General features: G+C 67.8%; 97 protein-coding genes and 1 pseudogene (2 of these 98 running past the window's edge). 56 read left to right on the top strand and 42 right to left on the bottom strand.

The window, feature by feature from the left end; genetic code table 11:
- Nucleotides 1–3304: the 5' portion of a M48 family metallopeptidase gene (locus GQ57_RS00710; protein WP_052000969.1), read on the bottom strand. The gene continues 509 nt to the left of window position 1, outside the view; 3304 of the gene's 3813 nt are visible here — the first part of the coding sequence; the start codon lies at nucleotides 3302–3304; its stop codon lies off the left edge, out of view.
- 938 nt (nucleotides 3305–4242) lie between these two features.
- Here GQ57_RS00710 and GQ57_RS00700 point away from each other — a divergent pair.
- The 7 genes from GQ57_RS00700 to GQ57_RS41235 all read left to right on the top strand — a co-directional run bounded on the left by GQ57_RS00700 (nucleotide 4243) and on the right by GQ57_RS41235 (nucleotide 14216).
- On the top strand, nucleotides 4243–6225 hold the full coding sequence (locus GQ57_RS00700) for an SPFH domain-containing protein (protein WP_034196769.1): 1983 nt from the start codon (nucleotides 4243–4245) through the stop codon (nucleotides 6223–6225).
- A 208-nt stretch (nucleotides 6226–6433) separates the two neighbouring features.
- Entirely contained in the window at nucleotides 6434–7762 is a 1329-nt protein-coding gene (locus GQ57_RS00695; RefSeq protein WP_031396790.1) for an SWIM zinc finger family protein, read from the top strand.
- A complete protein-coding gene (locus GQ57_RS00690; protein WP_034196768.1) occupies nucleotides 7759–9339 on the top strand; it encodes a DUF5691 domain-containing protein in 1581 nt (526 codons plus the stop codon). Before GQ57_RS00695 ends, GQ57_RS00690 begins: the two co-directional genes overlap by 4 nt.
- Nucleotides 9336–10427, top strand: coding sequence for an ATP-binding protein (locus tag GQ57_RS00685; RefSeq protein ID WP_034196767.1), 1092 nt, complete (start codon nucleotides 9336–9338; stop codon nucleotides 10425–10427). The genes GQ57_RS00690 and GQ57_RS00685 overlap by 4 nt, the downstream gene beginning before the upstream one ends.
- Nucleotides 10427–12700: a DUF5682 family protein gene (locus tag GQ57_RS00680; RefSeq protein WP_031396787.1), complete on the top strand. Its 2274-nt coding sequence runs from the start codon at nucleotides 10427–10429 to the stop codon at nucleotides 12698–12700. Before GQ57_RS00685 ends, GQ57_RS00680 begins: the two co-directional genes overlap by 1 nt.
- A gap of 1 nt (nucleotide 12701) precedes the next feature.
- Nucleotides 12702–13865 carry a vWA domain-containing protein gene (locus GQ57_RS00675; RefSeq protein ID WP_034196766.1) on the top strand — a complete coding sequence of 388 codons (1164 nt, stop codon included), beginning with the start codon at nucleotides 12702–12704 and terminating at the stop codon, nucleotides 13863–13865.
- Between the two features lie 156 nt (nucleotides 13866–14021).
- On the top strand, nucleotides 14022–14216 hold the full coding sequence (locus GQ57_RS41235; protein ID WP_152603155.1) for a hypothetical protein: 195 nt from the start codon (nucleotides 14022–14024) through the stop codon (nucleotides 14214–14216).
- 254 nt (nucleotides 14217–14470) lie between these two features.
- On the opposite strand, the gene GQ57_RS38660 is transcribed toward GQ57_RS41235, so the two are convergent.
- Entirely contained in the window at nucleotides 14471–15400 is a 930-nt protein-coding gene (locus GQ57_RS38660; RefSeq protein WP_081896547.1) for a LysR family transcriptional regulator, read from the bottom strand.
- Nucleotides 15401–15499: 99 nt separating this feature from the next.
- Between GQ57_RS38660 and GQ57_RS00670 the strand changes: the two genes are divergently transcribed.
- Nucleotides 15500–16489: a quinone oxidoreductase family protein gene (locus tag GQ57_RS00670; protein ID WP_034196765.1), complete on the top strand. Its 990-nt coding sequence runs from the start codon at nucleotides 15500–15502 to the stop codon at nucleotides 16487–16489.
- 56 nt (nucleotides 16490–16545) lie between these two features.
- On the opposite strand, the gene GQ57_RS00665 is transcribed toward GQ57_RS00670, so the two are convergent.
- The gene (locus GQ57_RS00665; RefSeq protein WP_034196764.1) at nucleotides 16546–16962 is read right to left on the bottom strand and encodes a gamma-glutamylcyclotransferase family protein; all 417 of its coding nucleotides are present in this window, start codon (nucleotides 16960–16962) and stop codon (nucleotides 16546–16548) included.
- Nucleotides 16963–16994: 32 nt separating this feature from the next.
- On the bottom strand, nucleotides 16995–17618 hold the full coding sequence (locus GQ57_RS00660) for a glutathione S-transferase family protein (RefSeq protein WP_034196763.1): 624 nt from the start codon (nucleotides 17616–17618) through the stop codon (nucleotides 16995–16997).
- 570 nt (nucleotides 17619–18188) lie between these two features.
- On the opposite strand from GQ57_RS00660, the gene GQ57_RS00655 reads away from it, so the two are divergent.
- Nucleotides 18189–19166, top strand: a complete 978-nt coding sequence (locus GQ57_RS00655; protein WP_031396782.1) for a hypothetical protein — start codon at nucleotides 18189–18191, stop codon at nucleotides 19164–19166.
- Nucleotides 19167–19857: 691 nt separating this feature from the next.
- Here the strand turns inward: GQ57_RS00655 and GQ57_RS00650 are convergent.
- Nucleotides 19858–20583: a DUF2625 domain-containing protein gene (locus tag GQ57_RS00650; protein WP_235214994.1), complete on the bottom strand. Its 726-nt coding sequence runs from the start codon at nucleotides 20581–20583 to the stop codon at nucleotides 19858–19860.
- A 25-nt stretch (nucleotides 20584–20608) separates the two neighbouring features.
- Nucleotides 20609–21466 (bottom strand): LysR family transcriptional regulator, encoded by an 858-nt coding sequence (locus GQ57_RS00645; protein WP_031396780.1) that lies wholly within the window; start codon nucleotides 21464–21466, stop codon nucleotides 20609–20611.
- Nucleotides 21467–21592: 126 nt separating this feature from the next.
- Between GQ57_RS00645 and GQ57_RS00640 the strand changes: the two genes are divergently transcribed.
- From GQ57_RS00640 to GQ57_RS00605, 9 genes are all read left to right on the top strand, one after another.
- Nucleotides 21593–22171 (top strand): DUF4865 family protein, encoded by a 579-nt coding sequence (locus GQ57_RS00640; protein ID WP_034196762.1) that lies wholly within the window; start codon nucleotides 21593–21595, stop codon nucleotides 22169–22171.
- Nucleotides 22172–22400: 229 nt separating this feature from the next.
- Nucleotides 22401–22649 (top strand): hypothetical protein, encoded by a 249-nt coding sequence (locus GQ57_RS41230; RefSeq protein WP_152601581.1) that lies wholly within the window; start codon nucleotides 22401–22403, stop codon nucleotides 22647–22649.
- A gap of 257 nt (nucleotides 22650–22906) precedes the next feature.
- Entirely contained in the window at nucleotides 22907–24088 is a 1182-nt protein-coding gene (locus GQ57_RS00635; RefSeq protein ID WP_034196761.1) for a polysaccharide biosynthesis/export family protein, read from the top strand.
- Between the two features lie 428 nt (nucleotides 24089–24516).
- Nucleotides 24517–26322, top strand: coding sequence for a serine aminopeptidase domain-containing protein (locus tag GQ57_RS00630; RefSeq protein WP_081896545.1), 1806 nt, complete (start codon nucleotides 24517–24519; stop codon nucleotides 26320–26322).
- A 437-nt stretch (nucleotides 26323–26759) separates the two neighbouring features.
- Nucleotides 26760–27950: a glycosyltransferase family 4 protein gene (locus tag GQ57_RS00625; protein ID WP_034196760.1), complete on the top strand. Its 1191-nt coding sequence runs from the start codon at nucleotides 26760–26762 to the stop codon at nucleotides 27948–27950.
- A gap of 38 nt (nucleotides 27951–27988) precedes the next feature.
- Nucleotides 27989–29242, top strand: coding sequence for an oligosaccharide flippase family protein (locus tag GQ57_RS00620; protein WP_031396775.1), 1254 nt, complete (start codon nucleotides 27989–27991; stop codon nucleotides 29240–29242).
- A 307-nt stretch (nucleotides 29243–29549) separates the two neighbouring features.
- Nucleotides 29550–30761, top strand: coding sequence for a hypothetical protein (locus tag GQ57_RS00615; RefSeq protein WP_235214993.1), 1212 nt, complete (start codon nucleotides 29550–29552; stop codon nucleotides 30759–30761).
- The gene (locus GQ57_RS00610) at nucleotides 30758–32110 is read left to right on the top strand and encodes a cellulase family glycosylhydrolase (protein ID WP_034196759.1); all 1353 of its coding nucleotides are present in this window, start codon (nucleotides 30758–30760) and stop codon (nucleotides 32108–32110) included. The genes GQ57_RS00615 and GQ57_RS00610 overlap by 4 nt, the downstream gene beginning before the upstream one ends.
- A 45-nt stretch (nucleotides 32111–32155) precedes the next feature.
- Entirely contained in the window at nucleotides 32156–34399 is a 2244-nt protein-coding gene (locus GQ57_RS00605) for a GNVR domain-containing protein (protein WP_034196758.1), read from the top strand.
- Between the two features lie 119 nt (nucleotides 34400–34518).
- Here GQ57_RS00605 and GQ57_RS00600 read toward each other — a convergent pair whose 3' ends face one another.
- From GQ57_RS00600 to GQ57_RS00585, 4 genes are all read right to left on the bottom strand, one after another.
- Nucleotides 34519–35598 carry a glycosyltransferase family 4 protein gene (locus GQ57_RS00600; RefSeq protein WP_034196848.1) on the bottom strand — a complete coding sequence of 360 codons (1080 nt, stop codon included), beginning with the start codon at nucleotides 35596–35598 and terminating at the stop codon, nucleotides 34519–34521.
- Between the two features lie 112 nt (nucleotides 35599–35710).
- Complete coding sequence (locus GQ57_RS00595; RefSeq protein WP_034196847.1) at nucleotides 35711–36859, bottom strand: glycosyltransferase; 1149 nt, start codon at nucleotides 36857–36859, stop codon at nucleotides 35711–35713.
- Nucleotides 36860–37285: 426 nt separating this feature from the next.
- Nucleotides 37286–38860, bottom strand: coding sequence for a mannose-1-phosphate guanylyltransferase/mannose-6-phosphate isomerase (locus tag GQ57_RS00590; protein ID WP_034196757.1), 1575 nt, complete (start codon nucleotides 38858–38860; stop codon nucleotides 37286–37288).
- A complete protein-coding gene (locus tag GQ57_RS00585) occupies nucleotides 38857–39441 on the bottom strand; it encodes a drug:proton antiporter (RefSeq protein WP_034196846.1) in 585 nt (194 codons plus the stop codon). Before GQ57_RS00585 ends, GQ57_RS00590 begins: the two co-directional genes overlap by 4 nt.
- A gap of 274 nt (nucleotides 39442–39715) precedes the next feature.
- Between GQ57_RS00585 and GQ57_RS38655 the strand changes: the two genes are divergently transcribed.
- Both GQ57_RS38655 and GQ57_RS00575 read left to right on the top strand, forming a co-directional pair.
- Nucleotides 39716–40285 (top strand): hypothetical protein, encoded by a 570-nt coding sequence (locus tag GQ57_RS38655; RefSeq protein WP_152603154.1) that lies wholly within the window; start codon nucleotides 39716–39718, stop codon nucleotides 40283–40285.
- Nucleotides 40286–40776: 491 nt separating this feature from the next.
- Nucleotides 40777–42168 (top strand): sigma-54 dependent transcriptional regulator, encoded by a 1392-nt coding sequence (locus tag GQ57_RS00575; protein ID WP_031396767.1) that lies wholly within the window; start codon nucleotides 40777–40779, stop codon nucleotides 42166–42168.
- Nucleotides 42169–42214: 46 nt separating this feature from the next.
- Here GQ57_RS00575 and GQ57_RS00570 read toward each other — a convergent pair whose 3' ends face one another.
- From GQ57_RS00570 to GQ57_RS00545, 6 genes are all read right to left on the bottom strand, one after another.
- On the bottom strand, nucleotides 42215–44665 hold the full coding sequence (locus tag GQ57_RS00570; protein WP_425321986.1) for a glycoside hydrolase family 2 protein: 2451 nt from the start codon (nucleotides 44663–44665) through the stop codon (nucleotides 42215–42217).
- A 29-nt stretch (nucleotides 44666–44694) separates the two neighbouring features.
- Nucleotides 44695–45750, bottom strand: coding sequence for a DUF1839 family protein (locus tag GQ57_RS00565; protein ID WP_034196754.1), 1056 nt, complete (start codon nucleotides 45748–45750; stop codon nucleotides 44695–44697).
- Entirely contained in the window at nucleotides 45747–46709 is a 963-nt protein-coding gene (locus GQ57_RS00560; protein WP_034196753.1) for an amino acid--[acyl-carrier-protein] ligase, read from the bottom strand. The genes GQ57_RS00565 and GQ57_RS00560 overlap by 4 nt, the downstream gene beginning before the upstream one ends.
- Nucleotides 46706–47902 carry an acyl-CoA dehydrogenase family protein gene (locus GQ57_RS00555; protein ID WP_031396763.1) on the bottom strand — a complete coding sequence of 399 codons (1197 nt, stop codon included), beginning with the start codon at nucleotides 47900–47902 and terminating at the stop codon, nucleotides 46706–46708. Before GQ57_RS00555 ends, GQ57_RS00560 begins: the two co-directional genes overlap by 4 nt.
- Complete coding sequence (locus GQ57_RS00550; protein WP_006490451.1) at nucleotides 47899–48150, bottom strand: acyl carrier protein; 252 nt, start codon at nucleotides 48148–48150, stop codon at nucleotides 47899–47901. The genes GQ57_RS00555 and GQ57_RS00550 overlap by 4 nt, the downstream gene beginning before the upstream one ends.
- 170 nt (nucleotides 48151–48320) lie before the next feature.
- Nucleotides 48321–49103 (bottom strand): Crp/Fnr family transcriptional regulator, encoded by a 783-nt coding sequence (locus tag GQ57_RS00545; protein WP_031396762.1) that lies wholly within the window; start codon nucleotides 49101–49103, stop codon nucleotides 48321–48323.
- A gap of 927 nt (nucleotides 49104–50030) precedes the next feature.
- Between GQ57_RS00545 and GQ57_RS00540 the strand changes: the two genes are divergently transcribed.
- On the top strand, nucleotides 50031–50813 hold the full coding sequence (locus tag GQ57_RS00540; RefSeq protein WP_031396761.1) for a Crp/Fnr family transcriptional regulator: 783 nt from the start codon (nucleotides 50031–50033) through the stop codon (nucleotides 50811–50813).
- Between the two features lie 2 nt (nucleotides 50814–50815).
- Nucleotides 50816–52231 (top strand): undecaprenyl-phosphate glucose phosphotransferase, encoded by a 1416-nt coding sequence (locus GQ57_RS00535; RefSeq protein ID WP_031396760.1) that lies wholly within the window; start codon nucleotides 50816–50818, stop codon nucleotides 52229–52231.
- Between the two features lie 47 nt (nucleotides 52232–52278).
- Here the strand turns inward: GQ57_RS00535 and GQ57_RS00530 are convergent, their stop codons facing one another.
- The gene (locus GQ57_RS00530; RefSeq protein WP_031396759.1) at nucleotides 52279–53202 is read right to left on the bottom strand and encodes a LysR family transcriptional regulator; all 924 of its coding nucleotides are present in this window, start codon (nucleotides 53200–53202) and stop codon (nucleotides 52279–52281) included.
- 212 nt (nucleotides 53203–53414) lie between these two features.
- On the opposite strand from GQ57_RS00530, the gene GQ57_RS00525 reads away from it, so the two are divergent.
- From GQ57_RS00525 to GQ57_RS00490, 8 genes are all read left to right on the top strand, one after another.
- Nucleotides 53415–54077: an amino acid ABC transporter permease gene (locus GQ57_RS00525; RefSeq protein ID WP_031396758.1), complete on the top strand. Its 663-nt coding sequence runs from the start codon at nucleotides 53415–53417 to the stop codon at nucleotides 54075–54077.
- On the top strand, nucleotides 54074–54835 hold the full coding sequence (locus GQ57_RS00520) for an amino acid ABC transporter ATP-binding protein (protein WP_031396757.1): 762 nt from the start codon (nucleotides 54074–54076) through the stop codon (nucleotides 54833–54835). Before GQ57_RS00525 ends, GQ57_RS00520 begins: the two co-directional genes overlap by 4 nt.
- A gap of 46 nt (nucleotides 54836–54881) precedes the next feature.
- A complete protein-coding gene (locus tag GQ57_RS00515) occupies nucleotides 54882–56195 on the top strand; it encodes an aminotransferase family protein (RefSeq protein ID WP_034196752.1) in 1314 nt (437 codons plus the stop codon).
- Nucleotides 56196–56206: 11 nt separating this feature from the next.
- The gene (locus GQ57_RS00510) at nucleotides 56207–56887 is read left to right on the top strand and encodes a CoA transferase subunit A (protein WP_034196845.1); all 681 of its coding nucleotides are present in this window, start codon (nucleotides 56207–56209) and stop codon (nucleotides 56885–56887) included.
- Complete coding sequence (locus GQ57_RS00505; RefSeq protein WP_034196751.1) at nucleotides 56862–57524, top strand: 3-oxoacid CoA-transferase subunit B; 663 nt, start codon at nucleotides 56862–56864, stop codon at nucleotides 57522–57524. Before GQ57_RS00510 ends, GQ57_RS00505 begins: the two co-directional genes overlap by 26 nt.
- Entirely contained in the window at nucleotides 57521–58720 is a 1200-nt protein-coding gene (locus GQ57_RS00500) for a thiolase family protein (RefSeq protein ID WP_031396753.1), read from the top strand. Before GQ57_RS00505 ends, GQ57_RS00500 begins: the two co-directional genes overlap by 4 nt.
- 73 nt (nucleotides 58721–58793) lie before the next feature.
- Nucleotides 58794–59567 (top strand): transporter substrate-binding domain-containing protein, encoded by a 774-nt coding sequence (locus tag GQ57_RS00495; protein WP_235214992.1) that lies wholly within the window; start codon nucleotides 58794–58796, stop codon nucleotides 59565–59567.
- A 292-nt stretch (nucleotides 59568–59859) separates the two neighbouring features.
- Nucleotides 59860–60252 (top strand): TraR/DksA family transcriptional regulator, encoded by a 393-nt coding sequence (locus GQ57_RS00490; RefSeq protein ID WP_031396751.1) that lies wholly within the window; start codon nucleotides 59860–59862, stop codon nucleotides 60250–60252.
- A gap of 75 nt (nucleotides 60253–60327) precedes the next feature.
- On the opposite strand, the gene ald is transcribed toward GQ57_RS00490, so the two are convergent.
- Entirely contained in the window at nucleotides 60328–61443 is a 1116-nt protein-coding gene (gene ald / locus GQ57_RS00485; protein ID WP_031396750.1) for an alanine dehydrogenase, read from the bottom strand.
- Between the two features lie 323 nt (nucleotides 61444–61766).
- Between ald and GQ57_RS00480 the strand changes: the two genes are divergently transcribed.
- Nucleotides 61767–62183, top strand: a complete 417-nt coding sequence (locus GQ57_RS00480; RefSeq protein WP_031396749.1) for a DUF3995 domain-containing protein — start codon at nucleotides 61767–61769, stop codon at nucleotides 62181–62183.
- Nucleotides 62184–62192: 9 nt separating this feature from the next.
- Here GQ57_RS00480 and GQ57_RS00475 read toward each other — a convergent pair whose 3' ends face one another.
- Complete coding sequence (locus GQ57_RS00475; RefSeq protein WP_052000967.1) at nucleotides 62193–62777, bottom strand: RNA 2'-phosphotransferase; 585 nt, start codon at nucleotides 62775–62777, stop codon at nucleotides 62193–62195.
- 12 nt (nucleotides 62778–62789) lie between these two features.
- Nucleotides 62790–62978, bottom strand: coding sequence for a hypothetical protein (locus GQ57_RS42950; protein ID WP_160257494.1), 189 nt, complete (start codon nucleotides 62976–62978; stop codon nucleotides 62790–62792).
- A 396-nt stretch (nucleotides 62979–63374) separates the two neighbouring features.
- On the opposite strand from GQ57_RS42950, the gene GQ57_RS00470 reads away from it, so the two are divergent.
- From GQ57_RS00470 to GQ57_RS00455, 4 genes are all read left to right on the top strand, one after another.
- Nucleotides 63375–64115: a gluconate 2-dehydrogenase subunit 3 family protein gene (locus GQ57_RS00470; RefSeq protein WP_031396747.1), complete on the top strand. Its 741-nt coding sequence runs from the start codon at nucleotides 63375–63377 to the stop codon at nucleotides 64113–64115.
- Nucleotides 64115–65893 (top strand): GMC family oxidoreductase, encoded by a 1779-nt coding sequence (locus GQ57_RS00465; protein WP_034196749.1) that lies wholly within the window; start codon nucleotides 64115–64117, stop codon nucleotides 65891–65893. Before GQ57_RS00470 ends, GQ57_RS00465 begins: the two co-directional genes overlap by 1 nt.
- Nucleotides 65890–67311, top strand: coding sequence for a cytochrome c (locus GQ57_RS00460; protein WP_034196748.1), 1422 nt, complete (start codon nucleotides 65890–65892; stop codon nucleotides 67309–67311). The genes GQ57_RS00465 and GQ57_RS00460 overlap by 4 nt, the downstream gene beginning before the upstream one ends.
- Nucleotides 67312–67518: 207 nt before the next feature.
- Nucleotides 67519–69234, top strand: coding sequence for a cation:proton antiporter domain-containing protein (locus GQ57_RS00455; RefSeq protein ID WP_031396744.1), 1716 nt, complete (start codon nucleotides 67519–67521; stop codon nucleotides 69232–69234).
- 61 nt (nucleotides 69235–69295) lie between these two features.
- On the opposite strand, the gene GQ57_RS00450 is transcribed toward GQ57_RS00455, so the two are convergent.
- The 4 genes from GQ57_RS00450 to GQ57_RS00435 form a co-directional block, all read right to left on the bottom strand.
- Entirely contained in the window at nucleotides 69296–70060 is a 765-nt protein-coding gene (locus GQ57_RS00450) for an SDR family oxidoreductase (protein WP_034196747.1), read from the bottom strand.
- A 19-nt stretch (nucleotides 70061–70079) separates the two neighbouring features.
- A complete protein-coding gene (locus GQ57_RS00445) occupies nucleotides 70080–71075 on the bottom strand; it encodes an arabinose ABC transporter substrate-binding protein (protein WP_031396742.1) in 996 nt (331 codons plus the stop codon).
- 206 nt (nucleotides 71076–71281) lie between these two features.
- On the bottom strand, nucleotides 71282–73177 hold the full coding sequence (locus tag GQ57_RS00440) for a peptidoglycan D,D-transpeptidase FtsI family protein (RefSeq protein WP_031396741.1): 1896 nt from the start codon (nucleotides 73175–73177) through the stop codon (nucleotides 71282–71284).
- A gap of 406 nt (nucleotides 73178–73583) precedes the next feature.
- Nucleotides 73584–73928, bottom strand: coding sequence for a DUF3564 family protein (locus tag GQ57_RS00435; protein ID WP_031396740.1), 345 nt, complete (start codon nucleotides 73926–73928; stop codon nucleotides 73584–73586).
- Between the two features lie 642 nt (nucleotides 73929–74570).
- Between GQ57_RS00435 and GQ57_RS00430 the strand changes: the two genes are divergently transcribed.
- Nucleotides 74571–75779 carry an SDR family oxidoreductase gene (locus GQ57_RS00430; RefSeq protein ID WP_031396739.1) on the top strand — a complete coding sequence of 403 codons (1209 nt, stop codon included), beginning with the start codon at nucleotides 74571–74573 and terminating at the stop codon, nucleotides 75777–75779.
- A 49-nt stretch (nucleotides 75780–75828) separates the two neighbouring features.
- Here GQ57_RS00430 and hpaR read toward each other — a convergent pair whose 3' ends face one another.
- Nucleotides 75829–76269 (bottom strand): homoprotocatechuate degradation operon regulator HpaR, encoded by a 441-nt coding sequence (gene hpaR, locus GQ57_RS00425; protein WP_031396738.1) that lies wholly within the window; start codon nucleotides 76267–76269, stop codon nucleotides 75829–75831.
- 152 nt (nucleotides 76270–76421) lie between these two features.
- Here hpaR and GQ57_RS00420 point away from each other — a divergent pair, with 152 nt between their 5' ends.
- The 9 genes and pseudogenes from GQ57_RS00420 to GQ57_RS43540 form a co-directional block, all read left to right on the top strand.
- Entirely contained in the window at nucleotides 76422–77111 is a 690-nt protein-coding gene (locus tag GQ57_RS00420; protein ID WP_034196746.1) for a fumarylacetoacetate hydrolase family protein, read from the top strand.
- Complete coding sequence (locus tag GQ57_RS00415) at nucleotides 77108–77872, top strand: fumarylacetoacetate hydrolase family protein (RefSeq protein WP_034196745.1); 765 nt, start codon at nucleotides 77108–77110, stop codon at nucleotides 77870–77872. The genes GQ57_RS00420 and GQ57_RS00415 overlap by 4 nt, the downstream gene beginning before the upstream one ends.
- Before the next feature lie 22 nt (nucleotides 77873–77894).
- Entirely contained in the window at nucleotides 77895–79358 is a 1464-nt protein-coding gene (gene hpaE, locus GQ57_RS00410) for a 5-carboxymethyl-2-hydroxymuconate semialdehyde dehydrogenase (RefSeq protein WP_031396735.1), read from the top strand.
- A 110-nt stretch (nucleotides 79359–79468) separates the two neighbouring features.
- Complete coding sequence (hpaD, locus tag GQ57_RS00405; RefSeq protein ID WP_031396734.1) at nucleotides 79469–80317, top strand: 3,4-dihydroxyphenylacetate 2,3-dioxygenase; 849 nt, start codon at nucleotides 79469–79471, stop codon at nucleotides 80315–80317.
- Between the two features lie 35 nt (nucleotides 80318–80352).
- A complete protein-coding gene (locus GQ57_RS00400; protein ID WP_031396733.1) occupies nucleotides 80353–80745 on the top strand; it encodes a 5-carboxymethyl-2-hydroxymuconate Delta-isomerase in 393 nt (130 codons plus the stop codon).
- A gap of 20 nt (nucleotides 80746–80765) precedes the next feature.
- Entirely contained in the window at nucleotides 80766–81569 is an 804-nt protein-coding gene (hpaH, locus tag GQ57_RS00395; RefSeq protein WP_031396732.1) for a 2-oxo-hept-4-ene-1,7-dioate hydratase, read from the top strand.
- Between the two features lie 12 nt (nucleotides 81570–81581).
- Nucleotides 81582–82388 (top strand): 4-hydroxy-2-oxoheptanedioate aldolase, encoded by an 807-nt coding sequence (hpaI, locus tag GQ57_RS00390; RefSeq protein WP_031396731.1) that lies wholly within the window; start codon nucleotides 81582–81584, stop codon nucleotides 82386–82388.
- Between the two features lie 90 nt (nucleotides 82389–82478).
- Nucleotides 82479–82946 (top strand): excisionase family DNA-binding protein, encoded by a 468-nt coding sequence (locus GQ57_RS00385; protein WP_034196744.1) that lies wholly within the window; start codon nucleotides 82479–82481, stop codon nucleotides 82944–82946.
- Nucleotides 82943–83050 (top strand): annotated as a pseudogene (locus tag GQ57_RS43540) (PIN domain-containing protein); the annotation flags it as partial. The gene GQ57_RS00385 and the pseudogene GQ57_RS43540, both read left to right, overlap by 4 nt.
- A 170-nt stretch (nucleotides 83051–83220) precedes the next feature.
- Here the strand turns inward: GQ57_RS43540 and GQ57_RS00380 are convergent.
- On the bottom strand, nucleotides 83221–84018 hold the full coding sequence (locus GQ57_RS00380; RefSeq protein WP_031396730.1) for an AraC family transcriptional regulator: 798 nt from the start codon (nucleotides 84016–84018) through the stop codon (nucleotides 83221–83223).
- A gap of 95 nt (nucleotides 84019–84113) precedes the next feature.
- Here GQ57_RS00380 and GQ57_RS00375 point away from each other — a divergent pair, with 95 nt between their 5' ends.
- Both GQ57_RS00375 and GQ57_RS00370 read left to right on the top strand, forming a co-directional pair.
- Nucleotides 84114–84365 carry a hypothetical protein gene (locus tag GQ57_RS00375; RefSeq protein ID WP_031396729.1) on the top strand — a complete coding sequence of 84 codons (252 nt, stop codon included), beginning with the start codon at nucleotides 84114–84116 and terminating at the stop codon, nucleotides 84363–84365.
- Nucleotides 84366–84411: 46 nt separating this feature from the next.
- Nucleotides 84412–85374 (top strand): quinone oxidoreductase family protein, encoded by a 963-nt coding sequence (locus tag GQ57_RS00370; RefSeq protein WP_034196743.1) that lies wholly within the window; start codon nucleotides 84412–84414, stop codon nucleotides 85372–85374.
- A gap of 213 nt (nucleotides 85375–85587) precedes the next feature.
- On the opposite strand, the gene GQ57_RS00365 is transcribed toward GQ57_RS00370, so the two are convergent.
- The 5 genes from GQ57_RS00365 to pdxR form a co-directional block, all read right to left on the bottom strand.
- Nucleotides 85588–86679 (bottom strand): porin, encoded by a 1092-nt coding sequence (locus tag GQ57_RS00365; RefSeq protein ID WP_034196742.1) that lies wholly within the window; start codon nucleotides 86677–86679, stop codon nucleotides 85588–85590.
- A 167-nt stretch (nucleotides 86680–86846) separates the two neighbouring features.
- The gene (locus GQ57_RS00360; RefSeq protein WP_034196741.1) at nucleotides 86847–87914 is read right to left on the bottom strand and encodes an ABC transporter ATP-binding protein; all 1068 of its coding nucleotides are present in this window, start codon (nucleotides 87912–87914) and stop codon (nucleotides 86847–86849) included.
- Entirely contained in the window at nucleotides 87907–89679 is a 1773-nt protein-coding gene (locus tag GQ57_RS00355) for an ABC transporter permease (RefSeq protein WP_034196740.1), read from the bottom strand. The genes GQ57_RS00360 and GQ57_RS00355 overlap by 8 nt, the downstream gene beginning before the upstream one ends.
- A 99-nt stretch (nucleotides 89680–89778) precedes the next feature.
- Entirely contained in the window at nucleotides 89779–90879 is a 1101-nt protein-coding gene (locus tag GQ57_RS00350; RefSeq protein WP_034196739.1) for an ABC transporter substrate-binding protein, read from the bottom strand.
- A 209-nt stretch (nucleotides 90880–91088) separates the two neighbouring features.
- Nucleotides 91089–92591, bottom strand: a complete 1503-nt coding sequence (pdxR, locus tag GQ57_RS00345) for a MocR-like pyridoxine biosynthesis transcription factor PdxR (protein ID WP_034196738.1) — start codon at nucleotides 92589–92591, stop codon at nucleotides 91089–91091.
- Nucleotides 92592–92704: 113 nt separating this feature from the next.
- Here pdxR and GQ57_RS00340 point away from each other — a divergent pair, with 113 nt between their 5' ends.
- The 4 genes from GQ57_RS00340 to GQ57_RS41225 all read left to right on the top strand — a co-directional run bounded on the left by GQ57_RS00340 (nucleotide 92705) and on the right by GQ57_RS41225 (nucleotide 96841).
- Entirely contained in the window at nucleotides 92705–93946 is a 1242-nt protein-coding gene (locus GQ57_RS00340) for a multidrug effflux MFS transporter (RefSeq protein WP_034196737.1), read from the top strand.
- A gap of 123 nt (nucleotides 93947–94069) precedes the next feature.
- Nucleotides 94070–94750 (top strand): response regulator, encoded by a 681-nt coding sequence (locus GQ57_RS00335; protein ID WP_031396721.1) that lies wholly within the window; start codon nucleotides 94070–94072, stop codon nucleotides 94748–94750.
- 250 nt (nucleotides 94751–95000) lie between these two features.
- On the top strand, nucleotides 95001–96398 hold the full coding sequence (locus GQ57_RS00330) for a sensor histidine kinase (protein WP_034196843.1): 1398 nt from the start codon (nucleotides 95001–95003) through the stop codon (nucleotides 96396–96398).
- 242 nt (nucleotides 96399–96640) lie between these two features.
- Nucleotides 96641–96841, top strand: coding sequence for a hypothetical protein (locus GQ57_RS41225; protein WP_152603153.1), 201 nt, complete (start codon nucleotides 96641–96643; stop codon nucleotides 96839–96841).
- Nucleotides 96842–96902: 61 nt separating this feature from the next.
- On the opposite strand, the gene GQ57_RS00325 is transcribed toward GQ57_RS41225, so the two are convergent.
- The 8 genes from GQ57_RS00325 to GQ57_RS00290 all read right to left on the bottom strand — a co-directional run bounded on the left by GQ57_RS00325 (nucleotide 96903) and on the right by GQ57_RS00290 (nucleotide 105002).
- The gene (locus tag GQ57_RS00325; RefSeq protein ID WP_034196736.1) at nucleotides 96903–97769 is read right to left on the bottom strand and encodes an MOSC domain-containing protein; all 867 of its coding nucleotides are present in this window, start codon (nucleotides 97767–97769) and stop codon (nucleotides 96903–96905) included.
- Nucleotides 97770–97859: 90 nt separating this feature from the next.
- Nucleotides 97860–98813 (bottom strand): ABC transporter substrate-binding protein, encoded by a 954-nt coding sequence (locus GQ57_RS00320; RefSeq protein ID WP_034196735.1) that lies wholly within the window; start codon nucleotides 98811–98813, stop codon nucleotides 97860–97862.
- A 37-nt stretch (nucleotides 98814–98850) separates the two neighbouring features.
- Nucleotides 98851–100041, bottom strand: coding sequence for a c-type cytochrome (locus GQ57_RS00315; RefSeq protein ID WP_034196734.1), 1191 nt, complete (start codon nucleotides 100039–100041; stop codon nucleotides 98851–98853).
- A gap of 50 nt (nucleotides 100042–100091) precedes the next feature.
- Nucleotides 100092–100907 (bottom strand): ABC transporter ATP-binding protein, encoded by an 816-nt coding sequence (locus GQ57_RS00310; RefSeq protein ID WP_034196733.1) that lies wholly within the window; start codon nucleotides 100905–100907, stop codon nucleotides 100092–100094.
- Nucleotides 100901–101998: an ABC transporter permease gene (locus GQ57_RS00305; protein WP_034196732.1), complete on the bottom strand. Its 1098-nt coding sequence runs from the start codon at nucleotides 101996–101998 to the stop codon at nucleotides 100901–100903. Before GQ57_RS00305 ends, GQ57_RS00310 begins: the two co-directional genes overlap by 7 nt.
- A 4-nt stretch (nucleotides 101999–102002) precedes the next feature.
- On the bottom strand, nucleotides 102003–103025 hold the full coding sequence (locus GQ57_RS00300) for an ABC transporter substrate-binding protein (protein ID WP_031396714.1): 1023 nt from the start codon (nucleotides 103023–103025) through the stop codon (nucleotides 102003–102005).
- 31 nt (nucleotides 103026–103056) lie between these two features.
- Nucleotides 103057–103896, bottom strand: coding sequence for a class II aldolase/adducin family protein (locus tag GQ57_RS00295; protein WP_034196731.1), 840 nt, complete (start codon nucleotides 103894–103896; stop codon nucleotides 103057–103059).
- A gap of 20 nt (nucleotides 103897–103916) precedes the next feature.
- Nucleotides 103917–105002, bottom strand: coding sequence for an LLM class flavin-dependent oxidoreductase (locus GQ57_RS00290; protein WP_031396712.1), 1086 nt, complete (start codon nucleotides 105000–105002; stop codon nucleotides 103917–103919).
- Nucleotides 105003–105313: 311 nt separating this feature from the next.
- Between GQ57_RS00290 and GQ57_RS00285 the strand changes: the two genes are divergently transcribed.
- Nucleotides 105314–106642: an acyl-CoA dehydrogenase family protein gene (locus GQ57_RS00285; protein WP_034196730.1), complete on the top strand. Its 1329-nt coding sequence runs from the start codon at nucleotides 105314–105316 to the stop codon at nucleotides 106640–106642.
- Between the two features lie 55 nt (nucleotides 106643–106697).
- Here GQ57_RS00285 and GQ57_RS00280 read toward each other — a convergent pair whose 3' ends face one another.
- Nucleotides 106698–107672 (bottom strand): LysR family transcriptional regulator, encoded by a 975-nt coding sequence (locus GQ57_RS00280; protein ID WP_174923047.1) that lies wholly within the window; start codon nucleotides 107670–107672, stop codon nucleotides 106698–106700.
- 17 nt (nucleotides 107673–107689) lie between these two features.
- Here GQ57_RS00280 and GQ57_RS00275 point away from each other — a divergent pair, with 17 nt between their 5' ends.
- Both GQ57_RS00275 and GQ57_RS00270 read left to right on the top strand, forming a co-directional pair.
- Complete coding sequence (locus GQ57_RS00275; protein WP_034196728.1) at nucleotides 107690–108256, top strand: cysteine dioxygenase; 567 nt, start codon at nucleotides 107690–107692, stop codon at nucleotides 108254–108256.
- An 82-nt stretch (nucleotides 108257–108338) separates the two neighbouring features.
- The gene (locus GQ57_RS00270) at nucleotides 108339–109964 is read left to right on the top strand and encodes a rhodanese-related sulfurtransferase (protein ID WP_034196727.1); all 1626 of its coding nucleotides are present in this window, start codon (nucleotides 108339–108341) and stop codon (nucleotides 109962–109964) included.
- 78 nt (nucleotides 109965–110042) lie between these two features.
- Here the strand turns inward: GQ57_RS00270 and GQ57_RS00265 are convergent, their stop codons facing one another.
- Entirely contained in the window at nucleotides 110043–111185 is a 1143-nt protein-coding gene (locus GQ57_RS00265) for a glycerophosphodiester phosphodiesterase (protein WP_031396707.1), read from the bottom strand.
- A 374-nt stretch (nucleotides 111186–111559) separates the two neighbouring features.
- Between GQ57_RS00265 and GQ57_RS00260 the strand changes: the two genes are divergently transcribed.
- A complete protein-coding gene (locus tag GQ57_RS00260; RefSeq protein WP_031396706.1) occupies nucleotides 111560–112624 on the top strand; it encodes a phytoene/squalene synthase family protein in 1065 nt (354 codons plus the stop codon).
- A 482-nt stretch (nucleotides 112625–113106) separates the two neighbouring features.
- A complete protein-coding gene (locus tag GQ57_RS00255; RefSeq protein ID WP_034196726.1) occupies nucleotides 113107–114327 on the top strand; it encodes a porin in 1221 nt (406 codons plus the stop codon).
- Nucleotides 114328–114547: 220 nt separating this feature from the next.
- On the opposite strand, the gene GQ57_RS00250 is transcribed toward GQ57_RS00255, so the two are convergent.
- Nucleotides 114548–115343, bottom strand: partial view of an efflux transporter outer membrane subunit gene (locus tag GQ57_RS00250; protein WP_034196725.1) — the 3' portion only. Its footprint extends 695 nt past the window's final position; only the last 796 of its 1491 coding nucleotides appear in the window; the start codon falls outside the window, past its right edge; the stop codon is at nucleotides 114548–114550.

The following is a 115343-nucleotide window of genomic DNA, read 5'->3' as shown; positions in this document are numbered from 1 at the left end:
ACATCATCAGTCCGCGTACCGTGGCGGATTGTGCGGCCACCGATGCGGCGCGGGATCGGGCGGCCTCCGGATCGACCAGGCGCGCCATGCGCAGCAATTCGACTGCCGCATACTCACGCAGCGTGGGGCTGCCTGCCAATGCCGTTTCGTAGTCGGTCACCGCGTCGCGGTAGCGTCCCTGGATGCCGGCATTCCAGCCGGCTGCATTGGCGAACCATGCGGAATCCGGCCAGCGCCGGTGTCCGGCATCGAACGCGGCATCCTGAGCGGGGCCGGTCGGCATGCACCGCGTGACGAGGTACGCGAGGTCGGGCTGATCCGGCGCGGCGTCGGCCTGCGCCCGCTGCCGCGCGCACACGGCAGCGCGTGCCGCGCTGTCCCTGGCCGCGACCTGCTCGAACCGCATGGTCACGACGTCGATCGGAAAGCGTGCTCGGCGGGCGGCGAGCGCGTCGTCGAAACCGGGAACGGTGCTGGCCAACTGCAGCCAGTCGCTCAGGCGGGCGCTATCGGGGGCGTCGAAACGGACATGGGACAGCAGCATCGGCGCAGCGGCGGTGTTGTCGTTGAACTGCTCGACGAGTTCGGCCGGCGCCATGTCGTCACCGCTGTCGAGGACGGTGCGGATACCGCCGCCGCCCTTCGTCTCGATGCTGGCGGGCGGCGCGGCAAACACCACGTCCGTGATGGCCGGCTGCCAACGCCGCGGCGGCAACCAGCGCGGCGGTTCCGCGCTGGCCGCGCCATAGACGGCCGACCACTGACGCAGCGGCGCGGCGCCCGCGACGGTATAGACGATGCGATTGTCGGCGCGATCGATCGAGGTCTGGAATGCGTCGATCGGATCGCCGTCCTGCGTGCGCGCCGTGACGGCGATTTCACGTCCGGCGTGAGCGTCGATGCTGGCATGGGCGCCGGGTGCGAGCGTGACCTTTTTGCCGTCGACGGAGACCACCACCGTTCGTGCCAGCGGGTTGTAGACCGTGACGGTCGATTCGTCGAGCGACCAGCCGAACACCAGCACCGCGCCAACGATGCCGACGGCCACGCCGGCGCGCGCCAACCCCGGCAGAAACCCGTTGGCCGAGCGGAAGCGCTCCCAGAAGTCGGGATTCTCGATCCGTTGGAACCGCTCGGTATCGACGACGAGCGTGGTGTACGCGGGGGGCGCGGCAGGGATGCCGGCCGGCGCATCGGGCAGCGGCTCGCCGCGCGTGGCTGCCGCGATGCTCGCCTCGGCCTGCAACAATTCGCCGAGGACGACGCGCCCGAGGCTCGACAGGCAACCGGCGGCATGATTGACCCAGCTGTCCGAGACGCGCAGCCAATCGCCGATGTTTTCCCGCACCGGATGGTGCAGGCCCAGCGTGCCCAGCATGGCCGACCAGCTCTCGCAGCCCAGTTCGGCCAGCACGCGCTCGCCAGGCTGGACGTCGTCTGTCGAGCCAAACACATCGACGAGCGCGTGCTGTACGGTTTCCGCGCTGGCCAGCACGACCTTGATTCCGCGCGCGTTGACCGATCCGCTCGCGCTCACGCGTTGCCAGCTGCGGGCGAGGGCGGATTGCGCATCGCGCAGCTCGGCCTCGGCGTGGTGTGCGTAATGAAGGACGTGCAGCAGCCCCTTCAGATAGGCTTGCCATTGTGTCGACAATTGGCCCGCGTGTGCCTGGTGCAGGCTTCGCACCTGCTTGAGCAGCGCGGCCAGGCGTGCGCGGATCTCGGTGCGCTCCGCTGCGACCGAATCGATCGCCGGCTGCAGTTCGCTGTGCTTGAGGATGCGCCCGCGGTGCCGGATCACGCCGTCGGCGGCGGTGTACACACCGTCTCGCAGCGAGCGCAGTAGTGCATGTTCGTGGTCCAGCGCGCGCAACGCCTCCAGATCCTGGCTGATCGACGCCGGATAGAGCGTGTCGGGATCGAGCGTGCCGCTGGCCGGCACCGTGGCGTACAACTCGTCGGCACGGGCGGCATGGCGCGTCGTCGGAAAACCCAGATAGATACCGCGATAGTGGGCCTTGAGTGGTTCGATCGCGAACTGGTCGTCAAGGCGCTGCAACGTGACGTCCGGTTCGACCGCGGCAAGTTCGGTGTCGCCGATCACCTCGCGGGTCATGCGTTCGCGCAAGGCTGGCGCGTCTTCGAAGAGCGTCCACGCGCTGCGCGTGTCTTCCGGCGATGCGAGGTAGGTCCGCTTCGCGTTCTCTTCGCGCTCGTGGTTCTGCGGATGGGTTGCCCACATGCGCGGCGGCTGGGCGAGTTCCGCCTTGAAGACGCGGAACGCCGCGGCATCGGTGACGGGCACCTGCGGCCGCTGCCCGTAAGCCGGATCGTTGTAGATCTGCCCGAGCCGGGTTGCGATGGCCTGCTGCACGACGAAGACGTCGCGCGGCGGGCGTTCGGCGGCGGCCTCGCTGCGCACGAAGCCCACGGCGCGCTCCCAGGCGTCGTCGGCTACCTGCAACCGGTGCAGCGCGTGGATCAGCGCATCGCTGCCGGTGAGCGACACGGCCACCAGGTCGGCCTGCATTTCCATTTCACGCGACAGGGCCCGCTGAACGATCATCACCAGCCGGAATCCGGTATCGACGATCGAACGCAGCGCCCACACGATGAGGCTCAAGCCCCAACCGATCCACGCGACGCGAATGTCGAAGTGCGACAGCTGTCGCAGGAAGCCGTCGAGCGCGTCGCGCTTGCCGACGATATGCGCGGCGATCTGCTGGGTGGTGTACACCCAGCGGCCGAGCGCCATCGAGCGTTGCGCAAAATGCCCGAACTCGTGTGCGCAGACCGCCTTGAATTCGCTCAGGTTGAGCATGTTGACCAGCCCCAGGCCGATCTCCAGATTTTTGCGCGAAGGAAAGACCAGGTTGACGAGCGACAGATCGTAGAACACCGCCGCATTGACGCGCCCGCTCACGAACACCTTGTGCGGGCGCGGCGCGCCGGCATCGTCCGCGACCTGGTCGAGGAACGCGAACAGGCCCGGCTGCTCCGCGCGCTCGAGTTCGATCGCGCCCGCATAGTCTCCCTTCTTGATGAAGAACAGCGCCTTGATGAGGAACACGGTCAGGAACAGGCTGCACGCGCAGACCAGGACGTCGAGCGGACTCCAATGCACACCGAGCGCCAGCAGCCGGCTGACGCCTGTCCAGGCGAACCAGACGGTCAGCGCGAGGTACAGCACGATGAACGTGATCAGTCCGGCCACCGCCAGCCAGGCCTTGCGTTTGTATGAAGGGCTGGGGCGCGTAAAACCGGCGGGTACGTCCGCCGGGCCGGCGGGATAGTGGTTTTCCATGGCGGATGGTGTCTCTGGCGGTGATTGAAGAGAGAGGCCGAAATGCGTGTTAGTGGAATTCACTCGCGAACGGGAATTACTGCACTCGCTTGTTTTTCGTGTCATTTTGGCGCTCGCGACATTCATCCGGAAATGACGGGCTGCAAATCTGTCGGATCGTCATATTGCCGATCGCCGGCCATATTCCCCATGAATCGGGTGCGGTAGCGCGGATCATGGGGTTCGTCAGTCTAGCCCACCAACTCCCTTGTTGTTGCGTTTATCTTCGATGGTCCCAGGGAAGGCGAAGCCGTGTACCTGGTTGAATCGCGCCTTGAACAGAATGTGTCCGGCGCCAGTGCCGCCAGTTGGGCCGATTCAGTTTCGTTCAAAATCGGATCGTCAGTCGTGACCTTGCGATGGTAAGCCGCGCGAAACGCGTCGATGTCGTCGATTGAGACCACTCTATCCGGTGTGAATGAAAGGGGATTTATCCTCAGTGCCACCGACCCAGGAAATAGTCCGGTTCAAAAGTTGAGAAATTTGCCATGATGTGTTCGACTGGATAGATACGAAGACCATGCCATGAAGACGAACCAGTTTGCGGAAGAGCGGATCGCATTTGCGCTGCAGCGAGCCGATTCGGGAGCGAAGGTCCCAGCGATTTGTCAAAAGCCCGGAATGATCGAGGCGACTGTCTACAACCGGAAGAATAGATTCGGGTGACCGGGGCCTTCTGATTTGCGTCGATTACGCCGGCTCGAAGCGGAGAACACGAAGCTGAAACGGCTCATGGCGCACCGGAGCCCGGCCCGACCGTGCGCGCGGGAGGTGACGGAGTTTCACAATGCCAGCTTGATCGGGTAAACAACACTTCTGTCGACGGGCCGGGGCTCGTGCCGTTCGATCAGAATGCGGATGGCAGCAGGTAAGGCCGGTGAAAACAAGGAACGAAGAATATGGATCATTTTCTGCAGGCGGGGGGATCGGCGGCGCTGGGCGTGGCGGTGCTGCTGGCGATTGCGGCGCTGTTGTGGGTGTCCGGGGTCATCCGCTACATCCCGAACGATCGCGTCGGCGTGGTGGAAAAGCTGTGGAGCCTGAGCGGTTCCGTCAAGACGGGATTGCTGGCGTTGCAGGGCGAGGCCGGTTTCCAGCCGGAACTGCTGCGAGGCGGTTTTCACTTCTTCACGCCGTTCCAGTACCGGGTTCATATCCATCCGATGGTCTCCGTGACACAGGGCAAGATCGGATACGTGTTCGCGCGTGACGGGCGCGATCTGCCTGCCGGGCAAACGCTTGCCGACAATTCGGAGGTGGACGACTTCCGGGACGTGCGCGCCTTTATCGAAAAGGAAGGCGAGAAGGGACCGCAACGCAAGGTATTGCGCGAAGGCACGCACATTGTCAATCCTGCGCTATTCGTCGTGATGACCGAGGAGGCGACATATTCGTTGTCGCTCAACTCCCAGGAGAAGGCCTATTACGAAAAGATGCGCGAGCTGCTCGACGAGCGCGGCGGTTTCTCGCCCGTAGTCATCAAGGGCGCCGAGGGTGAGCACGACTCCGATCTTCTGGCGATCGTGACCGTGCAGGATGGCCCGGCCCTGCCAAAGGACGAGTTGCTCGCCCCCGATGTCGGCGACGTCCACAATTCATATCAGGAGCCCGAGAAGTTCCTGGCGGCAGGCGGTCACCGCGGGCGGCAGGAGCGTGTTCTGGTTGAGGGCACCTGGTACATCAATCGCTTGTTCGCGACGGTCGAGTTCATTCGCAAGACGGTTATTCCGGTTGGCTTCGTGGGCGTGGTCGTTTCCTATACGGGCCGCCGCGGCAACGATCTTTCCGGCAGCGACTACAGTCATGGTGAACTGGTGGAGAACGGTTGCCGCGGCGTATGGCGCGCGCCGCTGATGCCGGGCAAGTACGCGTTCAACACCTATGCCGGCAAGATCGAGTTGGTGCCGACGACGAACTTCGTGCTGATGTGGAAATCCGGCGAAAGCGGGTCGAGCTTCGATTCGAACCTGCGAGAAATCACGTTGATCACGAAGGATGCGTTCGAGCCGCTGCTGCCGTTATCGGTCGTCGTGCATATCGACTATCGCAAGGCGCCGATGGTGGTGCAGCGGTTCGGCAATATCGAGCAACTGGTGGAGCAGACGCTCGATCCAATGGTGTCCTCGTACTTCAAGAACGTCTCGCAGACCAAGACGTTCATCGAACTGATCCAGTCACGCAGCGAATTGCAGTTCAATGCATCGAACGACATGCGCGTGCGTTTCCAGGCGTATTCGCTGGAATTTGAGGAAGTGTTGATCGGTACGCCAAAAGCCCAGGCAGGCGACGCGCAGATCGAGAGCATCATGGCCCAGCTGAGGGATCGGCAGATCGCACGCGAGCAAGTCGAGACGTTTGCGCAGAAGCAGATCGCTGCCGACAAGCAGCGCGAGTTGAACGAAGCGGAACAGCGCGCGGCGAAGCAAAAAGAGCTGACCGGGTCGCTCGTGGACATCAGCATCAAGGAAAACCAGGGGTCCGCCAGCGTGAAGGCCGCCGAGAAGCGCCGGCAGGAAATCGAGGCGCTGGCTCACGCCGAGAAGTTCAAGCAGGAAATGGAGGGGTCTGGCCGGGCGTCGGCCATTCGATCCGTGGGCGAGGCGGAAGCGGCTGCGATCAAGGCGAAGTCGGAAGCCTTGCAGGGCGAGGGGTCCGACAAGCAACTGATGCAAACGGTCATGCTGCGGCTGGCCGAGGCATTCGAAACCGCCAAAGTGCCGCTTGTCCCGCAGATCCAGCTCGGCGGCGGCGCCGACGGAAATGCATTCTCGACGTTGATGGCGCTGATGAGTTCGCTCAAGGCGATGGAGTTGTCGGAGTCACGCGCGAGAGGGGGCGTGCAGGGCGGCGGCGCGAGTAGTTCCGATGGGCGACAGGCGTGACGCGGCCGTTATCGGAAGCGTCCCGGCGGCTGCACGGACCTTCGATTCGAAGCGAAGCGCGACACGATCTTGAGGAGGCAAGGGTAGCGTGTGATGTTTGCTTGCCCGGTACGATTCCCCCGTCTCCATGCATTAAAGATGCTCTGCTGCAGGTAATTCAGCGCAGTGCCTTCGGTCATTTCCGTAGTGGGTAATCAAAGTCACGTATATGCAGCTTACCGAACAACAGGTGTTGGCGTTGGCGCCGGATAGCAGCTCGGCCGCGAATGGCAAGAAGCTGGCGCAGCCGAAGCAGTGGCCGATGCTTGGGCGCAATGCCCGCGTGGTATGGGGAGAGTGTCAAGGGAGCGGCAAGAATCCCTATCAGGTCCGTGTGGACCTTGCCGATTTCGCGAGCAAGTGCTCGTGCCCAAGCTTCAAATTCCCCTGTAAACACGCGCTGGGCTTGTTGATCCTGAGCGCCAACCAGCCCGATGCCGTCGCCATTGCCGACGAGCCCGAGTGGGTCGGCGAATGGCTGGAGAAGCGCGCGAACCATGCCGCCAGAAAGGAGGCGCGCGCGACCGTCAAGGCCGAAGCGCCAGTCGATGAGGCCGCGCAGCGAAAGAGAGCCGAGAAGCGCGAAAATCGCGTGCTCGACGGGATGGCTGGATTGCAAGTCTGGCTCGAGGACCTCGTACGCAACGGCCTGGCGCGACTGCCGGCGCAGGGCCCCGCATTTTGGGAACAGATGGCTGCACGGCTGGTCGATGCGCAGGCAACCGGCCTGGCTGCACGTGTACGTGCGTTGGCAGAGCTTCCAGGAAGCCGTGACGATTGGCCGGAACAATTGCTCGCCGAACTCGGTCGCCTTGCGTTGGCAGTGCGTGCCTACGAGCGAATCGATCATCTCACGGTCGATTTGCAGCAGCAGTTGCGGCAATTGATCGGCTTTAGCGTGCGCGAAGAAGACGTGCTGGCCGGCGGCGACGTGTTGCGCGATCGCTGGCATGTGATCGGACAGGTTGTCGACGCCGACGACCGTGTGCGGATACAGCGGACCTGGCTCTCCGGAGAGGCGAGCGGTCGATATGCGCTGTTCATGCAGTTTGCCGTCGGTAATCAGTCGTTTCCCGCGACGTGGCTGCCCGGCACGGCATTTGACGGTGAGCTGGCCTTCTGGCCCGGGAGCGGATCGCGGCGCGCGATCCTCAAAGGTACCGCGACGCCGTTGCCGTCGCCCCTTGCTTTCTCGCACGCTCAGGATCAGATGGGGCTGCTCGAGGCCGCCGCGAATGCGCTGATGGCGAACCCCTGGCGCGATCGCATTGCAACCGTACTCGACGCAGCCGTGCCGGTTTACGCCGACGGTGCGTGGCATGCCGTCGCCCCGAGCGGGCATGGGCTGCCTGTGCAGGGCGACAACCATTGGACCTGGCTGGCGATTGCCGGCGGCCGCCCTCGGCCGGTCGCCGTGGAGTGGGATGGTGACGCGATTCGCCCTCTGGGCATGTATGTCGATGGACGCTATCAAAGTCTGGCGGGAGGTGCGCGATGAAGGATCTCGTTCGTACCGCGCTCGTCGGAACGGCCAACGCGCCTCACGACGCGTCCACTCTGGCAGAGATCGATGCGTTGTTGCCGGAGGGGAGCCGGGAGCAGCGCCTGTTGTTGCAGGCCGGTAGCCTTGCTGTTTACAGCGGAGCCGGACGTCTGCCCCGTACGGCGAAATTGCCCGTCCCCGCGCCGGACGAGGTCGAACGGGAAACGCCTGCGGTGCTCACGCCGTTGATCGCGTCCGCCATCGCGGACGAGATACCCGGACTGAGCGAATGGCTGGCGCCGCGCGTCGCGCAGGCTGGCTATCGGCTGCCGCCGGCGCTATTGCCGGACGTGCTCGGCAAAACCACGGCGCTCCCATATTGGCATGGCGTCCTCGGCGGGCGTGGCCGATGGCTCGCGTCACAGAACCCGGGCTGGGATGAGCGGTTGAAGCAGCTTGCGCCTTCCAGTCGGGATGAAGCCGCGTTGCTGCGGATATGGGAAGAGGGTGGGATAGCTGCGCGCGTCGAAGCGCTACGCGGGCTGCGTAGCATCGACGCGGCCAGGGCGCGTGACATGCTGGCCGGTGTCTTGCCAAAGGAGAAGGCGGATCCGCGTCAACAACTCGTCAACGCGATGGCAGCCAATCTCGGCATCGACGATGAGCCATTTCTCGAAAGCCTGCTCGACGATCGTGCGCAAACGGTACGCATGACGGCGGCCGACCTGCTGGCGCGATTGCCGGGCTCTGCCTTCATGCGCCGCATGACGGCGCGGGCCGATGCCTGTGTGCGCTGGCAAGCGGCAACGCCTGCCAGCGGCGCCGTCGCCAGGTTCGCCTCCTTCCTGGGCAAGCACGGCGATCCGGTATTGACCGTCGAGATCCCGAGCGAACTACCGAAAGACTGGGCGCGCGATGGCATCGTCGATGGGGCGAATCACGGGGAGGGCAAGCGTGCGTCATGGTTGCGCCAGGTGCTGTCGCTCATTCCGCCCGCGCGCTGGAGCGAGGCGGCGAGCAGCGAAGCGGAAGTGCTGATTCCACTGATGGCGGGCAACGACTGGGCCGATTCGTTGCTGTCCGGGTGTGCGACCGCTGCGTGTCGTGCGGGCGATCCCGCTTGGGCGGCGGCGTTCCTGCGATTTGCACTGGGTAGCGACAAGCCATCGCCTCTTCTGGGCGGGCTGATCCCCGCCTTGTGGGATGCCTCGCTTCCCGTCGTTTGCGAAAGCGAACTGTGCCGCCAACTTGCGCTGGGCGAAGTCGAGCGGGCTAACGCATTCGCTCGCCGGCTGGATGCGCCATGGCCGACCGAGGTCGTCCGCACCTTCGCGCGCACTTTTTTCTCGGACGCCAAACAAAGCCGAAAACCGGCGGACTTGATGCTGCGTTATGACCTGGCAGGTCTGGCAAGGTTGGCCATATTGCGTGCGGCCGATGCCGACCTGGCCCTTCTGTCACCTGTCGTGGAACTGTATGCCGGCTGGCTTGGAAACGTCTTCGCCGGCCAACCTCGCATGCTGGAGCAGGCGCGTGAAATCGTCGCGCTCATGCAAGCCAAACAAACCGTGATCAAGGAGATGCCGCTGTGAGCGACAACCTCAGTACCGTGCTGCGCCAGCACGCCGAAACGCAGTATGCCGAAGAACTCGCGGAACTGGCACGCCATGACAAGCGTACTCGCCCGGCGAACTGGAAGCTGTCGCCGTGGGCGGTCAGGACTTACATGCTGGGCGGCAAGCTCGACAATGGCTTCGAGGTCACGCCGAAGTACATCGGCAGCGGCCGACTGATCGAGATTGCCGTCGCGACGCTTGCGACCGATCGTGCGCTGCTGCTCTACGGGGTGCCGGGTACGGCGAAGAGCTGGGTATCGGAACATCTCGCGGCAGCGATCAGTGGCGATTCCACGTTGCTGATTCAGGGGACGGCCGGAACCGACGAGACGGCGTTACGTTACGGTTGGAACTACGCACGCCTGTTGTCGGAGGGGCCGTCGGAGCAAGCCCTGGTTCCCAGTCCGATGCTCAACGCGATGCGAGGTGGCAAGCTGGCGCGGCTGGAAGAGATGACGCGTGTGCCGAGCGAGGTGCAGGACACGCTGATTACCCTCCTGTCGGAAAAGACTCTGCCGGTGCCGGAACTCGGCATCGAGGTGCAGGCACAGCGCGGTTTCAACGTGATAGCGACGGCGAACAATCGCGACCGTGGCGTCAACGAGATGTCGTCGGCCTTGATGCGCCGTTTCAACACGGTGATCTTGCCCACCCCGGAGACATTCGACGAGGAGGTCGCAATCGTCAGCCGCCGCGTCGCCGAACTGGGCCAGGCGCTGGCGTTGCCGGCCGAGAAGCCGGCGCTGGAGGAAGTTCGCCGTGTCGTTGCCGTGTTCCGCGAATTGCGTAACGGCTTGACCGAGGACGGCAAGACCAAACTCAAGACGCCCAGCGGCACGCTTTCGACGGCTGAAGCGATTTCGGTGCTGGGCCACGGTATGGCCGTGGCGGGCTACTACAGCGACGGCGTGTTGCGTGCCGCCGATCTGGCAGCGGGCCTGACGGGCGCGATTGTCAAGGACCCGGTGCAGGACAAGCTGGTCTGGATGGAATACCTCAAGACGGTTGTAAAGGAGCGCGACGACTGGAAGGATTTTTATCGCGCTTGCATGGAAGTGGTCTGATGGCGGTTCGATACTACGGTATCCGTCACCATGGCCCCGGTTGCGCGCGGGCGCTGAATGCCGCACTTGCGGCACAACAACCTGACGTCGTGTTGCTTGAAGGGCCGCCGGAAGCGGACGCCATTGTCGCGTTGGCGGGTGACGCCGCCATGCGGCCTCCCGTGGCATTGCTCGTCTACCCGAGCGAAGCGCCGCGGCTGGGCGCGTTTTACCCGTTTGCCGAGTTTTCTCCGGAGTGGCAGGCGATTCGTCATGCGACGACTCACAACGTGCCGCTGTGGTTCATGGATCTGCCCGCCACGCATGGTTTTGCCGAATCCCTTGCGCAAGAGGCGGCTGCCGAAGGGGCGTCGACGGCCGGTGATATCGCCATCGATGCCGATGCGGAAGAGGGGGCGTGTCCGTCACCGGAGAAGCCGGACGACGCATTGCCGCCGGCCTGGCGCATGGACCCGATCGGTGAACTGTCCCGAGCCGCGGGCTACGACGATCACGAATCGTGGTGGGAAGTCGAAGTCGAACAGCGTCGCGACGCCGGAGAGCTGTTTGCGGCCATTGAGGAGGCGATGGTCGCGCTGCGCGAGCACGCCCCGGCGCCCCCGCCGCGCGAAGCGCGACGTGAAGCTCACATGCGCATGCGGGTACGCGAGGCGCAAAAGGCCGGCTATCAGAGCATCGCGGTCGTATGCGGCGCCTGGCACATTCCGGCATTGACGCAGGCGGCCAGGATCAAGGACGACACGGCGCTTCTGAAGGGCTTGCCCAAGACCCGGACGGAAGCAACCTGGGTGCCGTGGAGCGACGACCGTCTGAGCTATGTCGGTGGATACGGTGCCGGTGTCGAATCACCGGGTTGGTATCGTCACCTGTGGCAAAACCCGGACTCAGCGGGCTTGCGTTGGGTCACCGAATGCGCACGCATGATGCGCGCGGAAGGGTTGGATGTGTCGTCCGCCAGCGTGATCGAAACCGTACGTCTGGCCGATGCGCTTGCCGCGATGCGAGATTTGCCGCTGCCCGGGCTTGCCGAGCAGCGCGAGGCGATGATGACCGTACTCTGTCACGGTCAGGCGGAGACGCTGTCCTTGATCCGTCGCAAGCTCGAAATCGGTGAACAACTGGGATCGGTGCCGGAATCCGTGCTGGCGGCACCGCTGCAGCGGGATCTCGACGCATGCCAAAAGCGCCTGCGCTTCAAGCCCACGACCGAGATCAGGCAGATCGATCTGGATCTACGTGAAGACGGCGGTCGACAGCGCAGCGTGCTGCTGCATCGCCTCAATCTGCTTGACGTTGCCTGGGGCAGCCTGCTGCGAGACAACAATCGTACCGGCACCTTCCGCGAGACGTGGGAATTGCGCTGGCAGCCTGACATGGTTGTCGCACTGATTGCGACCAGCCGCTACGGCAATACGATCGAGGATGCCGCAACGCACCGCCTGTGCGAACGCGCACGCGCGGGCGCGGAATTGCCGCAACTCACCGGAATGCTCGACCAGGCCGTGCTTGCGCGACTTCCTGTCGCTATCGACGTTCTGCTTGCCTGTGTACAGACGCAGGCGGCCGTCGCGGCCGACCTGGCGCATCTGATGACCGCGTTGCCGCCGCTGGCGCGCGTGGTCCGATATGGTGACGTGCGAGGAACCACCGGCACGGATCTGGAACCCATCGTCGAAGGGCTGGTTGAGCGTATCGTCGTCGGGCTTGCGGCAGCCGCAAGCTGTATCGACGAAGCTGCCGCCACCGGGATGCTGGCGCATCTCGACGGCGTGCAGGGCGCGCTCGATACGCTGGACATTGCGACATTGCGCGACGACTGGCTCGACTGCCTGGTCAATCTGACTGCGGACGACGCCGTCGCTCCCGTCGTGCGTGGCTTCGCACTGCGTCTGGCGTTCGACCGTCAACGCATCGATACCGAGGAACTCGCACGCCAGGCGGGCCTTGCACTTGCCGCCGCCGTTCCGCCGGCGGACTCTACCGGCTGGCTGACCGGACTCCTGCGCGGAAGCGGGCTTTTGCTGCTGCAGCAAGACGCACTCTGGCGCGTCATCGATACGTGGCTTGCCGGCCTTCCGCACGACGTCTTCCTTGACCGTCTGCCTTTGCTGCGCCGCGCGTTCGCTGATTTCCACGCTGCCGAGCGGCGTGAAATGGGCGGCAAGGTTCGGCGACTCGACACGCCCGCCATGGCGGCGGCCGCTGTCGTCGAACTCGACCATGCACGGGCGGCCCGCGTGCTGCCGGTGCTTGCCGCCATCCTGGGGAAATGACATGAGCGTCAACACGGATCTCGAAACCGACCGCATGCAGCGCTGGCGCCTGGTTCTGGGCAGCGATGCCCAGGAAAGCTGCGGTACGACGTTGCCCACGGAACTCATCCGTGCCGACAATGCCCTTGCAGCGCTGTATGACAGCGATCGCCAGGGCAATCTTGGCGCCAGCAGTCCGAATGTTGCGCGTTGGCTGGGCGATATTCGCGAATTTTTTCCAACGTCCGTCGTACAGGTCATGCAGCAGGACGCCCTGGAGCGTTTGAACCTGCGCAAGATGCTGCTGGAACCGGAACTGCTCGAGTCGGTGGAACCGGATGTTCATCTGGTTGCGAGCCTGATGTCGTTGTCACGTGTGATGCCGGCCAAGACGCGGGAGACCGCGCGAAGGGTCGTGCGGCGCGTGGTCGATGAACTGGAGCGCAGGCTGGCCGAGCCGATGCGCCAGGCGATACGCGGCAGCCTCAATCGTGCGGAACGCAATCACAGGCCGCGCCTGAATGAAATCGATTGGCATCGCACCATCCGCGCGAACCTGTCGCGCTACCTGCCCGAACAGCGGACGGTGATTGCGGAAAAGCTGGTGGGCTATGCACGAAAACGGTCGGCGCTGCGCGACGTGGTTCTCTGTGTGGATCAGAGCGGATCGATGGCTGCATCGGTGGTCTACGCCGGGGTGTTTGCCGCCGTCATGGCGTCACTGCGGGCGGTCCGTACCCGCATGGTCGTGTTCGATACCAATGTCGTCGATTTGACCGACGAAGCGGGCGACCCGGTCGATCTGCTGTTCGGCGTGCAACTGGGCGGCGGCACCGACATCAATCGCGCGTTAGGCTACTGTCAGCAGGTCATCAACCGTCCGGAGCAAACCATTCTCGTGTTGATCACCGATCTGTACGAAGGCGGCAATCAACAAGAGATGTTGCAACGCGCGGCAGCGCTCAAGGTGGCCGGCGTCAACGTCATCTGCCTGCTCGCACTGGCAGACAATGGCGCACCTGGCTACGATCACCACAATGCGGCCCGCTTCGCCGCGCTTGGCATTCCCGCCTTTGCCTGTACACCCGACAGGTTTCCGGAATTGATGGCGGCTGCAATCCAGAAGCAGGACATTGCGCTTTGGGCTGCTCAACAGGGTTTTGTGACGAATCGCACGGATGGCTAGGAAGGCGTCGAGGCAATCAGGGGCGCACGCGGGGACAGGATTTTCCCAGCGGGCGCCGGGTCTCGGTCGCAAGGTGGGGCGAACTGACGCGAGAAAGGAAACCGGACGAGACGAAGCGCGATGCGATGAGGTGGCCGGTCGGAGCTGATGAAAGGGATGTTGCTGCCGCTGTCAACGGAGACGGTGCGTTCGTCGTCGCTGGAGCATTACATGGCGCTTGCGCTGGCTCGTTACGGGAATGGCGATCGTGACGGGGGCGCCTGCCTGCCGGGCGTCGTCTACCACGCGTTTGTCATGCGAAGCGAGACGACTGTCTATCGTTTTAATGTAGGATGGCTAATGATTTGTTGAGCGTGTTCTTGTGGGTCTCGAATTCGCGGACGTCAGTAGTGGAGAGCGAGAAACTCATGAGTCGCGAGTGGAAGCGCGTAATGTGTATAAGGCTGGACTAGACCAGACAGGGAGCGTCAGATCGTCTGTCTCAGTTCGGCCGCCGCTCGCTTCCCGGCTTTCCCAACGACAGATACGTATGGCGAATTCCGCCGCCCGTCCCACCCCCGGCGAACATTGATGTACAGGCGCGCGCCGACGCGTACTACGGGCGGCTATTCTGTCACTGACGCCGAAATACCAGACGACAACCCTGATGTTTTGCCAATTACATCGGCAACCATCTCGGCAATCAACCGCACGCGGGGTGAGCGTCTTACGTCCGGATGCATCAATAGCCACAACGGTCGGGTGATCGGACAGGCGTGATTTGATATCCGTAGAAGCGCCGGATCCTGTTCGGCCAAAAAACACGGAAGCACCGCCACTCCTAACCCAGCTTTGGCTGCATGAAATAGGGCGGAGAGGTCGTTGCTTCGGAATACGAATCGTCTATCTCCGGCGAACTGTTTGAGCCAGCGTTGCTGCGGCACCTGACTGAGATGCTCGTCATAGCCCAGGAATTCCCATTCCGACTCCGACCGTTCTCGATACCCGGTCGCAGCGTAAAGGCCATAACCCATTTCGCCGACGCGTCGCGCGGCCAGGCCTGAAGTGGTAGGCCTGGACATGCGAATCGCCAGATCCGCCTCGCCGCGAGACAGACTCGCATCACGTGACTCCCCCATCACCTCGAGATCGATGTTCGGCCATTGGGCACGCATTTCGGACAGACGCGGCACCAGAAGATGGCTCGCCAGCACAGGCGGCTCAGACAGCCGCACCGTGCCGCTCAACGACGATATGCCAGCGGCCGCGCGGGAAAACGCGTGCGCTTCTTCGTCGAGGCATGTCGCATGCCGGGCGAGGGTTTCTCCCTCCAGGGTAAGCGTCCAGCCCTTCGGCAGACGATCAAACAGTCTAAGTCCCAGTGACTGCTCCAGCGCTCCGACCCTGCGGGCAACCGTTGAATGCTCGACGCAGAGCTTACGCGCCGCACCCGAGAGACTTCTGGTTCGCGTGAGTTCGAGGAAATACCGGATGTCGTCCCATTGCAGGCGAGAGCCTTCCAGCAGAGCGCTACCTGTGTTTTTTTGCACACTCATTGTCGATCTATGCGGAATTGAACCGGGCTTCCTCTCAGTGCACCATGAACTTGCCAGATAACACATCATGAGGAAAACATGCCTTCCATTGCCATACCGATGACGTCGCCGCTACCTGCTGTCGAACTCGCCATTGCACGGCACGGTGACGCTTCGACGCTAAAACTGCACGAGACCATGCTCCCAGCGCCCGCACCCGGCGACGTGCGCATCCGCCAGACAGCTATCGGCGTCAATTTTGTCGATATCTATCACCGCACGGGCCTCTACCCGCTGCCAGCACTTCCCGCCGTGCTGGGCGTCGAAGCCACAGGCATCATCGACGCCATCGGCGAAGGCGTCGAATCGCTGTACATTGGCCAGCGCGTCGCCTACGCCGGTCCGCCGGTCGGCAGCTATACCAGCGCGCGCAATATTGCTGCGGCTCGCGTTCTCCCCTTGCCAGATGACATCGACGATGACACGGCTGCCAGCCTGCTGCTGCGGGGCATCACCACACATATGCTGTCTTCCTGCGTCTACACCATCAAGCCCGGCGACACGGTGCTGATCCAGGCCGCTGCCGGCGGACTCGGACTCGTCGTGACACAATGGGCCAAAGCGCTAGGCGCGCGTGTCATCGGCACCGTTGGTTCGAAAGCAAAGGCGGAACTCGCGAAAGAGTTTGGTCTGGACGATGCGATTCTCTACCGCGAACAGAACCTCACCACTGCCGTCCACGCACTGACAGATGGTCGTGGCGTTGATTACGCCATCGACGGCATCGGGGGCAAGACGTTCATCGAGACGCTCGGCACCGTGCGCCCATTTGGAATGGTCGCCAGCGTCGGCCAGGTCGACGGTGATCCCGGGCCAATCGATCTGTCTCTGCTCGGTCCCGCACGTTCGATTGCACTTTCGCGTCCGAGCGTGTTCCGCTACATTGCCGATCCGTTGCGATACCGCGAAGCGGGGCTGGCTACATTCCAACGCGTGCGAAGCGGTCTGAGAGCGCAGATCGGAGCCGTGCTACCGCTGGCCGAAGCAGGCGAAGCGCAGCGTCGGCTGGAAACGGGCAAAGCAAACGGCTCGATCATATTGCGCCCCTGATGCTCTATGTGCAGACCGGCGACTTCATACGAGACCGGGTTCGTGGCAGCGCCGACTTATATCCGGGGTAAGTGAGAAGTTGATAGTCCCAACGACGTGAGTATGGTATGGAGTCGGGCTATGTAGTCCGGCTCGATGGCGCCATCGATGCGCGGAGCGACATGCACCATGGCCAAAGTCGGAACGAGCAGCGACACTTCGCCGTCCGGGTCATCGATGCGCGCGATGTACGCTTCGGCGCGGTAGTCGTCGAGCCCGTCATAGAGTCGATCGATCTCGCAGTGCGTGAGCGCGTAGATCATCCCTTCGGCCACCTCACCCGGAGCGCAAATCAGGATGGCCTTCGTCGCCACCACGACACGGTGATCGAGTATGCGCCCGATGCGAGGCTGCCGTGGATGTACCCCCTTTGCTGCGAGGTTGGCGCCATCCATGTGCAGGCCATAGAAAAATATGTCGACAAGTCGTTCCATCGTGGGCGCCACGTGAGAGAGGTTCGTGGTATTCACGGGGTTCCGTTGCGACAGTGCTCTGCGTAGCCTGAGCGCTCGCACATGCGTTCCATGTACGCCAGCGTGGCAGGGAAGCCTTCGTGCGCCACTGGCGTTTCGAGCCAGCGGTTAACGGAGAGTCCGATAGGGATGTCGGCCATCGTGAACGACGCTCCGGCGATGAAGCCCCCGGTCTTTTCCAGTTGTCGCTCGATGATTGTCATGTGTCTGCGCCAGGCGGTGCACGACTTCGCGATCTGTTCCGGATCCTGGTAATCCGGAAGACGCCGGATTAGCGCCAGGAACGCGTAACTCCACGACTTGTTCAAATCGGTCGCCTGCCAGTCCATCCATTGGTCTACGCGAGCGCGGGCCAGCGCTGACGTTGGGTAAAGGTGGGTAGCGTTTTCGCGGTTGGCGAGATAGCGAATGATCGTGTTGGACTCCCAGAGCACGAAATCTCCATCGCGAATCACAGGCACCATCGCGTTAGGGTTGAGCGCCAGAAACTCGGGCGTGTCGGTGGACTGGAAACCCACCCCCCAGTCTTCACGCGTGAACAAAAGATCCAGTTCGGCGCAGGTCCAGAGTACCTTGCGCACGTTGATGGAAGAGGCCTTCCCCAGTATCTGCAGCATGTTGATGACAGAATGTTCGTGGTTGATCAGAACGACGCAGCGAATCAGGCCACTCAGTTACGCTGTATAGATTGATCAATCCAGTGTATCTATCGGTCGTACTGCCCGACAGGTACAGTTCCGATGCCACTCACCGGGCCAGGCCAGCGCACCTGTGGCGGGACTATGTTGCTGTCGGGTTGCGAACCAGCTTCCACTGGCTTCGTGATCGCGGAGGTAGCATTTCGTCGGTCGACGCGCTGCGTTGACGCCTTAGGTTATGCGCGATGCATCCGGCTGTATTCGGCCATGCGGCGACGTTCGACGATCAAATTGACAGGGAGTTCGAGCGTCGCCGTCGGCTCCGACATCAGCCATTCGCATTGCAGTATCCCCGATGGATTGCAGGCACGCCCGTCCTTTGGGGCTATGCATGGGCTTCGCCGAACCAATCATCGGCCTTTTGCGCAGACAGTACGGCGCTAAAGTGCAATTGGCCGCCTGGCCGCTTCAGCAGGTTCAAGAAAATTGGTTTCCGTGCCGATAACATGAAACGCATTGGAATCACCCCTTTTCTATCGCAGATTGAGAATGAAGAAAAAATACCTCATTGGAACAGCTGGCGCTTTGACGGTTCTACTGCAAGCCTGCGCAAGCACTTCTGCAGTCAAGACGGAAGTGGGCAAGATGGATACCACTACCCTGAACGTCTATTCCGATAACACGGTGGCGTACACGACGTCCAAGAGCGACCTCTCCCCTAAGTATTGGGCGTGGACCCGCAGTGGCGACGAGATCCTCGCTCTTCAGATCGGTGAGCGCGTTTACAACACGAAGGACGTCTCCAGCGTCAATTTTTCGCGCAAGGTCGGTAGCAAGGTCGGCAACGTGAGCGTGCAAATGCGTTCCGGCGAGACCTTCAATGTGAGGCTGCGCGCGTATCCCAAGGCGTCGGAACTGGCATGGCTGCATTGCGATACTGACAAGACATGCACCAACCGAGTCCCGTTCAACATCCACAATTACAATGCGATGGGCAATCTGCTTTCCGGTATCACGGACGATGACCTTCAGGCGATCCTGCCTTGGAATTCCAACCCGCTACAGCCTTCGGCCTATCTGGTTCCGACAGACGAATTCTGGGATCCGGGTCGCGTAATTGGTGCACCGGTGACCAACACCGTCAAGTTTTTCGATGACGCACAACAAGAAAAAGTGTCTCTCCTGAAGAAGGTTGATAGTCAGATTCAAGAGGCGCAGCATCGCGGGGAAGTGCATAGACAAGATATGGTTGAGAGGCAGAAGGAAGCAGTGTCGGCTGCGCAAGCTGTGGTCGCGACTTGGGCGAAAGAACCCATTGGCGAAGAGGATTACTGCAGGACGGCGTTTTTCGATTCATCACCAAAACGCAGTGACGACGTGGTGTCCGACTGCCAGCGGCACGGAAGAACCAGCACCGGCGTTTTCCGGAAAGCAGGATGGGTGATCACGAGCGAAACCCCCCAAACGGTTAATCAGTTGGGTGTCTTGCACACAATGTTCGACTTCAGGATCAGGAAAGTGCAGTGACACCTTGAGGCTTGGGTTCAGGTAGTGAGCGACTGTTCACGGCGCCGAGTCGCCGCACTTCTCGCCGGTCAGCGGTCGTTCGTGGAAGCGTGCGGTCCCGAGCCGGCCCGAAGCAAGTCCCACTCGATGGGTAGACCTGTGTGCATCAATCACTGGCCGAGCCAAGCGGGGATCGTAGACCTGCCTGAATCCGCATATCCAACATATGGCGCATGAAAGGGAAGGTCGCTAATGCCTAGGTGTCGGTCGTGCTCGCCACTGAGGAGCCTGGCAGGCATCTGCAAACCGCACGGTCGCACGACCGACCGCAAGTTAACGCGGACTAGCAAGCGAGATGGCTCTATGGAGGGCTTTTCTCGAAAGAGGTGTTCCTGAATGGCCGTTGTGGTCCCAAGAAACGACGGATAGTCGGCGCGGCGACGAACGACTGAGATGGGTCGATCCGGGCCCTTGATGGAGTGATGCCGAAGCTATCTCAGACCTGATCTGACGCTGACTGAGAGATCAGGTCTTGACTTACGCACGTAATGACATCGAGGTGCCGTCTTTTCGTTCCCGCCCGCGCAGGTGAGAGCGGGAAGACGCGGGGAATCTCCCGTGGGGCGCATCGGTGCATGTTGTTGCCGCCGACACGATGGGAATGGATGGCCGCCGCCCCGGCCGCGTGCGTCGTTCGAGCACCGCGGCCCGGTCACGATTGCGGTGACGCTCCGGATCGAAGGGCAAGATGCAGTGCGTACAGTTCGGAAACGGCTATCGCCTTGCGGCTGCTGTGTTCGACCGATCCTTCCTTGGTCCACAGGAACGGATAGAAGCTGAAGCATTGATCCGTCGTCAGATGCTGGACATCGGCCTGCCAGCCGGGCCAGCGCATGCCCGCATAGAAGTCGTCCGGCTTTTCGCCGAGGGCCCAGCGCACGAAGTCGCTGTACCCGATCTCGAGGGGCTCCCACTGCAAGGTATCGGGGGCAAGGTAATACAGCGAGCCCGTGTCCTCCCCGAGTGCGCCGCCGTTCAATGCGAAGAATCCGCCGACGGTGTCGTCCGCGACCAGCAGAAAACCGGACGAGCGCCCGTCGTTCCAGCCGACGATGTCCCTGGGCAGCCTCGGATGGCCCGAGCCGAGCAGGCGAAGGAAGCCTCCCGCCGCCAGGATGCCGCCGGTCGAGTAGGCGACCGTTCCCAACGTCGATCGTGTGGAGACCTGAAGCGCCGCCAGCACGTCGCCGCACCGATCGGACGAGGGCAGTATTTCGCACGGGCCGCTGGCCGCCGCCGCCCACTCGGTCAAGGTCGGAAGAGCGGATTCGCGTTCGTTCACCAGTTCGTCCAGCGGGCGCATGTCGTTTTCTCCGTGTGTTTCGATCCAGCGTGGGCCGACCGGCACCGGCGCGACCGAGCGGTACTTCGCATGCATCGACCTACCCGTGCCGCACGCGACGTCACCGCACCCCGACCGACGACCGCAGCGCCGCGCCGAGCGTACGCAGCGCCTGCCGGGCCGGCGCATCGGTCTGGTTCGAGTAGAGCACGACATCGCGTGAAGGCAGCGGCGGCAATCCGTATTGCGCGCCCACGTCGATCGTCCCGGCGGGCGCCACGCGATGCCCGAGCGCGGCGACGGCCAGCCCCGCGGATACCGCCGCGCCGATCGTCGCCACGCCGCCGCCGACGAAGACTTCCGTCCAGGCGACGCCGGCTTCGTCCAGCGCGCCGATCGCCATGCGGCGCACGCTGCACGGCTCGGCCTGCGTGGCGAGCCGCAGCGGTTGCGGCGGATGGTACTCGAAATCGGTCGCGGCCATCCAGCCGAACGATTCCGACAGGATGGTCTCGCCGTCGAGCCGCCGGCTGTCGTGCCGCAACGCGACGGCCGCGTCGAGTTCGCCGCGGTCGAACGCATCGAGCACGTCGCGCGACGCGGCGACCCGGATCTCCAGCACGAGCCCCGGCTCCGCTTCGCTCATGCGCCGCAGCAGCATCGGAAGCTCGGCGCCGACGACATGATGGCTCACGCCGATCACCAGCCGCCGCTGCCCGATGCCGAACGCGCCGACCGCGCCCTGGTGAGCAGCCACCAGTTCGCGCGCCGGCACCAGGAACGCGGTGCCGTCGGCCGAAAGGCGAACCTGCCGCGGCGTGCGCTCCAGCAGGCGGCGGCCGAGCCCGTCCTCGAGCCGCTTGATCTTCAGGCTCACCGCCGACTGCGTCGTGTCCATCGCCTCGGCGGCCCGCGTAAAACTCTTGAGGTCGGCGGTCAGCACGAACGCCTGCACGGCTTCAATGTCGAGCGTTTTCATCGCGTACTCACTCATTTCAGAATTGAATCATTGAAATATTCTGCCATCGTATTTTCAAATGATTCAAGGTCTTCTACGCTGTCTTCGAGCCGTCCGGAATCTCCGTTTCCTTTCCAGGAGTCGATCATGCTGACCGCGTACTACGTGCACCGCCTGCCGGCGGACTACGACCTCGACCTTATCCGCGAGCGCGCCCGTGAGCGCGGCAGGCACTGGGACGACGCGCCGGACCTGCTGTTCAAGGGGTTCCTGCTGCGCGAGGCAGGCCGCCACGGCGCGACGGAAAACAGTTTTGCGTCGCTTTATCTGTGGCGCAACGAGCAGGCGTTTACGCGGTTCGTCGCGGAAGGCCGCTATCGGGTCGTCACTGCCAGCTTCGGACGCGCGCCGATCGACGTGCAGGTCGTGCTCGACGCCCGCAAGGGCAGCGCTTCGACGGCACGCTTCGCGCGGCTGGACGCCACCGATATTCCGGCCGATTCCGACCTCGATGCGACGCTTGCGCGAGAGATCGCGCGCAATCGCGAAGCGGCGGCGCAGGCCGGCGTTGTCGCCGCGGCAGTCAGCATCGATACCGCGCGCTGGAGACTGAGCCGCATCCTGCTGTCCGAACACGAACCGGAGGGCGGGGCGGCCGGCACGGTGCATCAGGTCCTGTATCTGGCCAGGCCGTTGCTCGATACGCTCGAAGCGGGCGGCGCGTGATGGCCGGCGTTGCATCGCGACCGCGGGCCGGGCCCGCGGGCGGGGCGAGTGGCGAGGCGTCGACATGCTTGCCGGCCGGCCTGGCGGTTGCCGCGCATCTGGCCGGCGTGGCGGCAGGGATGGCGGCGCTTGCCGCGCTTGCGACGTTGCTGGCGTTGTTGCTTCGATAAGCAGCGTCGACGGGAGGGCGAATGCGGGGGAGCCGGGCACGACGTGCGCGGCTCCCCCGTTGGTTTATGGCCGCAGGGTTCCCTGCAACCGGCCGGCCCGCGACGACCTCAACGACCTCGACAAACGTGAGCGGCTGTCCGCCACCCCGACAGGCAACGCGCCCGACACAGCGCATCCGGCGTTCGAACGGCCGGTCGTCTCGTTCCGGACCGACATCGCCGGCTTCCTCCAGCCCGGCAGCGGTTCCGGCACTGGCATCGGCCGCACGGGCCGGCGAAAGCCGGGGTGCGATCGCATTTTTGTATGAAGACAGGCTTTCGGTGGGGTCGCTCACATACATGTCGCGCCAGACGGTGTCCAATCGGGTATTACCGCGTGAGTAGCCCTGACGGAGCACGACCGGCAGGACGCGGGCATATGCGACATCGAGCCGTTCATCACGAAACGGGCGGAACGATGTGCGGCGACAAGGGAAGCGCGGCAATGCGGCGCGTGCCGTGCCGGCAAGCGCAATGCGCCAGTCCGTCATCCCGGACGGGTTCCTGCACAGTTTGGAAAGACGCGATGTCAACGACTACACAAAAGAGAACGAGGCTCGGTTCGCCGCGACTGCTCGCGGCGGCTGCGACCGTGTGCGCGCTGAGCGCATGTGCATTCGCCCCCGGCATGACGTACCGCGCGCCGGCCGGACGCGACGCGAATGCGAGCGTGAACGTCGCCGCATCGGGCGCGGGCGGCCTCGACGGGGTGCAGAACGTGTCGAGCGAGGACCTGATCGAGATCACGCCGGCGTTCGTCCAGCAGCAGGCTGCGCGACCCGCCAGCGTCGACGCCGAAGTCCGGCGCCTGTTCGGCACGCCGAAGCCGTACGTGATCGGCCCCGGCGACGTGCTGAACATCGTCGTATGGGATCACCCGGAACTGAACCTGCCCGCCGCCCAGACGACGAACGGCGACAACATCGGTACCAACTCGGTGGCGGCCGGCTACACGGTCGACCCCGGCGGCAACGTGCAGTTCGCCTACGCGGGCCTCGTTCACGTGGCGGGGTTGACCGAGGCGGAGGCGCGCACGGTGCTGACCCGGCGGCTGGGCGAAACCGTGCGCAAGCCGCAGATCGCGCTGCGCATCCAGGCGTATCGCAGCAAGCGCGTCTATCTGGATGGGGAGGTGCGCACGCCGGGGCTGCAGATCGTCAACGACATGCCGATGACGCTGCCCGAGGCGATCGATCGCGCGGGCGGCTTCACGACCACGGCGGACCGGTCGCAGGTGTCGGTGACGCGCGGCGGACAGACCGTGAACGTGAGCCTGCCGGCCCTGATCGCGGCCGGCGTGAATCCGTCGAACATCCTGCTGCGCGACGGCGATCTGGTGCGCGTGCGGGCGACGAGCGACGCGAAGGTGTTCGTGCTGGGCGAAGTGTCGCGCCCGGCGACGCTGACGTTGACCGACGGACGGATGAGCCTCGGCGAAGCGCTCGGCGATACGGGCGGTGTGAGCCAGTACACGTCGGACGCGCGGCAGATTTACGTGGTGCGCCGCGGGCCGGGCAACCGGCCGCAGGTCTATCACCTGGACGGAAGTGCGCCGGCGTCGTACGCGCTCGCCGACCAGTTCGCGCTCGAGCGGCGCGACGTCGTGTTCGTCGACGCATCGTCGCTGGTGCGCTGGAGCCGCGTCGTGAACCTGCTGATTCCGTCCGCGGCGCAGGGCGCATTGACCGCCCGGGCCGTGACGCCGTGATGCCCCGTTGTGCGCGCCGGGGAAGATTTTTCGCGCCGTCGGGCGCGTGGAAGGACGCAGTCATCGTTCCTGCCGGCTGCGGGGTGGTGATACTGCGGAAAGTATTGAAATTGTAATGTGGCGTACGAAATACGTCAGGCGTGAATGATCTACTGCGCGTAGACATTCGAGCGGGGCCGCCGGCCCGACGCATCGAGGTCGTCAGGCATGAAAGATGGCGATATGACGGAATGCGAATCAAGCACATTCCCGACACCAGTCTCAATCTCGAAGAGCCCGCGGATCGGGGTGGTCCACGGCAAGCGTTCGTGCTTCATGCGCGTGCCGCTCTTCGGTCTGGTGAGTAGCGCCCGACCACTTGCCGCATGGCCTGCGGCAGGCACGTATTGAAATCCGGCCCGTCAGACACCTAGAACAAGGACCAAACCATGACACCCATCCACTTCGATGGATGCGTTGGCTGGCTTCACGAGGGCAACCGATCCCACGGCATCGTCATTTGCGAGCCGCTGGGCCATGAGGCGCTCTGGCTTCACAAGCTCGTGCGCTCGCTCGCGGAGCATCTCGCCGATCGAGGCTTTCCGGTGCTGCGTTTTCAGTATCCGGCGAGCGGGGATTCGCTCGGCGACGAACAGGATGCCGAACGCTTCGAGCGCATGCTGGCGAGCATCCGGCAAGCCGCCCGGACGCTGCGTGAAAGCGCGACGCTGGACGGCCTGACGCTCGTCGGCGTGCGCGCGGGCGCGGCGTTGGCACTCCTTGCGGCCGACGGGATACCCGGCCTCACGCGTTTCGTCGCGCTGGCGCCCGTCGTGCGCGGCCGCAGCTACATGCGCGAGCTTTCGCTCGTCGCGCAACGCTGGCTCGACAACGTGTCGCCCGCCGTACGGGATGCGGTTCGCGACGAACGGCCGTTCACCGTGCTGGGCCATGCGTATCCCGACGATCTCGTCGACGCGCTCCGGCGCATCGATCTGTGCCGCACCGCCGCGAATCTGCAGAGCTGCCCGGCGCGCGCGTTGATCGTCGATGCGCCGTACGGCGACGGTGCCGCGTTGTCGTCCGCGCTGCAGGCGCGCGGTGTCGCGGTGAACCTACAAACCTGCTCGGACTGGGCGGTCGCGATGCGCGAACCGATCTGGTCGCGATGGCCCGATGCGCTGCCCGATACGATCGTGGACTGGATCGACGACGGTTCGACCGCGGCCGTCCGCACGCTCGCGCGACGTCCCGCGCCCCGGCCCACGCTGGCCGGCAACGGCTGCGTCGAACACCTGGTGCGCGTGGGGCCGCAGCAACTGGTCGGCGTGCTGTGCGAGCCGGCCGGCGACAGGGCGTGCGCCGCCGCGCCCACGTTGCTGATCGCCAATACGGCGGCCAACCCGCGTGTCGCGGACGGGCGGCTGGCGGTTCGGCTGGCCCGTTCGCTCGCGGCGCTCGGCATCCGCAGCCTGCGCGTCGATTCGAGCGGCATCGGCGACAGCGGCCGGCGTGCGCGCGACAACCAGACGGACATCCCGTACTCCGACCAGGCTGTTGCCGACATGGTCGCCGCCGCGCGCTGGTTGAAGGAAGCCGGCCACCACAGGGTCGTCACGTTCGGAATCTGCTCCGGCGCGTACGCTTCGCTTCATGCGGCCGCGCAAGGGACGCTGGCCGGCGTGATCGCGGTCAACCTCCCGGTGCTCATCTGGCCGCGCGGGCAGACGCTCGCGGATGCCGTCGACAACCAGACCAATTCGATGCGCGGCTATGTCGCGTCGTTGCGCAGCGTCGACAAGTGGCGCCGCCTGCTGAGCGAGGGCCGCGACCTGCGCCCGGTATTGCGTGCGCTCGCCCGCTTTGTCGTGGATAGTGCGACCGTGCCGGTGAGGAACCTGGCGGAGCGCATCGGCCGGGGGCCGGGCAAGGACACGCCTCGCGGCCTGCTGCGCGACATGTCGCTGCGCGGTATCCAGACGCACCTGATCTACGGGACGTTCGACGCGGGCGTCGACGTGATCGTCCGGAATTTCGGTCCCGTGTCCGGCGCGTTCGCGCACTTGCCGAATGTGTCGGTCGATACGCAGGACACGCTCGATCATTCGTTGCACGGCGCCGCCGCCGCGCAATACGTGATCGACCGGTGCGCCGCGCTGCTGGTCGGCTGGCATGCGCCGGCCGCCTCCGTCGTCGCGGTTGCCAGCGCTCCGGGAACGGAAGTGAAAACGAAGACGGAACGCGCGATTCCGTAACATCCGGGCGGGCCCCGCGTCGAGACGAACGCGGCGCGACCGGCGAGTCCCGGCCGCCTGAACGGCCGGCAGGTTGCCCGGTGCGCAACCGGGAGCGCTGCCCGGCGCGCCCGGCTGCCCGGCTGCCCGGCTGAAACCGCCCGTAAGTAACCGTGCGAACAGATCCGCGGTTTCCGACACATTATCGTGGCGGTGTCCCTTTCTCGTGTCGCCCCGTTTTCGACGGCATCGGCGTCACGAGGCCGTTCAGGAATGCCGATGCAACGAAATCGCCGTGAATGCCGAAAGATGAGCCCACACCCTGCGGCGCGCCGGTTCGCGCGGGCGTGCGTGCAGGGGGCCGGAACGTGGAGCGGGCGCATGGCGACGCTTGCGGCCTGCAAGGACGGTGACGGCGCGTCGCGCGCCCGGCCCAGCGTACATTGAGGGCCGTCGCGATGCGTGTGCTGGTGATCAACGACTTCGTCCGCAAGGGGGGGGCCGAGGAGGTGTACCGGGTATCCGTCGATGTGCTGCGCGCCCGCGACGACGTCGTGGTCGAAACCTTCGACGAGCATGCGCTGCCCGATGCCGGGAACAGCCGGCGCGCGCGTGCCTGGTCGCCAGCCGCCGCGCGCGCGCTCGTCGCGCTGCTCGAGCGGTTCCGTCCGCAGCGGATCCTCGTGCACAACTATCACAACCTGCTGTCGAGCGCGATCCTGCCCGTGCTCGCCCGCTACAAGCGGCGCTCGGGATGCGGGTTGTACCTGACCGCGCACGACTACCATCTGCTGTTCTACAACCCGAGCCTGATGGTCTACTCCGGCGGACGGGCGCGGCCGTTGTCGCTCGACACGCTGCGGCGGGCGCGGCGGGGCGTCTTCACCGCCAGCCCGCACGGCGTGCTGCACGACGTCGCGAAGAAGCTTCACTGGCATGCGGTGAACGCGCTGTTCGATCCGCTCGGCCTGTTCGACGAGATTCTCTGCCCGAGCCCGTTCATGCGCGACCTGATCGCAGGATCGAGCCGCACGCCCGCCACGCTGCTGCCGAACCCGGTCGATGCCACGCTCGTTCCGCGTGCGCCGAAGCGCGCGAGGGGCGATCGTCTCGATCTCGCGTTCGTCGGCCGCGTGGAAGCGGACAAGGGCCTCGCGCCGTTTCTCGCGCTGATGGCCCAGCCGGCCGGCGATGCGATCGCGTCGCTCACGGTCTACGGCGACGGATCGGAGCGGGGCGCCCTCGAGAGCGGTTACGCGGCGCTCGTCGATTCGGGCAGACTGCGATTCGCCGGACGCCTCGATCACGAAACGCTGTTCGCCGCGTTGCCGATGCACGACGCCCTCGTGATGCCGTCGATCTGGGTGGAGAACGCCCCCCTCGTGATCGTGGAAGCCGCGATGCTCGGGCTGCCGGCGCTCGTGCACGACATCGGCAGCCTGTCGACCTTCGGCGAGGAGATCGGCAACAAGATTCGCTACCGCAATACGCCCCAGGACTTCGCGCGAGCACTGGCCGGACTGCGCGCGCACCTCGATCGCGAGAATCGCCGCTACGACTGGTCGCGTTACTCGGTCGACCGTTATGCGTCGTCGCTGTGCGCCGTACTCGGCATCGGCACCGAGGGTCCGCGCACGTGGGCACACTGACAGTCGGCGCACTGTTCACATTCAGCCCGTAGAGCACGATGACCGCCGTTCGAAAAAATTTTGCGCTGCTGTTCGCGCTGCAGATCTCGACGTACGTCGTTCCGCTCGTCACGTTGCCGCTGCTGACGCGCGTGCTCGGCCCGCAGCAGTACGGCACGCTGTCGTTCGTGCTGGCGGTCGCGACATACTTCATCAACCTGGCGAACTACAGTTTCGACCTGACCGCGACGCCGCGTGTCGCCCTCGCGAAGGACAGGGCCGAACGGTCCCGCATTTTCTGGACGACGGTGTGCGCGCAGTGGATGATCACCGTCGCCGGCTTCGCCGTGCTCGTGGGGCTGACCGTGCTGATCCCGCATTTCGCGGCGGAGCGTACGGCGCTGCTGATCGGGTTCGGAATGGCGATCGGCGCCGCGCTGACGCCGGGCTGGTACTTCCAGGGAATCCAGCGGCTGAGCGTCTACAGCGTCACGGTGGTCGTGTACCGCGCACTCAGCGTGGCGGCCTTCTTCATGTGGGTTCGCTCGCCGGACGATCTCCTGCCGGCGGTCGCGATCAACGCGGCGGTGCCGTTGCTGTGCGGGGTCACGCTGCTTGCGTACCTGTTCCTGCATCGCGAGATCGAGGGCGTGCGCGTGCGGTTCGCCGACATCGTCGACGCGCTGAAGGGCGGTTTCCAGGTGTTCCTCGCGTCGACATCGATCTCGTTCTATGCGTCGACCAATACCGTGCTGCTGAGCATCGTCTCGGGGAACGTCGCCGCCGGCTATTTCGCCGCGGGCGACAAGCTGATCCGGGCCGCGGTCGGCCTGTTGCAGCCGCTGCGGGCGTCGACCTATCCGCACGTCACCTATCTGATGCATCACGCGCGCGACGAGGCCTTCGCGTTCCTGCGCAAGCTGATCGTCATGCAGGGCGCGCTGGTGCTCGCGATGTCGGCGGCGATCTACGCATGCGCGCCGCTCGCCGTCCGGATCCTGTACGGCAGCTCGTTCGCGCCGACGGTCGGCGTGCTGCATTGGCTGGCGCTGGTGCCGTTCATGGCCTGCATGACGGACCTGTTCGGCGTTCAGACGATGCTGCCGCTCGGCATGAAGCGCGCGTTCAGCCTCATCCTGATCTCGTCCGGCGTGCTGAACGTGACCCTGCTGCCGCCGCTGGCGATGCTGTTCGCCGAGCGCGGCGCGGCCATCGCGGTATTGATCGCGGAAACGGCCGTCGCGGCGGCGCTGGCGTACGTGCTGCGCCGCGAGCGGGTCGGCCTCGTCAACGTGCCGGCGCGCACGGGCTGACGCCCGGCGCGCCCGACGCGCCCGACGGCGGCGCGGCCGCGTGATCTTCCGGCCCCGCGAGCCTGCTTTGCCGCGGCACGGAAAGTGTGGGTTGTCGAACGTTTCTTCCGGGGGCCCCCACCTATACTGGCCTGACATCAGCGCGGGCGGGCGACGCCTCGCCGTGCCTGATCGGCGCATGTCGCACGGGGCGGTCTGCGCGAATCCGGTCGCGCGCCACGCGTTCGCGTCGCTCCGCTCGAAAACATGTGTCTCCAGCGTCATGAACGGAAACCGATCGATAAACCGGCTTTGGGCCGCCACATTCATGATCGCGATCGCGAGCGAGGTCTTTTCCGGCGCGATCCGCTATTACACGTCGATCGCGGGCGTGTCGATGCTCGGCTATCTGCCCAAGGCCCTGATGGTCGGCTGCATCGCGCTCGGCCTCGCGATCCGTCCGCGCGTCGATACGCTGCTGGTCGCCAGTTTCCTCGCCGTGCAACTGTGCGTGTCGCTCGCGAACGGCGTCAGTCTCGTGGCCGCATGCTTCTGGATATGGACGGTCGCGCCGTTGCTGTTCGTGCTGCTCATGCCGCGCGGCGCGCTCGACCTGCTCGAGTCGGACGCGATCCGGGGCGCGATCGTCCTGCTGGCGACGGCCTGCTGCGCGGGGGTCATGCTCAACGGGCTGGTCCACCTGCCGTGGGTCGGCGGCAGCATCGACGTCGACGGCGTCAACGTGCAGCTCGCGTCGTCCAATTACGTCGGCACGGTGCCGCGCCTGACCGGTTTCGGCCGCAGCAGCGCCACGACCGGCCTCGTGATCGGCCTGCTGACCACGTGGCTCGTCCCGCGCCTGCGCAACGCGCTGGCGATCGCGGCGCTGCTCGCGATGTCGGCGTACGCGATCTGGGCCACCACCAACAAGACGACGCTCATCGCGCTGTCGCTCGTGCTGTTCTGCTTCACGACGCTGAAGACGCCGGGCCTCCGGCGCGCGTGCATCGTCCTGACGGGATTGATGATCGTCCTGCCGATCGTGGGCTGGGTCGTCGCCACGACGACCAACGTAGGCGTCGCCGATACGGGTTCGCTGGCGTCGATGCAGGACCGGCTGTTCAACACCTGGCCGAAACTGCTCGAAGGCATGGCGAACGCGAACCTGCTCTGGTTCGGCGTCGGGCCCGGCGGCTTCGGTTCCGCGACGGCGTACTACACGGCCGACTTCGGCTTCAATACGGGCTACGCCGACAACGCGGCGCTCTATGTCGTCGCGAATATCGGCGTGGCGGGGGGGCTGCTCGTCATGCTCCTGTTTGCGCAGCGCGTGCTGGCCAGCCGCATCGACGATCCGCGAGCGTGGGCGATGCTGCTCTTCGTGCTGTTGAGCGGCGTGACCACGGACATTTTCGAGGCGCTCGGCTGCCTGCTGTTCACGGGCCTCGCGATCCGCACGCTGACCGTGCGTGCCGGCCGCGTGCACGAACCGCGTCGCGACAGCGCCGGGCGCACGGCGACCTGGGCGGGAAGCCGATGAGCACGGGCATCGAACCCGCCCGCGCGAAAGCGTGGGCGAAATGGTTCGCCGCCGCGCTGCTCGGCGCCGTCGTGATATCGGCGGCGTCGAATTCCGCCCGCTCGGACGAGCCGCCGGTCGTCCTGCCGAACCCGACGCAAGCGCCCGCACCGCCGTTCGTCGCGCTTCCGCGCTTTTTCGACACGCGGGTGAACACGGGTGTCGCGATCCACGAGATCGACGATCCGGTGCTGCTCGACGCGGTACGGGACGCCGGATTCTCGTTCGTTCGTACCGATCTCTTCTGGGATTCGGTGGAAACGCCGCACGGCTGGGATTTCTCGCGCTACGACGCGCTTGTCGCCAACCTGCGCGCACGCGGGCTCGGCGCGCTGTTCATTCTCGGCTACGGGCATCCGCGATACGCGCCCAAGCAGCCGCCGACGTCGCCCGCGCAGATCGCCGCATTTTCCGAGTATGCGACGCAGGCCGCGCGGCACTATCGCGGCGAGCCGGTGCGCTTCGAAGTGTGGAACGAGGAGGATCACAAGGATTACTGGCTCGCGCCGCCGTCGCCGGCCGCGTACCGGAACCTGCTGGTCGCGACCGTCCGGGCGGTCAAGGCCGCGAATCCGGACGCGGTCGTCGCGACGGGCGGCGTCCAGCAGGTCGACCGGGCGTTCATCCGGTCGGTGGGCGATATCGGCGGCGCGTCGCAGCCCGCACCCGACGCGGTCAGCGTGCACCCGTATCGGCAGACTGCGCCGGAGACCGCGCTGGGCGATTACGCCGTGCTCGCGCGGGATCTCGCCGCGTACCGCACGGCGCCGGCCATCTGGGCAACCGAATGGTCGTATCCGACCTATGGCTACAAGTACGTATCGCATACCCGCGACGGTCACGATCCGGTCGCGCGCGAGCGCCAGGCGCGCTACGCGGTGCGACGCCTGCTGGTCGACTGGATCGCCCAGATCGGGCTGAGCGCGTACTACGACATGCGCAACGACGGGCGCGACCCGACGAACATGGAGCACAACTTCGGGCTGCTGGACGCGGACAACACGCCGCTGCCGGCCTACGTCGCGGTTCGGCACCTGTTCGCGTTCACCGCGAACGCACACGCCGCGCGCGTGTTTCTCGATCCCGTCCGGCGCGTCGCCGTCCTGCAGTTGCATGCCGACAAGGTCGTGAAATACGTCGTCTGGTGCTACGAAAGCGGCAACGCGGTCGATATCGACCTGTCCCGGTTGCCTGCCGCGGGTACGTCCGCAACCGATCTCTACGGCGCGTCGCTCGACATCGCGCGCCGTCGATTGACGCTCCGCGAGGAGCAGGGCCCGGTGTTCATCGTGTCTGCGACTGACCGATAGCCGGCGAGCAGGATCGGAAACGATCGCCTCATACAGAAAACAAACATGAAATTCAACGCACGAAACCTCGAATATCCGCAACGGGTACCGGACGAATCCGGGCTGATGCAGCTTTGGCAATCGGTCGCACGGCATCGCCGCCTGTTCTTCGGGACGATCGCGGCGACGTTCGCCGCGGGCGTGCTGTATGCGCTGCTGGCCACGCCGCAGTACCGGGCCGAGGCGCTGCTGCGCGTCCAGACCAAGCCGGGCTCGTCGATCAGTTCGCTGTCGGACGTCTCCGGCACGATCGCGGCGTCGCCGTCCGCGTCCGACGAAAGCGAGATGCTGATTTCGCGCGCGGTCGTCGACAGCGCGATCGACGCGACCGGCGCCGATCTCGACATCCGCAACGCCAGCCGGTTTCCGCTGATCGGCGCGTTCCTCGCGTCGCGCGTCGACGGCGACGACGCACTCGCGCCTGCGCCGCTCGGACTGACGGGTTACGCGTGGGGCGGCGAGCGGCTCGACATCGGCGAATTCTCGATTCCGTCGGGTGCGCTGGGCGACCGGTTCAGGATCGTCGCGGACGAGGCGAACGACTGGACGCTCTACGACGACGACAATCACGCGCTCGCGCATGGCAAGGTCGGCGAAACCGTGCCGTTCCAGTTGCCCGGCGAGGCGACGGCCGGCCGCTTGCGCGTCGACACGTTGCGCGCGCGTCCGGGCATTGCGTTCACGGTTCGCAAGCAGCCCGAACCGCTGGTGTACGACAACGTCTCGAAGCACCTGAAGACGGTCGTGCCGAACCGCGATTCGACGCTGGAATCGCCTTCGATGATCCGTCTCAGCTACCAGGCCGACAGTGCGCGTGACGCGAAAAAGATGGTCAACGCGATCGTGCAGGCGTACTTGCAGCGCGACCTCGCGTTCCGGACGGATCGCGCCCGGCGCAATCTGGACGCATTGCACCAGCGCTTGCCGGCGCTGAAGCACGACTTGCAGAAAGCCGAGGACGATCTGAACCGGTACCGGACGCAGAACGGCGCGATCGACGTCGATCAGCAAGGCGCCGCGCTGATCGGTCGGCTCAATACGCTCGCGGAGCACCAGACCGAGCTGCAGATCTCGCTCGACGACGTCAGGCAGCGCTTCTTGCCGAAGAGCTTCCAGTACCAGACGGTGCAGTCGCAGCTCGACCAGGTGAAGCGCGAGATCCGCGACACGAGCGCCGAGGCGGCGAAGCTGCCCACGACGCAGCGCGAATTCGTGCGGCTGTCGCGCCAGGTGACGATCGCCACGCAGCTTTATACGGGCGTGGTGACCAATGCGCAGCAGCTCGAGATCGCGATTTCCAGCGCGGCGCCGGGCGTGACGGCGGTGGACTGGGCGGTCGCGCCGTTCCGGCCGGTGTGGCCCAAGCGCGGCATCATCGTGCTCGGCGCGCTGTTCGCCGGGGTGTTCCTGGCGCTGACGGGCGTGCATCTGCTGTCGCTGTATCGCCGCGAACTGCATTCGGCCGGCGCGCTGGCCAGGTTGACCGACCGCCCGTGTCTCGCGAGCGTGGCGTCGTCGCCGGCGCTGGCGGCGTTGCCCGGCGGACCGCGCGTGGCCGCGCTGCCGCTCGCGGCGACCCATCCGGACGACGCGGGTGTCGATTCGGTACGTGCATTGCGGGCGAGCCTGAAGGTCGCGCTGGCCCAAACCGGGCGCGGCGGCGGCAAGGTCCTGCTGTTCACCGGGGTGACGGCGGGCGTCGGTTGCAGCTTCGTGGCGTCGAACCTTGCGTATCTGCTGGCGGGGACGAATGCCATTGTGCTGCTGATCAACGCAGACCTGCGCGCGTCGTCGACGGCCGGCGGCCCGGGGCTCGCACAGGTGCTCGACGGCACGGTGTCGCCCGAGGTCGTGACGCTGCGCGTCGCGGGCAGCCAGCTGTCGATCATGCCGGCGGGCTCGCCGGGCACGGCGTCACCGGGCGAACTGCTGGAATCCGCGGCTTTCGCGAAGCTCGTCGCGTCGGTGCGCGAGCATTACGACTTCGTCGTGATCGACGGGCCGCCGCTGCTGACGAACAACGATGCGCTCGGCATCGTCGGCGTGAAGTGCGACGCGCACGTGCTGGTGTCGCGCAGCGGACTGACACGCGCCGCCGACGTCGAGACGGCGTTGTCGCGCCTGCAGAGCATCGGGGCCGATATCACGGGGCACGTTTTCAATACGTACGCGGGATCGATCCGGCCGGTCGTCGAGCGCGTGCGCACGCGTCGCTTTCCGGTTCGGGCGACCGAGCGTCAGCGGGTGTAGCAGGGGGGGCCTGATGTCGCGGGTTCGCGACGGGCGTGGCCCCGGCATCGAGCCGGGCCCGCCCGATCCGCGGCGGCGACGGTTTGCGGGCATGCGTCCGGCGACGCATGCCGCGCGCGTCAGAGCGTATTGAAGATCCGCGCCATCGTTTCCGCGCTCTTGCTCCAGCTGTATTGCTCGGCGTGAAAGGCGCCGCGGCGCTTCAGGTCCGCGCGGAGTTCGGCGGAATCGAGCAGGCTGCGCAGTTTTTCCGCGATGTCGTTCGACGAGTACGGGTCGCAGTAGAGCGCCGCGTCGGCGCAGACTTCGGGCAGCGCCGCCGTTCGTCCCACGAGAGTCGGGCAGCCGTACCGCATGGCTTCGAGCGGCGGAATGCCGAAGCCCTCGTAGATGGACGGGTAGAGGAAGCAGGCCGCGTGTTGATACAGCGCCTTCAGCTTCTCGTCGCTGATGTACCCGGCGAACTTGATGTTCGGCTCGGTCGCGGCGATGTCGTCCTGCGCGCCGAACACGGCGGTATTGCGCATGCCGACGATGACAAGATCCACCGACGGATCGCCGAGCTGCCGAAACGCCGCGATCATGCGCGCGAAGTTCTTGGTGGGATTCATGCTGCTCACCGCCAGCACGAACCGGCCGGGCGTGAGCGCGTGTTCGTTCAGCACGCTCGCGTCCGGTTCCAGCGAATCGAGATGGTCGGCCCCCAGCGGCACGACGCTGATCTTGTCCGCCGACACGCCGCAATGATGCGCGAGGCGATCGCGCGAGAAGCGGGAGTTGGTCAGTACGCAGACGGAGGTGCGCGCCAGTATCCAGAACATGACGCGGTACCAGGCCCGGAACAGCCGGGAGAAGTGCGCGGGCGTGTCGAACACCGCCGCGTCGTGCATGTAGATGATCTGGTTGCCGAGGAAGATGGACGCGGAATTGCTCAGGTTGACGATGCGGTCGCGGCGCGCAAACAGCGGGAGGACCAGTTGCTCCCAGATCACGCCCTTGGAGAAACCGATCCTGACCGTCCGGGTGCCGCTCACCACGGCGTCGGTATGCGGGGGAACCAGCACCGTGACGGAATCCTGGGGCTGCAGCCTGACCAGCGCGGCGATCAGTTCGCGTGCGACGCGCTGGACGCCGGTCGTTTTCTGCGTGGCGAAACGGCCGTTATAAACGAGTTTCCTGGGTTCTTTAGTGTTGCTCATGTGAAATCCGGTGAAATCGCTGCGCGGCCGGGACCCGTGCGGATCGTGCCGGGCCGCGCCGCTCGCGTGGCCGCCGGGGCCGGTTCGGCCCGTTCCCGGCGTCGGCGAGCCCTCACGCCTCGACCCGGTCGGGCGCGGCATGCTCGAAATACGATGCGTCGGCGCGACGCGGGATCGCGTCCAGTCCGTAAAGGGAACGCCACTGTCGGAAGATGGAAGTCATCGAAAACCGATGGAGTGCAAACTTTCTGGCCGATTCCCCCATTTGTTCGCGAAGCTGCCGGTCGTCGCGGAGCAGGGCCACGTACCGCGCCATCTCGTCGGCGTTCGACGCGACGTAGCCGGTCACGCCGTGAATCACCACGTCGCGGTTGCCGACGACGTCGGTCACGACGGCGGGCAAGCCCGCCACCTGCGCTTCGATCAGCGCCACCGGCATGCCTTCCCAGCGCGACGTCTGGACGTAGATATCCAGCCCGGCGGTCAGCTCGAGCGCTTGTGCGCGCGTGACCCAGCCGCTGCAGGCGACCGCGCGGCTTTCGCGGGGATCGGGGATCTCGGCGGCGTCGCCGCCGATCCAGAGGAACTCGACGTCGGACGCGCGGAGTTCGGACGCCAGTTGCACGAACGCCTGGTGATTTTTCTGGAACGACGCGCGACCGCTCATGCCGATGGCGATCCTGCGATCGTCGCGTGTCCGGCGCGCCGGGATTTCGGCAACGTCGACGCCGTTTTCCACCAGTACCGCCGATTTCGCGCGAATCCTTCCGTTGATCTCCCTCAGTTCGCTGTCGGAGCAGGCGACGATGGTTCCGCCCAGGCAGGCGGCGATGCGCTCGAAGCTCAGGTACGCGAACTGCTTGAGCCCGGAAACGTCGCAACGCAGGAACGAGAGCCCGTGCGGGGAATAGAACACCTTCGCGCGCGGCGCGGCGATCCGGGCCGCTACCCGCCCCAGCACGCCCGCCTTCGACGAATGGAGATGGATCACCGTCGGCCGGTACTCGCGCAGGCGCCGGGCCAGCGCGCGCGCGCCGCGCAGGTCTTTCGAGATGCTGACTTCGCGATCCATCTCGACGTGGACGAGCCTGATGTCGGGATGGAACAGCGACGGAAAATCGTCCGGCGTTTCCGGCCGGATGGCGTGCAGGACGGTCACGTCGGCGCCCGTTGCCGCGGCGTGATTGGCGAGATGGACGAGCATCGAGAGCACGCCGCCGCCAAACGCTTCGACGATATGAACGATCCGTTGTGTGGTCATCTTCGGGGCAGCCTGTTCGACCGGACGCGGCACGGTCGCCTGTAAAAACGCATGTCGGGCGGGGCGCGATGTCGCTGGCGTTCGTCCCGCTCTCCGGAATGGATCAAAAGATATGTATGACTAAATAAATGGATGGGTTCGAGCGTTGTCATTCATGCCGGTGCCGCCAAGGTCATCCGTGCGGCATGGCGTCGTGCGGGAAGAGGGCGCGCGGTGCGGGGCCGATATCGCGGAAGGACGGAACGCTTCGCCACGCACGAAGTGGGCGGGAATCGCGTCGCCCGACCGGGAGGGCGTGCACGAAGACGCGTGATGCCCGGTGCCGAACGCATTGTGCTACGCATGCTCGGCGGGCTGGGTGCGATGGCTTACACTGCGCCGCGCGCGTCGAAACCTGACGCGCGCGGCGGCCTGCCCCCGGCACGCCTAGCCGGCGACGTCCGGCGCCGTGACGGGCGCGGGCGCCTGTTGCGATGCGAGCGCGACCGGTTGCGCCGCGCGTGACTCGACGGCACGCCCGTACTGGTCGTCGAAGCGGACGATATCGTCCTCGCCGAGATAATTGCCCGACTGCACCTCGATGATTTCGAGCGGGATGCGGCCGGGGTTCTCGAGGCGATGCACCTGGCCGACGGCGATGTAGGTCGACTCGTTCTCGCAGAGCAGGAAGGTTTCGCTGCCGCGCGTGACCTTCGCGGTGCCGCGCACGACGATCCAGTGCTCGGCGCGGTGATAGTGCATCTGCAGCGACAGCCGCTTGCCGGGCTCGACGACGATCCGCTTCACCTGGAAGCGCTCGCCGAGATCGATCGAATCGTAATGGCCCCACGGCCGCTGCACCTTGCGGTGCTCGCTCGCCTGCGGGCGCCGGTCGATCTTCAGGCGCTCGACGATGTTCTTCACGCGCTGCACGTCGTGCTTGTTCGCGACCAGCACCGCATCGGGCGTCTCGATCACGACGACGTCCTTCATGCCGACGCACGCGATCAGGCGGCCTTCCGAGCGCACGAGGCTGTCCTGCGTATCCTCGAACACGATCGGGCCGCGCGCGACGTTGCCCTGGTCGTCCTTCGGCATGATTTCCCAGATCGCATCCCAGGTGCCGACGTCCGACCAGCCGGCCGCGAGCGGGATGACGATGCCTTCGATGCCGAGGTCGCCGCGGTTCGCGAGGTGTTCCATTACCGCATAGTCGATCGAATCCGACGGGCACGCGTCGAAAGCAGCCGAGTCGATCCGGAAGAACGGATCCTCGGCGACGCCCGCGCGCCAGGCGGTTTCGCATGCCGCGTGGATGTCCGGCGCGAGCGCGGCGATCGCCTTCAGCCAGACCGACGCGCGCGTGACGTAGATCCCGCTGTTCCACCAGTAGTCGCCCGATTGCAGGTAACGCTCGGCGAGCGTCGCGTCGGGCTTTTCGACGAAGCGGCCGATCGCGTAGCCGCCCTGGCCGCCGAGGCGGCCCGCACGCGGCGAGCCGACCTGGATGTAGCCGTATCCCGTTTCGGCGCGGCGCGGCAGCACGCCGAGCGTGACGATCGCGCCTTCCTGCGCGTAGCGCGCGGCGCGCGCGACCGCGTCCTGGAACGCGCCGACGTCGGCGATCACGTGATCGGCCGGCATCACCGCGAGCACCGGATCGTCGGCGAGCGCGCTTGCGTCGAGCGCGGCAAGCGTCAGGGCGGGCGCGGTATTGCGCGCGGCCGGTTCGATCAGGATGCGGGGCGACGCCCCACGGCCGAGCACCTGCGCGGCGCTCATGATGCGATGCTGCTCGCCGCAGACCAGCAGCAGCGTATCGTCGAGCGACGCGTTCGCGATGCCGTTCAGGCGCCGCGCGGTCGCCGACAGCGGCGACTCGTTCGAGGTCAGCTCGATCAGCTGCTTCGGATACTGCTCGCGCGACAGCGGCCACAGCCGCGTGCCGGAACCGCCGGCAAGGATGACCGGAAGAATGCGCGGCATGTCGGGCTCGCGAACCGGGCGAAGGGTGCGGGTCATCGGTTGGCTCCGGTGTCGGCGGGCTGCCGGTGGTAGGTGCGGCCTTCGGCGCGCGTGTCGTCGTTGCGTGACCGGTGCGCCGAAACGGCCCGGGACAGCAGGGTGCGCAATGCGCCGGCGGCGCGATCGGCCGACCGGATCAGGCCGACGAACGGCGCGCCCTGTTCGAGATACGGGCCGTAGGCCTTGCGGAATCCGAAGCGCTTGTAGAACGCCTGGCGCGGCGCGGGGACGTGCGTGCGCACGGCGGCGTCGGGCCACGCCGCCTGCGCGGCGGTGAGTGCGCGCCCGATCAGCCGCTCGAGCGTATCGTCGTCGCGGCAGCGTTCGCTCGTCAGTACCTTGTCGATCACGACGTCCTGATCGATGTCATCGCCGGGCAGGATGCGCGCGTAGGCCGCGACTTCGGTCGCGTCGCCGTCGCGCACGGTCGCGTAGACGTGCAGCGCGCCCGCGTCCTTGCCGTCGATGTCGAGATGCGTGTGCGCGTCCTCGACCACCAGCACGGCGTTGCGCGCGCGCAGGATTGCATAGAGATCGACGGCGCTCAGATGTTCGAATTCACAACAATGCCATTCCATGATGCGGTCCTCGCGTGATGCCTTCGGCATGCCGTGCCGCGCGGACGCAATCGTTCCGTACGGTGTGGCGATCCTCATCATCCGGATGCATGGCGCGCCGGTCTGTTCGAAAGCGTACTCATGCCCGGGATTCATGCGGCGGCGCGGAATGGATTGCCTCGCATGCCCCGCGAATGCCGGACTGTGCGGTAGCACACATCGCCGCGACCGGTGCTTTTTCATAATGACTCCATCCTGGCGGCCCGCCACGACACGCGGCCGGTCGACATCGAATGTGAAAAACGAACCGGGGCAGGATTTGAGCATCGCGATCGTTCACGACGGGCGGGTCGCGCGGGGCCGCGCAGGGGACACGCTCGCGCGCGCGGCCCGCCGTATCGGGCAGGCCGGCGGCTTCGTCGCATGCCTTCAGGACGTGCGTGCCCGCGCGGCGCGCACGTCGTTCATCCAGTACGTCGGCGTTTGCCTGCGTGCGCACCCGCTGCACCCCGCCGTCGTTTCCGCTGCCGATCGGGTCCCGAGCCCCGAGCCCGGGAGACCGCCCGTCGCCTCATGCGTGCCGGCGGCGAGCCGGGCCCGGCGCGCGGCCGGCACGCACGCGTCGCGGCGGCCCGCCATGCTGCGCCGCGGGACGCGCGGATCGGTGCCTTTGATTACCGCATGTAACGGATGCGAGCGAGATGCACGGGCCGTGCGTCGTCGCGGCCCGGTGCTGCCGGCCGGCCGCGCGCGCGATTATGCGTCGATCGAAATACGGTGCCGACTATTTCCGGTGATTCGGGCGGGAATCGCGGGCAATCGATGGCTGCCATCCAGGGGGAAAGTAGGATTTGCCACTGATTGACTGGAATGTTTATAGATAATCAAATCTCAGTGATCAAACGTGCATGGCGCGGGGGCGAAGGGTCGCGTAACCGGCTGATTCAGGTTTATCTTTTGGTAACAAGACCATCTCGAAACGGGGTGTAAATTCAGGAGCGGATGAAGTGCGGCGGTCATTCCGGGAGCGGGTTGGCAGCCGTCCGGTTCGGCATCGGGCGCAACGGTCGTGCAAGACGCGACGCCCGGGCGGACGGAATTCCTGTTTGCAGACGTGCCTTGCCTCGCGGCGGGGCGCATCAAAGCCGGAACGTCGCGGCTCCCGCAGCCGCGCGTTTCCTTCGAGTTGGATGACAACGAGGCCGGATGACATCCGGCTCGACCTCCGGGGGCTCTTGCCGTGTGCAGTCTCGATCTTCGCCAAAGCTGCGGAAGCGCAGCGCGGACAGTCGGTCATGTACCGGCGGCCGCAGCGCACGCGAACGGTTCGCGGAGTGTGGAAAGTGATGGTTCGCTATGAATATGCCAATAACGCGCGATAAGAGCGCCGGCGCGGGGAGTGGTAACGGGCAGCGTCCGCTGATTTACTGGACGCAGTCGCCGTCCGTCATGCTGCGAAAGGAGCTGGCGCGACGCGACTGGAAAGTGTCGATCGTCGCCCAGGCGAGCGAGCTGCGCGACACGTCCGGCGAAATCACCTGCGGCATCCTCGACCTGAGCGGCGGCCATGCCGATGCGATCGGCAGCATTGCGTCGACCTGCGCGTCGATGCGCGACGTCGTCTGGGTCGCGCTCATCGACGTCGGCCAGACCGCGTCGCCGAACGTGCGCGCGCTGTTGCGCGACTACTGCTTCGACTACGTCACGCTGCCTGCGTCGCATCAGCGGATCGCCGATACGGTCGGCCATGCGTACGGCATGGAATGCCTGTTCGCGCGCGACCGAGAACAGCTCGAATCGGAAGAGAAGGGCATCGTCGGCACCTGCAGCGCGATGCTGCGGCTGTTCGATACGGTACGGCGTTTCGCGCGCACCGACGCACCGGTGTTCGTGTTCGGCGAAACGGGAACCGGCAAGGAATTGACGGCCGTCGCGATCCATCGCCATTCGGAGCGGCGCAGCGGCCCGTTCGTCGCGGTCAACTGCGGGGCGATTCCGCCGCACCTGCTGCAATCGGAACTGTTCGGCTACGAGCGCGGCGCGTTTACCGGCGCGAACACGCGCAAGATCGGCTATGTCGAGGCGGCGAACGGCGGCACGCTGCTGCTCGACGAGATCGGCGACCTGCCGCACGAGAGCCAGGCGAGCCTGCTGCGCTTTCTGCAGGAGCGCGCGATCCATCGTCTCGGCGGCAGCGATCCGGTGCCGGTCGATGTCCGGATCGTATCGGCGACCCACGTCGACCTGCGCGACGCGATGGAGGAGGGGCGCTTTCGCGCCGACCTGTTCCACCGCCTGTGCGTGATGCGCATCGACCAGCCGCCGCTGCGCGCGCGCGGCAAGGACATCGAGCTGCTCGCGCACCACATGCTCGAACGCTTTCGCGGCGACGCGCGCCACCGTGTGCGCGGCTTCTCGACGGATGCGATCACGGCGCTCTACAAGCACGACTGGCCGGGCAACGTCCGGGAGCTGATCAACCGCGTGCGGCGTGCGGTCGTGATGACGGAAGGCCGCCTGATCACCGCGCAGGATCTCGAACTCGAATACTGCCTCGACGCGGCGTCGCCGTCGGTGGCCGATATCCGCAAGTCGATCGAGCGCGAGGCGATCGAAACCGCGTTGCTGCGCACGCGCGGACGCGTCGCGGCGTCGGCGCGCGAGCTTGGCGTATCGCGCGCCACGCTGTATCGCTGGATGGAGGCTTACGGGATCGAGCGGCCGCGCGGCACGGGCTCGTCCGACTGACGCGTGGCGGGCAACGCTCGCGGCTTCGCCGGCCGCGAGCGCGGCGTCAGGCGGCCTGCGTGGCCCGTACCGTGCGCACGGCGTTCACCGCGCGGATTTCCACGGTCGGCGGTGCGGCGGCGGCGGCCGGATCGCCTCCGGCCGCGTCGCACGGAACCAGCGCGACGCGCGCGGGCGAGCCGGGCGCGAGATGGAACCAGTCGTCGCGCGGCACGAAGCCCGGGGCGTCGATCTGCACATGGCGCGCGACGTGCCGCGTGTCGATGTCGACGTGCCACGTGTCGCCGGTGCGCGACACGCACGCCTCGATCCCGAGTTCGCGGCGCGCCAGTACGGCCGGATGCGTGCGGGACGGGAAATGGAACGCCTGCGACAGCAGCGTGCCGTCGTCGGCGCGCAGCGTCGCGACGACGGTGTCGTGTTCGCAGGGCCCGAAACGGTACGCGTACGTCCAGTCGAAGAACCGGCCGAGCAGCTCGGCCGAGCCGATCCGCACCGTGTCGTGGGCCGCCATCCGCACCGGGCAGCTGGCCCGCGCGACCGGCGTGCGGCCGTCGCGCAGCGCGACCAGTTCGATCGCCGCCGACAGCGGCGCGGGATGCTCGTTGACCACGTGGACGTCGAGCCCGTTCAAGCCCTCGTCGACGAGCAGCACCTGCACGGGCTGCAGGACCTGGCGCAGTGCGTACCACGCCGACTTCGGCCGGTGCGCGGCGTCGATCACGCCCCATCCGGCGCCCGGCATCACGTCCTGGAACTGCCACACGAGCGCGCCGGCGCAGCGGGAGCCCGTGCGCCGCCACTCGGAATAGGTCTCGCGCATCACGTCCGCGATCGTCGCGCGCGACAGCTCGAAGTAGCGCGCCGGATCCTCGCGACGCAGCCGGTCGGGCGCGACGTCGTACAGCGTCTGCAGATAGTGGTCGCGAATGTCCTCGAAATCCCACGACGTGCCGGGGTCGCGCGGCACGGCCGCCTTCCAGCGCGGTTCGTGCACGCCGGGCCAGCCCAGTTCGGCGAGCGTGGCATCGCACGGCACGTTGGCGAACGCGAGGCATTCGCTCGCGAAGCGCACGTCCGCGCGGCGCGCGTCGTCGAGCGGGCGCAGGTACGCGCCGACGCCGTAGTAGTGCGACACGCGCTCGCGCGGCACGAACGGCAGCACGCCGCCGTCGGGCGAATCGGCGACGTACGGGACGTCGGGGCGGCCGGCGGCCGCCAGGCCGGCCAGCCGCTCGGCCGTCAGTTCGAGGAAACGCTGCTTCGGCCCGAGCCCCGACATCGCGGCCTGCTGCGCGATCTCGCTGCCGCCGCACAGTACCGCGAGCGACGGCGATGCGCCGTGGCGCGCGAGGAACTGCGCGGCTTCGCGCCCGACGTTGTCCGCGAATGCGGGATCGTCGAGCGCGTAGTCGAAGTTCGCGAACATGAAATCCTGCCAGACCAGCAGCCCGAGCCGGTCGCACCACGCGTGGAACGCGTCGGCCTCGTAGGTCATCGTGCCGCCGACGCGGATCATGTTGAAGCCGGCGTCGCGCGCAAGCCCGAGCAGGCGGCGGTAGGTTGCGTCGTCCGCGTGCAGCGCGAGCGGCGCGGCGCTGCTCCAGCACGCGCCGCGCGCGAATACCGGCACGCCGTTGATGCGCAGCCCGAAACCCTTGCCGTCGGCGCCGGCGTCGATCTCGATCGTGCGGAAGCCCGTCGCGCCGAGCGGCCGCCGCACCTCGCCGAGATGCAGCACGACGTCGTAGAGCGCCGGCTCGCCATGCGTATGCGGCCACCAGCGGCGCACGTTGGGCACCGCGACGCTGGCGCGCAGGCGGTCGGCGCTGGCGCGTTCGAGCGTGGCCTGGTGCTCGCCGCACGACAGCCGTGCGGCGAGCGTGTCGGGCAGCGGCGCGGCGAACGTCAGCTCCGCATCGAGCCAGCCGGTGTCGCCCTCGATGCGCGCGCGCAGGTCGCACGCGACCGGAACGGGGCCGCCGGCGGGATCGAGCACCTCGACGGGCCGCCATGGGCCGGTCGGTACGTACGGCGGAAACCAGCCGGGCATGTGGCCGAACAGCGAGGTGCGGATCGTGCGCAGCGCCGCCGGCTCGGCGAGCCGGGTGCGCCATCGCGCACGGCGCGGCGCGCGCGCGTCGTGCAGGTACGGCGCGAGCGCGCGGAAGCAGAGGGTCAGCCGGTGGGTGCCGTCAAGCGTCACGGGCACGTCGTGCGCGACGAACATGCTGTCGGAGCCGAGAATCGGCGTGTCGTCGAGCCACGCTTGCGCGAGCGTCGCGAGGCCGTGAAAGCGCAGCACGCGCGGCCCGTGTCCGCGCAGCTCGAGCCGGTACCAGTGGTCGCGTGCGTCGAGCGATTCCGCTTCGTCGAGCCGGCCGGCAAGCGCGAGCGCCTGCGCGACCGTGCCCGGCACGGGCGCCGCGATCCAGCCGGCACTGGCGCCCGGGAGGTCGCGCGGCTCCCGCGCGGCGCCCGCGGCCGTCGCCAGCATCGACCACGCGGGCGGCGTGCGCGCGCGCGTCACCGCATGGCCGGCACGGGGGCCGCGTCGCTGCGCGCCGGCGTGGCGTGCCGCAGCGGCGCGCAGATCTGCCGTGCGCAGGCGACCACATCCGCGTAGGCGGTCTCGATCGCCTCGAGCGTCGAATCGCCGCGTTCTTCCTTGCCGCGCGCGCATGCGCGCGCGAGCCGGAATTCCAGCACCATCGCTTCCGACGCGATGCGATCGCACGCGGCGCGGATCTCGGCGAACGGCCCGACGCAACCGCTGGCCTGCAGCCAGCGCGCGTAATGACCGAACAGTTCGAAGTTCGCGCCGAGTTGCCGCACCGAATTGAACGAGTAAGCGTGAAAGTGTTCGAGCGGCGCGTCGGCCAGCGTGCGTGCGTCGGTCTGCAACTGCCGCCGGAACGCGGCGATCGGATCGACGACGGGCAGGCGCCGCAGGTGGCGCTGCAGCGCGGCGAGCGACGCCTCGCAGAGCGCACGCTCGTCGAGCGGCGCAAACCGCCGCTTCGCGCATTCGACGTACGGCGGCAGCGTCATCGGCGAACTGTCGCCGACGAGCCCGTCGTAGTCGGCCTCCTCGGCCACGTAATAGCCGCTGTTGTGGAAGTAGCCGATCTGGCGCTTCGCGCGATCGATCGCATCGATGCCGATCGTCGTCTTCGTGTGCTGCGTGCGGTAGCTGCTGCCGCGCGTGTCGGGCAGGAACCACGCGTCGACCTCGACGATCATCAGGTGGCCGCGCGCGACCTGCGTCTCGATGTGCCGGTCGAGCGGCTCGTAGATCGAGTGCTCCTGCACGACGATGCCGTAGAGACGCTCCAGTTCGTCGTGCGGAAACTTGAAGAACGTGAACTGGTCGCCCTCGAAATCGAGCGCGATCGTGAAGGGCAGGGCCGCGTACGGATTGAAGCCCCACCACCGGAGCACCTCGAGCCACATGTCGACGTAGCAGTTGGTCTGCTTCCAGACCATCTCCTGGCTGTGCAACGGGTGCGGCCGGTAGTGGCGTGCGCGGTGGCGCACGTCTTCGAACGTCGCATCCTCGCCGTCGCGGGACACGAATCTCATGGCGTGCCCCACAGCACGTCGCGGACCTCGCGCGGCCACGCGTCGAGGTCGAAGCCGTGGTGGCGGAACAGTGCGAGCGTGAGCCGCTCGAGGCCGAAGCCCACGCAGCCCGTGTGCGCGACGTCGCCCGTCGCGGTGCGGATGTCCCACAGCAGCCCGAAGTGGTCCATGTGGTAGTTGAAGCTCAGGCACGCGGTCTGGCGGTTGTCGTGTTCGATCGGGATCAGCAGCTCGAACTTGAGGTTCTGCTCGCGCTGGCTGTTCGCGACGATCTTGCCGCCGCGGCCGAAGAACGGGTCGTTCGCGAGATCGATCGCGTTCGGCAGGCGCAGCGCCTCGATCATCCGGGTGCCGCGCTCGATCCAGGTTTCCCGGAACGAGACGATCTGTTCGGGCGTGCCGATCCGCACGTATTCGCGCATCCGGAACAGCTGCATGCGGGTCGGGTCGAGCGACGGCTCGTGACGGAAGCAGTACGAGAAGACGTCGACGATGCGGCCGTCGGCGGGCAGCGCGCCCGCGCGCGCGACGACCGGATAGACGGGGTAGCAGGCGGCCGGCGTCATCACGACGTAGGTCGGCTTCTGGCTCTCCGTCCAGTCGTCGCCGCGATCGAGGCACTGCAGCACGCGCTGGTGCTGATGCTCGTCGCCGCAGAACGCATGCACGCTGCCCGCGAGCTGCGGGAAGCTCTTCATGTATTCGCTGCGCTCGAACTCGGTGCGGCTCATCGCGGGCGGGAAGCGCAGCACTTCGGCCTGCTGGTCGGCGCCGATGCGCGTGACGAACGCGTCGAGCGCCTCGACGACGCGTTCGAATCGCTCGCTGCGGCCGAACAGGCCCTGGATGCCGGTCGAAACCAGCAGGCCCGCGTCGATCAGCGCGTCACGCAGCGGGTTGACGCCCGCGCGGTCGAGCGGGGCGTCGGCGGCGGTGGGCACGGCAAGGCGGTCGTTCACGAGTGTTTCTCCAGCGTCGCAGGACGCAGCGCGAGCAGCAGGTTCGAGGTGTTGACGGCGATGCGGTCGTTGCTGATCATCAGCGGCGCCGCATGCAGGTCGCGAATGTGGCGGCCGATGCTGAACGGCGTGCCTTGCTTGTAGCCGGCCATCCCGCAGATCATCATGGCCTGGTGCGCGACTTCCAGCGCGGTCGTCGACACGTAGGTCTTCAGCGTGTTGATCTCGGCGGCCCACGCCATGCCGGCCGACCACGAGCGGGACGTCGCGTTCGAGTGGAGGCGCAGCACGTTGTCGACCCGGGCCTGCATCGCCTGCATCAGCGCGAGCGATTCGGCGATGCGCCGCGACGCGGGCGACGGCGCGCCGTCGGTCTGGCGCGCCTGTGCGCGGAAGAACTGGTGCGCGCGATGGAAGGCGTCGCCGGCCACCCCGATCCATACCGCGGCCCACAGGATGTGCGACACCGGCACCATGGTTTCCTCGGCGATCTTCGCGAACGGCACGGGCAGGCACTGGACGGCCGCGCCTTGCGCGTCGAGCGTGAAGCCGTTGCTGCAGGTGCCGCGCATCCCGAGCGTGTCCCATTCGCCGCGGCGCGTGAGCGTGTAGCCGTCGCGCAGCAGCGTGACGAGCACCTGCTCGGAAGCCGGCGCGTCCGCGTCACGTCGCGCGGTGGCGAGGATGCCGTCGGCATAGTCGCCGTACGAGATCGTCGGCGCGGACTTGCGCAGCCGGAACTCGCCGCCGTTGGTTTCGAGCGCGCACTGGCTCGCACGCAGGTTGCCGCCGACACCGTCTTCCGACGTGGCCGACGCGAGCAGCCACTGGTGGCGGACGAGCTGCTGCAGGAACAGCTTGTGCCAGCCCTGGTCGACCGCGTGATCGACGACGCAGGCGACCTGGATCTGGTGCATCGCGAACACCATCGCCGACGATGCGCAGGCCTGGCCGAGAATCGAGCAGGCCGATGCGACATCCTCCAGCGACGCGCCGGCGCCGCCGAGGTGGGTCGGCACCATCGCGCCGAGCAGGCGGCGCGCGCGCATCGCCTCGATCGCCTCGACGGGGCAGCGCGCGTCGCGGTCTACCGCGTCCGCATGCTGCGCGGCGATCTGGGCGACGGCATGAGCGGCCTCGTCGAGCCGACGCGAATCGCTGTCGGCCGCGAGTTCGGGGAGCGGCGCGCTCATGCGGAATGCTCGGTGCGTTGTAGTGTGGCGATCGTGTCCGCGAGTGCGTCGATGCTGCGGAACAGGTTGCGGTTCAGCATCTCGTCGGGAATCTCGATGTTGAACTGCTTCTCGATCGCAAGCATCAGCTGGATCGTGTCGAGCGAGGAGAGGCCCGCTTCGTAGAGGTCGTCCCCGTCGCCGATCGAGTCGATCGCGGCTTCGAGGTGGGCGACGTGCTTCAGGATGGTTCTGATTTCGTTTTTCACGTGCTGCTCCGTCGTGCGTGGTGTCGTCCGCCCGGGGCAGACGCGCGACACGCGCTGACGTCCCCCCGGCAGTCCGGCATCAGTAGACCATTGGCACGCACGGCGGTCTGTTCGCCACCCTACAAACCACTAACCCAACCTGACGGCGCGGCCCGGGCCGCGTCGGACGGTCAGGCGCGCGACGCGGCCGGCACGCCCGAGTCGGCCGACAGGATGCGTTTCATCTCGTCGCGCACGATCGCGCGGCAGCCGCACGACATTTTCTCGAGGCCGCCGAGGTCGGCGAGTTCGATCGAACTCCGGTATTGCCGGATCAGGCCGAGCTTCTGGATTTCGCCGGCGGCGTCGGTGACCGTTTCGCGCCGTACGCCGAGCATCTGCGCCAGCATGCTGTGCGTCACCTGGATCTCGATGCTGCGCGTACGGTCGTACGCCAGCAGGAACCATCTGCATAACTGATGTTTGAGCACGTGATGACGGCTGCAGAACGTGATCTGCGAGACCTGCGCCATCAGCAGCCGCACGCAGACGAACACGAGGTGGCGGATCACCGGCGACGCGTCGAACGCGTCGGCGAATACGCGCCGGTCGAGACGGTAGACGAAGCCGTCGCGGCAGGCGACCGCCCGGCAGGGCATCCGGCCGCTGCCCCCGATCACGTCCTCGCACACCACGCTCTCGCTGCCGATCTCCGCGACCTCCAGCGTCATGCCGCCGGACGACACGTATTGCAGCGAAATCGCCGTCGTGACGGGCAGGTAGACCGCGGCAAGCATCTCGCCCGGCTCGCACAGTACTTGCCCCGATTTCAGGTGGACGAGTTGCAGGTGAGGCGCGAGCGCCACGAGCTCGTCGCGATCGATCGCCGCGAGGAACCGGTTCGCGTCGAAGCTGTGGGAAAGCTCGATCGTGCCGTTCGTACAGGCGACGGCGTCAGGGGCCAGGTCAGTCACGGCACATCCTCGCAGGGTGGCGGTCGCGCGTCGTCGCGTCGGTACCCCGGAGCCCCGGGGGAGTGGCGCGCTCGTGCGGACTTGTGTTCGTCAGGAAACGGAAATGACGATGCTGGCGAAAAGGCTAGCATGCAATTGAATCCAATCAATTGCACATCGCGTCATCTCACAAAGTTTGACGATTTGAATTGGGCGCAAACGTTATATGGATTTAAAGATTGATTTCAGTGGAATTAATCATTCCGGAATGGATTGGCGTATCGGTCGTCCATTCAATGTCGGTCCGGAAGCAATTGTCCGCCCGGGGATATCGTGTGGAGAATGCATTCGTGGCGGATTAAACATTGTTTAACAAAGGCCTGGATGAGGAAAGATTATCCATGTAAATCAATGGCTTATTTGAGATATGTGCGGTGGCTTACAGAGCTGTAGATTAGTGTGCCGATTCAAATTTGAGACAGTTTCCAACGGGTTGGCGCGGGGTGGCGGCGCTGTGAAATGCTGTCCTGAACATCACGGAAACAATTGAAAAACGGCTGTAAGTATATGAGCGGCAAGCCTCGTGGCACCGGTGCCAGTGTCTCGCTTCGATGCATATGGATTGATCAGTCGAATAGCGTACGGTGTCCGCGCGGCGGGAGAGTGTCCGGAAATGAGACATTTTTTTTGTTTTTGAAACGCTAATTCGGGCGATCCAAATCAATCGTGATTCACATATTAAGGACGGGCCTGTATTGGCACGTAAATCGCTTATTCGGGCGGGCGTGTCGAAACGGGACGGTCGATTCGATCCGGTATAGACAAGCCGATGGTCGATCGGAATCAGGGTTGTGGGCCGCAACCTCCATCAGCGTCCGGGCACGCATCGCGATAACGAGTTCCATGCACGCGGCTGCACGCGGCACGGACGATAAAAGGGATACAGACATGCTTCATCTTCACTCGAGCTACTCGGCGAATGCCATCCTCGATGCCCTCCCGGAGGACAGCATCCGCGCCCTCGCGCCGCATCTCGAACTGGTCAGGATCAAGGCCGGGATGCTCGACAGGGTCGGCGAGCCGATGCGCCATCTGCATTTTCCGACGACGGCGATGATGTCGGTGCAGCACTTGATGGAAGACGGCGCGATGGTCGAGGTGGCGCTGGTCGGCCGCGAGGGCGCGGTCGGGCTGGCGTCGCTGGTCGGCGGCGCGGCGTTGTCGTATCGGGTCGAAGTCCGTATCGGCGGCATGGCCTACCGCGTGCCGAGCTGCGTGATGCGCGCGGAATTCGAGCGGTCGCCGCAGACCTACCGGCTGCTGCTCAACTATTGCCAGGCGACGATGGCGCAGATCTCGCGCAGCGCGCTGTGCAACCGCCATCATTCGGTCAGCGAGCAGCTCAGCCGCTGGCTGCTGCTCGCGCACGACCGCATCGACGGCGACGAGCTGGCCGTCACGCAGCAGACGATCGCGAACATGCTCGGCGTGCGGCGCGAAGGCGTGACGGAAGCGGCGGGCAACCTGCAGGAAGCCGGGCTGATCCGGCAGCGCCGCGGCCGCATCACGGTGCTCGACCGCGACGGCCTCGAACATCATGCGTGCGAGTGCTACGACCTGATCCGCGCGGACTATCGCAGGCTGCTCGGCACGCGCGACGATGCGCGGCCGGCGCCGGTTCGCCCGCGCATGCCGGAGGGGCGTTGCGGATTCCCGGCCCATGGTGCGTGACGATGCAGTCGAGGTCCGGTGGGACAAGTGCGACGCGGCGTGCCGCGATCGCAGTGGCGGACGTCGTGCTGGTGCTGGCGGGGGCGCTCGCGGCGCAGGCGGCGTCGGGTCTTGCGTGGCGCACGCTGTCCGACGCGCAGCGCGGCGCGATCGCGCTGCTGTGCGTGCTGGCCGTGGCGCTGCTGCCGCGCGACCTGCACGCCGTGCGCGGCGGCACGGCGCCGCAGGGCGGCGCCCATGGGCTGACGCAGACAGTGGCGGCGGTCGTCTGCATGAGCGTGCTGACGGTGGTCGTCACGATGTGGATCATGGATCGCGGCGGCACCGTCACGGCGCGCTGGATCGTGTGCACGGTGCTGGCCGGCGACGTGGCGCTGCTGCTCGGCCGCGCCGCGCTGATGGCGCTCGCGCTGACGCGTGACGACCCGTCCGCACGGCAGCGCCGCGTCGCCGTGATCGGCGCGACCGCATACGGGCGTGTGGCGATCGAACGGATGCAGCTCGCGTCGAACGGCCCGTTCGCGGCCGCGTGCGTCTTCGACGACGACGCGCCGGCCTCGGCCGACGCCATCGGCGGCGTACCGGTGATCGACGACTGGAACGCGTTGCGCGACATGATTCGCGGCGGCGGGATCGACGAGGTCTGGCTCACGCTGCCGATGTCGCACGAATGGCGGATTCAGCGCATCGTCCGCGAGTTGCGCGACGAATTCGTCGAATTGCGGCTATTGCCCGACGTGCGGCAGATGGCCGCCGTCGAGCGCTCGGCGACCGACGTGCTTGGCATGCCGGCGATCAATCTCGCGACCACGCCGCGCTCCGCGCCGGAACTGTGGGCGAAGTTCGCGTTCGACCGGCTGTTCGCGGTCGGGGTGCTGATTCCGTTGCTGCCGCTGCTGTCGATGCTGGCGATCGCGGTCAAGCTGTCGTCGCCGGGGCCCGTGCTGTTCCGGCAGCGCCGCAAGGGCGTGGACGGCCGCGAGTTCGACATCCTGAAGTTCCGCACGATGCGCGTGCACCGCGCACAGCCGGGCGTCGTGCGGCAGGCGTCGCGCAACGATACGCGCATCACGCGGGTCGGCGCGTTCCTGCGGCGCACGTCGCTCGACGAGCTGCCGCAGTTCTTCAACGTGCTGTTCGGGCAGATGTCGGTCGTCGGCCCGCGCCCGCATGCGATCGAGCACGACGACCTCTACCGGCAACTGGTCGACTGCTACATGTATCGCTACCGCGTGCGGCCCGGCATCACCGGGTGGGCGCAGGTGAACGGGTATCGCGGCGAGACGCGCAAGGTCGAGGCGATGGAGGCGCGCGTGAAGTTCGATCTCTTCTACATGCAGAACTGGAGTTTCTGGTTCGACATGAAGATCATCCTGCTGACGGTCGTGCGCGGCTTCGTCGGGCGCAATGCGTTCTGACGAGGCCCGGTGCGCGCACGCCGGGCCCGGCGTCGCGGCGGCGGGCGTCAGCGCACCACGAACGCTTCGGGATACGCGGTGCCCGCGGCGGTATCCGTGACGCACGCCTGCGCGATGTCGAGCACGTCGCGCACGGCCGGATTGTTCTTCAGCGCATGCTGGTGAACGAGATAGAAATTGAACCACTGGGTCGAATCGAACGGGCGCGCCACCAGGTCGCGGTTCGCACAGAGATCGGCGGCGGTCAGTGCGTTGAGCAGGCTGACGCCGTCGGTCAGCCGGATCACTTCGCCGAGCGAGCTCATGCTGACGCGCAATTCGTAGCCGAGCCGCCGCCGGTCGCTTGAATCGTCGTAGATCAGATGATCGGACTGGATCGGCTTGATGTACTGCTGGTCGGCGAGATCGTCGTACGTCAGCAGCTTGCGCGCGGCGAGCCGGTTTTTGCGCGTCAGCAGCGCGACCATCTTCGCGCCGAAGACGGGCACGAAGATCAGGCCCGGCTCGTGGATCTCGTAGGACACGATCGCGAGATCGAGGCGGCCGCCTTCCACATCCGATATCAGCCTTCCGCTCGCGGCGACGTCGAGCGCGACACCCGTGCCGTCGTGCGCTTGCGCATACTGCTGCGCGAGCCGCGGCCCGAAGCGGTGGCACAGCCCCGGCGCGCAACCGATGCGCAGCGACGCGACGCCGTTGTCCTGCAGCAGCGAAATCTCCTCTTCGATGCGATTCAGCCGGTCGAGCAGCTGCACGGCCTCGTCGAGCATGTAGCGGCCGGCCGGCGAGATCTGCAGGCGCTGGTTCTCGCGCGCGAACAGCCGGATGCGCAGGCTGTCCTCCAGCCGCGCGAGGGCATGGCTGACCGCCGATTGCGTGATGCCGAGCTGAACGGCCGCCTGCCGCGTGGAGCCGGCCGTGGCGATCGCATGGAAGATCTCGATGTCGCGCAGGCTGAAGTCGCTCCGCATGTTCGCTCCGGTCAATCAATTGATTAAAAAAGATCATATATTGACCGAAAAATAATTCAAAGCGAGACTTCGGGCCAGTCAAACAACAGGCCGGTTCCTTGTTCTGTCGCGGCTCTCGAGCTGTTTTCAGATGATGAATCAAATCGGTCACTCATCCTACGGAGACACCTCCGCGCTGTTGCGCCGCCGCGCAGCGCGCGGGCCGCCACGCCATGTTCGATTTCCATCTCGTGCTCAAGTATTTGCCGATGCTGTTCGAAGCGGCCGCCGTGACGGTGGAGCTGACGCTGCTTGCCACCGTGTTCGGCCTCGCCATCGGTCTCGGCGCCGCGCTCGGCAGGCTGTCGCGGCATCGCGTGCTGCGCGACGCCACGAGCGCCTATATCTGGCTGATCCGCTCGACGCCGCTGCTCGTGCAACTGTTCATCATCTATTTCGGGTTGCCGCAATTCGGCATCGAGCTGTCGCCGTTCACGTCCGGCGTGATCGGCCTGGCGCTCAACGTCGGCGCCTACAACGCGGAGACGATCCGCGCGGGCATCCTCGCGATCCCGCACGGGCAGATCGAGGCGTCGCGGTCGCTGGGCTTCGGCGCCGCGCGCACGATGCGGCTCGTCGTGCTGCCCCAGGCGCTCAAGCTGATCGTGCCGCCGCTCGGCAACAACCTGATCATCCTCACCAAGGACACGTCGCTCGTGTCGACGATCACGCTCGCGGAGCTGTTCATGCGCACGCAGCAGCTGGTCGGCGCGACCTTCAAGCCATTCGAACTCTATTTCGCCTGCGCGATGATCTATGCATTGCTCACCACCGGAACGAGCATGGCGCTGCGCCAGCTCGAACAGCGTCTGATCCTGAAGGGAGGCCGCGCATGAACGCCACGCAGCCGCAGATCGTCCTGCGCGACATCCACAAGACGTATGGCACGCTCGACGTGTTGAAGGGCATTTCACTCGAGGTCCGCAAGGGCGAGGTGGTCGTGCTGATCGGCCCGAGCGGGTCGGGAAAGAGCACGCTGCTGCGTTGCGTGAACCATCTCGAGACGCCGACGCGCGGCGAGGTCACGGTGCTCGGCAGCCGTGTCAACGACCCCGCCCGCGGGCACGGCGCGCAGGAGCGCTACCTGAACGCGATGCGCATGAAGGTCGGCATGGTGTTTCAGCATTTCAACCTGTTTCCGCACCTGACCGTGCTCGAGAACCTGACGCTCGCGCCGATGCGGCTGCTCGGCGTGGCGGCGGCGCAGGCGCGCGACGAGGCGAGGGCGCTGCTCGACAAGGTCGGCGTGCTCGACAAGCAGGATGTCTATCCCGGCCACCTGTCCGGCGGCCAGAAGCAGCGCGTCGCGATCGCACGGGCGCTGGCCCTCAAACCCGACGCGATGCTGTTCGACGAGCCGACCTCGGCGCTCGACCCGGAGATGGTCGGCGGCGTGCTGGCGGTCATGGAGCGGCTGGCGCAGGCCGGCATGACGATGATGATCGTCACGCACGAGATGCGTTTCGCGGAGCGCGTGGCGGATCGCGTCGTGTTCATGGCCGACGGCCGGGTGATCGAGGACGGCCCTCCTTCCGAGATCTTTCATCGGCCGTCGCACGAACGGACCCAGGCGTTTCTCGCCGACATCCGGTGACGGCGCGCCGCACCGAATCACCCTACGCAACCCGAAAAGGACGTCAATGAGCGACCATCTTTTTTACCAGTCCGCCGTGCAGTTGCCGACCATCGCGCGCGCCGAAGGCATCTACGCATGGGATACGGACGGCAACCGTCATATCGACGCGTGTTCCGGCGCGATCGTGGCCCAGCTCGGCCACGGCCACCCGGCGATCCGCGACGCGATGCTCGCGCAGCTCGACAAGGTCGCGTTCTCGTACCGGACCCAGTTCGAGAACCAGCCCGCGGTGGATCTCGCGGAGAAGCTCGTCGGCCTCGCGGGCGGGCGCTTCGACCGTGTGTTCTTTTCCAGCGGCGGCTCGGAGTCCGTCGAATCGGCATTGAAGCTCGCGCGCCAGTACTGGGTGTGCCGCGGCGAGCCGGCGCGCAGCGTGTTCATCGCGCGTCGGCCGTCCTATCACGGCTCGACGATGGGCGCGCTCGCGATGACGAGCTACACGCCGCTGACGCAACCGTTCGGGCCGATGATCCAGCTCTATCCGAAGATTGCCTCGCCGACGCAGTATCGTGTGCCGCCCGGCAAGGGGGCGGAGCAGCACGCGCTCGATTGCGCGGACGAGCTCGACGCGGCGATCCGCGAAGTCGGCGCCGAGCGGGTGGCCGCGTTCGTCGCCGAGCCGATCGGCGGCGCGAGCACGGGCGCGGAGGTGCCGCACGATGCGTATTTCGCGCGCATCCGCGACATTTGCTCGCGGCACGGGATCCTGCTGATCCTCGACGAAGTGATGACGGGCATCGGCCGCACGGGGCGCTGGTTCGGCTTTCAGCACTGGAATGTCGACGCGGACATCCTGTGCGTCGCGAAGGGGCTGGGCGCCGGTTACTACCCGACGTCGGCGATCGTGACACGGGCCGCGCTGACCGACCCGATCCTGGCGTCGGGCGGGTTTCAGCACGGCTATACGTACGCGGGCAATCCGCTCGCGAGCGCGACGGCGCTGGCGGTGATCGACGTGATCGAACGCGAGGGGCTGGTGGAGCACGCGGCGGTGACGGGCGACTACCTGCGCGGCCTGCTCGACGATCTCGCGAGCCGGCACGATTTCATCGGCGACGTGCGCGGGCGCGGCTTTCTGCTGGCGATCGAGTACGTGGCGGATCGCGCCGCGAAGACCCCGTTCGACCCGGCGCTGCGGTTCGGCGAGCAGGTGACGCGTGCCGCGCGCGAGCAGGGGGTGATCGTCTATCCGCGCAAATCCCTGATGGGAGAAACCGGCGACCACACGCTGATTGCGCCGCCGTTGATCACGACGCGAGCACAGTGCGACGAGATCGTCGAACGGCTCGATCTCGCGTTCCGGACGCTCGGGCGATGAGCGGCCGGCCGATGGACAAATGCATGCAGCTCGCGGACGCGGTCGCGCCGATCCCGGACGGCGCATCGATCATGGTCGGCGGGTTCGGATCGCCGGGCACGCCGTTCTCGCTGCTTGCCGAATTGCAGCGGCAGGGCAAGCGCGATCTGACGATCATCAAGAACGATGCGAATCAGGACAACTACGGCGTGTCGCGACTGATCGAGGCCGGCGTCGTGAGCCGGCTGCTGACGACGCATCTCGGCCTGAGCGGCGCGGCCCGGCGCGCGTATCTGTCCGGTGCGCTGCGGGTCGAGTTCTTTTCGCAGGGCTTGTTCGCCGAACGCATCCGCTGCGCGGGTGTCGGGCTGCCGGGCGTCGTGACCGACATCGAGCTGCCGGCGGAACTCGGGGTGGCGCGCGAGGCGATTTCGGTCGCGGGCAGGACGCTGTTCTTCGAGCCCGCGTTGCATGCCGATTTCGCGCTGCTGCGCGCGGATCGCGCCGATGCCTGCGGCAATCTCCGCTATCGCGGCGCGGCGCGCAACTTCTCGCCGCTGATGGCGATGGCGGCGGACCGGGTGCTGGCCGAGGCGCGCGTCGTCGACGCGACGCCGCTGGCGCCCGACGACATCCATACGCCGGGCATTCACGTGCACGGCCTCATCCAGATCGACGGAGACGGCGATGAATACCAGCCGATCGAGCGCTGACCCGCGCCACGTGATCGCGCGCCGGGCCGCACGCGAAGTGGCGCGCGGGCAACTGATCAACCTGGGCATCGGCCTGCCGACGCTGATCCCGTCGTATCTCGGCGATCCGCCCGCCGCGTGGATTCACTCGGAGAACGGCATCGTCGGCGTCGGGGCGCTCGCGCGCGCGGCCGAACCCGACAGTCAGCTGATCGACGCCGGCGGCGGCTACGTATCGGTCGTGCCGGGCGGCGCGATCGTGGACAGCGCCGAGTCGTTCGGCATGATCCGGCGCGGGCTGGTCGACATCACGTTTCTGGGGGCCCTGCAGGTGTCGGCGTACGGCGATCTCGCGAACTGGCTCGTGCCCGGCGGCCTCGTGGCCGGTATCGGCGGCGGCGCGGAACTCGCGCAGAAGGCGCGCCGCGTGATCGTGACGATGCCGCACACCGACAAGAACGGCCGGCCGAAGATCGTCGAGCGATGTACGTTGCCGCTCACGGCGAGACGCCGTGTCACGACGATCGTCACCGAACACGCGGTGTTCCGGTGCGACGCGCAGGGGTTGACGCTGGTCGAGCGGCTGGGCTCGATGAGCGTCGCGGAGATCCGGAACATGACCGATGCCGACTTCGCGGTCGACGGGGAGGCGGCATGAGCGGGACCGATCGCGACGCCTGGATCGTCGGATATGCGCGTACGCCGATCGGGCGTGCGTTTCGCGGCGCGTTCAACGATACGACGTCGCCGACGCTCGCCGCGCTGTCGTTGCGCGCCGCGCTTGCCCGCAGCGGCCTCGACCCGGAACGGATCGACGACGTGATGCTCGGCTGCGCGTTGCCGGAAGGCACGCAGTATTACAACGTCGGCCGGCTAGCGGCGCTGGCCGCGGGCCTGCCCGTGAGCGTGCCGGGCATGACCGTCGACCGGCAATGCGCATCGGGCCTGATGTCGGTCGTCATGGCGTCGGCGAGCATCGCCGGCGGCCACGCCGACGCGATCCTGGCGGGGGGCGTCGAATCGATCAGCCTCGTCCAGAATGCCCACATGAATCGCCATCGTCAGCAGGACGAACGGTTGCTGGCGCGACACGGCGACGCCTACATGCCGATGGTCGAGACGGCGGAGGTGGTCGCGAGCCGGTATCGCGTGTCGCGGCGCGCGCAGGACGACTACGCGGTGCTCAGCCAGCGCCGGGCGGAGGATGCGGCGCAAGCGGGTCGGCTGCGCGACGAGATCGTCGCGGTCGACGTGCGCAAGCTCGAGCGCGACAAGTCCAGCGGCGACAGTGTGCCGCGCATGCTGCGCGCGAGCGAGGACGAGTGCCGGCGCCCCGGCACGTCCGTCGATGCGCTGGCGGCGCTCGACGCGGTGCGCGACGGGGGCACCGTGACGGCCGGCAATGCCTGCGCGCTGGCGGACGGTTCGGCCGCCTGCGCGATCGTATCGGGCGCGATGTTGAGGACGCTCGACGCGCCGCCGCTCGGGCGCATGGTCGCGTACGCGGTGGCCGGCTGCCGGCCCGACGAGATGGGCGTCGGCCCCGTGCCGGCCGTGCGCGGGCTGCTCGCCCGCACGGGCCTGTCGGCCGCCGACATCGACCTGTGGGAACTCAACGAAGCCTTCGCGTCGCAGGTCGTGCATTGCGTCGAGGCGCTCGGGCTGTCGTACGAAACCGTCAACGTCAACGGCGGCAGTATCGCGCTCGGCCATCCATACGGCATGACCGGCGTGCGCATGGTCGGCCACGCGTTGCTCGAGGGGGCGCGACGCGGTGTGCGACGTGTCGTCGTCACGATGTGCATCGGCGGCGGGCAGGGCGCGGCCGCGCTGTTCGAGGTCGCGCGCCGCTAGCAATCGCGCGATGTCACGTCGAACGCGTCGCCGCGTTCGGTACACGATCAAATCGATCTTCTGGAGACTGGAAATGAATGTGATGCAACGATTGACGATGGTGGCGTGCGCGGCGCTCATCGGAGCCGCGAGCGTCGCGGCGCACGCCGAGGATCTCGACCGGGTCAGGCAGACCGGCAACCTGACGTTCGCGCTGACCGGCAAGTATCCGCCGTTCAGCTTCATCGACGAGTCGGGCCGGCTGAACGGCTTCGACGTCGATATCGGCAATCGCATCGCGAGCCGGCTCGGCGCGAAGCCCGTCCCGGTCATGACCGCGTGGGACGGCATCGTCGGCGGGTTGCTGGCCGGCAAGTACGACGCCGTCATCGGCAGCCTGGCCATCACCGACGAACGGCTGAAGGCCGTGGATTTCACGCGGTCGTACTATCGCTCGGGCGCGCAGCTTTTCGTGCCGAAGGGCAGCGCCGTGCAGGACATCGGCCAGCTGAAGGGCAAGGTGGTCGGCGTCACGCTCGGCGAGACGTACGAGGCGTGGCTGCGCAAGAATCGGCCCGACGTGCAGGTGAAGACCTACAAGGGCCTGCCGGACATCCTGATCGACATGCAGAACCGCCGCATCGAAGGATTCGTGACCGACCGCATCGCGGGACTCCTGACGATACGCGACAAGCACATCGACGCGAAGCCGGCCGGGGCGCTGCTTTATCCGGAGAAGATGGGGATCGCGGTGCGCAAGGACAGCCCGAAGCTGCTGGGGGCGATCAACGCCGCGCTCGATACGCTGTTCAATGACGGCGAATACGGGGCGATCAGCAAGCAGTGGCTTGGCGAGGACGTGCGCTGATTCCGTCGTCGGCCTGGCGTCCTGCATCGCGGAGGTCGCCGGACCGGCGCGTGGCATCGCGATTTCGCGTCCGTCCCCAGTTCGGCGCCACATGGCAGGCGTCAGCCGGCAGGCTGATTCCGGTCAACACATGCGTGTTCAATGGGTTTATCCTGCGTCGAATGCGTCCGGTGCTTCGTGCGTCCGGGCGTGCATCCGGGCGCGGCGGCGCCGGTCGTGCCTGCCCGCCGCGCACCGGCGCGACACCGCGCGCCGTACTTTCCGCGCGGAACCCGGAACAGGAGAGACGGCCATGGCGCTCGATCCACAGCAACGACAGACGCTGCGACGGCGGCTGAGCGAGAACGAGCAGGCGTTGCGTGCGGATATCCGCACGAGCGAAGACCATCGCGCGTCGGAGTCCTATGCCGATCTTGCCGGCGCGGCGCCGGACGAGGGCGACGAGGCGAATGCGGATCTGTTCGTCGACGTCGATCATGCGTTGATCGGCATGAAGCTGGCCGAACTGCGCGCGATCGGCCGCGCCCAGCAGCGGATGCGCGACGGCAGTTACGGCGAATGCATCGACTGCGATGCGGCGGTCGGCTACGAGCGCCTGATGGCGCGCCCGACCGCGGAGCGCTGCACGCATTGCCAGTCGATCTACGAACGACGCTACGCAACGACGCCGCGCGCAACCCTCTGACCTGACGACCCCGGCGGCCCGGCACGCGATGCGCGGCATGCGGTACGCGCCGACGGCCGTGCGCCGGCGTGCGCGTCACGCCAGCACGCCGGCCGCCGGCACATAGGGCAGGCCGAGCGCCTGCGCGACCGCTTCGTACGTGATGTGCCCGTCGCACACGTTCAGGCCGGCGCGCAGATGCGGATCGTCGGCCAGCGCCTTCTTCCAGCCGTGGTCGGCGAGCGCGAGCGCATGCCCGAGCGTCGCGTTGTTCAGCGCGAAGGTCGACGTGCGCGCAACCGCGCCGGGCATGTTCGCGACGCAGTAGTGCACCACGCCGTCGACGACGAAGGTCGGGTCCGCATGCGTCGTCGCATGCGACGTCTCGAAGCATCCGCCCTGGTCGATCGCGACGTCGACGACGACCGCGCCCGTGCGCATCGTCGCGATCATGTCGCGCGTGACGAGCCGCGGCGCCGATGCGCCCGGCACGAGCACGGCGCCGATCACGACGTCGGCATCGCGCACGGCTTCGTCGATCGTCTGTGCATTCGAGCACACGGTCGCGATCCGGTTGGCGAAGACGAGGTCGAGCTGACGCAGCCGGTTCACGTTGGTGTCGAGCACGGTGACGCGCGCGCCGAGCCCTACCGCCATCTGCAGCGCGCCGGTGCCCACCACGCCCGCGCCGAGCACGACCACGTGCGCGGCCGCCACGCCGGGCACGCCGGCCATCAGCAGGCCGCGGCCGCCGCGCGGGCTTTCGAGGTGGGTGGCCGCGACCTGGATCGACATGCGCCCGGCCACCTCGCTCATCGGCGCGAGCAGCGGCAGGCCGCCGCCCGGGCCCGTCACGGTTTCGTACGCGATGCAGACGGCGCCGGACTTCACGAGCGCGGCCGCCTGTTCGGGATCGGGCGCGAGATGCAGGTACGTGTAGAGGATCTGGCCGCGCCGCAGCATCGCGCATTCGGCCGGTTGCGGCTCCTTGACCTTGACGATCATGTCGGCGCGCGCGAAGACTTCGTCGGCGCCGTCGCAGAGCGATGCACCGGCGGCCGTGTAGTCGGGGTCGAGCAGGCCGATCGCCGTGCCCGCGCCGCGCTGCACGAGCACGCGATGGCCATGCCGCGTCAGTTCGCGCGCACCGGCCGGCGTAAGGCCCACGCGGTATTCATGGTTCTTGATCTCTTTCGGCACACCGATCAGCATGACTCGTCTCCTTGGCCTTCGTTATCGTTGTCTTGCCGGCGCGCACTGCGGCGAACGATGCGCGTGCGGCCGGTCGCGCGGGGGCGTGGCGGCCGCGGCACTGGAATAACAGCGTAGTGGCGCGCGGAGGGAAGTCAAGCGGCGCGCCGGTGCGGCGGCGCATGCGCACCGCATCGCAACATGCGCGGGCGCGGGTTGCGACCGGGCGTCGCAATGCGTGGTTTGCCGGGTTTCGGTATCGTCATGCGTGTCGCGGGCGAGGGCCGCGTGCCGGCATCTTGCCGGCAGCACGACAACACAACGGGACAAGGACACTGACCGACATGACCGGAGCGTATTTCAGTGTGCCGACGCTGTGCGCAATCGCGCTCGTTCACGTCTACTGGGCGTTGGGCGGGCGGCTGGGCAAGCGGGCGGCCATTCCGGAGCAGGACGGCGAGCCGCTGCTGCGGCCGAGCGCGATCGGTACGCTGGCCGTCGCGGCGGCGCTGCTGGGCGGCGCGTGCGGGGTCGCCGCGCGCGCCGGCTGGCTGGGGCGCAACGCATATCACGGCGCGATCTCGTTCGCGGTCGTTGCGCTCGCATTGATCTTCGCGGTGCGGGCCGTCGGCGATTTCCGCTACGTCGGCTTCTTCAAGCGCATACGCGGGTCGCGTTTCGCGCGGATGGACACGCTGTGCTATTCGCCGCTTTGCGCGGCGCTGGCGCTGTCCATCGCGTCGACGTTCTGGCCGTGGTGAGCGCGCGGGTCAGCGCGCCGGCGGCTCCCGTTCCGTGAGGTATTCGGCCGGCACCGCGTCGGTCAGCCATACGCCGTTTTCGGCGATGAAGAACGTGTGGCCTTGCCTATGCATGCGCTGCGCGTCGACCTCGAGAATCACCGGCACGCCGTAGCGCGAGCCGACGGCCAGCGCGGTCTGGCGGTCGGCCGACAGGTGCACGTGATGACGCGCGCCGGGCTTCAGCCCCTGCGCCCGGATCGACGCCAGGAAGCGCGTCGCCGTGCCGTGGTAGAGGCGCTCGGGAGGCTGCGCGGCCGGATAGCGCCGCTGCACGGCGGCGGTCGAGTGACCTTGTACCGCGCGGATGCGCCGGCCGTCTTCCGACAGCGCGAAACGCTGCTTGTCGTTGGTCGCGCAGACGGCTTCGATCGTCGCCCGATCGAGCGGGTGGCCGTGGCGGGCGGCGCCGGCGATCAGTTCGTCGAGGTCGGCCCAGCCTTCCGGGTCGAGTTGCAGGCCAATGGCCTGCGGCGCGTGGCGCAGCAGGTAGCTGAGATATTTGCTGATGCGGGTCGCGTCGGACGCCGGCAATTCGTTCTGTCGTGGTCTCATGAGACGCGGAGGCTACCAGACCGCCACGCGAACCGGCACCCTCGGCCACCCGGCGTCGCTGGAAAGAGACAGCCGCCAGCCGCAATCTGACCGCGACAATCGTCTTGCCTGCGCGTTCGCGGGCGGGCGGATCACACCATCCTTGCGCACGCCGGTTTCCGGCTTTTCAATTGTTGCATTTTTCGATGCATTGAATTGCATTGAACCATCTCGATATGGAACCGGTTCCATATATAATTCGCCGCACGCGTCGCCAGACCCGAGAGAGGGGCGTGCACGCCGCGCTTGCTGTCCGCAAATGCGGCGTCTAAGTTGAAAAGGGTCATGGGCGATAAAGGGCAGATGCCGGTAGATGTCGGCATTTGTCAGACGATAAGACCCGCAAAGAGGTCGATTCGTGCAGCGCCACCGGAGCCGCGCGCTGCGTGCCCGCATGAAGGCGTTGCCGCGCGAGGCACCGACGGCGCCCGCATCGAGCTGGTTCGCAACAGATGAAAGAACAGGAGGCCGGCCGCGTGCGGCGCGGCTGCCAATGCCGGGCGCGCCGCTTGCGGAATGCGCGCGCCCGGGCCCCGATCCCCAACGATCAACACGACCATGTCCACGCCACCTGACAAACCCAACTCGCGCCGTCGTTTCCTGCGCACGTCGGTCGCACTCGTGCCGATCGCGTCGGTCGCCGGCTGCGACCTGCGCTCGTCGTCGCCGTCCGCGACGACGGCCGGCAATGCGCCCGCCGCGTCGGCCGGCGCCGACCGCGCCCCGTACAAGCCGACCTTCTTCGATGCGAAGGAATGGGCGTTCGTCCAGGCCGCCGTCGACCGGCTGATTCCGGCCGACGCCGAAGGCCCCGGCGCACTCGATGCGGGCGTGCCCGAATTCATCGACCGCCAGATGGAGACGCCGTACGCGCACGGCGCGACGTGGTACATGCAGGGGCCGTTCCAGCAGGGCGTCCCCGAGCTCGGTTACCAGCTGAAGCTGGTGCCGCGCGACATCTACCGGCTCGGCATCGCGGCGGTCAACCGCTATTGCGAGAAGACCCACGGCAACGCGTTCGCGGCGCTCGACGCGCCGACGCGCGACGCCGTGCTCGGCGCGCTGGAGAAGGGCGGCGCGCAGATCGACGACGTGCCGCCGGGCGTGTTCTTCGGTCAGTTGCTGCAGAACACGCGCGAAGGCTATTTCTGCGATCCGGTGCACGGCGGCAATCGCGGCATGGCCGCGTGGCAGATGATCGGCTTTCCGGGCGCGCGCGCGGATTTCATGGATTTCGTCAACCAGAACGGCAAGCCGTATCCGTACGGCCCCGTCTCGATCAACGGGGAGCGGAGCTGATGGCCGCAGAAAAAAAGCCGCACGTCGATGCGGTGATCGTCGGCTTCGGCTGGACCGGTGCGATTCTCGCCAAGGAACTGACCGAAGCGGGCCTGAAGGTCGTCGCGCTGGAGCGCGGCGAGTATCGCGACACCTATCCGGACGGCGCGTATCCGAACACGATCGACGAACTGACGTACAACGTCCGCAAGAAACTGTTCCTCGACCTGTCGAAGACGACCGTGTCGATCCGTCACGGCCTGCAGGACACCGCGCTGCCGTACCGGCAGCTCGCCGCGTTCCTGCCGGGCGAGGGCGTCGGCGGGGCGGGGCTGCACTGGTCGGGCGTGCACTTCCGGATCACGCCGGAAGAGCTGCGCCTGCGCAGCCACTATGAAGAGCGCTACGGCAGGAAGTTCATCCCGGAAGGGATGACGATCCAGGACACGGGCGTCACGTACGACGAGCTCGAGCCGCATTTCGACTTCGCCGAGAAGGTGTTCGGCACGTCGGGGCAGGCGTACAAGGTCGGCGGCAAGGTGGTCGGCGACGGCAACGTGTTCGAGGCGAACCGCAGCGACAACTTCCCGCTGTCCGCGCAGCTCAACACCTATTCGGCGCAGCGGTTCTTCGACGCGGCGAAATCGCTCGGCCTGCATCCGTACCGGCTGCCGTCGGCGAACACGTCGGGCCCGTACACGAACCCCTACGGCGTGCAGATGGGCCCGTGCAACTTCTGCGGCTACTGCAGCGGCTACGCGTGCTACATGTACTCGAAGGCGTCGCCGAACCTGAACATCCTGCCCGCATTGAAGCAGGCGCCGAACTTCGAGCTGCGCTCGAAGTGCCACGTGCTGCGCGTCGATCTCGACGACACGAAGAAGCGCGCGACGGGCGTGACCTACGTCGATCCGGCCGGGCGCGAGATACACCAGCCGGCCGATCTCGTGATCGTGGCCGCATTCCAGTACCACAACGTGCACCTGCTGCTGCTGTCGGGCATCGGCAAGCCGTACGACCCGGTCTCGGGCGAAGGCGTCGTGGGGCGCAATTTCGCGTACCAGAACCTGTCGACGATCAAGGCGTTCTTCGACAAGGACACCTATACGAACCCGTTCATCGGCGCGGGCGGCAACGGCGTCGGGGTGGACGACTTCAACGCGGACAACTTCGACCACGGCCCGCTCGGCTTCGTCGGCGGCTCGCCGCTGTGGGTGAACCAGGCCGGCGTGAAGCCGATCAGCGGCATCGCGACGCCGCCCGGCACGCCGCAGTGGGGCTCGGCGTGGAAGAAGGCCGTCAAGGACAACTACGCGCACACGATCTCGATGGATGCGCACGGCACCAACATGTCGTACCGCGACGTGTATCTCGACCTCGATCCGACCTATCGCGATTCGTACGGCCAGCCGCTCTTGCGGATGACCTTCGACTGGAAGGACAACGACATCAAGATGGCGCAGTACGTGACCGGGCAGATGAAGAAGATCGCGGAGGCGATGGGACCGAAGGCGATCGGCGTGTCGACGCGCGAGTTCGGCAAGCACTTCGATTCGCGCGCCTACCAGACCACCCACCTGGTCGGCGGCGCGATCATGGGCACCGACCCGAAGACGAGCGTGCTGAACCGGTACCTGCAGTGCTGGGACGTGCACAACGTGTTCGTGATGGGTGCGTCGGCGCTGCCGCAGGGCATCGGCTACAACCCGACCGGCATCATCGCGGCGCTGGCCTACTGGTCGGCCCGCGCGATCCGCGAGCAATACCTGAAGAATCCCGCCCCGCTGGTGACCGTATGAAGAGGACGATGAACTTCCGCGCCACGCGCCGTATTTCCCCGTTGCGGCGCGCACTGGCGGCCGGCGCAACCTGGGCCGCCTTCGGCGTCACGGGCACGATGGCCTTTGCGCAACCGGCGGCGCCCGCGGTGGCGTCCGGCCCGGCGGCCGCCACCGTCGCGCAATCCGCCGACGCGAATCTCGTCAGGCGCGGCGAATACCTGGCACGGGCCGGCGACTGCATCGCGTGCCACACCGCGAGCGGCGGCAAGCCGTTCGCGGGCGGGCTGAAATTCGATACGCCGATCGGCGGGATCTATTCGACGAACATCACGCCGGACCCGAAAACGGGCCTCGGCGGCTGGACCTACGAGGACTTCACGCGCGCGGTGCGCGAAGGCGTGCGCAAGAACGGCGACACGATGTATCCGGCGATGCCGTTCCCGTCGTATTCGCGCCTCACCGACGACGACATGAAGGCGCTGTACGCGTACTTCATGCACGGCGTCGCGCCCGTCGAACACGAGAACCGCGCGGTCGACATCGTGTGGCCGCTGTCGATGCGCTGGCCGCTCGGGATCTGGCGCAAGCTGTTCGCGCCGGCGTCGAAGCCGTTCGAGGCGGCGCCGTACAGCGATCCGGCGGTCGCGCGCGGCGCGTATCTCGTGCAGGGTCTCGGCCACTGCGGCGCATGCCACACGCCGCGCGCGCCGACGATGCAGGAGCGCGGGCTGACCGACGCGGACGGCCTGGACTTCCTGGCCGGCGGCGCGGCCATCGACGGCTGGGTGCCGACGAGCCTGCGCGGCGAGCCGCGCACGGGTCTCGGCACGTGGACGGAGGCGGAGATCGTGCAGTTCCTGAAGACGGGCCGCACGCTGCGCACGGCCGCGTTCGGCGGGATGACGGACGTGGTCGGCCACAGCATGCAGTACATGACCGACGACGACCTGAACGCGGTCGCGCGCTACCTGAAGACGCTGCCGCCGCGCGTGCAGGGCGAACAGCCGCACGTGTACGACGCGGCCGTTGCGAAGGCGCTGCAGGCGGGCGACGCGAGCAAGCCGGGCGCGGCCGTCTATCGGGACAACTGCGCGGCCTGCCATCGAAGCGACGGCCACGGCTATACGCGCGTGTTTCCGGCGCTCGCGGGCAACCCGGTCGTGCAGGGCGGCGATCCGACCTCGCTGATCCACGTCGTGCTGGAAGGCAGCGCGCTGCAAGGCACGCACACCGCGCCGTCGACCTTCACGATGCCGCCGTTCGGCTGGCGCCTGTCGGACCAGGAAGTCGCGGACGTGTCGAACTTCGTTCGCACGAGCTGGGGCAACACGGGCGCGCCGGTGACGGCCGCGCAGGTCGCGAAGGTGCGCAAGAGCGTGCCGTCGACCCGGCCCGATGCGCCGCCGGGCGCGCGGTTTCCGCAAGCGTCGCGCTGACGCGGGGCGGGGCGCCGGCCCCGCCTGTCGCGCGGTGGCGCGCGGCGCCCGCGAGCCCGTGCGTCGCCTGTCGTTTCGCCGGGGTTGCACCCCGCAAAGGCGCGCCGCCGCGTGAAATTTTCGCGGTGGCGCGCCATTCTTCCGCCTCATCCCTTATCCTCTCAGTCTTGAACCTTACTAAATAGTTACAAGACCTTGGGAGGGGGGATGCCTCATGACGTCAGCCTGATTGCGTTGCTCGCGGCCGGTTTCGGGCTCGCGATGATCTTCGGTTACCTCGCATCGCTGCTGAAAATGCCGCCGCTCGTCGGCTATCTGCTCGCCGGGATCGTGATCGGCCCCGGCACGCCCGGTTTCGTCGGCGACCTGTCGCTCGCCCAGCAGCTCGCCGAAGTCGGCGTGATGCTGCTGATGTTCGGCGTCGGCCTGCATTTTTCCTTGGGCGATCTCCTCGCGGTGCGCAAGATCGCGCTGCCGGGGGCCATCGTGCAGATTACCGTCGCAACGCTGCTCGGCGGCGCGCTCGCGCTCACCTGGGGCTGGAGCGTCGGCGCGGCGCTCGTGTTCGGGCTCGCGCTGTCGGTCGCGAGCACCGTCGTGCTGCTGCGCGCGCTCGAAGGGCGCGGGCTCGTCGAGACGGTCAACGGGCGCATCGCGGTCGGCTGGCTCGTCGTCGAGGATCTCGTGATGGTGCTCGTGCTGGTGCTGCTGCCGCCCGTCGCGGGGCTGCTCGGCGGCACGCCGCCCGGCGACGCGCATGCGGCCGGCGGCAGCGTGTGGGGTACGCTCGGCGTCACGATGCTGAAGGTCGCGGCGTTCATCGCGCTGATGCTGGTGGTCGGCAAGCGCGTGTTCCCGCGCATCCTGTGGCTCGTTGCGCGCACCGGCTCGCGCGAGCTGTTCACGCTGTGCATGATCGCGGCCGCGGTCGGCATCGCGTTCGGCGCGGCGAAGCTGTTCGACGTGTCGTTCGCGCTCGGCGCGTTCTTCGCCGGGATGATGATGCGCGAGTCGGAGTTCAGCCGGCGCGCGGCGGACGAGACGCTGCCGTTGCGCGACGCCTTCTCGGTGCTGTTCTTCATCTCGGTCGGGATGCTGTTCGATCCGAAGGTGCTGCTCGACGAACCGCTGCACGTGATCGAGGTCGCGGCGATCGTGCTGATCGGCAAGACGCTCGCGGCCGTGGCCCTCGTGATCGCGTTCCGCTATCCGCTGAACACAGCGCTGACGGTTGGCGCGGGCCTCGCGCAGATCGGCGAATTCTCGTTCATCCTCGCGGGGCTCGGCCGGGCGCTCGGGCTGCTGTCCGCCGAGGGGCAGAGCCTGATTCTGGCGGTCGCGCTGATCTCGATCGCGATGAACACGCTGCTGTTCGCGATGATCGATCCGGCGCTGGCGTGGATCCGCAAGCATTCGGCGTTCGCCCGCAAGCTCGAGGCGCGCGACGATCCGCTCGCCGCGCTGCCGATGTCGACGCCGCAGACGCACCTGACCGGGCAGGTCGTGATCGTCGGCTACGGCAAGGTCGGCACGCGCATCGCGCACGCGCTGGACGAGCGCGGGATCGCGTATGTCGTCGTCGAACAGAATCGCGAGCTCGTCGAGAAGCTGCGCGAGGAAGGCGTCGCCGCCGTCTCGGGCGACGCGATCGAGCCGATCGTGCTCGTGCAGGCGCATATCGCGCGAGCCGGGATGCTGCTCGTCACGCTGCCCGACGTGTTCGACGTGCGGCAGATCGTCGAGATCTCGCGCACGCTCAATCCGGCACTGGAGGTCGTGCTGTGCACGAACAGCGGCGACGAGGCCGCGTTGCTGGCAAACGAGGGCATCGGCACCGTGTTCATGGGCGAGACCGAACTCGCGCGCGGGATGACCGAGCACGTGCTCGGCAGGATGGCGAAGCCGGCCGTGGCCGCGCATTGAGCGCGCGGCGTCCCGCCGCGCACGGGCCGGCAGCCAGGGGCGGGCGCCGGCCCCGCGTGCTTCAGTAGAACGTTTCCAGCGTCAGCTCCTGCGCCATCACGCGATTGCCGGCCAGCAGCCCGCCGTCCACGGGCAGCGCGACGCCGGTGACGATCCGCGCGGCCGGCGAGCACAGGAACAGCGCGGCCTGCGCGACGTCGTCGGGCGTCGCGAAATCGTCGAGCGGATACCACTTCCGCAATTGCTCGAACACCTGCGGGTTGCGCTGCACGCGCGCTTCCCACGCGGGCGTCTTCACCGTGCCCGGCAGGACGATGTTCGCGCGCACGCCGTCGCGGCCGTATTCGATCGCCAGCGATTTCGTGTAGCTGACCAGGCCGGCCTTCGCCGCGCTGTACGCCGGATGCCCGAGCGCTTGCATGCCGTTCACCGAGCCGATGATCGCGATCGCGCCGCGACGGCTCGCGCGCATGCCGGGCAGCACGGCTTCGACGCTCACGTAGGTGGCGGTCAGGTTCGCCTCGAGGTCGGTGCGCCAGGTGGCCGGCGTCGTGTTGCGCAGCGTGGTCGACGCGGCCGTGCCCGCATTCGCGACGAGCACGTCGACCGGTGGATGCGATTCGAGCATCGAGCGCAGCCGCTGCGCGTCGCCCAGATCGTCGACGACCGGCGTCGCGCGCCCGTCGCCGAGCGTGTCGAGGAAGCGGCCGAGCGCCGCGCGGTCGCGATCGAGCGCGAGCACGTGATCGCCGGCCGCGAGGAAGGTGCGGCACAGCGCCTGGCCGATGCCGCCGGCGGCGCCCGTCACGAGGGTGGTTCGTGTCATGTCGGCTCCTTGTGGCGGCTCACAGGCCGAGCGCGGCGCGCGCCTGTTTTTCGTTGTCCCGCGTGATCAGCGTGCCGGACGTCAGCACGAGCGGCGGCGGCGCCTGGTTCTTCGTGATCCAGTCGTACATGCTGATGCTCGTCTGGTAGCCATGCTGGCGCGGATTCAGCAGGATCGAGCCGTAAAAGCCGGTCGGCTTCGGCTTGGCAAATTCGTTGAGCGCGACCTGGCTGCCGTTGATGCCGACCGCGACCATCGCGTCCGCGCCGATGCCGCGGCCCTCGGCGGCGCGCACCGCACCGACCGTCGTGTCGTCGTTCGAGCCGAACGCGACCCAGCGCTTGAAATTCGCATGCTTGGTGAGCGCGATGTTCGCCGCGTTGAACGCGCCTTCGGTGTCGGCCGTCATCTCGGGGGCGTCGATCACGTTCGCGGCGGGGAAGCCGGCGGCCTTGAGCGCATCGACCGCGCCGGTCGTGCGTTCGCGCGCGGTCGGCAACTGGTCGTACGCGAGCCGGATGATCCCGACTTCAGCCGGATTCCAGCCGCGCCGCTTCGTTTCGTCCGCGATCGCCTGGCCGACCTGCCCGCCGATCCGGTACGCGGAGATGCCCATGTGGGGCACGCCCGGCAGCGGCGCGCCATGACCGTCGACGAGCTGGTCGTCGACCGACATCAGCCTGATCCCCGCGCGCTTCGCTTTTGCCGCGATGCCGGGGCCGAGCTTCACGTCGGGCGCACACACGATCACGCCTTGCGCCTTCTGAGCAGCCAGGCTGTCGAGCGCGGTCGACACCTTTTCGCCGCTCGGCGTCGCGATCTTGATCAGCGTGAAGTGCTTTTCCTTCGCCGCCTGGTCGGCGAAGCGCCATTCGTCCTGGAACCACGGATCGTCCGGCTGCTTGACGAGGAAGCCGATTTTCACGTCGGCCGGATCGGCGGCACGGGCGGGCGTGCCGCCGACCAGCGCCGCGCTCGCCATGGCCAGCGCGAGCGTTTTCCAGTGGAATCGCATGCGTCTCTCTCCTGTGTTGTCGTCCCGCACGCGGGCAGGGCTGCCCGGCGCGCGAAAAAATTGTAGGAGGAGGCGAGGCGAACGCTCAAATGATGCGAGGCGTTCCTAGAAAGTGGGACGATGACGGATGGCGGGGCGGGCGCGGAGAACAAGGGCCGCCCGGCGTCATGCACGCGCCGGAGGCGGCGTGTGGCGGGCCGCGCCGGTCATCCCGCCGCCGTGTGCGCCTGCGCCGGCGCTTTCGACGGCGCGGCCGTCTTCAGCGTCGCGGCGGCCTTCGGCGCGGCGGCCGTCCTGGCCGGCGTCGCGGCTTTCGGCGCCGCCACCGTCCTTTGCGGTGCGGCGGCCTTTGCCGGCGCGGCTTTCTCGGGCTCGACCGGCGCGTCGGGCGGCACGCCGAGCAACTGCAGCGAGCCGCTGGTGACCGACGCGAACACCGGGCCGGCCACCGTGCCGCCGTAGTAGCCCTTGCCGCGTGGCTCGTCGATCATCACCGCCACGATCAGGCGCGGGTTGCTCATCGGCGCCATCCCCGCGAACAGCGCGCGGTACTTGCCCTTCGCGTAGCTCGCGCCGACCTGCTTGCGCGCGGTGCCCGTCTTGCCGCCGATCCGGTAGCCGTCGACGCGCGCGCGGCGCCCCGTGCCGCCTTCGCCGACCGCCATCTCGAGCATCGAGCGGATCGACGCGGCCGTCTGCGGCGACGTCACGCGGTGGCCGCGATGCGCGTCGATCGTCTGCTGGTCGGTGCCGTTCTTCAGCAGCGACACGGGGTGCAGCGTACCGTCGCCCGCGTAGGCCGTGTAGGTCTGCGCGATCTGCAGCAGCGACATCGACAGCCCGTAGCCGTACGCCATCGTCGCCTGCTCGATCGGCCGCCAGCGCTTGTAGCCGCGCAGCCGGCCCGATGCGACGCCCGGGAACGTCAGTTCCGGCGCGCGGCCGATCCCGTATTCCTGGTATTTGTTCCAGATCGTTTCGGCGGGCAGGTTCAGCGCGAGCTTCGCGAGCGCGACGTTGCTCGATTTCTGCAGCGCCTGCGAGACGGTCAGCGAACCGTGGTTCGACGTGTCGTGGATCACGGCCGGGCCGATCTTGTAGGTGCCCGGCGACGTGTTGATGATCGTGTTCGGCGTGACCTTGCGCTCGTCGATCGACAGCGCGACCACGAGCGGCTTGATCGTCGAGCCCGGTTCGAACGTGTCGATCACAGCGCGGTTGCGCAACTGCTGGCCGGTGAGGCGCGCGCGGTCGTTCGGGTCGAAGGTCGGGTAGTTCGCGAGCGCGAGGATCTCGCCGTTCTGCGCGTCGAGCACGACGACACTGCCGGCCATCGCGTTGTTCTCGATCACGGCGGCCTTGAGCTGGCTGAACGCGAGCTGCTGGATGCGGCGGTCGATCGTCAGCTCGATCGTCGCGCCGTGCTGCGCGGGGACGAGCGGGCGCGTGTCCGACACGATGCGGCCGAGCCGGTCGCGAATCACCTCGCGCTGCCCCGACGTGCCCGACAGGCGCGTATTCGCAGCGAGTTCGACGCCTTCCTGGCCCTTGTCCTCGACGTTCGTGAAACCGACCACGTGCGCGGCCGATTCGCCTTCCGGGTAGAAGCGCTTCGAATCGGCGATCTGCGTGATGCCGTCGATCGCGAGCTTGTCGAGCTTGCCCGCGGTGTCCGCGTCGACCTGCCGCTTGAGCAGCACGAACGTCTTGTCGTTGCCGAGACGCCGCTTCACTTCGACGAGCGGCATGTCGAGCAGCTTCGCGATCTGCGGGTAGTCGGTATCGGCGACCTGTTTCGGGTTCGCCCAGATTTCATAGGTCGACAGGCTGACCGCGAGCATCGCGCCGTTGCGGTCGACGATGCGCCCGCGCATCGCGTCGAGCTCGATCGTGCGCTGGTAGCGCTTCTGGCCCTGGCCGACGTAGAAATCCTGGTTCGCGACCTGCACCCAGAAGGCGCGCGCGATCAGCGCGGCGAAGGCGAGGAACATGATGATCACGATGAACTTCGAGCGCCACATCGGCAGGCGCGACGCGAGCATCGGGTTCTTGGTCGCGGCCGCGTACGGGTCGGCGGGATGGGTCTTCTTTTTCACGCTCATGCAATGGCCGGGTCGGGCCGCCGGAGGGCGGCGAGTCAGTCTGGATAATGCGATTGTAATAAATGAGTAAACACCGTGTGGGGAAAGTGTGTTCCGGCCCTCGCGAAAAAGCGGGCGGCGGCGTGCGGCACGGTGCGGAAGAGAGGCGGGCAGGCGCGGCGCCTCGTCGAGACTGATGCGGGGGCAGGGGGAGCGATCCGCCGCGGAGCGGGCCGCCTGCGCGACATCGGGCGAGGCCGATGCCGATCGTCGCGGTGGTGCGACCGATTGCGCGGCGCCCGGTTATTTTCAGGCGCCGGAAAATGAAAAGCGCCTCAAAGGAGGCGCCGTTAATACTGAATATCGAAATGAATATCTCGGAACCCGGAATAAACCCGAAAACCGCAGACGATTTAGATCGATATTTCTATCGCGCGACGGAAATGAATTCCCGGTATTCCGGCTGGCTCGTGCACCGGTCGACGGCCTGCAGCCGCCACGCGCCGGGATGATCGCCGGCGAGCACCGCGGGGCCCTGTTCGCGCTGCATCGCGCCGAACGACAACCCCTTCAACTGGCATACCGCATTCCCGCCATCGGCGGCGCAGAGCGCCATCGCACCCTCGACATCGCGGACCTTGCCCCAGGTCGGAAGATCGATGCCCTGATGTGCCTCGCGCGACCACAGCCCCTCGTCGGTATCCACCCACAGTACCGCGAAGGAATGCCGGGTTGCCGATTCGCTGCCATTAATCCGAATGGTGAGGCGCATTGTGATCGTCTCCTAAAAAAGAATGACACATTCGACCGTTTTGACCTGACCAGTCTAGATAGACTGGTGTGAAACGCAAGTGTTAAACAGCAATAATTCCGTATTGAGTTCATTGCGGTTTCTGATGAAACGACGTCAGACGATTCAAGGCCGTTCGGGCAGAGGCGCGCCAGTGCGCGCGGCCCGGCGATCGCGGCATCGGGACGTACGGATCCGATGTTCCAGACATGGGATGACATGGCCATGGGGCGCGTCGATCTGTCGCGTGCGGGCGGTGGTCGAAACCGCGCCGGCTGCCACGCCGGAATGCGGCCCGACCGGATGTTTCGGCGTTTTGACGGCAAGCGCGAAACGACACAGTCAGACAATCTCGTACAAATTGGCACACTTTCACGAAACTTTCGGGACAGACTTGCATGCGGTCGGGCCCCACACTGGGATCTTCCCGATCCCGTGCCGCGGACGCCCGTCCTCGGCGGCTGCCGCCGCCTCGTGCCAGAGACGCGATCGACGCGATCGCAGGCCGCACGCCCGATCGGGATTCGCCGGAGCGCGCGTCACGCCCCGGCCCGGCCGGGAGTCGTGCGCCGTCCGCAACCGCGGACGCCGCGCCGCCCGGCCGATTCTTCGAAGGAGACTATCGTGCTGATCTGGAAAACCGCGTTGTCGCTCAACTGGCGCACGAGCCTCGTGTCGCCGGCCAGCGCACCGGTCGCGGCGGCGAACGTCGGGCGGCTGGTGCTGACCGGCGCAACCGGCTTCATCGGCAGTACCGTGCTGACGGCGCTCGTCAATGCCGGGCTGCTCGAGCGCATCGTCTGCGTCGTGCGCGCGCAGGACCGCGGCCACGCCGTCGCGCGGCTGCGCGAAGCGGCGTTGCGTGCGGGGCTTGCGCCGTACTGGGCGTCGCGCCTGACCGAGGCGAACGTGATCGTCGGCGCGCTCGGCGACGTGTGGCAGGGCGCCGACGCCCCGCGTCTTGCCGGCGCGACCCACGTGATCCACTGCGCGGGCCATGCGTCGCCGGCCGACGGCGTGCACCTGCGGGCCGACATCGCCGATTCGGTGCGCTTCGCCGAACGCTTCGCCCGGGCGCCGCGCCTGCAGCGCTTCGTGTATGTCGGGACGGCCTATGCCCATGCGGGCCGCGGCGGGATCGTGCACGAAGAGGCGGGCGACGCCGCGAACGACGCCGCCTGCGACGACGAGGGCCTGCCGGGCGCGGTGCTCGCGGCGCGCTACCTGCGCGCGAAGGCGGAGACCGAACAGCGCCTGCGCGCACTGGGGCTGCCGCTCGTCGTGGTGCGGCCGTCGCACGTGGTCGGCCATACGCTGCTCGGCACCCGGCCCGCGCCGAATTCGTTCTGGATGTTCCGGCTGGCCCATGCCGCGCGCCGCTTCACCGCGCGGCCGATGACGCGCATCGACATCGTGTCGGTGGACGACGTGGCACGCGCGACGATGCTGCTGGCCGTCAAGCCGACGCTCGCGCACGATCTCTATCACGTGTCGGCGGGCGAGGAGGCGCCGCAGGTCGCGCAGATCGTGCGGGCGATGGACGAGGCGGCGGGCATGACGGGCGCGCCGCGCTATGCGGCGTGCGCGCCGGCCGAATTGCCGCTCGTGGTGCGCGATGTGCTCGGGCGGCCCGATCCGGCGCTCGAACGCGTGATCGGCCGCGCGTTGCAGCGCTGCGGGGAATTCGCGACGGTCGATCGCGTGTTCGACAACAGCCGCGTGCGCGACGAAATCGATTTCGAACCGCTGCCGTTCATCGACTACGTCGAGGAGTGCATGCGCACGTCGCGCGGCGTGGCCGTGACCGAGCTGATGCGCGGCGCGGTGGACTGACCGCCCGCGTGGCGCCCGTTCCCGCGCCCGGCGGGCGCGGGCGCCGCCATCACGGGGTGCCGCCGAGTTCGATGAGCCGGTCGAGCGCGCGATAGATATCCTCGAGGCCGTCCTGGCCGAACCGCGATTCGAGCTGCCGGTACTGCTCGTCGATGCGCGGGCCGATTTCCGTCACCAGTTTCCTGCTTTGCGGCGTCAGGCTGACCAGCAGCCGGCGCTGATCTTCCTGCGCGCGCGTGCGCGTGATCAGGCCGTCGCGCTCCATGCGTTCCAGCACGCCCGTGAGGCTCGGGCTCAGGATGCAGCAGCGCCGCGCGATCTGTCCCGCTTCGAGCGCCTGCGCCGGTTCGCCGTCGAGCACGCGGATGATCCGCCATTGCTGTTCGGTCAGCGCGAATTCCTTGAGAATGGGGCGAAACAAACCCATCAGCGTTTCACGGGCCTCAAGCAGCAGCATGGCCAGGTTGCGATGGTCGAGCGTACGGTTCATCGGGGTGGGTCGTGGACGGGGACGCATCAATCTTAACAGCCGGCGTCGATGAATTTCACCTATCAGGGTAATCGAGGTTGCCAGCGTCCGATTGTTTACTTAAGATGTTAACTATTGACGATGCGCCGCGACGCGCGGCAGGGGAATGACGCATGGAGCTGTCTTGCATGACCGCCGCGGCGCCGCCGTTGCCGGTCGCCATCGGCACCGTCTACGGTGCGCTGCTCAACGAGCGCGCGGCGCTCGACGCACTCGGCGATGCCGTGAATGCGCCGCCTTACGGCCGTCCGCCGCAGGCGCCGATCCTTTACATCAAGCCCGCCAACACGCATGCGGCCGACGGTGCGGCCGTGGTCGTGCCGGCCGGCGTCGACGCGCTCGAGATCGGTGCGTCCGTGGCCGTCGTGTTCGCCCGGCGCGCCACGCGCGTGCCGGCCGCGCAGGCGCTCGACTACGTGCACGGCTTCACGCTCGCGAGCGACGTGTCGGTGCCGCATCCCGATTACTACCGTCCGGCGGTGCGCTTCAAGTGCCGCGACGGCTTTTGTCCGCTCGGCCCGGCGATCGTGCCGGCTGCCGCGCTCGCCGATGTCGACGCGATCGGCCTGACCGTGCGGATCGACGGGGACACGGCGGTATCGGCATCGACCGCCGCGCTGGTCCGGCCCGTACGCGAGCTGATCGCCGACGTGACGGCCTTCATGTCGTTCGACGCCGGCGACGTGCTGCTGCTCGGCGTGGCGGGCGGCGCACCGCGCGCCCGCGCGGGCAGCACGATCGAGATCGCCGCCGCCGGGATCGGCACGTTGCGGCATACGCTGATTGCGGAGGAAGCACGATGAAGACGGCGCGCGTGATCTACAACGGCGCACTGCATGCGGCCGAACCGGCCGGCGACGGCGCGATCCGGCTCGATACGGGGCGCGTCGTCGCCGAGGATGCCGTTGTGTGGCTGCCGCCCGTCGCGCCGCGCACGACGTTCGCGCTCGGCCTCAACTATGCGGACCATGCGAAGGAGCTGGCGTTCAAGGCGCCGAGCGAGCCGCTGATCTTCCTGAAGGGGCCCAACACGTTCGTTGGCCACCGCTCGCGCACCGTGCGTCCGGCGGACGCGACGCACATGCACTACGAGTGCGAACTGGCCGTGGTGATCGGCCGGCCCGCGCGCAACGTGAGCCGCGCGCAGGCGCTCGACTACGTGGCCGGGTATACGGTCGCGAACGACTATGCGATCCGCGACTATCTCGAGAACTACTACCGCCCGAACCTGCGCGTGAAGAACCGCGACACGTGCACGCCGCTCGGGCCGTGGTTCGTCAGCCGCGACGAGATCGGCGACGCCGGCGACCTGATGCTGCGCACGACCGTGAACGGCCGGGAGACGCAGCGCGGCAGCACGCGCGACATGATCTTCGACGTGCCGGCGCTGATCGAGCACATCAGCGGCTTCATGACGCTCGCGCCGGGCGACCTGATCCTGACCGGCACGCCCGAGGGGCTGGCGGACACGCAGCCGGGCGACGAAGTCGTGACCGAAATCGAAGGGATCGGCCGGCTCGTCAACACGATCGTCGGCGAAGCAGACTACTATCGCGCCGGCTGAGCCCGTCGCCCAAGGAGAGCACATGACCATCAAGCACTGGATCGACGGCCGCGAAGTCGAGAGCCGCGAGACCTTCACGACGCTGAACCCCGCGACGGGCGACGTCATCACCGACGTCGCGTCGGGCGGCGAGGCCGAAGTCGACGCGGCCGTGCGCGCGGCGAAGGAAGCCTTCCCGAAATGGGCGAACACGCCCGCGAAGGAGCGCGCGAAGCTGATGCGCAAGCTCGGCGAGCTGATCGAGAAGAACGTGCCGATGCTCGCCGCGCTGGAGACGCAGGATACCGGCCTGCCGATCGCGCAGACCAGCAAGCAGCTGATCCCGCGCGCGTCCGAGAATTTCAATTTCTTCGCGGAAGTGTGCGTGCAGATGAACGGCCGCACGTATCCGGTCGACGACCAGATGCTGAACTACACGCTGTATCAGCCGGTCGGCGTGTGCGCGCTGGTGTCGCCGTGGAACGTGCCGTTCATGACCGCGACGTGGAAGACGGCGCCGTGCCTCGCGCTCGGCAACACGGCCGTGCTGAAGATGTCGGAGCTGTCGCCGCTGACGGCCGACCAGCTCGGCCGGCTTGCGCTCGAAGCCGGCATTCCGCCCGGCGTGCTGAACGTCGTGCAGGGCTACGGCGCGACGGCCGGCGACGCGCTCGTGCGCCATCCGGACGTGCGCGCGGTGTCGTTTACCGGCGGCACGGTCACGGGCAAGCGGATCATGGAGCGCGCGGGCCTGAAGAAGTATTCGATGGAACTCGGCGGCAAGTCGCCGGTGCTGATCTTCGACGACGCCGATTTCGACCGCGCGCTCGATGCGTCGCTGTTCACGATCTTCTCGATCAACGGCGAGCGCTGCACCGCGGGCTCGCGGATCTTCGTGCAGCGCACGATCTACGACCGCTTCGTGCAGGAATTCGCGCGCCGCGCGAACAACCTGGTGGTGGGCGATCCGTCCGATCCTGGCACGAATCTCGGCGCGATGATCACGCGCCAGCACTGGGAGAAGGTGACCGGCTACATCCGCATCGGCGAGCAGGAAGGCGCGCGCGTGGTGGCGGGCGGTGCGGACAAGCCGGCGGGCCTGCCCGACCATCTGCGCAACGGCAACTTCGTGCGGCCGACCGTGTTCGCCGACGTCGACAACCGGATGCGCATCGCGCAGGAAGAGATCTTCGGCCCGGTCGCATGCCTGATTCCGTTCGAGGACGAGGAAGAAGGGCTGCGGCTCGCGAACGATACGTCGTACGGCCTCGCGTCGTACATCTGGACGCAGGACGTCGGCAAGGTGCATCGCCTCGCGCGCGGCATCGAGGCCGGGATGGTGTTCGTGAACAGCCAGAACGTGCGCGACCTGCGCCAGCCGTTCGGCGGCGTGAAGGAGTCGGGCACCGGGCGCGAGGGCGGCGAATACAGTTTCGAGGTGTTCGCGGAGATCAAGAACGTGTGCATCTCGATGGGTTCGCATCACATTCCGCGCTGGGGCGTGTGACGGGCGCGGGGCGTTTTGCTGCAAGCACGATTCCACAGCCGGCACGCCGGCCAAGCATGGAGCCCGGGCCGGCGCCAACGCGCCCGCCCGGGCCGACAGGAGACTTAACGATGGGCAAACTGTCCCTCGCCGCGAAGATCACGCACGTGCCGTCGATGTACCTGTCGGAATTGCCCGGCAGGCATCACGGCTGCCGTGAAGCGGCGATCCGCGGCCACCAGCTGATCGGCGAGCGCTGCCGCGCGCTCGGCGTCGACACGATCGTCGTGTCGGACGTGCACTGGCTTGTCAACGCGGGCTATCACGTGAACTGCAACGCGCGCTTCTCGGGCACGTACACGAGCAACGAGCTGCCGCATTTCATCCGCGACATGCAGTACGCGTACCCGGGCAACCCGGCGCTCGGCCGCCTGATCGCCGAGACGGCCAGCGCGCGAGGCGTCGCGACGCGCGCGCACGAGATCGACAGCCTCGAACTCGAATACGGCACGCTCGTGCCGATGCGCTACATGAACGGCGACCAGCACTTCAAGGTCGTGTCGATCGCGGGCTGGTGCATGTGGCACCAGCTGGACGAAAGCCGGCGCTTCGGCGAGGCATTGCTCGAAGCGATCGAAAAAAGCGATTCGAACGTCGCGTTTCTCGCGAGCGGTTCGCTGTCGCATCGCTTCAACGACAACGGCAGCCCCGAGGAATCGATACACGAGATCAGCCGCGAATTCTTCCGGCAGGTCGACCTGCGCGTGGTCGAGCTGTGGAAGCAGGGCGATTTCCGGACCTTCTGCGCGATGCTGCCCGAGTACAACCTGCATTGCCATGGCGAAGGCGGCATGCACGACACGGCGATGCTGCTCGGCCTGCTCGGCTGGGATCGCTACGACAAGCCCGTCGAGATCGTCACCGACTATTTCGCGAGCTCGGGCACCGGGCAGATCAACGCGATCTTCCCGCTCGCCTGAGCGCCGCGCCCCCGACATCCGACCGGAGACTTGCCATGCCCCACATCGTCGTCGAATACACCGCGAACCTTCGCGACGACGCGCGCATTCCCGTGCTGCTGCGCACGCTCAATACCACGCTGATCGCGCAGGGCGGCGTGTTTCCGACGGGCGGCATCCGCTCGCGCGCGATCGAGCTGCAGGACTACTGCGTGGCCGACGGCACCGGGGACGACGCGTTCGTCCACGTGACGCTGAAGATCGGCTCGGGCCGCACCGAAGCCCAGAAGAAAGCCGCGTGCGACGCGCTGTTCGACGCGATCAAGGCGCATTTCGCCGACCTGTACGCGACCCGCTACCTCGCGCTGTCGATGGAGCTGAACGAGTTCAGCGAAAGCGGCTCGTACAAGCACAACAACATTCACGCCCGCTACAAGCGGGCCGGCTGAACCTTACTCCCGACACGACCATGCTCGAACCCGCCCTCATCGACCAGCTCGCGCAGCGTCTGCACGACGCCGAGCGCGCACGCACGCAGATCCGCCAGATCTCGCTCGACCATCCCGACATCACGATCGACGACGCGTATGCGATCCAGCGCGCGTGGGTGGCCCTCAAGCTCGCGGAAGGCCGCACGCTGAAGGGGCACAAGATCGGCCTGACGTCGAAGGCGATGCAGAACACGTCGCAGATCGACGAGCCCGACTACGGCGCGTTGCTCGACGACATGTTCTTCGCGGACGGCGGCACGATCCCGACCGGCCGCTTCATCGTGCCGCGCGTCGAGGTCGAGCTTGCATTCGTGCTCGGCAAGCGGCTCTCGGGCCCCGACTGCACGATCTTCGACGTGTACGACGCGGTCGACTACGTGGTGCCCGCGCTCGAGATCATCGACGCGCGCAGCCAGTCGATCGATCCCGATACGAAGCGGCCGCGCAAGGTGTTCGACACGATCGCCGACAACGCGGCGAACGCGGGCGTCGTGATCGGCGGCCGGCCCGTGAAGCCGCACGACGTCGATCTGCGCTGGGTCGCGGCGATCATGTCGCGCAACGGCGTGGTCGAGGAAACCGGAGTCGCGGCCGGCGTGCTGAACCATCCGGCGAACGGCGTCGTCTGGCTCGCGAACCGGCTGGCGCGCTTCGACGTGGCGCTGGAGCCGGGGCAGATCGTGCTCGGCGGCTCGTTCACGCGGCCGTGCGCGGCGCGGCCGGGCGACACGTTCAGCGTCGACTACGGCCCGCTCGGGACGATCCAGTGCTACTTCGAGTGAGGTGAGCGAACCATGCAGATTCCTTCGAACGTCTTCAAGGCCGCGCTCGCACGCGGCGACGCGCAGGTCGGGCTGTGGCTCGGGCTCGCGAATCCGTACAGCGCCGAAGTGGTCGCGGGCGCCGGTTTCGACTGGCTGCTGATCGACGGCGAGCATGCGCCGAACACGGTGCCGACGATCCTCGCGCAATTGCAGGCGATTGCGCCGTATCCGTCGCATCCGGTCGTGCGCGTGCCGTGGAACGATCCGGTGATCGTCAAGCAGGTGCTCGATCTCGGCGCGCAGACGCTGCTCGTGCCGATGGTGCAGAGCGCCGACGAGGCGCGTGCGGCGGTGGCCGCGACGCGCTATCCGCCGCACGGGGTGCGCGGCGTGGGCAGCGCGCTGGCGCGTGCGTCGCGCTGGAATCGCATCGGCGACTACCTGCATCGCGCGAATGACGAGATGGCGGTGCTCGTGCAGGTCGAGACGCGCGCGGGGCTGGATGCGATCGACGCGATCGCGCGGGTCGACGGGGTCGACGGCGTGTTCATCGGGCCGGCGGATCTGGCGGCCGATCTCGGGCATCTCGGCAACCCGGGGCATCCGGACGTGCAGGCCGCGATAGACGGCGCGATTCGCGCGATCAAGGCGGCCGGCAAGGCGCCCGGCATTCTGAGCGCGGACGAGGCCGCCGCGCGCCGCTACCTGGCCGCGGGCGCGTTGTTCGTCGCGGTCGGGGTCGACACGACGCTGCTGGCGAGAAGCGCGGAGCGGCTGGCCGCGCAGTTCAAGGAGGCGGGCGGCGGGGCGGCGACGAAGGGGGACGGGACGTATTGACGGAAGCGTGCCCTTTCATAAAGGGCCGTATGGCGTTTCGTTCGTTTCGAAGAAGATCGCTCCATTCAGAACGCCTGTCCGGAGCGCACGATGCCTCACACCACGATGTCCGATCCGGTCTCGCCCGTCGAGCGCGAGATGCGGGCGGCCGTCGAAGGACAGCGTGCGCTTGCTGCGTCCCTGGCCACGCGAACGGAAATACCGCGCATCCAGATCTTCGACGACGAAAATCGCGCGCATCAGATCGAGCTTCCCACCTCCGCGCTCCGTCTGCTGGTCGACATCCTTGCCGAGCTGGCCGACGGCAATGCGGTCAAGGTCGTGCCGGTCCATGCGGAGCTGACGACGCAGGAAGCGGCCGACTTGCTCAACGTTTCCCGTCCGCACCTGATCAAGCTGCTGGAAGCGGACGCGTTGTCGCACCACAAGACTGGCAAGCATCGCGGCGTTCGATTTAGCGATCTGATGCGTTACAAGGCGGAACGCGATCGGGCGAGCGCGGACGCGATGGAAGAATTGAGCTGGCAGGCGCAGCAGTTCGGGATGGGCTACGAATGACGAGTTCGCCGTTCACGGCGGTCTACGATGCATGCGTGCTGTATCCCGCTCCGTTACGCGATTTCCTGATGTGGCTTGCGCCGAGCGGCCGCGGCCGCCGCCGTCGCCGCCGCACGCCGGCCGCGCGAGACGCTCAAGCATCCGCCCATGGCGGCGGAGCGCTATCTCGAGGTTCTCCGGCGTCTGGGCACGGTTCAGACCTGCAAGGCCCTGGAAGCCTATTGCGCGATTCCTTGAACGCGCGGGTTCGTGTTCCTTGATTCGATGCGCGTTGTCACGGCCCATCGCCGGTTGCTTGCTTCCCGTCCAGATACTTCCCCGGCGTCGTCCCCAATGCCCGCCGGAACATGTCGATGAACGCGCTGACGTTGTCGTAGCCGAGATCGAGCGCGATCGTCGTCACCGGCACGCCGTCGGCGATTTTCTCCAGCGCCCGCAGCAGTCTCGCCTGCTGGCGCCACTGCGCGAACGTCAGCCCCGTCTCCGCGACGAAACGGCGGCTCAGCGTCCGCGCGCCGATCCCGGCCCATTCGGCCCATTCCTCCAGCCGCCGGTTGTCCGCCAGATTCGTGGCCAGCGCGTCGGTGATGCGCACGAGCCTCGCGTCGCGCGGCCGCGCGAGACTGAGCGATTCGACTTCAGACGCGGCGATTTCGTCGAGAATCACGTCGGCGATCCGCGATTGCGCGTCGTTCAGCGCCGAGCCGTCCCAGCTCGCCGCGCGCTGCACCGCTTCGCGAAGCAGCGGCGACGCGCGGATCGCGCGCGGCGTGTCGGGCAGCGCCGCGCACCGCGCTTCGGCGACGAACACCGACCAGCCCGAAATCGGCCCGTACGACCGCAGCGCATGCCGGCAATACGGCGGAATCCAGATCGCGTGGATCGCCGGCACCACCCAGTCGCGATCGTCGAGGCCGATCGACACCAGCCCGCTCAACGCGCCGACGAGCTGGCCGCGCGCATGCGCGTGCGGCGGCGTGATGCGCGGGTCGCGTTGCGACAGGACGGCGGCGACCACGAACGGGCCGTCGTCGGAGGTGACGAATCGGGCGGGCAGGAGCGGATCGGACATGGCCGGATATCGGTATCGAATGGCTGTTATACCGGAGATCGGCCGGCTTCGCACGCCTACACTGCTTCCATCGACGACAACCGGAGTACGACGCGATGCGAGCCGAGCAGATGCTTCCCGACCAGGCCGACCGGATCACGGTCGGTGAAACGACGATCCGCAAGGGCACCGTCGGCGCGTTCCTGGTCAACGCGCGGGTGCTGACCGACCCGGACGCGACGCCGGCCGAGCGCGCCCGCGCGGAGGCGGACGCGCTCGACGCGTTGCCCGCGCTGCGGGCGATCGGGCTGTTCGACGTGCTCGAAGTGCGCGATCCCGCGCTGCGCGCGTGGCTCGCCGCGCGATGACGCGCGCCGCAATCGTCGACCGATCCAACCGAATCCAGGAGTTCCCATGAAAGCCGCAGTCGTGAAGGGCGCGGGCGAGCGCCCCGTTTATATGGAAATCGAGGCGCCGCAGGCGACGCCGGGCCACCGGCTGGTGGACGTGACGGCATCCGCGCTGAGCCGGCTGGCGCAGGCGCGCGCGTCGGGCACGCATTATTCGTCCGGCGGGCGATATCCGTTCGTCGTCGGCGTCGATGGCGTCGGCCGTCTCGACGACGGACAGCGCGTCTATTTCTTCGGCGCACCGGCGCCGTTCGGCGCGATGTCCGAGCGCACGCTCGCGCCCGACACGCAGTGCGTGCCGCTGCCGGATTCGCTCGACGACCTGACGGCCGCCGCGATCGCGATTCCCGGCATGTCGTCGTGGGCGGCGCTGACCGAACGGGCGCGGCTGGTCGCGGGCGAGACGGTGCTGGTCAACGGCGCGACGGGCGCGTCGGGGCGGCTCGCGGTGCGGATCGCGAAGCATCTGGGCGCCGCGAAGGTGATCGCGACGGGGCGCAATGCGGCTGCCCTGGAGGCCTTGCTGGGCGCCGGCGCGGACGCCGTCGTGTCGCTGCAGCAGGGCGATGCGGATCTGGCGCGCGCGCTCGAGCCGCATTTCCGCGCGGGCGTGGACGTCGTGCTCGACTATCTGTGGGGCGCGAGCGCGCTCGCGCTGCTGATCTCGGCCGCGAAGACGACGCCCGAAGGCCGCCGGCTGCGTTTCGTGCAGATCGGCTCGATCGGCGGCGCGGACGTGCTGCTGCCGGGCGCCGTATTGCGTGCGACCGCGATCGAGCTGATGGGCAGCGGCCTCGGCAGCGTGTCGCTGCCGGGTCTGCTGGCGTCGGTGCGCGGCGTGTTCGACGCCGCCGGGCCGGCGGGGCTCGCGATCGAGACGCGCGCGGTGCCGCTGTCGGCCGTCGGCGAACACTGGGGCGACGCGAACAGTCTCGTGCGTCCGGTGTTCACGATGCGGGCCGACTGAGTAACCGTCCTCGAAGTCGAGCGCGATGAAGTGAATCGTCCCAAGGCGGTGCAGGGCCGGGGCGTGCGCGTTGCGCGCGGCGGCCGGTGATCCGTCGCCGTGCCGAAGCGCACGGCGAATGCGAAGCAGGGCAATACGCGCCGTGAACGGATAGCGCAGGCGGGCGACCCGACGTGACGTCCGGTCAACTGAAGATCGCCCGCCGCGTCATGCTCAGAACCGCTGCTGAATCCCCGCAGTGACACCGACCTGCGTCGTACCGTAGCCCGCGAAATCGCGCGACACGCCGACCTTCTGGTCGTGCTTCGCGATCGCGAACGCGCCTGCCGCGTACAGCACCGTGCGTTTCGACAGCGCGTAGTTCGCGCGCACCGACACGAGCGTCGGGTCGGCGTCCGTGCCGCCCTTGATGTTCTGGTGATAGACGGCCGCGATCAGCGAGAACGTCGGCGTGAACTGGTACGAGCCGCCGAGCCAGTACATGTCGCTGAGCTGGTTCGCCGCGGTCGTGCGGAACGTGCGCTTGTAGTTGCGATAGCCGGCCATCGTCTTCAGGTTGCCGAAGTCGTAGCTCAGGCCCGCATGGATGCCCTGGATGTAGTTGACCGTATCGGCCGGCGTGACGCTGTCGGCCGCGCCGTTCTGCCGGTCGAACGTGACCACCGCCGCGAACGGGCCGGTTTCGTAGCCGAGCGCGAAGTCGTATTTCGAGCTGGTCTTCACGCTGCCCGGCACGTTGCCGAAGCCGTACATCGCGCCGAACTTGAAGCCGCTGAACTCGCCGTCGTAGCGCACCGCGTTCGACGCGCGCGTGAACATGCCGTCCTTGCGGCCGCCGGTGGCCATCGACGACGTCGCCCACGAGTAGTTCTGCGCGTAACCCATCGGGTCGAACGGCAGCAGGTAATCGTACGTGACGGTGTAGTTGCGGCCGAGCGTCAGTTCGCCCCATCGACTTTTCAGGCCGACCGTCGCGCGGCGCGCGAAGATCGAGTCGGGGCCGTCGTCGAAGGCGCCGTTCGCGAGATCGATCCCGCTTTCGAGGCGGAACACCGCCTTCAGCCCGCCGCCGAGATCCTCGACGCCGCGCAGGCCCCAGCGCGACGTGTTCTTGTTGCCCGACTTGAGCTTGACCGAACTGCCGCCTTCCGGCGCCGCGTGGTTCGTGTATTCGATGCCGGCATCCATGATCCCGTACAGCGTGACCGACGACTGCGCGTGCGCGGCGCCGGCCGCGAGACCGGCGACCGCAGCCGAGCCGGTCAGGACGGCGGCGCGGAGGGAACGTTCTGCGCGTGATTTCATTGACGGTGTCTCCAGTTTTTTTGTGGGTTGGGTGAAACAGGTGCGGCGCGCGGCCGCTCGCGGCGGACGCCGCGGGACGTCCGCCGGACAGGCTGGCCGGCGCATGGGGGATGCGCGGGATGCATGCCGGATGCATGCGCGGCGGCGCGCGAGCCGCCGCGTCCGGGTCAGCCCGCTTTCGCGAACGCCCAGCAGTCGTTGGTCGGGAATTCGATCCAGTGCCTGCCGGCCGCGCGCGGCACGTGGCCGAACGCGCGCAGGCGCATGTCGCCGCAATGGAACAGGTATTCCCAGCGGTCGCCGAGATACATCGACGTGACGAGGTCGGCCTGCAGCCGGTTCGCGCCTGGGCCGTCGGCGACCTGCACGCGTTCGAGGCGGATCACGGCCTGCGCGTCCTGGCCCGGCGCGAACGTGTCGCGGGCGATCGCGCGCAACTCCCAGCCGTCGCCGGCGAGCGTCACGCATTCGCCGTCGATTGCCGCGACCCGTGCGTCGATCCGGTTGTTGCTGCCCATGAACTCGGCCGTGTACAGCGAGCGCGGGGCGCCATACAGCTCGGCCGGCGTGCCTTCCTGCTCGATGCGGCCGTTGCGCAGCAGCAGGATGCGGTCGGACATCGCCATCGCCTCGGTCTGGTCGTGCGTCACGCACAGGGCCGACAGCCCGAGCGACACGATCAGCTCGCGCAGCCACGCGCGCGCTTCCTCGCGCAGCTTCGCGTCGAGGTTCGACAGCGGCTCGTCGAGCAGGATCACCGGCGGGTTGTAGACGAGCGCGCGCGCGATCGCGACGCGCTGCTGCTGGCCGCCCGACAGCTGATGCGGAAAGCGTTCCGCCAGATGGCCGAGGCCGAGCTGGTCGAGCGCGGTCTGTACGCGGCGCTTCTGTTCGGCAGGCGCGACGCGGCGCAGTTTCAGCCCGTAGCCGACGTTGTCGGCGACGGTGCGGTGCGGCCACAGCGCGTACGACTGGAACACGAGGCCGAGCGAGCGCTGCTCGACGGGCAGGTCGACGCGCCCGGCGCCGTCGAAGAACACGCGGTCGTCGAGCTGGATGCGGCCGTCGGACGGCTGTTCGAGGCCGGCCACCGCGCGCAGCAGCGTCGTCTTGCCGCTGCCCGACGCGCCGAGCAGACAGACGACTTCGCCGGCCTTCAGTTCGAACGACACGCCCTTGAGGATCGGATTGACGCCATAGCTGAGATGCAGGTCGTCGACGATGAGCTTATCCATGAAGTTTCACTCCGAAACGCAGGGCCACGCCGAGTCCGACGCCGACCATCGCGATGTTGATGACAGAGAGTGCGGCGACCTGGTCGACGGCGCCCGTCGCCCACAGCGACACGAGCAGCGCGCCGATCACTTCGGTGCCGGGCGACAGCAGGTAGACGGCCGTCGAGTATTCGCGCTCGAAGATCATGAAGATCAGGAGCCACGCGGCGAGCAGGCCGAAACGCACGAGCGGCAGCGTGACGTCGAGCGACACGCGGCTGCGCGTCGCGCCGACGCTGCGGCCGGCTTCCTCGAGTTCGGGGCCGACCTGCAGCAGCGCGCTCTGGATGAGCCGCATCCCGTACGCGAGCCACACGACCGTGTACGCGATCCAGATGCTCCACATCGAGTTCTTCAGCTCGCGCAGGCCCGGGACGAACAGGAAGATCCACAGGAACGCGAGGCCGGCGAGCAGGCCGGGCACCGCGCGCGGCAGCAGCACGATGTAGTCGAGCAGCTTCGTCGCCCAATCGTGGCGGCGGTGGCCGGCGAACGCGACGAGCGAGTAGAAGCCGACCGCGAGCGCACCGCCGATCACGCCGATGCCGAGCGTGTTGACGATCGCGCGCACCAGGTTGTCCTGCTCGAACAGCTCGACGAAGTTCGACAGCGTCAGCACCTCGGCGAGCGCCACGCCTTCGCCCCAGTTGGTCACGAACGCGCGCAGCACGATGCCCGAGATCGGCACGATCACGGTCAGCATCAGCCACAGCGCGACGATCGCGAGCGCGACCCAGCGCCATGCGCCGAGCGGCAGCACCGTCGCGCGGCCGGCCTTGCCCTTTACGGTGACGAAGCGGTTGGCCGTCTTCAGCAACCGGCGCTGCAGCAGCACGAGCGGGAACGTGATCGCCACGATGCACACCGCGACTGCGGCCATCAGGTGATACGACGGCACGCCGAGCTTGTTGGTGAGCTTGTACAGGTAGGTTGCGAGCACGAGGTGGCCTTCCGGATCGCCGAGCACGAGCGGCAGCCCGAATACCTCGAAGCCGAGGAAGAACACCAGCACGCCGGCGAACAGCAGCGCGGGCATCGTCATCGGCAGGCTCACGTCGAGCGCGACGCGGAACGGGCGGGCGCCCGTCACGCGTGCGGCTTCCTCGACGTCCGAACCGAGGTTGCGCAGCGCGGCCGACGAATACAGGTACACGTGCGGTACGTGCGTGAGGCCGACGATCACCGTGATCGCGAAGATCGAGTACACGTTCCAGGGAACGTTCTGCACCCCGAACAGTTCCTTGAACCACACGGAGTAGAAGCCGACCGGGCCGGCCGCGACCACGTAGCCGAACGCGAGCACCATCGGCGACACGAACACCGGCGTGAGCAGCAGCGGTTCGAGCCAGCGGCGGCCGGGCAGGTCGGTGCGCACCATCAGGAACGCGAGGATGCCGCCGAGCGGGATCGAGATGAACAGCATCCCGCCGGCGATGATGAAGGAGTTCTTCACGGCCGACCAGAAGTCGGGATCGCTGAAGATGAAGCGGAAGCCCTCGATGCCGAGCGTTTTGTTCGCGTCGAAGAACGGCGCGGACAGCAGGCTCTGGAACAGGATGAAGCCGAGCGGCAGCGCGACCGCGATGGACAGCACCGCGACGACGATCCAGCGCAGCATGCCGGCGAGCGGCTGCAGGCTGTTGACCGGCAGCGCGGGAATCGCGTCGCGCTGGCCGGTGCTGGGCGGAACGGCCGGCGCCGCTCCGCGTGTGCTGGTTGAAAGCATGAGTTCGCCCCTGCGGCCATCCGGATGGCCGCCTCTAGGAAGTCGGTAAGGGGAAGGGCCGCCCGCGCGGTGCGCGGCGGGCGGCCGGCGGTCAGCGGATCAGCGCTTGATCGCCTGCTGCCACTGCTTCAGGAACGCGAGGCGCTTCGACTGGTCGAGATAGACCAGCAGGCCGGTGCCGATCTGGATCGGCTTCAGCGAATCGCCGAGTTCCTTCGTGAGGCTCGCGGCCGACGTTTCGCCGGTCACGTCCGCGCGGATCGCGTACAGGTTCGCCTGGTTGGCGATCAGCGTCTGGCCGCGCCTGGACAGCAGGTAGTCGACCCACAGCTTCGCGGCGTTCGGGCTCTTCGCCTTCTTCGAGATCGTCGCGAGGCGGCTCACGACCTGTGTGTAGTCCTTCGGAAACACGTAGCCGATCGACTTGTCCTTCTTCGCCTTCGCATACGCATACGAACCGATGATGTTGTAGCCGATCAGGTTCTCGCCCGACGAGATCCGCTCCATCATCGCGCCGGTGCTCGACTGCAGCTTCGGGCCGGTCGCGCCGATCGCCTTCACGAGCTCCCACGTGACCTTCTCGTTCACGTGCGCGTCCTGCGTCAGGTAGTTGAAGCCGACGCCCGACTTCTCGATGTCGTAGGTCGTGACCTTGCCCTTGAACTTGTCGGCCTGCGTGGTGAGCAGCCTGATCAGGTCGGCGCGCGTCGTCGGCACTTCGTTCTCGGGGATCAGGCGCTTGTTGTAGACGATCGCGAGCGGCTCGAAGGTCGTGCCGTACGCCTGCTTCTGGTACTGCGACCACTGCGGCAGGTTCGGCGTCTCGGGCGAATCGTACGATGCCATCAGCCCGTCGTTGACGAGCTTGACCTGCAGGTCCATCGCCGAGCTCCACAGCACGTCGGCGCTGGTGCTGCTCGCCGCGTTCTCGCTGATGTAGCGGTTGTACAGCTCGGTGCTGTTCATGTCGTTGTACTCGACCTTCACGCCGTACAGGCTTTCGAAGTCCTTGATCAGCGGGCGCACGAGGCCCGTGTCGGTCGTCGAGTAGACGATCAGCTTGCCTTCCTTCTTCGCGGCGTCGATCACGCCCTGGTAATTCCCCGGATACCCGGCCGGAACCTGCGCGGCGGCGCTGCCGGCGGCAGTGCCCAGAACGACCGCCAGCGCGGCGGCGAGGTGCTTCGGTGCAAACGGCATGTCTTCCTCCAGTGATGCATGGTTTTGTACGAGTGACGCGGATGTTAATTGCGAGGCACTTTCAGCCTGCTTTCATTTCCGTTCACAATCGCGCCGTTTGAGTCATGGATTTCCCGAGGTCGAAGCGGCGGCCGCGCACCTTCGCGGCGCGTGGCACGGTTCGATGTGCGGAAGACGCGAGCCGCCGCCGGGGGCGGCGCTCGCGACGGCTAAGGCCGGGCCAGCAGCTCGCCGAGCAGCCGGCCACCGTGCCGCGCGTGCGCGGCCGTGAGTGCGGCGTACCCGACGACGACACCGGCTTCGCACCGCGCGCTGCGGCAGAACCCGCCGATCGGCTGCAATTCGACGCCGGCCGCGCGGGCTTGCGCTACATACATTTCCTCGTCCGTCCCGGGCGGCAGCCAGAGCACGAAATGAAAGCCCGCGTGCTCGCCGGACACCGTGTAGCGCCCGCCGGCGTGCTTCGCGAGCTGGTCGAGCACGAGGTCGCGCCGCTGGCGGTACGCGTGACGCGCGGCGCGCAGGTGCTTCGCGAAATCGCCGTGCGCGATGAAGCGGGCCAGCGCAAGTTGGGGCGCGGCCGCAACCGTGCGCGCGGTCGCGTGCCACACGGCCGACAGCGCCGGCCGCAGTTCCGCCGGCACGACCATGAAGCCGATGCGCAGCCCCGAGAACAGCGTCTTGTTGAACGATCCGCAATAGATGACGCGGTCGCAGCGATCGAGCGATTTCAGCGCGGGCAGCGGGGCGGTCTGGTAGCTGAATTCGCCGTCGTAGTCGTCCTCGATGAGCCACGCGCGGTTGCGTTGCGCCCAGTCGAGCAGTTCGAGCCGGCGCGACACCGACATCGTGATGCCGAGCGGCGCCTGATGGGCGGGCGTCACATAGGCGGCGCGCGCATCGGGATGCCGCTCCAGCGATGCGGTGTCGATTCCTTCGCGGTCGACCGGCACGTCGATCACGGTCGCGCCCGCGAGCCTGAAAATGTGCCACGCCGACGCGTAGCCGGGATCCTCCATCAGCACCGTCGAACCGGGCGCGAGCAGCGTGCGCGCGACGAGATCGATCGAATGCCGGATGCCGGTCGTGATGAAGATGTCGCCGGCGTCGCACGGAATCCCGCGGTATTCCCGCAAGTACGCGGCGATTTCGGCGCGCAGCCCTTCGACGCCCTGCGACGGCGTCGCCCCGAGGTCGTCCGCCGTCGCGGCGAGCAGGCTCGCGCCGAGCGCCTTTTTCCACTGCTGCATCGGCATCAGGCCGGGATCGGCGAGGCGCGCGACGAACGGGACGCCGGGGCGCACGCCCTGTTCGGGCGCGGCCGCGCCGGTCGGGGCCGCCGGCATGCGGGGCGCGTCGGGCTGGCGGGCCTCGCCATCGCCATCGCCGTTGTCGTTGCCGGTTGCCGCGCCCGCACGCAGGTAACTGTCCGGCACCACCGCGCAGACCCGCGACCCCGACCCTTGCGTGCGGGCGATGTAGCCCTCGGAGCACAGCAGGTCGTACGCCGCCTCGACGGTTCCTCGCGCGACGCCCCAGCGCGCGGCGAGGGTGCGGCTGGACGGCAGCGGGCTGTCGCCGGGGAGCAGGCGCTTCAGGATCGCGTCGCGAATCGTGTCGGCGATGTACACCTGCTTCGACTGCGGGCTGCCGGTCGACAGCCCCGGCGGGCAAGGCAGGTCAACGGGAATCGCGGCTTTGCCTCGCGGCATAGTGGTCTAGTCGGTGGTCGATTTAATGGCCCTTCAGCTTATATCACTTTGACCTTAGATTGCTGTCGAGCCTGTTTACCCCAAACTCATTCGACCGGAGACGGACCTCCCGCATGAAGACGCGTTCCTTGCCCCAGTGGGGCTGGCTGTTCCTGTTGATGCTCGTCGTGTGCCTGCCGCGCGTGACGATCGATGCCTACCTGCCGTCGCTGCCGGCGATGGCGGACACGCTGCACGGCACCGACGCCCAGTTGCAGCTCACGCTGACCCTCTACATGGTCGGCTATGCGCTGTCGATGCTCGTGTCGGGGCCGTTGTCCGACCGATGCGGCCGCCGCCCCGTCCTGCTCGGCGGACTGTGCGTCTACGCGATCGCGAGCGTCGGCTGCGCGCTGTCGGACAGCATCGCGACGCTCGTCGTCGCGCGCATCTGCCAGGCGCTCGGCGGCTGCTGCGGCACGGTGATCGGGCGTGTCATCGTGCGCGAGCGCTATCCGGCGGCGATGCAGGCCACGATGCTCGGCCGCATTTCGGCCGGCATGGCGCTGTCGCCGGTGCTCGCGCCGCTGGCCGGCAGCGCGATCGCCGAGGGGCTCGGCTGGCGCGGCGTATTCGGCTGCCTCGCGGCGGGCGGGGCGGTCGCGACGGCGATGGTGCTGCGCTACCTGCCCGAGACTCGCGAGCCCGACGCGCGGCGGCCGGCGGGCCCGGGCCCGGGGCTGCTGCGGACGTATGCGGGCCTGCTGCGCGAGCGCCGCTTCCTGCGCTATTCGCTCGCCATCAGCTTCGCGTACTGCACGTATTACCCGTTCATCGCGGAATCGTCGACGCTGTTCCAGCGGCAAATGGGCGTGTCCGGCCCGGTCTATGCGGCGATCTTCGGGCTGACCGTGCTCGGCTACCTGATCGGCTCGAACCTGTTCGCGCGAACCGGCGGCCGCTGGCAGGCCGATTCGGCGATCGCGGCGGCGGCCGGCGTCAATCTGGCGGGCGCCGCGGCGCTGTGGGCGGCCGGCACGTTCGCCCCGACGGCGGCGGCGGCGCTCGTCGTGCCGATGTTCGTCGTGATGATCGCCGTCGGGATCGCGATTCCGGCCTGTCAGTTTGCGGTGATGCAGCCGTACACGACCATCGCCGGCACGGCGTCCGGGCTGTTCTTCTTTATCCAGATGTCGATCACGGCCGCGTGCGGCGGCGTGCTTGCATGGCTGTCGGACGGCACCGCGCGCCCGATGATCGCGGTGACGGCCGCCGCGAGCGTCGCGTTCGTGGCGGTGGTCGTCGGGCTGCGCGAGCCGCGCGCGGCCGGCGAGGCGCGTTTCGGGGCGCGCAATCGTCCCGCCGCGGACCGGTGAACCGGCGGCCGGAGGCGAATACGGCGCGCCCGCGCGGGCGGCGCAACCGGTGTTTTCGCGAGGCGTCGCCATGGAAAGGATCATGTAATGTAGCGGCCTGTCGCTGACCTTACCGGACTCCCCATGCGTGTGCTGCTCGTCGAAGACAATCCGAACCTCGCCCAGTCGCTGCATGACGCGCTGAGCGCGGCGCGCTTCGCGGTCGATCACATGGCGGACGGCGAGGCGGCCGACCACGTGCTGCGCACGCAGGATTACGCGCTGGTGATCCTCGATCTCGGGCTGCCGAAGCTCGACGGGCTGGAAGTGCTGCGGCGGCTGCGCGCGCGGCGCAATCCGGTGCCGGTGCTGATCCTGACCGCGCACGGCTCGGTCGAGGATCGCGTGAAGGGGCTCGATCTCGGCGCCGACGACTATCTCGCGAAGCCGTTCGAGCTGACCGAACTGGAGGCGCGCGCCCGCGCGCTGATCCGCCGCAGCCTCGGCCACGAGCATGCGCGGGTCGAATGCGGGCCGCTTTCGTACGACAGTATCGACCGTAGCTTCCATCTCGCGGGCGAGCCGCTGTCGCTCACGCCGCGCGAGCGTTCGGTGCTCGAGGTGCTGATCCTGCGCAACGGCCGCGCGATCAACAAGGAAACGCTGTCGGAGAAGATTTTCGGGCTCGACGAGTCGGTCAACGCCGATGCGATCGAGATCTACGTGTACCGGCTGCGCAGGAAGCTCGAGAACACGGGCGTCGCGATCGTCACGCTGCGCGGGCTCGGTTATCTGCTGGAAGCGAAGGCGGGGACGGCGGAGTGAACGGCCCCGACGCCCGCTTGCGTTGGATGGGATCGGAGTGCGTGCCCAAGCGCCACTCCGGATCGACGGCGTTGCATGGGACCGGAGTAAGCGCCGAAGGCGCTAACTCCGGATCGACACGTTCGCGGCTCGCCGGCGGGGCGCATGTCGTCCACGGCCGGCTTTGTGAAGCCGGCCGGCTGCGCGGGCGCAAAGCGATGCTCCGCGAATTCGCCGCAGCGCCCCTTCGGGCGGCCCGGCGGGACGCATGATGCTCCGCCCGAACCTGCGCACCCAGGTCGCGCTGTGGCTGCTGCTGCCGCTGCTCGGCCTGCTCGCGCTCGACTCGTGGCTCACCTACCAGCGCGCGATGAGCGCCGCGCACGTCGCGTTCGACCGCACGCTGTCGTCGTCGCTGAAGTCGATCCGCGAAGGCGTGCGGCTCAATGACGGCGAGATCGAGGTCGACCTGCCGTATCTCGCGCTCGAAATGCTCGAATCGAGCGACGGCGGCAAGATCTACTACCTGATCCGCGAGGACAACGGCCACACGATCACCGGCTATCCCGACCTGCCGCTGCCGCAGGGGCGCGCCGCGGGCGACGGCGCACTGTTCGTCACGCGCTACTACGACGTCGTCTATCGCGGCGAGCAGTTGCGGATGGCCGCGTTGCGCATTCCGGTACACGACGTGCCGACCGCGCAGTCGCGCATCGTGTGGGTGATGGTCGGCGAGACGATCGAGGCACGCCAGGCGCTCGCGCGCGAGATCCTGATCGGGTCGCTGCTGCAGGAAGGGCTGCTCGTCGTGCTCGCGCTCGGGATCGTGTGGCTCGGCGTCGGGCGCGGGCTGCGGCCGCTGAACCGGCTGTCGGCGACGGTCGCCGCGCGCAGCGAGGACGACCCCACACCGCTCGACACCGGCGCGATGCCGAGCGAACTCGCGCCGCTCGTCGAATCGATCAACCAGTACATCGGCCGCACGCAGCGGATGCAGGTCGCGCGGCGGCGCTTCTTCGCTGATGCGGCCCATCAGTTGAAGACGCCGCTCGCGGCCGTGCAGGCGGGCGTTGAGCTTGCGCTGCGGCCCGACGAGCAGCCGCGCGCGAACGGCCACCTGCGGCGCGCGAACGGCGCGGTGCGGCAGGCCGCGAAAATCGTGCAGCAGTTGCTGTCGCTGTCGCGGCTCGACTCGGACAGCGGCCACGCGGTCACGCACAAGCCGGTCGCGCTGCACCGGCTCGCGCGCAGCGTGACGCTCGACTGGTCGCCGGTCGCGCGTGCGCGCGGCATCGATCTGGGCTTCGAGCACGAGGCCGACGTCGACGTGCACGGGCAGTCCGATCTGCTCGGCGAGCTGATCGGCAACCTGATCGACAACGCGATCCGTTACGCGGGCGACCGGGCGGTGATAACCGTGCGCGTGTCGCGCGACGGCGAACACGCGCGGCTCGACGTGCTCGATAACGGGCCGGGCATTCCGGCGGACGAACGTGACGCGGTGTTCGAGCGTTTCCACCGCGGCAGCAAGACGCAGACGGTCGAAGGAACGGGGCTTGGGCTGTCGATCGTGCGCGAGATTGCGCGCGTGCATCAGGGCGGCGTGACGCTCGCGGATGCGGCGGGCGGCGGGCTGGTCGTCACGGTGGTGCTGCCGGCCAGCCTTTAGGAACACCTTCCGCAACGGGTTGCCCGGGGCGCCGGCGGAGATGCCCGCCGGCGAGGTTCGATAAAATCGGAATGATTAATTATAAGAATTAATGTTTTTTATAATATCCGGGCATGCTGTTATTTATGGCAGACAAAAATCATATTAACCGGCCTATGCTGAATGGGCCGTTTGATATGCGGCTTCGTTTCGATGATTCGTGAGTGAGCCTTGATTTTCCACAATTAAATGAGGACAAGGTCATGGCCACGACACTCGATGCAGAAGTTTTGCCGGAGATTTTCGTCAAACGATTCAGGATCAGCGGTGGGCACGTCACGTCAGGAAAGGGACAGGTGCCCGCCATCCACTTTGTCGCCGCTTTTCACCCGGAATTCGATCATCCGCAAGGCTCGGGTTCGCTGCAGGGCTCCGGCACGATTACCTGGGCGCATCGCGGTTAATGAGCGCATGCGCCACTTTCCGATTCAGCGCGTTGCGCCGCGCATGCGGGTTTGCGATTGTCTAATCGCCGAACCCGATTTCCGCCTCGAGCGCCTGCCCGACCTCCAGAAAGCGCCCCGCGCCGCGCACGACGATCGCGTTGATGCCGAACGTCAGCGCGCCATCGAAGTTGGGGTTCGCGCGATAGGTCTGCATCGTGTCGGTCGGCTCGTGCGGCCACGCGGGATCGGGCGCGCCGGTGACCTGGTCGATCGTCGGCATCGGGCAGCGCGTGCACAGCTTCACGAGTCGCAGTCGCACGGCCGCCGCACCTTCGGTGTCGAGGTGCTCGATGAAATCCTCTTCGTACGCGTCGAGATCCGACACGACGATGTTCGGGCGGAAGCGGTTCATCGGAATCGCCGGGGCGCCCTTGGCGGCGAGCCGCGCGTTCAGGTCGTCGAGCGACGACTGGCCGATCACGAGCAGCGGATAGCCGTCCGCGAACTGCGTGTGCGTGTCGATCTCGCCGGTCCACTTGCGATTGCAGCCGCGCCGCGCGTCGGGCCCGAAGCGCGCGAGCTTCGCGGGCATGCCGAGGAATTCGGTGAGCCACGCGGCCGTTTCGGCGCCCGTGTCGATCGCATCGACGGTGTCGCGCCACACGGTTGCGGCCATTTTCGGCGTGGCGGGCGACACGTCGCCGTCGAGCGGCGTGCGGATCTCGCGCATGCCCGGCGCATTCAGCACGAGCGCATCGCTGTCGAGCGAGGTACGGATCAGCGCGAGGCGCGGGTGCGTGCGCTGCGTGATCATCTGGCCGTCGGGATGCGTGATCAGCCAGTGACGGTCGTATGCAAGGCCGGTTTCGAGCAACTGCGCGCGCGACAGCGCGATGCCGGCGCATGACTTGATCGGGTAGACGAAGAGTTCGGTGATGGCGGGCATGACGCTGGCCGATGGCGGGATGGTCGAATCGCGATTGTGCCAGATCGGGCCGGCGCCGGTGCGGCGGTCGGCCGCCGCCGCACCGGCCCGTCAGGCGAGCGGGAAGCCCGTGTCGAAGGTCGGGCGCACGTCGAGCGGCTGGCGCAGCAGTCCGGCCTTCAGGTAGAAGTCGGCGGTACGCTGCTGTTCGGCGATGACGCTTGCGTCGAGCGGCAGCCAGCGCGTGTTGCGGCGCTCGAACTGCAGCTTCGCGGCGGCCGGCGGAATGCCGATGATGCGGGCGAGCGTCGCGGAATAGGCGTCCGCGTGCCGGTACGACCAGGTTTGCGCGCGCACGACGCGCTGCTGGAAATCGCGCAGCACGTCGCGCTTCGAGGCGATCGCCGCGTGGGTGGCCGCGAGATAGCTGAGGCCCGACCACAGCCCGCGGCCGTTGACGAGCACGCGCGCCCGCCCGCTCGTTTCGGCGAGCGCGGTGTAGGGCTCCCAGGTTGCCCATGCGTCGATCGAACCGGTGGCGAGCGCAAGCATCGTGTCGGCCGGCGGCAGGAAGCGGAACGACACCGCATCGGGCGGCAGGCCGGCCGCGTCGAGCGCCTTCAGCGTGACGAAATGGCCGATCGAGCCGCGCGTGGTGCCGATGCGCCTGCCCTTCAGGTCGGCCGCGCCGTTCAGCGTCGCGTCGGGCCGCACGAGCACGGCCGTGCCGTACGGATCGGAGCGGTTCGCGCCGATCACCCTGATGGCGGCGCCGGATGCGAGCGCGAAGATCACCGGGGCGTCGCCGATCGGCCCGCAGTCGACGGCGGCCGCGTTCAACGCTTCGGCGAGCGGCGCGGCGGCCGGGAACTCGGTCCACGCGATGTCGTACGCGAGGCCGTTCAACTCGCCGGCGGCTTCGAGCAGCGCGCGCAGCCCGCCTTTCTGATCGCCGGCGCGCAGCAGCGGCCGCGCGCCCGATTGCGCGCGCAATGCGGCCGGGGCCGCGGCGATCGTGGCGAGGGCGCTTGCCTGCGCGAGGAAATGGCGTCGGGTCGGATTCATCGTGTCGTTCGGTCGTTCGAGAGAGCGGTTCGGAAAGTCAGTGCGCGAGCCCGGCCTGCACGTCGCGCACGGGCTCGGCGTCGACGCGCAGCAGCAGCGCGGTCAGTGCGTCGGAGTTCGCGGCCGGCGCAGCGGGCGCGGTCGGCCGTGCGGCCGCATCGGCGCGGCACAGCAGGTCGGCATCCGACCAGCCGGCGCTGCCGGGCAACGCGCGTGCCCGCAGCCAGCCGCGGCGGTCGGCAAGCAGTTGCGTGCCGCCGAGGGCCTCGGGCGCCACGCCCGCGATCGTCGCGAACGCGAGCCACGCGTCGGGCGTCGCCGCGACGCAGTTCGCCCGCGTGCCGGTGGCCGGCGGCACGGGCGCGCCGCGCGCGGTGACGAGCAAGGTCTGCCAGCGCGCATCCTCGGGCGGCGGCGCGGCATCCGGCGCAAGCGCGACGATGCGCACGCGCTGGCCTTCGCGCCAGCGCTCGAGCGGTTGCGGCGCGGCGGCGCCGCAACGCACGTCGAGCGCGGGCAACGGCACCGGCACGGGCCACGCGCCCTCGGCTTGCGCGCCGCTGCCCGCGGCCAGCGCTTTCAGGTAGTCGAGCACGGCCCACGTGTCCTGCGCGTCGAGCGTCGCCGCGAAGCCGGGCATCGTCGATGCGCCGCGTTCGTCGTGCGTGCCGTGGCGTACGCGCCAGAACAGCTCGCCGTCGAGACGACGGGCGAGCAGCGTACCGGCGAAGGTCGGCGGCCAGTGCGCGAGCGTGGCGGCGAGCGGCCCTTCGCCGCGGCCGTCCGCGCCGTGGCAGGCCGCGCAGTGTTGCGCATACAGGTGTGCGCCGCGCATCACGTTCGCCACCGAGAACGGCGCGGGATCGCGCTGGAAGCTCGTCGGCACGGCGGGGGCGAGCCACAGTGACGACGGCGGCCACGGGGCGAACCATGCGGCGGCGAGCGCCGCGAGCGCGGAGGCGACACGCAGCCGGCGCGAAGCGAGCGCGACGAAGCCGAGCACCGCCGCGAGCGCCGTCGCCGCGAACGCACACGCGAGTTGCCGCGTGAGTCCCGCATCGATGCGCAGCGTTTCGAGCGCGACGCGATGCAGCCACGGCCACGCGGCCTGGCCGTCGGCGTCGCCGGTCAGGCCGACCGCATGCAGCACGCGCGCCAATGCCGTTTGCGCGCGATACAGCAGTTGCAGGAACGCGAGCGCCCAGTCGGAGAACGGCGGTGCATTCATCGCGTGCGTCTCCGCCGGGCAGCGGCCGATCGTCGAACCGCACCGCGCATCTACCAGCTCGCATCGAGTCCGAGATGGCGCAGCGCCTCGTGGCGCAGCGCCGCGAGGCGCGGGTCGCCGCGATGGCGCGGGTAGGGCAGGTCGACGCGCAATTCGGCGACGATCCGCGCCGGGCGCGGCCCGAACACGATCACGCGCTGCGCGAGGAACAACGCTTCCTCGACGTCGTGCGTGACGAGCAGCGCGGAAAACCCGTCGCGCTGCCACAGCGCAGTGAGTTCGGCCTGCATCGTGAGCCGCGTCAGCGAATCGAGCTTGCCGAGCGGCTCGTCGAGAATCAGCAGGCGCGGATCGTTGACGAGCGCTCGGGCGAGCGCGACGCGCTGCGCCATTCCGCCGGACAACTGATGCGGGAACACGTTCGCGAAATCCTGCAGCCCGACGCGCGCGAGCGCATCGTCGACGCGGTGCTGCGCGGTGCGCGCCACGCCGCGCGCCTCGAGTCCGAGCGCGACGTTCGCACGCACGCGCCGCCACGGGTACAGCGTCGGATCCTGGAACACGACGATGCGCGACGGATCGGGCTGCGCGATCGGCGCGCCGTCCTGCGCGATCGTGCCTTGCCGCGCGGCGTCGAGGCCCGCGACGAGGCGCAGCAGCGTCGACTTTCCGCAGCCGCTCGGGCCCAGCAGCGCGACGAATTCGCCGGCCGCGACCGACAGCGTGACGTCGTCGAGCACCGGCAGCGGGCCCCCGGGGCCGTCGAACGCATGGCTCACGCGGCGGATGTCGATGCGTGCGCCGCGCGGCGTGGCGGCGGGCGCGGCGGCAACGGACGGTTCTTCGAGTACGGCGGCGCTTACCATTTGACGGTTCCCTTCTGCCACGCGAGCACACGGTCGCGCACCGCGAACAGCAGCGCGATCAGCCCGGAAAACAGCAGCGCCATCACGATCAGCGCCGCATACATGTTCACGTACGATGCCCAGCCCTGCGCCCAGCTGAGATACCAGCCGAGCCCCGACTTGACGCCCATCATCTCGGCGACGACCAGTACGGTGAACGACGCGCTCAGCCCCATGAAGATGCCGACGAACACGTGCGGCAGCGCGGCCGGAATCGCGACGCGCAGCACGAGGAAGCGCGCGTTCGCGCCGAGCGTGCGCGCGACGTCGTAGTACTGCTTGTTCACGCTCGCGACCCCCGACCAGGTGAGCACCGCGACCGGGAAGCCGGTCGCCAGCGCGATCAGGAACGCGGCGGCCGAGTAGCTCGACGGGAAGAAGTAGAACGTGAGCGGCAGCAGCGCGGTGGCCGGCACGGGGCCGAGCACGCGCAGCACCGGATGCACCCAGTAGCCGATCCGGCGCGACCAGCCGATCGAGACGCCGACCGCGAAACCGACCGCGACGCCGTACGCGAAGCCGAGCGCGAGCAGCTTCAGCGTGTTGCCGGCGCTGCCGAGCAGGCGCGGCCAGTCGTCGACGTACACCTCGATCAGCGCCTGCGGCGGCGCGAAGAACGGCGTCGGCAGCCAGCCGGTCTTCGCGGTGAGGATTTCCCAGGCGGCGAGCACGAGCGGCAGCGCGACGAGCCACGGGCCGGCCGGGCGCACGCGCGCGAGCCGCGTGCGCGTCGCGGGCACGAGATGGCCGAGCGTCGCGGCGGCGAGCAGCAGCGCCGCGACGGTCCACGCGGCCGTGCCGAACGTATCGGTGTACGCCCAGTCGCTGAAACCGACGATGCGGTTCGGCCACAGGTGCGTGAGCGCGCCGAGCGCGGCCCAGGCGAGCGCGGCGGCGAGGCCGGTCGGCCAGAAGCGCGCGCGGCGGGCGTCGGCCGCCAGCGTGGCCTCGCAGGCCGTGCAGGCGTCGCGGGCCGCGGAAGGGGCGGTACTGCCGCCGGCCGGCGCGGCGGCGCCGGCGCGCGAGGGGGGAGCGTGTTCGATCGTCGACATCGCGTCACCCCAGCACGTTTGCATAAACCTGCTGCGCGAAGCGCTGCGGGTCCGTGCTTTTCTTCAGCACGTTGATGCGGCGGAAATCGTCCGCATAGAACGCGATTTCCTGCTGCAGGTCGACGTTGGTCGGGTGGTGCGTGTAGGTGAGCGTCGCGTAGAGCTTGCGCAGGTCGTCGGGGCTGATCTTCGGCGAATACTTCGCGAACACCTTCGCGGCTTCGTTCGGGTTGTCGTGCGTGAACTCGGTGGCCTGCACGATCGAGCGCGCGAGCGCGGCGGCCGACGGCCGGTCGTTGCGCACGAGGTCGCCGCGCGCGCCGATCACGCAGCACACCTTGCGCGCGTATTCGCCGGACAGGTTCGTCGCCAGCTCCGTATAGGCGCCGTTGCTGCGCTTCTCGAGCAGATAGAGGTTCGGGTCGCCGTCGGCGATCGCGTGGATCTCGCCCTTGTCGACCGCGACGCCGAGCAGGTCGGCCGGATACTGCCGCCACGTGATGTCGCGCTCGGGATCGATGCCGTTCTTCGCGAGCAGGATCGAGAAGAAATGCTTGCCGGGCGCGGCCAGGTCGCTGACGCCGACCGTCTTGCCCTTCAGCGCCTGCAGCGTCGTGACGCCGGCCGCCTTCGCGCCGACGAGCCGCACGCAGCCGCCGTGCGAGCTGCCGATGATCTTCACGTCGAAGCCGGCTTCGAGCGGCTTCAGCCAGCGGTGGATCATCCCGACCGCGGCATCGGCCTTGCCGGTCGCGATCGATTCGAGCAGCTGGTCGGTCGAGCCGCTGTAGTTGATCAGGTCGACCTTCAGGCCGTTCTTCTCGAAGAAGCCGCGTTCCTGCGCGACGACGATCGGCGTCAGGCAGAACGCGTTCTGGTTCCACGCGAACGTGAGCTTCTTCAGCGGCGGCGCGGACCAGGCCTTGCGGCCGAGCGTGATCGCCGGCGCGGCGAGCGCGGCGGCGCCTGCCGCGCGCAGCAGCCTGCGGCGGGTGTCGTCGGGCGCGGGTGCGGTGGTGCGGGTCATGTCGTCGGTCTCCGGTCGTGCGGGATGGCGTTCAGTCGAGCAGGTCGGGTTCGTCGGCGACGACGCGCGCGAACAGGCTGTCGAATGCATGCAGCGCGCCGTCGGGGCCGCCGATCTGGCCGTGCGTATGGCGCGCGGTCGCGTGGTCGATCGGCTGCGGCGTGCCGGCCGCCTCGGCCAGCAACTGCGTATGCGCGGCGTTGTCGAGCGCGAGGTACCACCAGGCGGCGGCCTCGACCGTCGGGCCGGCGGTCAGGATTCCGTGGTTCTTCAGGATCGCGCCCTTGTGCGTGCCGCCGTCCGGCTTCGCGAGCGCGTGGGCGATCCGTGCGCCTTCGCTCGTGTCGACGACCATCCCCGTGAAGTCGTCGAACAGCGCGTGGTCTTCGTAGAACACGCAGGCGTCCTGCGTGAGCGGATCGAGCGGACGGCCGAGCGTCGACCATGCCTTGCCGTAGGTCGAATGCGTATGCGCGGCGGCGACGACCTGCGGATGCGCTTCGTGGATCGCCGCATGGATCGCGAACGCGGCCTTGTTCAGCGGCCGCGTGCCGATCGCCGTTTCGCCGCGGGCGTTGACGAGCAGCAGGTCGGACACCTTGATCTGCGAGAAATGCACGCCGAGCGGATTCACCCAGAAGTGGTCGGGCAGTTCGGGATCGCGCGCGGTGATGTGGCCGGCGAGGCCTTGCGCGAAACCGGCGCGCGCGAACAGGCGGAACGCGCCCGCGAGCCGTTCCTGCCGATGGCGGCGTTCGGCGGCGACGTCGGCGCGCGGCGCGGGCGGGTCGAACCAGAAATGCTGGCGTGGCGTGTCGGCAAGGACGAGGCCCGACGCGGTGCGCTCGGGCGTGGACAGAACGGCGGACATCGTGTGGGTCTCCGGTCGGATCAGGCGGCGTGGCGGGCCGCGTCGCGCGCGGCGACCGCATCGCGCACGCGCGGAATCAGTTCGCGGCCATAGTCGATCGCATCCTCGAGCGGATCGAAACCGCGGATCAGGAAGGTCGTGACGCCGAGGTCGTAGTAGTCGAGCAGCGCGTCGGCGACCTGTTCGGGCGTGCCGACGAGCGCCGTCGAATTCGAGCGCGCGCCGGTGAGCTTCGCGATCTCGGTCCACAGCCGCTTGTCGACGCGCGAACCGCGTTCGGCGGCCGCCAGCAGGCGGCGCGCGCCTTCGCTCTGTTGCGGGCCGCCGGCGCCGAGGCCGGCCGCTTCGCGCAGCCGGCGCGTTTCGTCGAGGATGCGATGCGCGCGCGCCCAGGCTTCGTCCTCGGTCGCGGCGAGGATCGGGCGGAACGACACGGAGAAACGCACCTGCCGGCCGTGCCGGGCGGCTTCGGCGCGCACGCGCGTCGTCAGGTCGCGCACCTGGTCGAGCGATTCGCCCCACAGGGCGTAGACGTCCGCGTGCTTGCCGGCCACCGCGAGCGCGGCTTCCGACGCGCCGCCGAAGTAGATCGGCACGTGCGGCTGCTGCAGCGGCTTCACTTCCGAAAAGCCCTGCGTGAACCGGTAGTGCGCGCCGTCGTGATCGAACGGCTGCGTCTCGGTCCAGATCCGCCGCAGGATGCCGAGGTATTCGTCGGTGCGCGCATAGCGCGCGTCGTGGTCGAGGAAGTCGCCGTCGCGCTGCTGCTCGGCGTCCGAGCCGCCGGAGATGAAGTGCACGGCGAGCCGGCCGCGGCTGAACTGGTCGAGCGTCGCGATCTGCCGGGCGGCGAGCGTCGGCGCGGTGAAGCCAGGACGATGCGCGAGCATGAAATGGATGCGCTCGGTCGCGGCCGCCGCGAATGCGATCGTCAACGTCGCCGACGGCCCGGTCGAGTGATGCGGCACGAGGATCCGGTCGAAGCCGGCCGTCTCGTGGGCGCGCGCAAAGTCGCGCACGTAGTCGGGGTCGACCGTCGGGCCTGACGGCGGGTGGATTTCCGACTGCTTCTGGCTCTGGATCATGCCGATGAATTCGACGCTCATCTGGGTCTCCGGTGCAGGGACGTCCCGGCACGCGGCCGGGCAGGAATGGAGCGCAGGTTAACGCCGGGATCATGCGGAACGGAAATAATCAATCCCGATTTGAATATCAGATTTGCATGGTTTGGGCGCGTCCGGGCAGCGCATACGCTGTGGGCTCGCGAACGATCGGGCGCGCGGGCGCCCGCGCGTTCCGTCCGTTTTGCCGGTTCCGCGGGCTCCGCGGGCGGCCGCGCCGCGCGGCGCTCGATCGCCGCGGTTGCGGCCCTTGCCGTGCTTGCCGCCTATCCGTCCGACCCAGGGAATTCGTCTCGATGTCCGCCAGCCTTGCCGCTTCCACGCCCTTGCCGCAGCCGCCGTCGCTGCGCCTTCTGCCCACCGACGATGCCGACGACGCACGCATCGCCGCGCTGCTCGACCGCCTCGCGCCGGAGCTGGCCGCCGATGCGGCCCGCAACGACGTCGACGGCCGTTTCCCGCACGAGAACTTCGCGCGGCTGCAGCGCGCGGGGCTGATCGCGCAGGTCGTGCCGCGCGAGCACGGCGGCGCCGGCGCGACGCTCGCGCGGGCGAGCCGGATCGTGGCCGCCGTCGCGCACGCGGACCCGGCGACCGCGCTGGTCTTGACGATGACCTATCTGCAGCATCGCGCGCTCGGCCGTGCCGACAACCGCTGGCCCGCGCAGGTGCGGCGCGCGGTGTTCGACAGCGCGGTGTCGCACGGGGCGCTGATCAACGCGCTGCGGGTCGAGCCCGCGCTCGGTTCGCCGTCGCGCGGCGGCCTGCCGGAAACCGTCGCGCGCCGCGACGGCGACGGCTGGCGCCTGTCCGGCCACAAGCTGTACAGCACCGGAATCCCGGCGCTGCGCTGGCTGGCCGTGTGGGCGCGCACCGACGAGCCGCAGCCGCGGGTCGGCGTGTTTCTCGTGCCGCGCGACCGCGACGCGGACGGCGATCGCATCCGCGTGATCGAAAGCTGGAATCACCTCGGCCTGCGAGCGTCAGGCAGCCACGAGGTCGTGTTCGACGACGTGCGGCTGCCGGCCGATCACGCGGTGGACGTCCGCGCGCCGGACGCCTGGGCCGTTTCGGCGGCAACCCATGCGGATGCCGACGCGCAGGCCGACCAGCAGGCGTGGATGGTCGCGCTGCTCGGCAGCCTGTACGACGCGGTGGCGCGCGCGTCGCGCGACTGGCTGACCGGGTTCGTGACGACCCGCGCGCCGAGCGGGCTGGGCGCGCCGCTCGCGACGCTGCCGCGCGTGCAGGAGGCGGTCGGCGAAATCGAGGGCTGGCTGCATGCGAACCGCGTGCTGCTGGACGACCACATCGCGCGCACCGATGCGGGCCATGCGCCGCCGGTCACGACGAGCGGCCTCGTGAAGCGGACCGTCACCGAGCATGCGATTCGGGCGGTCGAGCAGGCGCTGAAGCTGTCGGGCAATCACGGGCTGAGCCGGACCAACCCGCTCGAACGCCACTATCGCGACGTGCTGTGCAGCCGCGTGCATACGCCGCAGGACGACGCGATCGCGGTGGCGGCCGGGCGGGCGGTGCTGGAAGCGGTGAGCCGGGACGAGACGACGGCAGCGGCGGGCGGGGTGCCGGGCCGCGAGGCCGGACGCGGTCGAAGCGATGCATGAGCCGCGCCGGGCGGCCGCATGGGCCGGCCGGGCGGGGCGCTGCCGCCCTGCGCGGTCACGCCGCCTTGCCTTGAGCCTGCTCGGGCAGCGCGAACGCCGTGCGCGCATGCGCGGCGACGGCCGCGAGCGGCGCACCGAAACGGGCCGCATCGGGCCGGCGCAGCAGCCACAGATCGACCTGCGGCTTGAAGTCGGCGAGCGGCACGATGTCGAGCGCGTCGCGCAGCGGGCTGCCTTCGACGAGCGGCAGCGGCATCAGCCCGATGCCGAAGCCGTTCGCGACGCTCTGCAGTTGCAGGTCGCGGCTGTAGGTGTCGAGCGTGACCGGCATCGGCAGGCCCTGCGCGTCGAGCGCGCGCCGCAGGCCCGCGCGAAAGCCGCAGCCGTCGGGATTGAGCACCCAGCCGCGCGCGTGGCAATCGGCGAGCCGGTAGCTGCGCCGCGGCCAGTCGCCCTTGCGGCCGACCGCGACGAGCCGCGTGGCCAGCAGCCGTTCGCCTTCGACCTGGGCCGGCAGCGCCATCTCGCGCGCGAGGAACACGAGCGCCGCATCGAGTTCCCGGCGGGCGACGCGCTCGACGAGCATGCCGCCCCACGCGGTCGTGACCTGCGTCGCGAGCGCGGGCCATTGCGCGGCGAGCTCCGCGATCAGCGCGGGCAGCATCAGCTCGCCGAGCCCCTGCGTGAGCCCGATCCGGAATGCGCCGGCGGGCGGCTGCTCGCCGGCCGTCAACTCGCGCAGCGCGTCGACTTCGCGCAGGATCGCGCGACACTGCTCGAAGACCTGCCGGCCGATGTCGGTCGGGCGCGGCGGTTTCGTGTTGCGATCGAGCAGGATCACGCCGAGCGCTTCCTCGAGATTCTGGACGCGCCGCGTGATCGCGGGCTGCGTCATGCCGAGTTCGGCCGCGGCCTGGCTCAGGGTCTGGCAGCGGACGACCGCTGCAAAAGCATCGATATCGCTAATTTTCATGTTTGTTCTGCATGGTCTTTCGGGTGCATCATGACGATCCATCATATTCGGCATCATATTCGAGGAGCCAGCCGATGAGTACGCTTTCGCTGCATCGCACGCCGCTGCGTCCGTTCGTCGACGGTCTGGGCACGCTGCTCGCGTCCGGCGCGAACGAGGCGCGCATCCTGGACGAGGGCGGCGCGTTGCTCGCCGCGCTGGTCGAACGCGACGACTGGCTGCCCGACGCGTTCGCCGAGCCCGATCCGGCGCGCTACCGGCAATACCTGCTGCATCTCGATCCCGACGAGCGGTTTTCGGTCGTCAGCTTCGTGTGGGGGCCCGGCCAGACGACGCCGATCCACGACCACACCGTGTGGGGGCTGATCGGGATGCTGCGCGGCGGCGAGTACTCGCAGCCGTACCGGTTCGACGCGGCCGGCCGGCCCGTGCCGGCGGGCGACGCGGTGCGGCTGCAGCCCGGCGAGGTCGAGGCCGTGTCGCCGCGCATCGGCGACGTCCATCGCGTGACCAATGCGTTCGCCGACCGGGTGTCGATCAGCATCCACGTGTACGGCGCGAACATCGGCAAGGTCGAGCGCGCGGTGTACCTGGACGACGGCACCGTGAAGCCTTTCGTATCGGGGTATTCGAACGCCTGACGCCGGGCCCGCCCAGGCGGGGCCATGATTCGACCGTTCCGCATTTTTTCAACGACATCAACGTATTCGAGACACAGACACCGTGACGCAATCCGCCGATTCCACTTCCCGCTTTCCCGTCGCGTCGTACCAGGACGTGCGCGCGCGCCTGCTGGCCCGCGACGAGATCGCGCTGATCGACGTACGCGAGGAAGATCCGTACGCGCAGGGCCACCCGCTGTGGGCCGCCAATTTTCCGCTGTCGAAGCTCGAACTCGACGCGTGGACGCGGATTCCGCGCCGCGATACGCCGATCGTCGTGTTCGGCGAGGCGGGCGGCGAGGATCTCGCACCGCGCGCGGCCGCGCAGCTCGCGCGACTCGGCTACACCGACGTGCGGCTGCTCGACGGCGGCCTCGCGGGCTGGCTCGCCGCGGGCGGCGAGCTGTTCATCGACGTGAACGTGCCGAGCAAGTCGTTCGGCGAATGGGTCGAGGCCGAACGGCACACGCCGTCGCTGTCCGCGCAGGAGGTGCAGGCGCTGATCGACGCGAAGGCCGACGTCGTGATCGTCGATGCGCGCCGTTTCGACGAATACCAGACGATGAACATCCCGACCTCGACGAGCGTGCCGGGCGCGGAACTCGTGCTGCGCGTGCGCGCGCTCGCGCCGGACCCGGCGACGCAGGTGGTCGTCAACTGCGCGGGCCGCACGCGCAGCATCATCGGCACGCAGTCGCTGGTGAACGCGGGGCTGCCGAATCCGGTCGCCGCGCTGCGCAACGGCACGATCGGCTGGACGCTGGCGGGGCAGACGCTCGAGCGCGGCGCCGCGCGACGCTTTCCGGACGACATCGACGCGACGCAGCGCGCCGAGGCGCGCGCGGCGGCACGCGCGGTGGCCGAACGCGCGGGCGTGCCGCGCATCGCGCTGGCGGACGTCGCCGCGCTCGACGAGCCGGGCCGCACGCTGTACCGCTTCGACGTGCGCACGCCGGAGGAATACGAGGCCGGCCATCTGCCGGGTTTCCTGAGCACGCCGGGCGGCCAGCTCGTGCAGGAGACCGACCATCACGCCGCCGTGCGCGGCGCGCGGATCGTGCTCGCCGACGACGACGGCGTGCGGGCGGACATGACCGCATCGTGGCTCGCGCAGATGGGCTGGGACGTGCGGGTCGTCGAGCCGGCCGGCGCGCAGGCGTTCGGCGAGCGCGGCCAGCCGCCGCGCGACGTGCCGGCGACGCCGCCCGTGACCGACGTGTCGCCCGCGACGCTCGCGGGCTGGCTGAAGGAGGCCGCGCCCGGCGAGCTTGCGATCGTCGACGTGACGGCCAGCGCGAACTACGTGACGCGCCACGTTCCGGGCGCGTGGTTTGCCGTGCGCGCGCTGCTGCGCGACGCGCTCGCGGCGATTCCGCCCGCGCGGCGCTACGTGTTCACGTGCGGATCGAGCCTGCTCGCGCGCTTCGCGGCGGACGACGCCCGCGCGCTGCTGCCGGCATCCGCCGGCATTGCGGTGCTGACCGGCGGCACGGCCGCCTGGATCGAGGCCGGGCTGCCGCTCGAAAGCGGCGAGACGCGCCTCGCGTCACCGCGCATCGACCGCTACCGGCGCCCGTACGAAGGCACCGACAACGCGGCCGCCGCGATGCAGGCGTATCTCGACTGGGAATACGGGCTGGTCGACCAGTTGAAGCGCGACGGCACGCATCATTTCAACGTGATCTGACCGCTGCCGCGCCACCGGGCGCGGCGCGGCCTGCGATGCGCCGCGCCCTTGGCCGCGAACGGTTGGCGTCCGGCGCGCTCAGCGCTTGAACGTATCGACGGCCGTGCGGCCGACCGCCGGATCGTCGGTGAAGAAGCCGTCGATGCCCGCGCGCAGGTACGCCTGGATCTCGCGCACCGAGCCGGCGGTGTTGCGCGCGGCCGGCGTGCCGCTGTCCTTCAGCGATGCGGGCAGGAAGTTGTTCTCCGGGCGGAACGTGTACGGATGCACGACGAGGCCGGCCTCGTGCGCGTAGCGCACGTACGGCGTCGGCTGCTGCAGCGTGCCGTCCGCCGCGACCGTGATGATCGACGTCTTGTACGGGCCGACGCCGTTCGCATAGGTCGCGATCTCGCGCATGCCGTCGCGCGTCGACAGGTCGCCGTAGGTGCGCTTGTCGTTCGCTTTCACGAAGTCGTACGGGCGCTGGCCGGCTTCGTCCATCAACTGCACGAGCTTCCAGTTCGGCTGGCTCGACTTGATCCGGTTGCGGATCGCCTTCAGGTTCGCGACTTCGAACGACTGGATGTAGACGGTCGCGGTGCGGGCCGTGTACGAATCCTTCAGCAGCGCGTCGACGAGACGGTCTTCAAGCGGCAGGCCGATCGACTGGAAGTAGGTCGGATGCTTGGTCTCCGGATACAGGTGAATCGTGCGGCCGGTCTGCGCGGACATCTGCTTCGCGAGCGCGACGATCTCGTCGAAGGTCGGGATTTCGAACTGGTCGTTGTACGCGGTGTTCGCGGGGCGTACCTGCGGAATGCGCTCGCGGGCGCGCAGCGTCTTCAGTTCGGCGAGCGTGAAATCCTCGGTGAACCAGCCCGTCAGCTGCGTGCCGTCGATGGTCCTGGTCGCCTTGCGGTTCGCGAACTGCGGCAGCGTCGACACGTTGGTCGTGCCCGAGATCTCGTTCTCGTGGCGGGCGACGAGCACGCCGTCGCGGGTCGACACGAGATCGGGCTCGATCACGTCCGCGCCGTCCTCGATCGCCTTGCGGTACGACGCGAGCGTGTGTTCGGGGCGCAGCGCGCTCGCGCCGCGATGGCCGACCACCTGGACCTTCGCGGAAATCGGCCGGGTGGGATCGGCGCTCAGGTCGTCGCCGCCGCATGCGGCGAGCAGGAGGGCGGCGGCACAGGCGAACGGGATGCAGCGCAGGGCGGTCGGGCGCTTGAAGAGCATGTCGGTGAACCTTCGAAACGGGAGTCGGAAAAGGGCGGTCGCTCCGGCCGTGCAGCAGTCTGCCGTGCGACGCGGATTAGATCGGGACGCGATCGTCGCACCGAATAATTACATATGTATTACTTCATGCTTTCCATTTTGTTTTATCGGGGCGCGATACCCGTATCGGGGCCGGTCGGGGCGGCTCCGCGCGTGCGGCTTTCGGCGCGTCTCGGGCAGGCGGCGTGCCGGATGCACTAAACTTGCGGGAATTTTGCATCGCCGCGCCGGGGCCGACGCCCGTCCGGCGCGACGATGCGGCGACTCGCGGCCCGGCGCGGGCGTCCGGCGCCCGTCTGGGGCCGGGGCCCGCGCCGGCCGATTCTTCCCGATCCATGACGACCCGAACCGATTCCGCCTTCCTGCTCGGCGACCTGCTGAAGAATGTTTCCCGCTCCTTCTACCTGACGCTGCGCGTGCTGCCCGACGGCATGCGCGACCCGGTCGGCCTCGCGTACCTGCTCGCGCGCGCGGCCGACACGATCGCCGACACGGCGCTCGTCGCGCCCGATCGCCGGGCGGCGTTGCTGACCGACCTGCGCAACGAGATCGAGCGGCTCGGCGACGGCGCGGCGCTGGCGCGCTCGCTCGACGACGTGACGCGGATGCAGACCGATTCGCACGAACTGGTGCTGCTCGGCTCGATGGAGCCGATGCTCGCGCTGCTGCGCACCCAGCCGGAAGCGGACAGCGCGTCGATCCGCAAGGTGGTCGCGACGCTGACGGCCGGGATGGAGTTCGACCTGCGCACCTTCCCGGACGAGCAGTCGGGGCAGGTCGCGTCGTTGCCGACGCGCGACGCGCTCGATCGCTACACGTATCTCGTCGCCGGCTGCGTGGGCGAGTTCTGGACCGACATGACGGGCATGCATACGCGTGCCGCGCGGCGCTGGGACTTGCCGGACATGCGCGAGAAGGGCATCCGGTTCGGCAAGGCGTTGCAGATGACCAACATCCTGCGCGATTGCGCGAAGGATCTGCGCATCGGCCGCTGCTACCTGCCCGACGACGTGCTGGGCGGGCACGGGCTGGGCGTTGCCGACCTGATGTCGTCCGACGCGTCGGCGCGCGCGCGCGGCGTGCTGGTCGACCTGCTGCGCGTGACGCTCGACCAGTATCGCGACGCGTGCCTGTATACGCTCGCGATCCCGCGCCGCTTCGTGCGGCTGCGGCTCGCGTGCCTGTGGCCGATCATGATCGGCCTCGAAACGCTCGAACTGCTGGCCGCCCACGACGCGTGGCTCGATCCGGCCAGGCCGGCCAAGGTGCCGAGAAAGCGCATCTACCGGATCATGGCCTCGTCGCTCGCGCTCGTCGGCTCGAATGCGGCGATCCGGGCGCGCACGGGCGCGCTCGCCGCTGCGGTGAACGCGCGGCTCGTGCAGCCCGCGGCGCGCTGAACGATGCCGGCACGCCAGGTGCCGGCGTCGCCCCCTCGGCCCGCGCTCGCTGGGCCGTTCCTGTCCGATTTCCCCAACACCCGCTGAAACGTTTTCATTATTTCGTTTCGCGAAACGTGGGTGTCATGAACGTCGGCGATCCTGCGCGGCGACGTGAATCGCAGCGTCAGCCGCGATCACGTTTTTGTAAGAAGATATTTCGCCGAAGGCATCTGACGACATCCGACGGAGCGCGTTGCACCCGTAAAAATGTAAAGCTAGGGTTTTCACCGGGAAATGCCGGAAAGGCCCGCCAGTCAAGCGTTTCAAGGTGTTACGTAACCGTTTGGTGAACCCGCGCGTTGCGTCGATCATACGATGACCGACTGCACAGGTTGGGAAACAATTGGTAATCCGTCAGAATCGCGTCGGCATGTACTCGCACATGTGTCAGTCACAAAACCACACCACAAAAGAAATCATTCTTTGAGGACGGAGAATCAATGAAAAAGCGCGTCGCTGTCGCCATGACGGCAGCTGGCCTTGCAGCCGCTACCGCCGCCCACGCCCAGAGCAGCGTAACCCTGTACGGTATCGTCGATAACGGTATCGCCTACCAGAACAACTCGTCGGCGACCGGCGCGACCACGGGTGGTCACTCGAAGGTGCAGATGTCCACCGGCGTGTGGGCAGGCAGCCGCTTCGGCCTGAAGGGCAGCGAAGATCTCGGCGGCGGCACGAAGGCGATTTTCCAGTTGGAAGCGGGCGTCAACACGGCTAACGGCTCGTCGCAGTGGACCAACGGCATCTTCACGCGTCAGGCATGGGTCGGTATGACCAACGCCACGTACGGTACGCTGACGGCCGGCCGTCAGTACACGGCGTACTACACGCTGCTGTCGCCGTACAGCCCGACGACCTGGCTGACGGGCTACTACGGCGCGCACCCGGGCGATATCGACTCGCTGGATACCAGCTACCGCGCGAACAACTCGCTCGTGTACATGTCGCCGAAGTTCTACGGCTTCACGGTCGGCGGTTCGTACTCGTTCGGCGGCGTCGCGGGCGCGACGAACCGCGGCTCGACGTGGAGCGCGGCGGTCCAGTACCTGAACGGCCCGGCAGGCATCGCGGTCGGCTATCAGAAGGTCAACAACGCGTCGCTCGGCGGCGGCGCATGGGGCGCGAACTCGACCACGCAGAACGGCCTGAACGCGGCAGGTACCAACGGCGTCGAGCCGGCGGTGTCGTCGATCAACAACGGCTACCAGTACGCGCAGTCGCAACAGCGCGTGGCGGTCACGGCTGGCTACCAGTTCACGCCGTCGTGGGACATTTCGGCGTCGTTCTCGAACGTGCAGTACATCCCGGGCACGCTGTCGGGCTTCAAGAACACGGCGATCTTCAACACGGCAGGCGCCGTGCTGCACTGGAAGGCATCGGCTCAGTGGGACTTCGCGGCAGGCTACTCGTACACGGCGGCAACGCAGTCGAACGGCATCACCAGCTCGGCCAAGTACCACCAGGTCACGGTGTCGCAGTACTACAGCCTGTCGAAGCGCACGGGCCTGTACGCAGTTGAGGCTTACCAGCACGCAAGCGGCAACACGCTGACCCCGACGGGCGGCATCATCGCCGCTACGACGTCGATCGGCGACGGCGTGGGCGCAGGTTCGAAGCAGAACCAGATCGGCCTCGGCGTCGGTCTGATCCACCGCTTCTGATGTCGCGCGGCGCGCGAGCGCCGCTTGCGGCAGGCGGTATGAAAAACCGGCCTTCGGGCCGGTTTTTTTATTGGGTGCGCTGGTTTGCGTGCATGTGTGCATGCGGGATTGCGTGACCGGCCGCCGTCGAACGGAAGCGGTCGGCGATGAAAGCCGGGTCTGACGCACGGTTGCGCATAGCTCGTCGGCATCCTGCCCGTTTCAGCGCCGTCCGGCGCGATCACTGCGCCGCGTCTTCCGTCCAGCTCCCCGCCAGTGCCTGAAACAACGCCGCCGTATCCGTCAGCCGGTCGGCTTGCGCCCGCGTACGGTCGAGCGCGGCCTGCAACGCCTGCCGCTGTGCGTCGAGCAGGTCGAACGTACTGATCCCGCCCGCCGCGTAACGATCGGCCGCGATGGCGTTGCTTGCCGTCGCTTCCCGTGCGGCCGTGTCTCGCGCCTGCAACGCGGCCGCGTCGTGTTCGACCGCGCGCAGCGCGTCGGCCACCTGCTGCAGCGCTTCCAGCACGGTTTCGCGATAGCTCGCGAACGCGGCGTCGTACGCGGCCTCGGCCGCACGCTTCTTCGCGTGCAGTTCGCCGCCGTGAAAGAGCGGCTGCGTCAGGCCGAGCCCGACGTTCCACACGTTGAGCCCGCTCACGATATCCGCGATGCGCGTGCGCTCCGAGCCGATCCCCGCGGAAATCGAAAAACGCGGATACAGGTTCGCGGTGGCCACGCCGACGTTTGCGCTCGCCTGGTGCAGCACGGCTTCGGCCGCGCGGATGTCGGGCCGTTCGCGCGCGAGCGTCGACGGCAGCGCGACGGGCAACGTACGCGGCAACGCGAGCGCATCGAGCGGGAGGTCGGGCAGCGCCGCGTCGGACGGCGGCGTGCCGAGCAGGATCGCGAGCCGGTGGCCGGCCTGCGCGAGGCGCGCCGCGAGCGGCGGCAGCGACGCCTGCGTTTGCGCGAGCAGCACGCGTTGCCCGTGCACGTCGGCCCGCGACACGCCGCCCGCCGCGAAGCGCGCGTCG

The organism is Burkholderia sp. MSh2, from assembly GCF_000731655.1.
GTDB lineage: Bacteria > Pseudomonadota > Gammaproteobacteria > Burkholderiales > Burkholderiaceae > Burkholderia > Burkholderia paludis.
Note: the sequence above shows the minus strand (reverse complement) of the source record. Positions and strands in the feature narration are given on the sequence as shown.

Bases quoted from the DNA above. Each gene is read 5' to 3' on its own strand.
- GQ57_RS00495 (WP_235214992.1), top strand. From the start codon at position 58,794: ATGAATGTGATGCAACGATTGACGATGGTGGCGTGCGCGGCGCTCATC.
- hpaI (WP_031396731.1), top strand. From the start codon at position 81,582: ATGCAGATTCCTTCGAACGTCTTCAAGGCCGCGCTCGCACGCGGCGAC.
- GQ57_RS00615 (WP_235214993.1), top strand. From the start codon at position 29,550: ATGATCGCGATCGCGAGCGAGGTCTTTTCCGGCGCGATCCGCTATTAC.
- GQ57_RS00415 (WP_034196745.1), top strand. From the start codon at position 77,108: ATGAAGACGGCGCGCGTGATCTACAACGGCGCACTGCATGCGGCCGAA.
- GQ57_RS00355 (WP_034196740.1), bottom strand. From the start codon at position 89,679: ATGCTTTCAACCAGCACACGCGGAGCGGCGCCGGCCGTTCCGCCCAGC.
- GQ57_RS00555 (WP_031396763.1), bottom strand. From the start codon at position 47,902: ATGAGCGCGCCGCTCCCCGAACTCGCGGCCGACAGCGATTCGCGTCGG.
- GQ57_RS00645 (WP_031396780.1), bottom strand. From the start codon at position 21,466: ATGAAAACGCTCGACATTGAAGCCGTGCAGGCGTTCGTGCTGACCGCC.
- GQ57_RS00455 (WP_031396744.1), top strand. From the start codon at position 67,519: ATGCCTCATGACGTCAGCCTGATTGCGTTGCTCGCGGCCGGTTTCGGG.
- GQ57_RS00480 (WP_031396749.1), top strand. From the start codon at position 61,767: ATGACCGGAGCGTATTTCAGTGTGCCGACGCTGTGCGCAATCGCGCTC.
- ald (WP_031396750.1), bottom strand. From the start codon at position 61,443: ATGCTGATCGGTGTGCCGAAAGAGATCAAGAACCATGAATACCGCGTG.
- GQ57_RS00370 (WP_034196743.1), top strand. From the start codon at position 84,412: ATGAAAGCCGCAGTCGTGAAGGGCGCGGGCGAGCGCCCCGTTTATATG.
- GQ57_RS00285 (WP_034196730.1), top strand. From the start codon at position 105,314: ATGTCCGCCAGCCTTGCCGCTTCCACGCCCTTGCCGCAGCCGCCGTCG.
- GQ57_RS00275 (WP_034196728.1), top strand. From the start codon at position 107,690: ATGAGTACGCTTTCGCTGCATCGCACGCCGCTGCGTCCGTTCGTCGAC.
- GQ57_RS00445 (WP_031396742.1), bottom strand. From the start codon at position 71,075: ATGCGATTCCACTGGAAAACGCTCGCGCTGGCCATGGCGAGCGCGGCG.
- GQ57_RS00255 (WP_034196726.1), top strand. From the start codon at position 113,107: ATGAAAAAGCGCGTCGCTGTCGCCATGACGGCAGCTGGCCTTGCAGCC.
- GQ57_RS00635 (WP_034196761.1), top strand. From the start codon at position 22,907: ATGTCAACGACTACACAAAAGAGAACGAGGCTCGGTTCGCCGCGACTG.
- GQ57_RS00330 (WP_034196843.1), top strand. From the start codon at position 95,001: ATGCTCCGCCCGAACCTGCGCACCCAGGTCGCGCTGTGGCTGCTGCTG.
- GQ57_RS41235 (WP_152603155.1), top strand. From the start codon at position 14,022: ATGTTGCTGCCGCTGTCAACGGAGACGGTGCGTTCGTCGTCGCTGGAG.
- GQ57_RS00420 (WP_034196746.1), top strand. From the start codon at position 76,422: ATGGAGCTGTCTTGCATGACCGCCGCGGCGCCGCCGTTGCCGGTCGCC.
- GQ57_RS00515 (WP_034196752.1), top strand. From the start codon at position 54,882: ATGAGCGACCATCTTTTTTACCAGTCCGCCGTGCAGTTGCCGACCATC.
- GQ57_RS00595 (WP_034196847.1), bottom strand. From the start codon at position 36,859: ATGACCACACAACGGATCGTTCATATCGTCGAAGCGTTTGGCGGCGGC.
- GQ57_RS41225 (WP_152603153.1), top strand. From the start codon at position 96,641: ATGGCCACGACACTCGATGCAGAAGTTTTGCCGGAGATTTTCGTCAAA.
- GQ57_RS00570 (WP_425321986.1), bottom strand. From the start codon at position 44,665: ATGCTGGCGACGGCCGCGGGCGCCGCGCGGGAGCCGCGCGACCTCCCG.
- GQ57_RS00530 (WP_031396759.1), bottom strand. From the start codon at position 53,202: ATGCGGAGCGACTTCAGCCTGCGCGACATCGAGATCTTCCATGCGATC.
- GQ57_RS00475 (WP_052000967.1), bottom strand. From the start codon at position 62,777: ATGAGACCACGACAGAACGAATTGCCGGCGTCCGACGCGACCCGCATC.
- GQ57_RS00690 (WP_034196768.1), top strand. From the start codon at position 7,759: ATGAAGGATCTCGTTCGTACCGCGCTCGTCGGAACGGCCAACGCGCCT.
- GQ57_RS00375 (WP_031396729.1), top strand. From the start codon at position 84,114: ATGCGAGCCGAGCAGATGCTTCCCGACCAGGCCGACCGGATCACGGTC.
- GQ57_RS00315 (WP_034196734.1), bottom strand. From the start codon at position 100,041: ATGAATGCACCGCCGTTCTCCGACTGGGCGCTCGCGTTCCTGCAACTG.
- GQ57_RS00350 (WP_034196739.1), bottom strand. From the start codon at position 90,879: ATGCCGTTTGCACCGAAGCACCTCGCCGCCGCGCTGGCGGTCGTTCTG.
- GQ57_RS00670 (WP_034196765.1), top strand. From the start codon at position 15,500: ATGACGTCGCCGCTACCTGCTGTCGAACTCGCCATTGCACGGCACGGT.
- GQ57_RS00660 (WP_034196763.1), bottom strand. From the start codon at position 17,618: ATGCTGCAGATACTGGGGAAGGCCTCTTCCATCAACGTGCGCAAGGTA.
- GQ57_RS00655 (WP_031396782.1), top strand. From the start codon at position 18,189: ATGAAGAAAAAATACCTCATTGGAACAGCTGGCGCTTTGACGGTTCTA.
- GQ57_RS00335 (WP_031396721.1), top strand. From the start codon at position 94,070: ATGCGTGTGCTGCTCGTCGAAGACAATCCGAACCTCGCCCAGTCGCTG.
- GQ57_RS00565 (WP_034196754.1), bottom strand. From the start codon at position 45,750: ATGAGATTCGTGTCCCGCGACGGCGAGGATGCGACGTTCGAAGACGTG.
- hpaE (WP_031396735.1), top strand. From the start codon at position 77,895: ATGACCATCAAGCACTGGATCGACGGCCGCGAAGTCGAGAGCCGCGAG.
- GQ57_RS00630 (WP_081896545.1), top strand. From the start codon at position 24,517: ATGACACCCATCCACTTCGATGGATGCGTTGGCTGGCTTCACGAGGGC.
- GQ57_RS00590 (WP_034196757.1), bottom strand. From the start codon at position 38,860: ATGACCCGCACCCTTCGCCCGGTTCGCGAGCCCGACATGCCGCGCATT.
- GQ57_RS00585 (WP_034196846.1), bottom strand. From the start codon at position 39,441: ATGGAATGGCATTGTTGTGAATTCGAACATCTGAGCGCCGTCGATCTC.
- GQ57_RS00465 (WP_034196749.1), top strand. From the start codon at position 64,115: ATGGCCGCAGAAAAAAAGCCGCACGTCGATGCGGTGATCGTCGGCTTC.
- GQ57_RS00695 (WP_031396790.1), top strand. From the start codon at position 6,434: ATGCAGCTTACCGAACAACAGGTGTTGGCGTTGGCGCCGGATAGCAGC.
- GQ57_RS00605 (WP_034196758.1), top strand. From the start codon at position 32,156: ATGAAATTCAACGCACGAAACCTCGAATATCCGCAACGGGTACCGGAC.
- GQ57_RS00290 (WP_031396712.1), bottom strand. From the start codon at position 105,002: ATGAGCGTCGAATTCATCGGCATGATCCAGAGCCAGAAGCAGTCGGAA.
- GQ57_RS00280 (WP_174923047.1), bottom strand. From the start codon at position 107,672: ATGATGCCGAATATGATGGATCGTCATGATGCACCCGAAAGACCATGC.
- GQ57_RS00320 (WP_034196735.1), bottom strand. From the start codon at position 98,813: ATGAATCCGACCCGACGCCATTTCCTCGCGCAGGCAAGCGCCCTCGCC.
- GQ57_RS00435 (WP_031396740.1), bottom strand. From the start codon at position 73,928: ATGCGCCTCACCATTCGGATTAATGGCAGCGAATCGGCAACCCGGCAT.
- hpaD (WP_031396734.1), top strand. From the start codon at position 79,469: ATGGGCAAACTGTCCCTCGCCGCGAAGATCACGCACGTGCCGTCGATG.
- GQ57_RS00510 (WP_034196845.1), top strand. From the start codon at position 56,207: ATGGACAAATGCATGCAGCTCGCGGACGCGGTCGCGCCGATCCCGGAC.
- GQ57_RS00265 (WP_031396707.1), bottom strand. From the start codon at position 111,185: ATGCTCTTCAAGCGCCCGACCGCCCTGCGCTGCATCCCGTTCGCCTGT.
- GQ57_RS00440 (WP_031396741.1), bottom strand. From the start codon at position 73,177: ATGAGCGTGAAAAAGAAGACCCATCCCGCCGACCCGTACGCGGCCGCG.
- hpaH (WP_031396732.1), top strand. From the start codon at position 80,766: ATGCTCGAACCCGCCCTCATCGACCAGCTCGCGCAGCGTCTGCACGAC.
- GQ57_RS00680 (WP_031396787.1), top strand. From the start codon at position 10,427: ATGGCGGTTCGATACTACGGTATCCGTCACCATGGCCCCGGTTGCGCG.
- GQ57_RS00625 (WP_034196760.1), top strand. From the start codon at position 26,760: ATGCGTGTGCTGGTGATCAACGACTTCGTCCGCAAGGGGGGGGCCGAG.
- GQ57_RS00360 (WP_034196741.1), bottom strand. From the start codon at position 87,914: ATGGATAAGCTCATCGTCGACGACCTGCATCTCAGCTATGGCGTCAAT.
- GQ57_RS00620 (WP_031396775.1), top strand. From the start codon at position 27,989: ATGACCGCCGTTCGAAAAAATTTTGCGCTGCTGTTCGCGCTGCAGATC.
- GQ57_RS00260 (WP_031396706.1), top strand. From the start codon at position 111,560: ATGACGACCCGAACCGATTCCGCCTTCCTGCTCGGCGACCTGCTGAAG.
- GQ57_RS00470 (WP_031396747.1), top strand. From the start codon at position 63,375: ATGTCCACGCCACCTGACAAACCCAACTCGCGCCGTCGTTTCCTGCGC.
- GQ57_RS00700 (WP_034196769.1), top strand. From the start codon at position 4,243: ATGGATCATTTTCTGCAGGCGGGGGGATCGGCGGCGCTGGGCGTGGCG.
- GQ57_RS00600 (WP_034196848.1), bottom strand. From the start codon at position 35,598: ATGAGCAACACTAAAGAACCCAGGAAACTCGTTTATAACGGCCGTTTC.
- GQ57_RS00295 (WP_034196731.1), bottom strand. From the start codon at position 103,896: ATGTCCGCCGTTCTGTCCACGCCCGAGCGCACCGCGTCGGGCCTCGTC.
- GQ57_RS00385 (WP_034196744.1), top strand. From the start codon at position 82,479: ATGCCTCACACCACGATGTCCGATCCGGTCTCGCCCGTCGAGCGCGAG.
- GQ57_RS00610 (WP_034196759.1), top strand. From the start codon at position 30,758: ATGAGCACGGGCATCGAACCCGCCCGCGCGAAAGCGTGGGCGAAATGG.
- GQ57_RS00535 (WP_031396760.1), top strand. From the start codon at position 50,816: ATGCAGTCGAGGTCCGGTGGGACAAGTGCGACGCGGCGTGCCGCGATC.
- GQ57_RS00340 (WP_034196737.1), top strand. From the start codon at position 92,705: ATGAAGACGCGTTCCTTGCCCCAGTGGGGCTGGCTGTTCCTGTTGATG.
- GQ57_RS00525 (WP_031396758.1), top strand. From the start codon at position 53,415: ATGTTCGATTTCCATCTCGTGCTCAAGTATTTGCCGATGCTGTTCGAA.
- GQ57_RS00400 (WP_031396733.1), top strand. From the start codon at position 80,353: ATGCCCCACATCGTCGTCGAATACACCGCGAACCTTCGCGACGACGCG.
- GQ57_RS00675 (WP_034196766.1), top strand. From the start codon at position 12,702: ATGAGCGTCAACACGGATCTCGAAACCGACCGCATGCAGCGCTGGCGC.
- GQ57_RS00460 (WP_034196748.1), top strand. From the start codon at position 65,890: ATGAAGAGGACGATGAACTTCCGCGCCACGCGCCGTATTTCCCCGTTG.
- GQ57_RS42950 (WP_160257494.1), bottom strand. From the start codon at position 62,978: ATGCAATTCAATGCATCGAAAAATGCAACAATTGAAAAGCCGGAAACC.
- GQ57_RS00500 (WP_031396753.1), top strand. From the start codon at position 57,521: ATGAGCGGGACCGATCGCGACGCCTGGATCGTCGGATATGCGCGTACG.
- GQ57_RS00310 (WP_034196733.1), bottom strand. From the start codon at position 100,907: ATGGTAAGCGCCGCCGTACTCGAAGAACCGTCCGTTGCCGCCGCGCCC.
- hpaR (WP_031396738.1), bottom strand. From the start codon at position 76,269: ATGAACCGTACGCTCGACCATCGCAACCTGGCCATGCTGCTGCTTGAG.
- GQ57_RS00540 (WP_031396761.1), top strand. From the start codon at position 50,031: ATGCTTCATCTTCACTCGAGCTACTCGGCGAATGCCATCCTCGATGCC.
- GQ57_RS38660 (WP_081896547.1), bottom strand. From the start codon at position 15,400: ATGAGTGTGCAAAAAAACACAGGTAGCGCTCTGCTGGAAGGCTCTCGC.
- GQ57_RS00305 (WP_034196732.1), bottom strand. From the start codon at position 101,998: ATGTCGACGATCGAACACGCTCCCCCCTCGCGCGCCGGCGCCGCCGCG.
- GQ57_RS00380 (WP_031396730.1), bottom strand. From the start codon at position 84,018: ATGTCCGATCCGCTCCTGCCCGCCCGATTCGTCACCTCCGACGACGGC.
- GQ57_RS00640 (WP_034196762.1), top strand. From the start codon at position 21,593: ATGCTGACCGCGTACTACGTGCACCGCCTGCCGGCGGACTACGACCTC.
- GQ57_RS00300 (WP_031396714.1), bottom strand. From the start codon at position 103,025: ATGACCCGCACCACCGCACCCGCGCCCGACGACACCCGCCGCAGGCTG.
- GQ57_RS00325 (WP_034196736.1), bottom strand. From the start codon at position 97,769: ATGCCCGCCATCACCGAACTCTTCGTCTACCCGATCAAGTCATGCGCC.
- GQ57_RS00520 (WP_031396757.1), top strand. From the start codon at position 54,074: ATGAACGCCACGCAGCCGCAGATCGTCCTGCGCGACATCCACAAGACG.
- pdxR (WP_034196738.1), bottom strand. From the start codon at position 92,591: ATGCCGCGAGGCAAAGCCGCGATTCCCGTTGACCTGCCTTGCCCGCCG.
- GQ57_RS00490 (WP_031396751.1), top strand. From the start codon at position 59,860: ATGGCGCTCGATCCACAGCAACGACAGACGCTGCGACGGCGGCTGAGC.
- GQ57_RS00365 (WP_034196742.1), bottom strand. From the start codon at position 86,679: ATGAAATCACGCGCAGAACGTTCCCTCCGCGCCGCCGTCCTGACCGGC.
- GQ57_RS00505 (WP_034196751.1), top strand. From the start codon at position 56,862: ATGAATACCAGCCGATCGAGCGCTGACCCGCGCCACGTGATCGCGCGC.
- GQ57_RS00450 (WP_034196747.1), bottom strand. From the start codon at position 70,060: ATGACACGAACCACCCTCGTGACGGGCGCCGCCGGCGGCATCGGCCAG.
- GQ57_RS00575 (WP_031396767.1), top strand. From the start codon at position 40,777: ATGAATATGCCAATAACGCGCGATAAGAGCGCCGGCGCGGGGAGTGGT.
- GQ57_RS00650 (WP_235214994.1), bottom strand. From the start codon at position 20,583: ATGCATGCGAAGTACCGCTCGGTCGCGCCGGTGCCGGTCGGCCCACGC.
- GQ57_RS00665 (WP_034196764.1), bottom strand. From the start codon at position 16,962: ATGGAACGACTTGTCGACATATTTTTCTATGGCCTGCACATGGATGGC.